General features: G+C 33.9%; 87 protein-coding genes (2 of these 87 only partly in view). 37 read left to right on the top strand and 50 right to left on the bottom strand.

The window, feature by feature from the left end:
* Together HNP35_RS01455 and HNP35_RS01450 are read left to right on the top strand one after the other, a co-directional pair.
* Positions 1 to 1,471 carry the end of a T9SS sorting signal type C domain-containing protein gene (locus HNP35_RS01455; RefSeq protein ID WP_184159147.1) on the top strand. The gene continues 2,393 nt to the left of window position 1, outside the view, so the window shows 1,471 of its 3,864 coding nt (coding positions 2,394-3,864); the start codon falls outside the window, past its left edge; the stop codon is at positions 1,469 to 1,471.
* 379 nt (positions 1,472 to 1,850) lie between these two features.
* Positions 1,851 to 5,168: a T9SS sorting signal type C domain-containing protein gene (locus tag HNP35_RS01450; RefSeq protein ID WP_184159149.1), complete on the top strand. Its 3,318-nt coding sequence runs from the start codon at positions 1,851 to 1,853 to the stop codon at positions 5,166 to 5,168.
* A 52-nt stretch (positions 5,169 to 5,220) separates the two neighbouring features.
* Here the strand turns inward: HNP35_RS01450 and HNP35_RS01445 are convergent, their stop codons facing one another.
* The 3 genes from HNP35_RS01445 to HNP35_RS01435 all read right to left on the bottom strand — a co-directional run bounded on the left by HNP35_RS01445 (position 5,221) and on the right by HNP35_RS01435 (position 7,706).
* Positions 5,221 to 6,087: a cupin-like domain-containing protein gene (locus HNP35_RS01445; protein WP_184159151.1), complete on the bottom strand. Its 867-nt coding sequence runs from the start codon at positions 6,085 to 6,087 to the stop codon at positions 5,221 to 5,223.
* Positions 6,088 to 6,224: 137 nt separating this feature from the next.
* A complete protein-coding gene (locus HNP35_RS01440; RefSeq protein ID WP_184159153.1) occupies positions 6,225 to 6,662 on the bottom strand; it encodes a hypothetical protein in 438 nt (145 codons plus the stop codon).
* A gap of 114 nt (positions 6,663 to 6,776) precedes the next feature.
* On the bottom strand, positions 6,777 to 7,706 hold the full coding sequence (locus HNP35_RS01435) for a bifunctional riboflavin kinase/FAD synthetase (RefSeq protein ID WP_184159155.1): 930 nt from the start codon (positions 7,704 to 7,706) through the stop codon (positions 6,777 to 6,779).
* Positions 7,707 to 7,903: 197 nt separating this feature from the next.
* On the opposite strand from HNP35_RS01435, the gene HNP35_RS01430 reads away from it, so the two are divergent.
* Positions 7,904 to 10,585: a reprolysin-like metallopeptidase gene (locus HNP35_RS01430; RefSeq protein ID WP_184159157.1), complete on the top strand. Its 2,682-nt coding sequence runs from the start codon at positions 7,904 to 7,906 to the stop codon at positions 10,583 to 10,585.
* 4 nt (positions 10,586 to 10,589) lie between these two features.
* Here HNP35_RS01430 and HNP35_RS01425 read toward each other — a convergent pair whose 3' ends face one another.
* On the bottom strand, positions 10,590 to 11,270 hold the full coding sequence (locus HNP35_RS01425; RefSeq protein WP_317618006.1) for a ComF family protein: 681 nt from the start codon (positions 11,268 to 11,270) through the stop codon (positions 10,590 to 10,592).
* Between the two features lie 98 nt (positions 11,271 to 11,368).
* Here HNP35_RS01425 and HNP35_RS01420 point away from each other — a divergent pair, with 98 nt between their 5' ends.
* The 5 genes from HNP35_RS01420 (at position 11,369) to HNP35_RS01400 (ending at position 17,323) form a co-directional block, all read left to right on the top strand.
* A complete protein-coding gene (locus HNP35_RS01420; RefSeq protein WP_184159159.1) occupies positions 11,369 to 12,907 on the top strand; it encodes a glycine--tRNA ligase in 1,539 nt (512 codons plus the stop codon).
* Between the two features lie 271 nt (positions 12,908 to 13,178).
* A complete protein-coding gene (locus HNP35_RS01415; RefSeq protein ID WP_184159735.1) occupies positions 13,179 to 13,994 on the top strand; it encodes a LytR/AlgR family response regulator transcription factor in 816 nt (271 codons plus the stop codon).
* A 177-nt stretch (positions 13,995 to 14,171) separates the two neighbouring features.
* Positions 14,172 to 14,480 carry a hypothetical protein gene (locus tag HNP35_RS01410; RefSeq protein ID WP_184159161.1) on the top strand — a complete coding sequence of 103 codons (309 nt, stop codon included), beginning with the start codon at positions 14,172 to 14,174 and terminating at the stop codon, positions 14,478 to 14,480.
* A gap of 97 nt (positions 14,481 to 14,577) precedes the next feature.
* Positions 14,578 to 16,635, top strand: a complete 2,058-nt coding sequence (locus HNP35_RS01405) for a tetratricopeptide repeat protein (RefSeq protein WP_246453297.1) — start codon at positions 14,578 to 14,580, stop codon at positions 16,633 to 16,635.
* Positions 16,625 to 17,323 (top strand): response regulator, encoded by a 699-nt coding sequence (locus tag HNP35_RS01400; protein ID WP_184159163.1) that lies wholly within the window; start codon positions 16,625 to 16,627, stop codon positions 17,321 to 17,323. The genes HNP35_RS01405 and HNP35_RS01400 overlap by 11 nt, the downstream gene beginning before the upstream one ends.
* 91 nt (positions 17,324 to 17,414) lie before the next feature.
* Here HNP35_RS01400 and thiL read toward each other — a convergent pair whose 3' ends face one another.
* Entirely contained in the window at positions 17,415 to 18,461 is a 1,047-nt protein-coding gene (thiL, locus tag HNP35_RS01395) for a thiamine-phosphate kinase (RefSeq protein WP_184159165.1), read from the bottom strand.
* Between the two features lie 107 nt (positions 18,462 to 18,568).
* On the bottom strand, positions 18,569 to 22,624 hold the full coding sequence (locus tag HNP35_RS01390) for a T9SS type B sorting domain-containing protein (protein WP_184159167.1): 4,056 nt from the start codon (positions 22,622 to 22,624) through the stop codon (positions 18,569 to 18,571).
* 283 nt (positions 22,625 to 22,907) lie between these two features.
* On the opposite strand from HNP35_RS01390, the gene HNP35_RS01385 reads away from it, so the two are divergent.
* Positions 22,908 to 23,387, top strand: coding sequence for a DinB family protein (locus HNP35_RS01385; protein ID WP_184159169.1), 480 nt, complete (start codon positions 22,908 to 22,910; stop codon positions 23,385 to 23,387).
* 65 nt (positions 23,388 to 23,452) lie between these two features.
* Here the strand turns inward: HNP35_RS01385 and HNP35_RS01380 are convergent, their stop codons facing one another.
* The 4 genes from HNP35_RS01380 to HNP35_RS01365 form a co-directional block, all read right to left on the bottom strand.
* Positions 23,453 to 24,415: a helix-turn-helix transcriptional regulator gene (locus HNP35_RS01380; protein WP_184159171.1), complete on the bottom strand. Its 963-nt coding sequence runs from the start codon at positions 24,413 to 24,415 to the stop codon at positions 23,453 to 23,455.
* Between the two features lie 415 nt (positions 24,416 to 24,830).
* Positions 24,831 to 26,627, bottom strand: a complete 1,797-nt coding sequence (gene lepA / locus HNP35_RS01375) for a translation elongation factor 4 (RefSeq protein WP_184159173.1) — start codon at positions 26,625 to 26,627, stop codon at positions 24,831 to 24,833.
* A 161-nt stretch (positions 26,628 to 26,788) separates the two neighbouring features.
* Positions 26,789 to 27,490, bottom strand: coding sequence for an NUDIX hydrolase (locus tag HNP35_RS01370; protein WP_184159175.1), 702 nt, complete (start codon positions 27,488 to 27,490; stop codon positions 26,789 to 26,791).
* A 255-nt stretch (positions 27,491 to 27,745) separates the two neighbouring features.
* Positions 27,746 to 28,462: an NUDIX hydrolase gene (locus tag HNP35_RS01365; RefSeq protein ID WP_184159177.1), complete on the bottom strand. Its 717-nt coding sequence runs from the start codon at positions 28,460 to 28,462 to the stop codon at positions 27,746 to 27,748.
* Between the two features lie 567 nt (positions 28,463 to 29,029).
* Between HNP35_RS01365 and HNP35_RS01360 the strand changes: the two genes are divergently transcribed.
* The 12 genes from HNP35_RS01360 to HNP35_RS01305 all read left to right on the top strand — a co-directional run bounded on the left by HNP35_RS01360 (position 29,030) and on the right by HNP35_RS01305 (position 53,216).
* Positions 29,030 to 32,116, top strand: coding sequence for a SusC/RagA family TonB-linked outer membrane protein (locus HNP35_RS01360; RefSeq protein WP_184159179.1), 3,087 nt, complete (start codon positions 29,030 to 29,032; stop codon positions 32,114 to 32,116).
* 12 nt (positions 32,117 to 32,128) lie between these two features.
* Entirely contained in the window at positions 32,129 to 33,709 is a 1,581-nt protein-coding gene (locus HNP35_RS01355; protein WP_184159181.1) for a RagB/SusD family nutrient uptake outer membrane protein, read from the top strand.
* A 17-nt stretch (positions 33,710 to 33,726) separates the two neighbouring features.
* Complete coding sequence (locus HNP35_RS01350) at positions 33,727 to 34,581, top strand: hypothetical protein (protein ID WP_184159183.1); 855 nt, start codon at positions 33,727 to 33,729, stop codon at positions 34,579 to 34,581.
* Positions 34,582 to 34,718: 137 nt separating this feature from the next.
* A complete protein-coding gene (locus HNP35_RS01345) occupies positions 34,719 to 37,205 on the top strand; it encodes a glycoside hydrolase family 2 TIM barrel-domain containing protein (protein WP_184159185.1) in 2,487 nt (828 codons plus the stop codon).
* A gap of 123 nt (positions 37,206 to 37,328) precedes the next feature.
* Positions 37,329 to 39,728 carry an alpha-xylosidase gene (locus HNP35_RS01340; RefSeq protein WP_184159187.1) on the top strand — a complete coding sequence of 800 codons (2,400 nt, stop codon included), beginning with the start codon at positions 37,329 to 37,331 and terminating at the stop codon, positions 39,726 to 39,728.
* Between the two features lie 264 nt (positions 39,729 to 39,992).
* Positions 39,993 to 41,999 carry a glycoside hydrolase family 97 protein gene (locus tag HNP35_RS01335; RefSeq protein ID WP_184159189.1) on the top strand — a complete coding sequence of 669 codons (2,007 nt, stop codon included), beginning with the start codon at positions 39,993 to 39,995 and terminating at the stop codon, positions 41,997 to 41,999.
* 221 nt (positions 42,000 to 42,220) lie between these two features.
* The gene (locus HNP35_RS01330; protein ID WP_184159191.1) at positions 42,221 to 43,777 is read left to right on the top strand and encodes a GH39 family glycosyl hydrolase; all 1,557 of its coding nucleotides are present in this window, start codon (positions 42,221 to 42,223) and stop codon (positions 43,775 to 43,777) included.
* 90 nt (positions 43,778 to 43,867) lie between these two features.
* Complete coding sequence (locus HNP35_RS01325; protein WP_184159193.1) at positions 43,868 to 46,105, top strand: glycoside hydrolase family 3 C-terminal domain-containing protein; 2,238 nt, start codon at positions 43,868 to 43,870, stop codon at positions 46,103 to 46,105.
* Positions 46,106 to 46,201: 96 nt separating this feature from the next.
* Positions 46,202 to 47,692, top strand: a complete 1,491-nt coding sequence (locus HNP35_RS01320) for a cellulase family glycosylhydrolase (RefSeq protein ID WP_184159195.1) — start codon at positions 46,202 to 46,204, stop codon at positions 47,690 to 47,692.
* Positions 47,693 to 47,804: 112 nt separating this feature from the next.
* Entirely contained in the window at positions 47,805 to 49,751 is a 1,947-nt protein-coding gene (locus HNP35_RS01315) for a sialate O-acetylesterase (RefSeq protein ID WP_184159197.1), read from the top strand.
* 201 nt (positions 49,752 to 49,952) lie between these two features.
* Positions 49,953 to 52,361 (top strand): glycoside hydrolase family 95 protein, encoded by a 2,409-nt coding sequence (locus HNP35_RS01310; protein ID WP_184159199.1) that lies wholly within the window; start codon positions 49,953 to 49,955, stop codon positions 52,359 to 52,361.
* Positions 52,362 to 52,478: 117 nt separating this feature from the next.
* Positions 52,479 to 53,216, top strand: coding sequence for a helix-turn-helix domain-containing protein (locus HNP35_RS01305; RefSeq protein WP_184159202.1), 738 nt, complete (start codon positions 52,479 to 52,481; stop codon positions 53,214 to 53,216).
* Between the two features lie 397 nt (positions 53,217 to 53,613).
* Here the strand turns inward: HNP35_RS01305 and HNP35_RS01300 are convergent, their stop codons facing one another.
* The 4 genes from HNP35_RS01300 to HNP35_RS01285 all read right to left on the bottom strand — a co-directional run bounded on the left by HNP35_RS01300 (position 53,614) and on the right by HNP35_RS01285 (position 57,540).
* The gene (locus HNP35_RS01300; protein ID WP_184159204.1) at positions 53,614 to 54,288 is read right to left on the bottom strand and encodes a hypothetical protein; all 675 of its coding nucleotides are present in this window, start codon (positions 54,286 to 54,288) and stop codon (positions 53,614 to 53,616) included.
* A 7-nt stretch (positions 54,289 to 54,295) separates the two neighbouring features.
* On the bottom strand, positions 54,296 to 55,288 hold the full coding sequence (locus tag HNP35_RS01295; protein ID WP_184159206.1) for an alpha/beta fold hydrolase: 993 nt from the start codon (positions 55,286 to 55,288) through the stop codon (positions 54,296 to 54,298).
* A 215-nt stretch (positions 55,289 to 55,503) separates the two neighbouring features.
* The gene (locus HNP35_RS01290; RefSeq protein ID WP_184159208.1) at positions 55,504 to 56,607 is read right to left on the bottom strand and encodes a helix-turn-helix domain-containing protein; all 1,104 of its coding nucleotides are present in this window, start codon (positions 56,605 to 56,607) and stop codon (positions 55,504 to 55,506) included.
* Between the two features lie 381 nt (positions 56,608 to 56,988).
* Positions 56,989 to 57,540, bottom strand: coding sequence for a CvpA family protein (locus tag HNP35_RS01285; RefSeq protein WP_184159210.1), 552 nt, complete (start codon positions 57,538 to 57,540; stop codon positions 56,989 to 56,991).
* 243 nt (positions 57,541 to 57,783) lie between these two features.
* On the opposite strand from HNP35_RS01285, the gene HNP35_RS01280 reads away from it, so the two are divergent.
* From HNP35_RS01280 to HNP35_RS01270, 3 genes are all read left to right on the top strand, one after another.
* Positions 57,784 to 58,140: a hypothetical protein gene (locus HNP35_RS01280; protein ID WP_184159212.1), complete on the top strand. Its 357-nt coding sequence runs from the start codon at positions 57,784 to 57,786 to the stop codon at positions 58,138 to 58,140.
* Positions 58,141 to 58,262: 122 nt separating this feature from the next.
* Entirely contained in the window at positions 58,263 to 59,282 is a 1,020-nt protein-coding gene (gene pheS / locus HNP35_RS01275; protein WP_184159214.1) for a phenylalanine--tRNA ligase subunit alpha, read from the top strand.
* 80 nt (positions 59,283 to 59,362) lie between these two features.
* Positions 59,363 to 59,770: a hypothetical protein gene (locus HNP35_RS01270; RefSeq protein WP_012022855.1), complete on the top strand. Its 408-nt coding sequence runs from the start codon at positions 59,363 to 59,365 to the stop codon at positions 59,768 to 59,770.
* A 221-nt stretch (positions 59,771 to 59,991) separates the two neighbouring features.
* On the opposite strand, the gene HNP35_RS01265 is transcribed toward HNP35_RS01270, so the two are convergent.
* The 7 genes from HNP35_RS01265 to HNP35_RS01235 form a co-directional block, all read right to left on the bottom strand.
* On the bottom strand, positions 59,992 to 61,131 hold the full coding sequence (locus HNP35_RS01265; protein WP_184159216.1) for a cytochrome-c peroxidase: 1,140 nt from the start codon (positions 61,129 to 61,131) through the stop codon (positions 59,992 to 59,994).
* A gap of 3 nt (positions 61,132 to 61,134) precedes the next feature.
* On the bottom strand, positions 61,135 to 62,730 hold the full coding sequence (locus HNP35_RS01260) for a DUF6850 family outer membrane beta-barrel protein (RefSeq protein ID WP_184159218.1): 1,596 nt from the start codon (positions 62,728 to 62,730) through the stop codon (positions 61,135 to 61,137).
* Positions 62,731 to 62,742: 12 nt separating this feature from the next.
* A complete protein-coding gene (locus tag HNP35_RS01255; protein WP_184159220.1) occupies positions 62,743 to 64,053 on the bottom strand; it encodes a DUF4876 domain-containing protein in 1,311 nt (436 codons plus the stop codon).
* 11 nt (positions 64,054 to 64,064) lie between these two features.
* Positions 64,065 to 66,755: a TonB-dependent receptor gene (locus HNP35_RS01250; protein WP_184159222.1), complete on the bottom strand. Its 2,691-nt coding sequence runs from the start codon at positions 66,753 to 66,755 to the stop codon at positions 64,065 to 64,067.
* Positions 66,756 to 67,132: 377 nt separating this feature from the next.
* Positions 67,133 to 68,128 (bottom strand): NAD(P)H-dependent glycerol-3-phosphate dehydrogenase, encoded by a 996-nt coding sequence (locus HNP35_RS01245; RefSeq protein ID WP_184159224.1) that lies wholly within the window; start codon positions 68,126 to 68,128, stop codon positions 67,133 to 67,135.
* A 366-nt stretch (positions 68,129 to 68,494) separates the two neighbouring features.
* Positions 68,495 to 69,652, bottom strand: a complete 1,158-nt coding sequence (locus HNP35_RS01240) for an iron-containing alcohol dehydrogenase (protein WP_184159226.1) — start codon at positions 69,650 to 69,652, stop codon at positions 68,495 to 68,497.
* A 174-nt stretch (positions 69,653 to 69,826) separates the two neighbouring features.
* Positions 69,827 to 70,588 carry a type 1 glutamine amidotransferase domain-containing protein gene (locus HNP35_RS01235; protein WP_184159228.1) on the bottom strand — a complete coding sequence of 254 codons (762 nt, stop codon included), beginning with the start codon at positions 70,586 to 70,588 and terminating at the stop codon, positions 69,827 to 69,829.
* Positions 70,589 to 70,673: 85 nt separating this feature from the next.
* On the opposite strand from HNP35_RS01235, the gene HNP35_RS01230 reads away from it, so the two are divergent.
* The 5 genes from HNP35_RS01230 to HNP35_RS01210 all read left to right on the top strand — a co-directional run bounded on the left by HNP35_RS01230 (position 70,674) and on the right by HNP35_RS01210 (position 75,311).
* Positions 70,674 to 71,579: a LysR family transcriptional regulator gene (locus HNP35_RS01230; protein WP_184159230.1), complete on the top strand. Its 906-nt coding sequence runs from the start codon at positions 70,674 to 70,676 to the stop codon at positions 71,577 to 71,579.
* Between the two features lie 17 nt (positions 71,580 to 71,596).
* Complete coding sequence (locus tag HNP35_RS01225) at positions 71,597 to 72,289, top strand: NUDIX hydrolase (RefSeq protein ID WP_184159232.1); 693 nt, start codon at positions 71,597 to 71,599, stop codon at positions 72,287 to 72,289.
* 75 nt (positions 72,290 to 72,364) lie between these two features.
* Entirely contained in the window at positions 72,365 to 73,198 is an 834-nt protein-coding gene (gene prs, locus HNP35_RS01220; protein ID WP_184159235.1) for a ribose-phosphate diphosphokinase, read from the top strand.
* 92 nt (positions 73,199 to 73,290) lie between these two features.
* Positions 73,291 to 73,818 carry an NADAR family protein gene (locus tag HNP35_RS01215; RefSeq protein WP_184159237.1) on the top strand — a complete coding sequence of 176 codons (528 nt, stop codon included), beginning with the start codon at positions 73,291 to 73,293 and terminating at the stop codon, positions 73,816 to 73,818.
* Between the two features lie 23 nt (positions 73,819 to 73,841).
* Positions 73,842 to 75,311 (top strand): nicotinate phosphoribosyltransferase, encoded by a 1,470-nt coding sequence (locus HNP35_RS01210; RefSeq protein ID WP_184159239.1) that lies wholly within the window; start codon positions 73,842 to 73,844, stop codon positions 75,309 to 75,311.
* 331 nt (positions 75,312 to 75,642) lie between these two features.
* On the opposite strand, the gene nadD is transcribed toward HNP35_RS01210, so the two are convergent.
* The 6 genes from nadD to HNP35_RS01180 all read right to left on the bottom strand — a co-directional run bounded on the left by nadD (position 75,643) and on the right by HNP35_RS01180 (position 79,155).
* Positions 75,643 to 76,224, bottom strand: coding sequence for a nicotinate (nicotinamide) nucleotide adenylyltransferase (nadD, locus tag HNP35_RS01205; protein WP_184159241.1), 582 nt, complete (start codon positions 76,222 to 76,224; stop codon positions 75,643 to 75,645).
* A 32-nt stretch (positions 76,225 to 76,256) separates the two neighbouring features.
* A complete protein-coding gene (locus tag HNP35_RS01200) occupies positions 76,257 to 76,622 on the bottom strand; it encodes a four helix bundle protein (RefSeq protein WP_184159244.1) in 366 nt (121 codons plus the stop codon).
* Positions 76,623 to 76,659: 37 nt separating this feature from the next.
* Positions 76,660 to 77,232: a guanylate kinase gene (gene gmk, locus HNP35_RS01195; RefSeq protein WP_184159245.1), complete on the bottom strand. Its 573-nt coding sequence runs from the start codon at positions 77,230 to 77,232 to the stop codon at positions 76,660 to 76,662.
* A gap of 24 nt (positions 77,233 to 77,256) precedes the next feature.
* A complete protein-coding gene (locus tag HNP35_RS01190; RefSeq protein ID WP_184159247.1) occupies positions 77,257 to 77,853 on the bottom strand; it encodes a hypothetical protein in 597 nt (198 codons plus the stop codon).
* A complete protein-coding gene (locus HNP35_RS01185; protein WP_184159249.1) occupies positions 77,853 to 78,713 on the bottom strand; it encodes a YicC/YloC family endoribonuclease in 861 nt (286 codons plus the stop codon). The genes HNP35_RS01190 and HNP35_RS01185 overlap by 1 nt, the downstream gene beginning before the upstream one ends.
* A gap of 94 nt (positions 78,714 to 78,807) precedes the next feature.
* Positions 78,808 to 79,155: an arsenate reductase family protein gene (locus tag HNP35_RS01180; protein ID WP_184159251.1), complete on the bottom strand. Its 348-nt coding sequence runs from the start codon at positions 79,153 to 79,155 to the stop codon at positions 78,808 to 78,810.
* A gap of 79 nt (positions 79,156 to 79,234) precedes the next feature.
* Here HNP35_RS01180 and HNP35_RS01175 point away from each other — a divergent pair, with 79 nt between their 5' ends.
* Positions 79,235 to 79,690 (top strand): DinB family protein, encoded by a 456-nt coding sequence (locus HNP35_RS01175; protein ID WP_184159253.1) that lies wholly within the window; start codon positions 79,235 to 79,237, stop codon positions 79,688 to 79,690.
* 31 nt (positions 79,691 to 79,721) lie between these two features.
* Here HNP35_RS01175 and HNP35_RS01170 read toward each other — a convergent pair whose 3' ends face one another.
* From HNP35_RS01170 to uvrC, 14 genes are all read right to left on the bottom strand, one after another.
* On the bottom strand, positions 79,722 to 80,213 hold the full coding sequence (locus HNP35_RS01170; protein WP_184159255.1) for a septal ring lytic transglycosylase RlpA family protein: 492 nt from the start codon (positions 80,211 to 80,213) through the stop codon (positions 79,722 to 79,724).
* A gap of 92 nt (positions 80,214 to 80,305) precedes the next feature.
* Positions 80,306 to 80,728, bottom strand: a complete 423-nt coding sequence (locus HNP35_RS01165) for a hypothetical protein (protein ID WP_095953867.1) — start codon at positions 80,726 to 80,728, stop codon at positions 80,306 to 80,308.
* Between the two features lie 107 nt (positions 80,729 to 80,835).
* Positions 80,836 to 83,580 (bottom strand): TonB-dependent receptor, encoded by a 2,745-nt coding sequence (locus HNP35_RS01160; RefSeq protein WP_184159257.1) that lies wholly within the window; start codon positions 83,578 to 83,580, stop codon positions 80,836 to 80,838.
* Between the two features lie 323 nt (positions 83,581 to 83,903).
* Positions 83,904 to 85,547: a glucose-6-phosphate isomerase gene (gene pgi, locus HNP35_RS01155; protein ID WP_184159259.1), complete on the bottom strand. Its 1,644-nt coding sequence runs from the start codon at positions 85,545 to 85,547 to the stop codon at positions 83,904 to 83,906.
* 112 nt (positions 85,548 to 85,659) lie between these two features.
* Positions 85,660 to 85,989, bottom strand: coding sequence for a hypothetical protein (locus HNP35_RS01150; protein WP_184159261.1), 330 nt, complete (start codon positions 85,987 to 85,989; stop codon positions 85,660 to 85,662).
* A 15-nt stretch (positions 85,990 to 86,004) separates the two neighbouring features.
* Positions 86,005 to 86,625, bottom strand: a complete 621-nt coding sequence (locus HNP35_RS01145; RefSeq protein WP_184159263.1) for a hypothetical protein — start codon at positions 86,623 to 86,625, stop codon at positions 86,005 to 86,007.
* 48 nt (positions 86,626 to 86,673) lie between these two features.
* Positions 86,674 to 87,894 (bottom strand): M23 family metallopeptidase, encoded by a 1,221-nt coding sequence (locus tag HNP35_RS01140; protein ID WP_184159265.1) that lies wholly within the window; start codon positions 87,892 to 87,894, stop codon positions 86,674 to 86,676.
* 26 nt (positions 87,895 to 87,920) lie between these two features.
* Complete coding sequence (locus HNP35_RS01135) at positions 87,921 to 88,862, bottom strand: tryptophan 2,3-dioxygenase family protein (protein WP_184159267.1); 942 nt, start codon at positions 88,860 to 88,862, stop codon at positions 87,921 to 87,923.
* Complete coding sequence (locus HNP35_RS01130) at positions 88,862 to 89,632, bottom strand: DUF3108 domain-containing protein (protein WP_184159269.1); 771 nt, start codon at positions 89,630 to 89,632, stop codon at positions 88,862 to 88,864. Before HNP35_RS01130 ends, HNP35_RS01135 begins: the two co-directional genes overlap by 1 nt.
* 298 nt (positions 89,633 to 89,930) lie before the next feature.
* A complete protein-coding gene (hppD, locus tag HNP35_RS01125; protein ID WP_184159272.1) occupies positions 89,931 to 91,091 on the bottom strand; it encodes a 4-hydroxyphenylpyruvate dioxygenase in 1,161 nt (386 codons plus the stop codon).
* 222 nt (positions 91,092 to 91,313) lie between these two features.
* Positions 91,314 to 92,471 (bottom strand): homogentisate 1,2-dioxygenase, encoded by a 1,158-nt coding sequence (locus HNP35_RS01120; RefSeq protein ID WP_184159274.1) that lies wholly within the window; start codon positions 92,469 to 92,471, stop codon positions 91,314 to 91,316.
* A gap of 315 nt (positions 92,472 to 92,786) precedes the next feature.
* The gene (locus HNP35_RS01115; protein WP_184159276.1) at positions 92,787 to 95,069 is read right to left on the bottom strand and encodes a patatin-like phospholipase family protein; all 2,283 of its coding nucleotides are present in this window, start codon (positions 95,067 to 95,069) and stop codon (positions 92,787 to 92,789) included.
* Positions 95,070 to 95,121: 52 nt separating this feature from the next.
* Positions 95,122 to 95,655: an XAC2610-related protein gene (locus HNP35_RS01110; protein WP_184710769.1), complete on the bottom strand. Its 534-nt coding sequence runs from the start codon at positions 95,653 to 95,655 to the stop codon at positions 95,122 to 95,124.
* Positions 95,656 to 95,661: 6 nt separating this feature from the next.
* Entirely contained in the window at positions 95,662 to 97,461 is a 1,800-nt protein-coding gene (uvrC, locus tag HNP35_RS01105; RefSeq protein WP_184159280.1) for an excinuclease ABC subunit UvrC, read from the bottom strand.
* A 137-nt stretch (positions 97,462 to 97,598) separates the two neighbouring features.
* Between uvrC and HNP35_RS01100 the strand changes: the two genes are divergently transcribed.
* From HNP35_RS01100 to HNP35_RS01090, 3 genes are all read left to right on the top strand, one after another.
* Positions 97,599 to 98,576: a succinylglutamate desuccinylase/aspartoacylase family protein gene (locus tag HNP35_RS01100; protein ID WP_184159282.1), complete on the top strand. Its 978-nt coding sequence runs from the start codon at positions 97,599 to 97,601 to the stop codon at positions 98,574 to 98,576.
* Positions 98,563 to 99,132 (top strand): 5-formyltetrahydrofolate cyclo-ligase, encoded by a 570-nt coding sequence (locus HNP35_RS01095; protein WP_184159284.1) that lies wholly within the window; start codon positions 98,563 to 98,565, stop codon positions 99,130 to 99,132. The genes HNP35_RS01100 and HNP35_RS01095 overlap by 14 nt, the downstream gene beginning before the upstream one ends.
* A gap of 304 nt (positions 99,133 to 99,436) precedes the next feature.
* Positions 99,437 to 100,984, top strand: coding sequence for a YfbK domain-containing protein (locus HNP35_RS01090; RefSeq protein WP_184159286.1), 1,548 nt, complete (start codon positions 99,437 to 99,439; stop codon positions 100,982 to 100,984).
* Between the two features lie 86 nt (positions 100,985 to 101,070).
* Here HNP35_RS01090 and HNP35_RS01085 read toward each other — a convergent pair whose 3' ends face one another.
* From HNP35_RS01085 to HNP35_RS01050, 8 genes are all read right to left on the bottom strand, one after another.
* Positions 101,071 to 101,817, bottom strand: a complete 747-nt coding sequence (locus HNP35_RS01085; RefSeq protein WP_184159288.1) for a tetratricopeptide repeat protein — start codon at positions 101,815 to 101,817, stop codon at positions 101,071 to 101,073.
* Positions 101,818 to 101,877: 60 nt separating this feature from the next.
* The gene (locus HNP35_RS01080) at positions 101,878 to 103,623 is read right to left on the bottom strand and encodes a BatD family protein (protein WP_184159290.1); all 1,746 of its coding nucleotides are present in this window, start codon (positions 103,621 to 103,623) and stop codon (positions 101,878 to 101,880) included.
* A 98-nt stretch (positions 103,624 to 103,721) separates the two neighbouring features.
* Positions 103,722 to 104,498 carry a tetratricopeptide repeat protein gene (locus HNP35_RS01075; protein WP_184159292.1) on the bottom strand — a complete coding sequence of 259 codons (777 nt, stop codon included), beginning with the start codon at positions 104,496 to 104,498 and terminating at the stop codon, positions 103,722 to 103,724.
* 129 nt (positions 104,499 to 104,627) lie between these two features.
* The gene (locus HNP35_RS01070; protein WP_184159294.1) at positions 104,628 to 105,662 is read right to left on the bottom strand and encodes a vWA domain-containing protein; all 1,035 of its coding nucleotides are present in this window, start codon (positions 105,660 to 105,662) and stop codon (positions 104,628 to 104,630) included.
* Positions 105,663 to 105,742: 80 nt separating this feature from the next.
* Entirely contained in the window at positions 105,743 to 106,744 is a 1,002-nt protein-coding gene (locus tag HNP35_RS01065; RefSeq protein ID WP_184159295.1) for a vWA domain-containing protein, read from the bottom strand.
* Positions 106,744 to 108,378 carry a hypothetical protein gene (locus tag HNP35_RS01060; RefSeq protein ID WP_184159297.1) on the bottom strand — a complete coding sequence of 545 codons (1,635 nt, stop codon included), beginning with the start codon at positions 108,376 to 108,378 and terminating at the stop codon, positions 106,744 to 106,746. Before HNP35_RS01060 ends, HNP35_RS01065 begins: the two co-directional genes overlap by 1 nt.
* A 64-nt stretch (positions 108,379 to 108,442) precedes the next feature.
* Positions 108,443 to 109,306, bottom strand: a complete 864-nt coding sequence (locus HNP35_RS01055) for a DUF58 domain-containing protein (protein ID WP_184159299.1) — start codon at positions 109,304 to 109,306, stop codon at positions 108,443 to 108,445.
* Positions 109,307 to 109,386: 80 nt separating this feature from the next.
* Complete coding sequence (locus HNP35_RS01050) at positions 109,387 to 110,391, bottom strand: AAA family ATPase (RefSeq protein ID WP_012022804.1); 1,005 nt, start codon at positions 110,389 to 110,391, stop codon at positions 109,387 to 109,389.
* 212 nt (positions 110,392 to 110,603) lie between these two features.
* On the opposite strand from HNP35_RS01050, the gene HNP35_RS01045 reads away from it, so the two are divergent.
* From HNP35_RS01045 to HNP35_RS01035, 3 genes are all read left to right on the top strand, one after another.
* Positions 110,604 to 111,479 carry an aldo/keto reductase gene (locus HNP35_RS01045; RefSeq protein WP_184159301.1) on the top strand — a complete coding sequence of 292 codons (876 nt, stop codon included), beginning with the start codon at positions 110,604 to 110,606 and terminating at the stop codon, positions 111,477 to 111,479.
* 122 nt (positions 111,480 to 111,601) lie between these two features.
* Positions 111,602 to 112,357, top strand: coding sequence for an SDR family NAD(P)-dependent oxidoreductase (locus tag HNP35_RS01040; protein WP_184159303.1), 756 nt, complete (start codon positions 111,602 to 111,604; stop codon positions 112,355 to 112,357).
* A 107-nt stretch (positions 112,358 to 112,464) separates the two neighbouring features.
* Complete coding sequence (locus HNP35_RS01035) at positions 112,465 to 113,610, top strand: ATP-binding protein (RefSeq protein WP_184159305.1); 1,146 nt, start codon at positions 112,465 to 112,467, stop codon at positions 113,608 to 113,610.
* A gap of 105 nt (positions 113,611 to 113,715) precedes the next feature.
* On the opposite strand, the gene HNP35_RS01030 is transcribed toward HNP35_RS01035, so the two are convergent.
* On the bottom strand, positions 113,716 to 114,459 hold the full coding sequence (locus HNP35_RS01030; protein ID WP_184159307.1) for a DUF3298 and DUF4163 domain-containing protein: 744 nt from the start codon (positions 114,457 to 114,459) through the stop codon (positions 113,716 to 113,718).
* 104 nt (positions 114,460 to 114,563) lie between these two features.
* Here HNP35_RS01030 and HNP35_RS01025 point away from each other — a divergent pair, with 104 nt between their 5' ends.
* Positions 114,564 to 115,343 carry the 5' portion of a cystathionine gamma-synthase gene (locus HNP35_RS01025; RefSeq protein ID WP_184159309.1) on the top strand. 363 nt of this gene lie beyond the right edge of the window, so 780 of the gene's 1,143 nt are visible here — the first part of the coding sequence; its start codon is at positions 114,564 to 114,566; its stop codon lies beyond the right edge, outside the window.

Below are 115,343 nucleotides of genomic sequence, written 5' to 3'. Positions count from 1 at the left end.
TAAAATTGTAACGCTTCTCGAGAAAAATTCATTAAATATTGAATTTGCATACACCGGTTTTGGTACTTTGATTTTAGAGAATGCTGCTAGTTTGTACCAATCAGATGATGACATGGTTAATACTGGAATTATTCATCTAAAAAGAAAAACAAATCCAGCTATAAGATTCGATGTTACATATTGGTCTTCGCCAGTAGCAGGTCAGAAAATGTTTGATTTTTCGCCAGATACACTTTTAGATAAGTATTATTGGTATGATCCGATTTCGAGTTGGAATGTCAGTTTGTATGGAACAATGACGATGAATCCTGGACAGGGTTATAGTATCAGAGCGCCACAGTATTATTCGACTACCGAAAGATCCATATTTGAGGGAATTTTTAAAGGAGTTCCAAATAATGGTAAAATCAATGTTGAGCTTCCATTTGCAAATAAATCCTATCTTATTGGCAATCCTTATCCAAGTGCTATTGATGCCGATAGTTTTATAAAAAGTAATTTGCCTACAATCAAAACTTCCTTGTGTTTCTGGACACATAACACGCCTCCTATAAATAATTATTATTCTAGAGATGATTTTGCAGTTTATAATTTATTAGGAGGAGTTGGGACAAGTTCTGCCGAAAGTTCTGGCGCAAATACTTCGGCACCAGATGGAACCATAGCTTCAGGGCAAGCATTTTTTTTGAGAACAAACTCGGCTGGAACTCTTGAATTTAATGACAGTATGCGAATTTTGGGATCTAACAGTTCCTTTTTTAAGCCTTCTAAAAGTGAAGCATCCGAAAGTAAAATTGAAAAGCATCGTTTTTGGCTGAATCTTAAAAGCCAAGATGGAATATTTAAGCAAATTTTATTGGGTTATGCAGATGGAGCATCAAATGATTTAGACGCAATTTACGATGCAGAATCTCTTGATTCTAATCCATTAATGGATTTTTACAGTAAAATTGACAGCAAGAAACTTGTAATACAAGGACGAGAACTGCCATTTACCGAAAATGATTCAATTGTTTTAGGATATAAACTGGCTAATAAAAATTCTTTAATTCTAGAAATAGATCATCAGGACAGTTTTTTTAATGGAAAGAGCATTTTTTTATGGGATAAGGTTTTACATAAACTTCATAATCTAAGCGAAACATCGTACCAATTTGAATCAGAAAGCGGAATTACAGATGATCGTTTTACAATTGTTTTTACTGATAAAAAATTAGATAGGAATGTTTATGTCAAGAGTATAGAAGAAGTTTTAGTTTCAGTTAAAAAACACATTATTTCGATCGAATCATCAAATGAAAATCTTAAAGAAGTTTGTATATATGATGTTTTAGGAAATCAATTATATAAAAAAGATCGAATTGAAACTAAAAGGATATTTATTGAAAATTTAGGTGTTACAAATCAAGTATTGTTCGTGAAAATTACTTTAGAAAATGGGAATGTTAGTTCAAGAAAGATAATTCTTTAAAGTAATTAATAGAAAAAAATATCAAGCCTTTGCAAATTATTGCAAGGGCTTTGTTTTTGATTGATATGTCATTGTAAATTAATGGTTTAGCTCTGTTTAAAGTTTGTTTTAACAGTTTTTTCTTATTTTTTACAAAAATGATATTTCGAGTGTTAAAATTTAAAGTTTAATACTACAAAGTAAATTTTAATGTAAATAAAATCGTACCTTGTTGTAATATTTTGTCGATTAAGTGCGCAATATAATCGATTAAATATTTCTACGTGTTTCGAAATTGATTGTAAAATATAGATCTACATAAATTACTTCCTTCTCAATTTTGCAATCAGTCTTGTTAGCGTTTGAGTTTATTTTTTTCAACTACTAAAAATACCACAAGATGAAAAGAACTTTACCTATAAGATTTACTTTCTCAAGTATTTCCAATTCACAAACTCGTGATGGAATACAATTAAAATTGAGACCTTGTTTTAAATTGAAATTTTTTCTGATTTTAATTATATCATTATTTTATACCTCTGCAAAAGCGCAAACGATAACACATCAATTTCCCGCGGACAATACTTTAGAGCTACCTGCCGGAATTGATGAAGTAAATTTGGAAGCTTGGGGAGCAGGAGGATCTGGAGGAGGTGCAACTGCGAGTCTTTTAGAAGGAAGAGGTGGAAGTGGCGGTGGCGGTGGAGCCTATGCAAAAGGAAAAATTACAACAAGTACACCGCAAATATTAAGCATATTTGTAGGTAAAGCAACAGCAGGAACAAGCGGTAACGGAGTATCTGGTGGTGCATCATATATCGCAACATATACGGCTACATTTAATGCTGGCGGTGGTGGCGCTGGTATTGCAAATAATAGTGGAGGAAGTCCAATAGGGGGAGCTGCTGGTGCTTTTACAGGTACTACAGGATCTGTGGCTGGACAGCCAGGTAAAAATGGATCATCAGGAGTTCTTGCATTATTAGCGGTTTTTGGAGCAGGTGCGGGGGGAGATGCCGGCAATCTAGCTGGCGGTGGCGGTAAAGGTGGAGATCCGATTTCTAGTGTAGCACTGGGCAATAGCCTAGGTAATGATGGAAAAACTTATGGAGGTGGTGGTAGTGGCGCTTTAAGTTCATTGACGGCTTCTCAAAATGGAGGAGCAGGTGCTCGTGGCCATTTAATACTTACATATACTTGTAAAACATACAGTTTAAGTACAATAAAAGCATCTAGTGCTTGTACTACTACAGGAACATCATTAGTAGAATTTACTGGAACGGCAGCAAGCTTACCTAAAGGTAATTATACTGCAACTTACACTACGAGTAGTCCAGTTGCGACATTAACTGCCAATTTTACGGTTACAACAGCTGGTATGGGAAGTTTTATCGCTACTGGATTAAATACTGTTGGAGGGAGCACTATCACAATTACTAGTTTAAAATCAATGGATTGTACGTCATCAATTACAGCTAATAATTCGGTTTTGATTGCGGTTACAGCTCGTCCTACAATAGCGCTTGGTTCTATTGCTGAGGTGTGTAGCAGTACAAGCGCGCAAAATGTAAATTTAACTTATAGCGGAACAACAAATGTGCCGACAAATTACAGTATTGCTTGGAGTGCATCGCCTACAAATAGTTTTATAGCTGTAAATAATGCAACTTTACCAGCAAGCCCAATAATTATTTCAGTTCCAGCAGGAACATCTGCGGGAAGTTATACAGGAACACTTACAGTAAGTAACGCAGGTTGTGTATCGATAAACTATCCTATTACTGTAGTTGTTAATGCTACACCATCAGCTCCAACAGCTTCTGCTACTCAACAGCCAACTTGCGATGTGAATACAGGAACGATAACAGTAACATCGCCAGCATCTGGAACAGGTTTTTCATATAGTCTTGACGGAGTATCTTTTAGCAACACTACAGGAGTTTTTACTGGTTTGGCAACAGGAACATATAATGTAAGGGTTAGAAATAATACAACACTTTGCCAGTCGCCAACTACTGCAGTTATTATAAATCCTGTAGCTACTAAAACTTGGAATGGTAGCTTAAGTGCAAATTGGGGTACGTCTGCGAATTGGACTCCGGCAGGAGTTCCGTTGGCATCCGATTGTGTAGTTATTCCACAGATGACGATAAGTCCTATTATTTCTGGTACAGATGGAGTCTTTTATGCAAATCGATTAACAATACAAAATAATGGTTCTTTAATTGTTCAAAGCACCAATACTCTAACAGTTACTAATGAAGTAACTGTATTAGGAACTGGTTCTCTTGTTTTTGAAAATAATTCGAGTTTGGTACAGATCTCAGAAGCTACTAACAGTGGAAATATTACCTATAAAAGAAATTCAAAACCAATACGACGCCTTGATGCAACCTATTGGTCTTCTCCTGTGACTCGAGTACCCGCTTTTACGCTACAAGAATTTTCTCCACTTACTTTGTTAGATAAGTATTATAAATTTGTTCCAAATACTGGTTGGGTTGTTATTTTAAATGGAACCGAAGAAATGGTTAAAGGAAATGGTTATAATATTCGAGCTCCTCAATCTTATGATACCAATTCAACTGCAATTTATGGTGGAGTATTTACTGGAGTGCCTAATAACGGAACTATTTTAGGGCCAGCCGCTGTAGCTGAAAAATCTAATCTGCTTGGAAATCCTTATCCTTCGGCAATCTACGCTGATAGGTTTATTGTTGACAATGCAGCAAATTTTTATGGTACATTGTATTTTTGGACACATAATTCACTTCCTGTGCTTAACCCAGCTGATGGAAAATATTATTATAATAATAATGATTTTGCGATTTACAATCTTTCGGGAAACACCACAGTTGGATCAATGACAGGAACAGGAGCCACAACTCCAGGAAATACAGATGCTCCATCAGGATATATTGCAGCTGGACAAGGATTTTTTGCTAAATCAAAAACTGGGCAAAGAGCTGTTTTTACAAATTTAATGAGAGTTTCAAGCCGAAATAGCCAATTTTTTAAATCTAACCAAAGTGAGTTTGAAAGACATCGTGTTTGGCTAAATTTTACAAATACTAGTGGTGCTTTTAAACAAATATTAATTGGTTATGTCGAAGGCGCCACAAATTTGTGGGATGATAATTATGATGCAGAAACTTTAGATGCAAATCCATTGCTTGATTTTTACAGTATAAATGGATTGAATAAATTGGTCATTCAAGGGCGTGCAATACCTTTTGAAGAATCAGATACTGTTCCTTTAGGATATAGATCTTCTATTGCTGGTGATTTTACTATTGCAATAGAACGTACAGATGGTAATTTGAGTACGCAAGCAATATATTTGGAAGATAAAACCACAAATAAAATACATGATCTTAAAGCAAGTGCTTATACATTTACCACTGCGACAGGGGTTTTTAATGATCGTTTTGTATTGCGTTATAATGATAAAAAATTAGAAACTAATGATTTTGTGAGCCTTGATAAAAATGTGTTTGTTTCCGTAAAAGATAAAAGCATCAGACTACAAGCAGTATCTGACACCGAAAATCTTAAAGAAACGACTATCTATGATATTGGAGGTAAATTGTTGTATAGAAAAGAGGATATTAATAACAAAGAATTATTAATTACTAATTTGCCACCTGCACATCAGGTTCTACTGGTAAAAGTAACCTTGAATAATGGATACACGACTACTAAAAAAATAGTCTTCTAGATTTTGGAAAAATAAAAAAGCGGTTGAGTTTTTAATTCAACCGCTTTTTTATTTAAAATGTGCGCTGTAAATTTTCGTGCGTATTTGTAATTGCTTTTTCATTTTTGTAATCAATCCATTTTTGACCTTGAATTTTTCGCATCATAATATCAAAATGGCGCATTATAAAAACATTATAAGCCGCCTTCGATAAATTAACTATGTTTTTTGGAAACGATCTTAGACTCATTGAAAATCCAGGAGTTAAATATTTCATATAATGCCAATAGCCTTCAGGCATGTAGAGCATTTCTCCATGTTTCAGATTCGTAATATATCCTTCTGCATTTTTTAGCGCAGGGAATTTCTCGTAATCGGGATTATCAAAATCAATATCTTCTCTCGAAATCAATGCGTGAGGTACTTTATACATATATTTTGACTGATCCGGAGGAAAAATCATGCATTGTTTTTCTCCATGAAAATGAAAATGAAGAATGTTAGAATAATCAATGTCATAATGCATAAATACTCTGGAGCTTTCGCCTCCAAAAAATAGCATTGGCATTTGTTTGACTAATTTTAAACCAATATCTGGCCATAAAAAATCTTCTTTTAAAGACGGAACTTCTTTCATTAAATTATAAAGAAAAATACGGTAATTGGTAGGCTTTTCTTCTAATAAATCAATGTAGTCGCTCATTTTCATTTTGGTATGAGCTTCGTTAAAACCATCTTCGTGATTAACAGGTCTATCATCGTACAAAGGGACAATAGCATTTCCTGCAATTTCTTTAATATAAGATAATTTCCATTTGTTGTAAGCTGGCCAATCTTCGGTCAACTCTTCAACAACAACAGGAATTTGTTTTTTTACATATTGGGAAATAAAATCGGTTTTGGAGATTTTTTTTACCCTTTCTATTTGTTTTAATTTCATTTTGCTGAATAAAAAAATTGCTTATAGCACTGAGCTACAAGCAATTTAAAAATATTTATCGAGATTAATGAACTCTTTTAACTAAATTTTTGATTTAATCGAATTTAAAATGATTTAATCTGCGAAACCCTCAAAAATTAGTCAGCTGCATATTTGTTGTTCCAATACAGCATCATCATTAAAGTAACAATTACAGAAGAAGCAAGCCCTTCAAATAATAAACAAATACAATAAGTTGGTACTGATGGATTTCCTCCGAACATAAATGTTTCAGAAAGTGTTTTAACATATGCATCTCCGCCTCGAGCGTAACTATAAACCAATAAGCCAAATACACTCATCGATACACCGACTACAGAAGTCGTCATGGCAGAAACGGCATTAGTAACAAAATTGGTTTCTCCCTCATGAAGGTTCATCTGCATTGTTCTGTTAACTCCGTAGAAAATAAAGAAAACGTTAAGTGTCCTTAAATAAAACAAATCTGCTAGACCTAATACATTCATCAATAAAAAATAAATGCCAATTCCGAGAAAAATCAAAAAACCATTGGTAATTTCTTTAGGTAATTTCATAGTGGTTATTTTTTAGAAGTTAATAGTAAATATTTGAAAAACAGTGTTCTATCAAATTTACTAAAAAAATAACTACGATGATTTAAAAACGGACAAAAACTGTGTTGCGATTTTTTACAGAAGATTTATAAAATTCACAGCAACTTCTCTGTCGTGATTAAGCTGTTCTTTTAATGCATCGACAGAACTAAATTTTTGTTCCTCACGAATATAATGCAACAACGAAACTTCTATGTTTTGATCGTAAATATCTTTGTCGAAATCAAAAAGATGGACTTCGATAGTCTGTTTGTCTCCATTTACAGTCGGATTAAAACCAATGTTCATCATTCCGAAAACAGTTTCTTCATTTACGATAGCTTTTACAACATAAACTCCAATTTTTGGGATCAGTTTATAGTCTTCTTCGATGTGAATATTTGCGGTAGGAAAACCAATTGTTCTTCCTAATTGTTTTCCTTTGACAACAGTACCATTTAAGAAATAATCATAACCCAAATATTCATTTGCCAAAGCCATATTGCCTTCGTTTAAAGCTTTTCTGATTTTGGTAGAACTTACCGAAACGTCTTGAATTTCTTGAGCTGAAATTTGTTCCACTTCAAAACCATATTCTTTTCCAAAAGCAATTAAATCATCAATATTTGCCGTTCTATTGCGTCCAAAACGGTGATCATGTCCGATAATTATTTTCTGAATCTGAAATTTGTCTACTAAAATTGTATGAACAAATTCTTCAGCAGTTAATCTTGAAAAACTTTCGTTAAACGGATGAACAACAAGATTTTCAATTCCGGTTGCTTCCAGAAGTTTTGTTTTTTCGCTGATGGTATTTAATAATTTAATTTCTGATTTTTCCTGAAGAACCATTCGCGGATGCGGAAAAAAGGTAAGAACCAGACTTTCATATTTTCCGTTTTCAGTATTTTGGGTAATTCTTTCCAGAATTTTTTTGTGACCAATATGCACGCCGTCAAAAGTACCAAGAGTTAAAATAGTTTTCTTGGTTGACTGAAAATCGTTTATAGAATGAAAGAGCTTCAAAACAAATTATTTAAGATGCTGCAAATTTATACTATTCTGTCTTAAATTTAATACTGGCTAAATCGAATTTTAACTATTCTGTCGATTTCTTTTTGTAAAAACAAGCCAACTCGTCGATTAAAAAGCGTTAATTGTCTTATATCTTGTATGATTTCAAATTAATTGGATTAATTTTGATATTATATCCCGATCGAAATATGAAAAAACAACTACTTTATATATTCTTTATTTTCTGCTGTATTAGTGTTAAAGGACAGAGTGATGTTTTGTGGCAAAAAGTAAATTCGTCTTCTTCGCTTACGCAAAAGGCAAGTGCTTCAGATTCAAATAAATTATATTTTAAATTAAATGCAGATCTTCTAAGTTCGAAATTAGTTTCTGCAACCAGTAAAACTGCAAAAAGTAGTTCGACAGAAATTACAATTCCAAATGCGGATGGAAGTTTAGAGCGTTTTTCCGTTTGGGAATCTTCTAATTTTGATCCTGAATTACAAGCCAAATATCCAGAAATCAGAGCTTATCAAGGTATTGGGATAGACGATAAAAATGCTAAGATTTATTTTAGTGTTGCTCCAATCGGAATGCAAACTATGGTTTTTCGTCTAGAAAAAGAGACTGAATATATTGAGCAAAATCCTGATGATAAATCGGAATATGTATTGTTTAAATCGGCAGATAACGCAGCTTCTAAAATGCGCCTGAATTGTAACACAACCGATTTAGTTGCCGAAAATAAATCGACAATTACAGGAAAAACAGCTTCGAATGCTAAGCAGTATAAGACATTTCGTTTGGCATTATCTTGTACAGGAGAATATACAACCTTTTTCGGAGGCACAAAAGCGGGTGCATTAGCAGGAATGAATGCTACAATGACAAGAGTAAACGGAGTTTTTGATAAAGATCTTTCTGTAAAATTAATTTTAATTGCCAATAATGACGCTGTAATTTATACAGACGCCTCTACAGATCCGTATTCTAATGCTGCTCAAGGAACTGCCGACCCGGGAGGAACTTGGGGACAAGAAGTGCAAACAACATTGACAACAGTAATAGGAAACGCAAATTATGATATTGGTCATTTATTTGGAGCATCTGGTGGCGGAGGAAATGCTGGTTGCATTGGCTGTGTCTGTGTAGATCCAACTACCAACACTCCGCTTGGAAAAGGAAGTGCTTATACTTCTCCAGCAGATAGAAGACCGCTTGGCGATACTTTTGATATAGATTTTGTGGCTCATGAAATGGGACATCAACTTGGAGGAACACATACTTTTTCATATAAATCGGAAGGAACTGGAACACAGTATGAACCAGGAAGTGGTTCGACTATTATGGCATACGCTGGTGTAACAGATGATTATGATATTCAAAGCAATTCCGATGATTATTTTTCATACGGAAGCATTAATCAGATACAGAATAATTTAGCAGGAAAAACTTGTGCTGTAACCACGCCAATCACAAATAATCCTCCCGTAATTAATGCAGGATTAGATTATACGATTCCAATTAGTACACCATTTGTTTTAACAGGAACAGGCTCTGATCCTGAGGGTAATTCAATAACGTATACTTGGGAACAATTTGATAGCGCAGTTACAACTACTGGCGCAAATAGTATTGCTTATGCGACAAAGCCAGACGGACCAATGTTCAGATCATTTCCGCCAACTTCATCTCCCGTTCGTTATATGCCAGCTTTTAGTTCTGTGTTGAATAATCAGCTAACCACGACTTGGGAATCTGTTTCTTCGATTGCAAAAACAATGAATTTTACTTTAACAGGAAGAGATATTACAGCAGAAGGAACAGCTCAAACCAATACAGATGCTATGGTTGTTACCGTAAGCGCTGCGGCAGGACCATTTGCTGTTACATCACAAAGTGCAGATAATGTTTCTTGGGAAAGAGGTTCTGCACAAACCATTACGTGGAGTGTCAATAATACCAATACACTTCCGGGATCTTCAAATGTTAATATCAGATTGTCATTAGATGGTGGTCTGACATTTCCAACAGTTTTAGCGTCGAATACCTTAAATGACGGATCAGAAACAGTTTTAATTCCGTCTGGAATAACTCCTTCTACGAATTGTAGGCTTTTAATTGAACCAGTAAGTAATATCTATTACGCCTTAAATAAGACACCTTTTGCAATTGGCTATGCCGTTTCAACAAGTTGCGCTACTTATAATTTTGAAGGAGGTTATTCAACAGGTAACAGTTCTACTTTTATAAGTAAAACAGTAACAGTACCATCTTCTACAGGAACAATTTCAGACGTTAATGTTTCAGTGAATGTAACGCACGCGAGATTTTCTGATCTCGAAATGCAGATTGTGAGTCCAAGCGGAACAATAGTAAGTCTTTTTAACAAAAGCTGTGGAACGACTAGTTCTACATTAGCACTTCAGTTTGACGATAGCGGAACTGCTTTAAATTGTAATGCAACCGCAAGCCAAATTGTAATTCCTGCTAGCGCTTTAAGTGCCTTTAATGGAGAAAATCCGCAAGGAGTTTGGACATTTAGAGTGCGTGATGCTGTTTTGGGAATGTTAGGAACCATAAATTCGGCTTCGGTAAATATTTGTAATAAAACTTATACTTTAGATACTGGAGATTTTCAAAATGTGGATTTTGCTTTATATCCAAACCCAAATAAAGGAAACTTTACGATTCAGTTTCAACGTGATTCAGTTAAAGATATTAAAGTCTATGTTCATGATATCTTAGGAAAATATGTTTACGACAAAACATTCCAAGGCTCTGGATACTTTATACAAGATATTCAATTGCCGGGAGTTCCAGCTGGAGTCTATTTTGTCACAATTACAGATGGAGAGAAAAGAACAGTAAGGAAAATAATAGTAAACTAAATTTCTAGTGCGCCATTGCGATACAAATTGTACTTATTTTGGCGCCTGGAATTTTTAATAAAGCACGCGAACAGGCTTCAATTGTTGCTCCCGTTGTAAGCACATCATCAACAATGAGAAAGTGTTTATTGTGGTTTGTTTCGATAAATTCAACATCAAAAATATTTTCGATGTTTTCTGATCTTCCTAAAAGATCTTTTTTAGATTGCGTTTTAGAATATACTTTTCTAAGCAAAAGATTTTCATTAAAGGGAATACCAAAACCTTTCGCAATAGCTTTTCCGAAAGTTGTTATTTGATTATAGCCTCGTTCTTTAAATTTTCTTTTATGAAGAGGAACCGGAATAACAACATCAAAAGGAATTTCAAAAGAAACTTCTTTTAAATCTTCTACATACCAATTTCCAAGAGCAGTTCCAATTTCTTCATGTCCTTTGTATTTTAGATTGTGAATTAATTCCTGAACCATTCCTTTTTTATTAAAATATAAAAACGTCGATGCAAATTGAATATCAATCTTCCCATAAAACTTTTTTACAGCTTCATTTTTTGAATCTAAATGATATTGAGTAAGAGGCATTTCATGTCGGCAAAGTGTACAAAAGACATTTTCATTTTGCAGTAAAATAGCGCGACATCCATCACAGACTTTGGGAAAAAATAGATTTATTAGATAATTAATCACTAAAAGAAAGATTTTGTTTACAAAAATAAGAAAATCAGCACTTCAAACTTTATTATTTTTCTTTTTTTTAAAGGTACTTTTTATATTTTTGCATCACTATGGCAAAACAAGAAGATATATTTAAGAATGTGGTTTCGCACGCAAAAGAGTACGGATTTATTTTTCCGTCAAGCGAAGTTTACGACGGATTAAGTGCAGTCTATGATTATGCACAAAATGGAGTCGAATTAAAAAAGAATATCCGTGAATATTGGTGGAAATCAATGGTTCAGATGAATGAAAATATTGTCGGCCTTGATGCTGCAATATTGATGCATCCAACAACTTGGAAAGCTTCTGGACACGTTGATGCATTCAATGATCCATTAATTGATAATAAAGATTCTAAAAAAAGATATAGAGCTGATACTTTAGTTGAAGACTATTGTAAAAAACTAGAAGATAAAGCTAAAAAAGAAATTGATAAAGCAAAAGCTCGTTTTGGTGATGCTTTTAACGAAGAAGAATTTGTAACTACCAATGCTCGTGTAGTTGAATATCTTGGAAAAAAGAAAGAAATTTTATCAAGACTTGCAAAAGGTATGACTGATGATCTTCAAGACGTGAAAGCGTTAATTGAAGAATTAGGAATTGCCGATCCTGAAACTGGTTCTAAAAATTGGACTGATGTAAAACAGTTTAACCTAATGTTTGGAACTAAACTTGGAGCTTCTGCAGAATCTGCAATGGATTTATATTTACGTCCAGAAACGGCGCAAGGTATTTTCGTAAACTTCTTAAATGTTCAGAAATCGGGTCGTATGAAAGTTCCTTTCGGAATTGCTCAAACGGGTAAAGCGTTTAGAAATGAAATTGTTGCAAGACAGTTTATTTTCCGTATGCGTGAATTTGAACAAATGGAAATGCAATTTTTTGTTCGTCCAGGCGAAGAAATGAAATGGTACCACCATTGGAAAGATACGCGTCTAAAATGGCATTTGTCTTTAGGATTAGGAAAAGAAAATTACCGTTTTCATGATCACGAAAAATTAGCGCATTACGCAAATGCAGCTGCAGATATCGAATTTAATTTCCCATTCGGATTTAAAGAATTGGAAGGAATTCACTCTCGTACAGATTTCGATTTGAAAGCGCATGAGAAATATTCTGGAAGAAAATTGCAATATTTTGATGCTGAACTAAACGAAAACTACGTTCCTTATGTAGTAGAAACTTCTGTTGGTTTAGACCGTATGTTTTTGGCGGTTTTTGCTACTTCATTACAAGAAGAAACATTAGAAGACGGTTCTACAAGAACAGTTTTAAAATTACCAGCAGTTTTAGCACCAACTAAAGCAGCAGTTCTGCCATTAGTTAAAAAAGATGGTTTGCCAGAAGTTTCAAGAAAAATCATTGAAGATTTGAAATGGGATTTCAATGTTGCTTATGATGAAAAAGATGCTGTAGGACGTCGTTACAGAAGACAAGATGCTTTAGGAACGCCTTTCTGTATAACAGTAGATCATCAAACTCTAGAAGACGAAACGGTAACAATTCGTCATAGAGATACTATGAAACAAGATCGTGTAAAAATTACAGAATTAAGAGGAATTATCGAAAATGAAGTTTCGATGAAAAACTGGTTAATGAAAATGTAATCTTTACAAATTATAGTATTGATCCCAAATTCCGTAAAGGAGTTTGGGATTTTTGATTTTAAAAAACACGCATTTTATCGATGTTTTTTGCATTTCATCATTTTGTATTAACATTTAGATGTAATGTGTTAACAATGAACGGCTTAAAATGTTTAAATCCGTATTTTTAAATTCGGGTAAAAAGCCAAAACCAATTTTTCGCCAGTTCATTCAATCAGAAATCTAATTTTTGATTGAAATTGCGTATGGAGAAAATCAACAAAACCAAAACTTGAGGAAATATTCGTATATTATTGTTGATGATGATGCTGAAAGTATTTTGAAAACCAAAACAACCGCTGCAGGTTTTTCAGAATTATCTTTTATTGCGTCGGCATCAAATTTTCAAGATGGTTTGAATTTGGTTTTAGAACATAAACCAGAATTAGTTTTTCTCGAAATCGATCCTAAAAATACCTCAAGTCAGTTGTCTTTGACTTTTATTAGCGAATTGCACCGTTTCTTTCAAGAAATCCCTAAAATTATCGTGACAACAAAGTTGAAAGATAAAGCTTTTGATGCCATTCAATATGGTGTTTACGATTATCTCTTAAAACCAGTTATGGAAATAGATCTTAGAAAGACTATTTTTAAGCTAAATAAGGCTAATCTAGAAACAAAAAACACTTCAATACAACAAGAACCTGTTTCTGTCGTTATAGATAATGATACAGTCGCAATTCCTCAACATGTAGAAAAGCCACTTACCATCTGTATAAAATCTTATGGAGATTACCGGTATTTAAATGCTGCGGATATCTGTTATTTTCAGGCAGATAACAATTCTACCGATATTTATTTGAATACAGGTGAAATGATTACGGCATTTAAAACGTTAAAGCATTTTGAAAGCATTTTAACCTATCCGTTTATTCGTATTCACAATAGTTATGTGATTAATCGAAATTACATTTCTAGAATTCACAGCGGGAATGCTATCTGTTATCTTAAAAATTCTTCAAAGAAAATCCCATTTTCTAAGACCTACAAAGCAAATGTAGACCAAATAATTGCTGATTTTGCAGCAGGTAATTACCTAGAAATCTAAAAAGTAGTCATTTACTCGGATTTGCTACCCATTGACTATCAATTGGGTATGATCTACCACAAACTCAATTTTTCGTATAAATTTTTTTCAGCCTTAATGTTAGTTTTACACCGTGATTCGCAACAAACAACGAATCATTTTCCAAAAACGTAAACAAACATCTTAAAACCTCAGGTCATGAAAAAAACAGCTTTGACATTCGGATTATTTTCATTAGTAGTAATTGCAACTTCTTTCAGCGCTCCAATTGATGGTGGTGCAGCAGGTGGAGTAATTAAGAAAAAAGATGCTTTTGCATTCTTACCAATTGATGGTGGAGCTGCAGGTGGAGTAATTAAAAAGAAAGATGCTTTAGCAATGTTGCCAATTGATGGTGGAGCTGCTGGTGGAGTAATCAAAAAGAAAGATGCATTGAGCATGGACTCTAGAAATTTAAATTTTTCTAGTGTAAATCAATCAATCGGAAATGATAAAAAAGTAGACTAATCTACAATCAAAATATATATTTAAGCTGTCAGAAATGACAGCTTTTTTTTTGTGTCTCAAGTTTTTTACTATTTTTGGTAAAATTCCAAAGACATAATTGAAAGACGTAAACAAAATAGTATTACTTATATTCTTGGTTTTGTTGGGTTGTACCAAAAAAACAGGACTAGATACTAATACAGTTTCTTCAGCAGATAGCCTACCGATCTATCTTTCTCTTGCCAATGAAGACAGCATTCCTTTCAAAATCAAGCAAAATTATAATCTTAAGGCATTAAATATTATTTTAAGCCAGAAAGATGATTCTATAAATAAAGTAAACCTTTTTAAAGTTGCCAATCGTTACTATAATATGAGTGATTGGAAAGCCTATTTCAATACTACAAAGTTGATTTTAGAGCGATCAGAGAAGTCTAAAGATTCTGTTCATATGGCTACCGCTTACACGTATTTAGGGGACTACTATGTTTCTCAATCTGTTTCTGATAGTGCTTTTATGAATTATTTTAGTGCAGAAAAGACCTATTTAAAAATAAAAGATCAAATAAATCTGGCGAAAACATTTTTGAGTAAAGCCAATTTACAATATAATGAAGGAGATTTTTTTGAAAGTGAAATAACTGTTTTTAAGACTTTGAGCATCTTAAAAAAAGAAAAAAAAGTAAACGAACTTTTATATGAAAGCTATAATTTACTTGGCGTTTTATATAATGAAAGAGAAGAATATAAAAAAGCTTTGGAATTTCAGAATAAAGCTTTACAAATTCTCCAAGATAAAGATATAGCATCAGAATTTCAATATAAGGCAGCTTCTTTAAATAATATTGGTTTCATATATATGAATATGAGCAATTATAAAGAAGCAGAAAAATATTTTGAGGAAGGACTTCAAGAAAAAAATCTTTTTCAGGACAGGGCAAGTCTGTATGCTATTTTGTTGGATAATTTAGGGTATTCTAAATTCAAGATGAATGATTCTGATCAATTGCCAGATTTGTTCTATCAATCTTTACAGATAAGAGATAGTCTTGATTTATTTTCTGGAGTAGTATCGAGTAAAATTCATTTGTCTGAATATTATGCCTTTTATAAAGATACAGCAAAAGCATTAGAGTTGTCTAAACAGGCATTAACTCTTTCGCGAAAAACTGGAAAACTTGTAAATACATTAGAAGCCTTAAAACAAACCGCAGCTGTTGATCCTAAAAATGCCTCAATTTATTCTAGAGAATATATCAAGCTTAATGATAAAATGTTGAAAGACGAACGTAAAATGGGAGAAAAATTCTCTAGAATTGCGTACGAAACCAACGAAATAAAAGATCAAAACTCTAATCTTCAAGAGAAAAATAAAACCTTGGTTTATGTTTTTAGTATTTGTACTTTGCTCGGGTTGTTTTTCTATGTTTATAAGACCCAACAAGCTAAAAACCGAGAACTCTTATTTAAGCAACAACAGCAGATTGCAAACGAAGATATTTACAATTTGATGATCTCTCAGCAAAATGAAATTGAATTGACTAGAATAAGAGAAAAGAAAAATGTAGCGCAGGAATTGCATGATGGGGTTTTAGGTCGCATGTTTGGGATTAGAATTAGTTTGGATAGTTTGGATAAACTAGATGAAGAAGAAGCTGCCATTAAAAGAAAAAAATACTTGGCGGAGCTGAAAAATATAGAACAAGATATTCGTGAAATTTCTCATGATTTAAATAGAGAAAAATCAGAATTAATTAATAATTTTATTGCGATTCTAAATAAACTATTTGAAAATCAAATAAATACGTATAATTCAAAATTGATTACCACCTTTGATCCTGATATAAAATGGGAGGAAATAAGCAACATTGTCAAAATCAATTTATATAGAATTATTCAGGAAGGGCTTCAGAATTGTAATAAATATGCTAGTGCCGATTTTATCAAAGTGGAGCTTAAAAATGTAAATAATGTTTTGGTATTAACTATCGAAGATGACGGAATAGGATTTAATACTAAGAAGACTAAAAACGGAATTGGTTTGCACAATATAGAATACAGAGCAAAAGAATGCAAAGGAACAGTTAATATTAAATCTGTTAAAGGGGAAGGAACAAAGCTCACCGTTAAAATCCCAATAATTCCTAATATTTACCAGCATAATAATGACATTTGATTTAACAGACTCAGCCTCGCAATTAGTTAAAAGAAACATCTTAATAGTAGATGATCATCCATTTATTATTGAAGGATACAAGAATGCCATTACGCGGTATAATGCTCAGCAATACGAATTTTCGATTTTTCAGGCACACGATTGTAAATCGGGTTACGAAATTATTACAGATCAAAACTCTCCTCAATTTGATATCGCTTTTTTAGATATCAGTATGCCTCCATATGAAGAAAGAGAGATTTTTTCTGGAGAAGATTTGGCGAAGCTTTTGCTAAATAGAATGCCTTCGTGCAAAATTATTCTTTTGACAATGTATACTGAATTGCTGAAAATCAAAACAATTATCAGAACGATTCAGCCAAATGGCCTTGTCATTAAAAATGATCTTACTTTTGATGAACTGCTTTTAGCATTCGATAAAGTAATGAAAAACGAAAAATATTACAGTCAGTCGGTAGTCAAAATGCTTAATCAGTCTACTCACAATGCTATTGAAATTGATCAGTATGATAAGCAGATATTAATTCATTTATCAAAAGGAATTTCTAATCAAGATATGTTGCAATACATTCCGATTTCTTTAAATGCAATTGAAAAAAGGAAAAAACATTTAAAAGAACTGCTGAAAATTAAAAATGATTCTGATGATGATTTGCTGAAAGAAGCCAAAAGTAAAGGGCTTTTTTAAAATATAAATTCCAATAAAAAATAAATTCCAAATTCCAATCACTAAAGTAGCTTTTGGAATTTGGAATTTTTTATTTGAAATTTTTTAAAAATTACTCGCTCAATGCGTCCCAACCGCGTGCTTTTAAAGCGATTTTTGTGTTGGCACGCGTTACCAAATGAATTCCTTCGTTTTCTTCTGTCATATGACCAATAACTGAGAAATTCGGGTTTCCTTTTATTTTGTCAAAATCATTAATATCAATTGTAAATAAAAGTTCGTAATCTTCGCCACCGTTTATAGCTACCGTTGTACTATCTATATTAAACTCTTCGCAAGTCGAAATAAATTGAGGATCTAAAGGAAGTTTGTCTTCATATAAATTACAGCCAACTTTAGATTGCTTACAAATGTGCATAATCTCAGAAGATAATCCGTCTGAAATATCAATCATAGCTGTTGGTTTTATATCTAAAGCATGAAGTAAAGTGCGAACATCTTTTCGTGCTTCTGGTTTTAGTTGGCGTTCTACTAGATAAGTATAAGGATCTAAATCGGGTTGATTGTTTGGATTTACCTGGAAAACTTGCTTTTCTCTTTCTAAAACCTGCAATCCCATATATGCAGCACCAATATCGCCAGTTACTACTAAAAGATCTGTTTTTTGAGCTCCGTTTCTATAAACGATTTCATCTGCATCTGCTTCACCAATTGCTGTAATGCTAATAATCAGACCTTTTTGAGATGAGGTTGTATCGCCACCAATAACATCAACTTTGTATTCTTTTGCAGCGTGTGTGATTCCTGCAAATAATTCTTCTAAAGCTTCAAGAGGAAAACGATTAGAAACAGCTACAGAAACCGTAATTTGAGTTGGTTTTGCATTCATGGCGCAAATGTCAGAAACGTTTACCACAACGGCTTTGTATCCTAAATGTTTCAATGGCATGTAAGCCAAATCAAAATGAACTCCTTCTATCAATAAATCAGTAGAAACAACTACTTTTTTGTCTTTAAAATCAAGAACAGCAGCGTCATCGCCAATACTTTTTAAAGTCGATTCTTGAGTAACGTCAAAATTTTTCGTTAAATGGTCAATCAAACCAAATTCACCCAACTGCGCTATACTAGTTCTCTGCTGATTTTTATCTTCAATCATTTTTGTTAAGTTCCAAAGTTATTAAGGTGCAAAGGTACAAAGGTTTTTTTTAAAGATGCTAAGATTCTGAGATGCTAAGGTTTTAAGTTTTTTTCTCTTTTTAATACTTATCGTTTCATGCTAAAATGAGCTTTGAATTCTTGAATAGCACCATTTTGGGTATAGGTAACATGAAACCAGTAATCGGTAGAAGGGAGCTGACTGCCATTGAAATTTCCATCCCAGCCAGCACCGGAAGGTTTTATCATAGTTATGAGTTTTCCGTAACGATCAAAAATAGTGATAACTGCATCGGGCTGATCTGCGAGGTCGGGAATATTCCAAGTGTCATGATAACCATCATTGTTTGGAGTGAAAAATTTAGGGTATTTAAGTACTTTGGCAAATAGAATAAGATTGTCACAATTGGCTTTTGTATCTCTTACCGTAATTGCATGTTCTCCTGAATCAACATTCTGGAAAATGTTGCTGGTTTGGAAATCACCATCATCTAGTTGATATTGATAAGTTCCGAAACCGGAAGTGACATTTACTATAATATCTATACTATCTTCAAATTCACCCGAGACGGTAACAGTCGCAATTGCAGGACTGGACTTTTCGACAGTCACAGTTGTTGGATTATAACCGCAATCGTTCCCAACATCAGGTACATTTTTGATTGGGACAACAGTATAAACTCCATCTTGAACAGCTGTATAAGTTGGTCCTGTACCCATTTTTGTATTGTTTAAATACCATTCGATAGTATAATCAGGAGAATTAATTCCCGAATTTAATTCGACCGAACGCTGTAAAGTTCCTGTTTTATAATCAACACAAATTGCTTGGTTTTGTACGGTAAAATTTTTTAATGGATAAATTGTAATGTAAAAATCATCCTGAGCAAAGCAACTCGAATTTGTTGGCGCTACAGCATAGATATACATTTTTTGACTAGCATTTATTTTTTGTCCTGCCGCATATTGAGTTCCTGTTCCGTTAGGCCCGCTGTAATAACTTCCAAAGGCTAAAGATGGCAAAGTGTAACTTTCGCAAATTGCAACATCAGGTGTGTTTGTTAATATAGGGGTTTGAGAGATAGTAACAGAAAAACTTTTTTCGCTAACACAAGTTAGACGTGTGCCTACAATGGCATAAACATACACGGTTTGAGAAGTTGTTAATATAGTTCCGACAGGAATAACAGGGCCTTTTCCGCCTGGTTGTGCATAATAATTACCCAATTTTAGAGGAGGCAAAGTATAACTGTCGCAGACATTTATGTTACTAAACTCACCAACATCAATTCCGTTGTAATTAATCTTAAAAAAAGTTTCATTACTGCAAGACTTAAAATCTGCCCATTCATTATAAATATAAATCGTTTGTGTTGTATTGATTCCGGTTCCCTCAACAATTTGAGTTCCTAAGCCGTTTGGACCTCCTGTTGCGGTATAGTATTTTCCATTTTTAAGTTTTGGAAGTTGAAAAGTCGTGCAGGTTACAACATCAGTAAAACTGTCGACAGGCGGAAGAGATCTTATTTCAACAACGAAACTATGTTCATTTGCGCATTCAGGTCCGACAGAATAAACATAAATAGTTTGTGTTGAGGTAATGATGTCTCCTGCTCTTAATTGTGTACCTCCACCATTGGTTTTTGTGTAGTAATTGCCATTTGTCAATGGCGGTAGCACATAGCGGGCACATTCTAACCTATTCGCTGGCATATCTACCAATGGAAGTGGTTTTATCGTAATGACATATTTTAGATTTTCGGTACAATTGGGAGAAGTTGTAGTTGCAGCATAATAATACACCGTTTGCGAATTGGTAATCACAGTGCCTGCCGGAATAGTTTTGCCTTGACCACCTGGACTTTCATAATAACCACCAATAGAAATTGCAGGCAAGGTAAAGCTTCCGCATTGGGAAATCGGAACAAAGATTGGAGAATTAACAATGTCAATTTTAAAAGAATGCTCATTGGTACATCTTCCATCATTTGCAAAAATATATATAGTCTGGCTTGACGTTATTTTATCTCCTGCAGTTAGAGCATTTCCTGAACCTCCAGATGATGTAAAATAATTTCCCTTTGCTAAAGGAGGCAATGTATAAGAATCACAAGTCACGACATTTTCAGGTTTATCTATTTCTGGCAAAGGATAAACTGTAAAAGGCACCGCTATGTCACGACAGACCGAGCCATCTATTACGGCATAATAATAAATAGTCTGACTGCTTGTAAATGCTGTTCCTTCTGGTATAGCGTCACCTCGCCCTCCCGGTTGTGTAAAAAAGCCACCCGCAGCCACCTGAGGAACGATGTATTGACCACAGGCTTCTTTTTTAAAACCAATTTCGTAAATCAAGGTTATATTAAAGCTACTCTCATTACTACAATTGTTTAAAGTTGAGGCTGTGTAGATATATATGGTACCGCTTTTGGTAATAACATCTCCAGGATTGAGTTTTGTTCCCGTCCCATTTATCGATGTATTATATTCTCCATTTGTAATTGGTGGCAAAGTATAGCTGTTGCAGGCAATGACATTTGGAAAATTATCAACTGGGGGTAGCGGATTAACAATGATATTGAAATTTACTGTAGTATAACAAACGGAGTTTCCAACATTTTCAACGCGAACCCAAATCGTTTTCGGTGATTGTTGCAAATTTGTAATAAATGCTTTCGGATCTTTAATATCATTTCGGCCATTATTAGCATCTGTTTGGCTATTGTAATAACTGATTTTATATTCTGAAGAATCTAACCCGTTTAAGATAATGCTCTCTTGAGCAGTTAAATCAACGACAGCATTTTTAAAAATGTTACCGCATACATTGATGTCTGGTGGTTTTACAACATTGATGGGATCAGTTATGAGTAAATTAAATGAAATTAGATTGTAGCAAAAAAAGGTTTTGTCATCAATAGGAGCAACCTTTATATAGATCGTTTGATTGCCAGAACTTGTAAAAGATTTTAATTGATCTTCAGGTATGACGGGGCTATTTGCATTGGCTGAAGTTAAAGAATCAAAATAATAAAGAATAAATTTAGTGGGATCAATTCCTAGTTCAGTTAGATTATTTTGGGTTAAATCATATTGATAAATCCCGCTTGAGCTGTAACAGGCAGTTAAGTTTTTAGGAGTTTTAGTAATCAGATCTTGAACTACGACTTCATCTTTAACTATACATCCAGAAAGTGTTGCAGTCACTCCGTAAGTTCCGGCTTTATCGATTGTCAAAGAATTACTGGTTTCATTTGGAATTACGTTGCCATTTAAAGTCCAAGTGTAACTGAAATTACCAACAAGATCAGATTTAAGCGTAATTTTTTCGTTTTGACAAATAGTTCTGTCAGGACCTAAATCCATGGTAGTCATAAAACTGCCACCTTTTATAAAAACTGCCGAATCGTAATTACTGTCATTATAATCTCCAATTGCTAATTTTATGCGATAAGTACGATTTGGAATTACCGTTGAAGAAGCCGTTAAAACTTTGGTTTCGCCTCTCATATTAATCGCTGATTGAGCAGGATTTGTCACATTATATCTGTCGAATAAATTGGCATTTGCAGATAAACATGATGAATTATACTGCTGATCTCTAATGTTCTTTACCGAAACAGGTGTAGTAGTTCCAGGTACTACAGCAAGATTTGTAGAAATTCCCGTTGTTAAATCGGTTAAAATAAAAGCAAAAACATCGCTAAACCCACATTGAAATTCTCCGTATTCATTCGATGCAAAAAGAAAATCAAAGCTGAAATTACTAGACAAAGGAGTAAAGTCAAATTGAATAAAACTTACATCTGTAACAGGAACAACTTGACCGTTGGTATCACTGATAACCTGTAAATCGCTATCAGTGGCATTATTCAATCTAGTGCTTTCATTGTTTCCAGTATAAGATCCTTCTGCATATTTGGCAACTCCATTTCTAATAACGATTCCGCTCGAAATTGGAAAGTTTGGATTTGTATTTGTGAATTTTCCAATACCCTGATGTGAAGAGAATTTAAAATTACTTTCGTTAGAACAGCCATTTTGCATCAATTCTGCTCGAACCAGTTCAGGTATGCCCAAAGTTGTAGTGTCGACAACTATTCCTTGCGATGAAGATATGGCCGAATAAAATAATAAAAGTAGAAGTAGAGCAGATCTCATATTTCATATTTTTATTAGTTGGGTTACTTAAAATTACGAAATTATTTCTTATTAAAATTATGATTGTCATTATTTTATGATTTTTTAGAAGTTGTTTGAATAAAAAGGAATAAAACGTTTTGTTGTGTTAAATTCTAAAAAGATTTAGCGAATACTTAATTTCAAATGGAGTTTTTAAATAAGGACGAATAAAATTTCTTAAAAATTATTTTTTCCTGCTGACAAACTGTTGTCACCGGCCCATTTTACTTTTGAAGTATAGAAATTTAAAACCTAAAAAATCATGAAAACATTAGAAGCACAAGTAATCAGTTCAGAAGATTTATTGAAACATTGGCAAGGTCACCGCGCTTTAACGCGCCGTGTAATTGAAATTTTTCCTGAGAAAGATTTTTTTGAATTTTCAATTGGCGGAATGAGACCTTTTTCAAAATTAGTTGATGAGCTTTTAGCAATTGGAGCACCAGCAATGAAAGGAATTGTAAATAGAGATGCTCAGCCTTATCAGGAAGGAACAGAAAAATTAATTTTCAAAGCGCAATATTTGGAAAAATGGGATGAAGCAACAGAAGAAATTAATAAATATTGGGAACAATTATCGGTCGAAGATTTCAATGAAACTTTCAATTTGTTTGGACAGTATGAATTTCCTATCATTCATAATATTCTATATTTTATTGACAATGAAGTGCATCACCGTGGACAAGCTTATGTATATTTAAGAGCATTAAATATCGAACCGCCATTTTTCTGGGAAAGATGATTTCTCTGAAAAGAAAACAAAAAAAACTCCCAACGAAAGAATAGAAGTTCTCTTTGGGAGTTTTTTTATGAAAGCCTTTTTTTGTGGATTTCAATTAATTGAAGCACATTGGTTTTTAATATTTCTGGTTCGAGAATTTCTGCATAATCTCCGAACATGAGAAACCATCTTGGAAAAGCATTATTAATATCTCTGGACATAAATGTCATTTCAATTTTTTCATCCACTTCTTTTTGCGAAATAAAACCGTGATACTTTTTCTCAGACGATAAATATCGTGCTATTTTCCTGTCAATTAAAATACGAACTTTCGTTGTTGGACAAGTCGTTTCTTCTTTAGTTAGATAGGTTTCTAGGGCATCATGTTCGATTGTAAAATCGTGTTCGGTTTTTTTAATTTCTTGAATCCTGTCGGTTCTAAACTGACGGTAATCTTTTCGAAGATGACAATATCCTAGAAAATACCAATTGTTATTATCATGAAAAACTCCTATTGGTTCCAGATTTCGTTGAGTGGTTTCGTCTTTGTCGAAAGTTTTGTACGTTAGAAGAATCTGTTTTTTTTCTGCAATACTTTCAAAAAGAACAGCCAAAGTGTTAGGAGAATTGTCATTGAACATTGGTTCGGCATTCTGCATTACAATTTTCGATTCAATATTCGAAAGATAGTCTTTATCAGTACTTCTCAATACCGATTTTAACTTAAACATCGCCGACGCATAATGTGTTCCTAAAGAAGGATCGGTAAATTTTTGCATTAATTTTTCTGCAGCAATAAAACTGCTTACCTCTTCGCGTGTAAACATAACCGGTGGAAGTCTGTATCCTTCCATTAATGCATAACCAACGCCAGCTTCACTATAAATAGGAACTCCCGAAGCTTCTAGTGTTCTTATGTCTCTGTAGATAGTTCTCAAACTGCAATCAAAACGATCGGCTAATTCCTGCGCTTTTACAATCTTTTTCGATTGCAATTGAATAAGAATAGCAACAATTCGGTCAAATCGTTTTGGAGTTTCGTCGAGCATTTTTTTTAAGATTCTAAGGTTCTGAGTCGCTGAGGTTCTAAGTTTTTTTCTAATTGAAAAGATTCAAAGATACAAATGAAAAGATCAAAGGAAATAAAAAAATCTGTTCCAATCTAGAACAGATTTCTTGATTAAAGTTATATCGAATCTGAAACTATATTTTTTCGGTTTTGTTTTTGATTTTTTTGTCGACATACTTTACGTAGACGCACTGCGGTGCGTCTACGTAAAGTATGTCGTTAAATATAGCCTGATAAAATATATTAACCACAAAGTTTATCTGTAGAGACGCACCGCAGTGCGTCTACACAATCTGAATCGACAAACAAATTCGCCATAAATGAAAAACCCAACAACTTTTACGTCATTGGGTTAGTCTATTATCTTTGTTCTTTAATCTTTTATCTAAAAAAATCTAGTCATTCAATTTCAAAACAGCCATAAATGCTTCTTGCGGAATCTCAACGTTTCCTACTTGACGCATACGTTTTTTACCTTTTTTCTGTTTTTCAAGAAGTTTACGCTTACGCGAAATATCTCCACCATAACATTTTGCGGTAACGTCTTTACGAAGTGCTTTAATTGTTTCACGAGCGATAATTTTTGCTCCGATTGCAGCCTGAATCGGAATGTCAAATTGCTGTCTCGGAATCAATTCACGCAATTTCTCGGTCATTTTTTTACCGATGTTGTATGCATTATCTTCGTGAATCAATGCAGAAAGTGCATCAACAGTTTGAGCATTTAGAAGAACGTCTAATTTAACTAATTTAGAAGTTCTCATTCCGATTGGAGAATAATCGAAAGAAGCATAACCTTTAGAAACTGTTTTCAAACGATCATAAAAATCGAATACAATTTCAGCCAAAGGCATATCAAAATTCAACTCAACTCTTTCAGTTGTTAAATATGTTTGGTTGGTAATTAAACCACGTTTTTCAATACACAAACTCATTACGTTTCCAACGAAATCAGCTTTTGTAATGATTGTAGCTTTAATAAAAGGCTCTTCAACTCTGTCTAGTTTTGAAGGCTCTGGTAAATCTGATGGATTATTTACAACTAATGGAGTGTCTGGATGTTTTTTAGTGTAAGCCAAATACGAAACGTTAGGAACTGTAGTAATTACAGTCATATCGAACTCACGCTCTAAACGTTCTTGGATAATTTCCATGTGAAGCATTCCTAAGAATCCGCAACGGAAACCAAATCCTAATGCCGCAGAACTTTCAGGAGCAAAAACTAATGAAGCATCGTTCAATTGTAATTTTTCCATTGAAGAACGCAAATCTTCGTAATCTTCAGTGTCAACTGGATAAATACCAGCAAATACCATTGGTTTTACATCCTCAAAACCCGTAATCATATTCGTCGTCGGAACTTTTGCATCGGTAATCGTATCTCCAACTTTTACTTCTCGAGCTTCTTTAATTCCAGAAATCAAGTAACCAACGTCTCCTGCCGAAACTACATTTTTAGGAACTTGATTTAATTTTAAAGTTCCAATTTCGTCAGCAAAATATTCGTTGTCTGTAGCCATAAATTTAATTTTCTGGCCTTTTTTGATTTCACCATTTACAACTCTAAATATAACTTCAATTCCACGGAATGGATTATAAACTGAGTCAAAAATTAAAGCTTGTAATGGTTCTTCTGGATTTCCTTTTGGAGCAGGAATTTTTTCGATAATGGCAGCTAAGATATTTTCAACACCAAAACCTGTTTTTCCAGATGCGTGAATAATATCTTCTAATTTACAACCTAATAAATCGATAATATCATCACTAACTTCTTCTGGGTTTGCGCTTGGTAAATCAACTTTATTTAATACTGGAATAATTTCCAAGTCATTTTCAAGTGCTAAATATAAATTTGAAATCGTTTGTGCTTGAATACTTTGTGCAGCGTCAACAATCAAAAGTGCTCCTTCGCAAGCAGCGATAGATCTAGAAACTTCGTATGAAAAGTCAACGTGTCCAGGAGTATCAATTAGGTTCAAGATATATTCCTCGCCTTTGTATTTGTATTCCATCTGAATGGCATGACTCTTAATGGTAATACCGCGCTCGCGTTCCAGATCCATGTTGTCAAGCAATTGCGCTTTTTCTTCACGAGCTGTTACGGTTTGAGTTGCGCCAAGTAATCGGTCTGCCAATGTACTTTTACCGTGGTCAATGTGTGCAATAATGCAAAAATTACGTATCTTCTTCATTTTAATATATCGGTTCTCTAATCGATTTAAGTCTTTTTTGGGAATAATTCACACTAAAACAATTGCTTTAAAGCGTGTTATTAAGGCGCAAAGATAGCGCAAAGTTTTGGATTCTGGAATGCTGATCTCAGATACTTGAAAGATGTGAATTAAAATTGGTGTTAATATTCAAAATTAAACCCTTTTTCAGTTAATTTTTTGTACATCTCATCATCAAATTTATAAAGTTTGGCTGCTCTGTGCGAAACGTCTTGTTGCTTTTCATCCAATGCCGTCAAAAGTTTCATGTGCAGAATCTTTCGTCTAAAGTTGGATTTGTCCAATTCGATTCCCAAAATTTCTTCGTACAAATGCATTAACTGTAATAAAGTAAATTTTTCTGGAAGAAGGTTAAAGCCAATTGGAGCTTGACGAACTCTGTTTCTCAATTGCAATAAACTGAAATCTAAAATCTCGTTATGATCAAAAATCAATTCTGGAATTTCGTTGATCTTATACCATTTTGCTTCTATAACTTTTAAACTCGCTTTGATATTATAATCTTCTCGGTTGACTAATGTGTAATAACCAATTGTAACCACACGTCTTTCTAACACACGTTTCGGATTTGTAAAGGCTTTTAATTGCTCTAAATAAATGTCTTCAAGACCAGTAAGTTCATGCAAAATACGTTGTGCAGCATCATCGGCACTTTCATCATGCTGAAGCCACCCTCCGAGAAGTCCCCATTTGCCTTTACTTTCGCCTTGAGCGTGCTGAACCAAGAGAACTTCGAGACTCTCTTTGTTAAATCCGAAGAAAACACAGTCAATCGTGATTCCGTCTACGGCTGGTTTGTGGTTGTTAGTAGTTATTTCTGTCAATGTAATGTGTTGTTTCGAATTACAAAAATTAATGTTTTTGGCCGGTTGGGTTTAATTATTTTCAACACATAGAAACATAGTTTTTATAAAATTTAAAAAAGGCGTTTCACTAATTTAAATGCACATAGTTTTGCTATGTGTGGAAACTGGTTTCTTTTGATTTCTTTTTTCAATACAAAATCTATGTTTCTATGTGTTAAAATGTTTTTTTAGTTTAAACCAAAGGGCGTTTTTTTATTCATTTTAGATAAAAAATCAAAATTCGAAATTGAATCCTTTTTCGGTTAATTTGGTATAAATCTCTGGATCAAATTTGTACAATTGAGCGGCTCTATGCGATACATCTTGCTGTTTTTCGTCTAAAGCAACCAATAATTTCATGTGAAGAATCTTTCTTCTAAAGTTAGGTTTGTCCATATCGATTCCTAAAATTTCTTCGTACAGCTGCATGAGTTGTAAGAGTGTAAATTTTTCGGGCAATAAATTAAATCCAATCGGTGTTTGGCGGACTTTGCTTCTAAGATGTTTTATGCTATAATCTAAAATTTCATTATGATCGTAAATCAAATTCGGAATTTCGTTGATTTTGTACCACTGTGCATCTGAAGCTGTAAAACCTGCTTTAATATTGTAATCTTCTCTTTTTACTAAGGCATAATATCCAATTGTAATAACACGTCGCAGCGGAAAACGGTCTGGATCACCAAAAGCTTTCAATTGTTCTAGATAAATATTATCAAGACCTGTAAGTTCGTTCAACAAACGATGGGCAGCGGCATCTGTACTTTCTTTTTTATAAATCCATCCTCCCGGCAGACCCCATTTTCCTTTACTGATACCCTCGCCATGCTGTACCAAAAGTACCTCTAAACTTCCCTGATCAAAACCAAAAATAACGCAGTCAATCGTGATAGCATTCATGGCGCTGTGTTCATTTTTTGGTGCAGGTTTGTCGTCTACATTTTCAATCATACTCGAGATAAATTTTGACAAATTAAATAAATAAAATGATTAAGAAGCTTCTTAAAAGCTTTATATTTTTTTTAACGGAACAAAAAATTGATAATCAATAGGTTAAAAAAGTCTGAAAAAAACACTCTTAATTAGATTGATTCTTAAGTAACTGATTGTCAATTTTATAAAACGTTGTTTTTTCTATATTTTTTATTTCAAATCTAATTCAAATTTTACAGCATTCATAAAAATGAAATGGGAATTATTAGAATTGAAAAAAATTAACCCTAATATTTTGTTAATATAGAAAATTTGTTTTACACTTGTAGTCAAATTTACCATAAGATAAATTCAAATTGACCATAAGTAAAAAAAGCAAAGCTACAACTTAACTTAAACTTACCACAATTGTTTTTTTAGAAATTGATTTTCGAATCGATTTTAATACTTATAGTCTGCAAGTACTAAATGTTGGAAATGAGATTCAGGCCCTCATTTTTGGCATGACCTGCTTGGGAAGTTTTTTCCGGATTTGGCTTAGGGGAAGGTTTACTAACTATAACTTAAACTTAATCATTTCTTATTATGAAAAGCAAAAATTGTATCCAAACAAGGCTTCCATATTTTATGGCGGTACTGCTTAGCGTATTTATGATGCAGTTTGGATTTGCACAAGAATCTAAAACTGTAAGTGGAACAATCACTTCTGCCGAAGACGGATTTGGAGTTCCAGGAGCAACTGTACTTGTACAGGGAACAAAATCGAGTACTGTTACCGATTTTGATGGAAAATATAAGGTGGAAGCCAAAACAGGCGATGTTTTAGTAATCACTTTCGTAGGATTCAAAACACAAAATATTAAAGTTGGCGATCAAAAAGTTGTCGACGCAGTTTTACAACCAGAAACTGCAGAACTAAAAGAAATTGTTGTAATTGGTTACGGTACTCAAAAGAAGAAAGTAAATACAGCTGCAACTTCTTTGGTATCAGGAAAAGACATTCAGCAAGTGGCGAGTCTTGATGTTACAAATGCTTTACAAGGTCAGGCTTCTGGAGTTTCAGTAACTTCATCTTCTGGTCAGCCAGGTGCGAATATGGTGGTAAATATTCGTGGTGCAGGTACAGCTGGTAACAGTGATCCGCTTTATGTTGTAGATGGTGTTGTGGTAGATAACGGAATCGGATATCTTGACCCATCTGTTATTGAAAGGGTTGACGTTTTAAAAGATGCTTCGGCAGCTTCTATCTACGGGGCGAGAGCGGCAAACGGAGTTATTTTAGTGACAACTAAAAAAGGAAAAGACGGTAAAATGAATGTGTCTTTCAACTCATACACAGGTTTTCAGCAGATTGCTAAAAAACTGGATTTGATGAATACACAAGAATATACCACAATTATTAATGAAGCTCGTGTAAATTCTGGATATTCTCCATTATATACTAAAGCTCAAATTGCTGCATTTCCGAATCACGATTGGCAAAATGATTTATTTAATGAAGGTGCAATGAAACAAAACCACTCTTTATTAATTACAGGCGGTGACCAAAAATCTACTATTGCAACGGGTTTATCTTACTACGGGCAAGAAGGTATGATTGGAGGATCTACAAGTCAGTCGCAATACGATCGTGTAACTTTTTCAGTAAACTCTACTTCAGAAGTGATTAAAGACCATTTGAAAATTGGAGAAAACTTTACTTTTTCAAACACAAAATCAAGCGGAATTGCTGATGATGGTATTTATAATAATGCCATTAGAGCGTTCTTAAATGCTGCACCAATTGATGCTGCTTACGATGAAAATGGAGATTTTGCTCGTTCAATTATTTCGAATGACGTTACAAATCCAGTTGGTTCTTTGTATTACAACAACTTCAACCAAACAAAAAACAATCGTTATGTTGGTAATATTTTTGCGGAATTAAAAATTATTAAAGACTTGACTTTCAGAACTAGTTTTGGTGTTGATATGACAGACAGTAACTACCGTTCTTTTAGACCAGTTTATTCTCTTTCTTCAAATGATAATAATACAGTTTCGAGCGTTACACAAAGTTCTACAAAATCTTTAGGATGGATTTTTGAGAATACACTTCAATACAAATTCACTTTAGCTTCTTCTCATAATTTCGATGTTTTAGTAGGTACTTCTGCTAAAAAGAATACTTCTGATTATATGGAAGGTCAAGGAAGAAACTTAATTTTTGATGATTTTGCTCACGCTTATTTGGATAATGCAAAAGATCCAACATCAAATGTGGTAAAAGGAAATCGTAAAGATTATGCAATCCAATCTTATTTCGGGCGTTTGTTGTACGATTACAACAACAAATATTTATTCTCTGCAACAGTTCGTCGTGACGGTTCATCAGAATTTGGTCCAGACAATAAATATGCTATTTTCCCTTCATTCTCTGCAGGTTGGAATTTAGATAAAGAAGCTTTCTTCAAAGAAAATAAAGTTTTAAATACTTTCAAATTAAGAGCGAGCTGGGGACAAAATGGTAACGACCAATTTGGTAGAAGATTTGCTTACTTATCAACGGTAAACTCAACAGACAAAACATATCATTTCGGAACTGGAGATGAAACTTTATTAGTCGGTTCAAGTCCAGATCAGTTGGCAAACCGTAACCTAAAATGGGAAACTTCTGAGCAGTTAGATTTAGGTTTTGATGCTACTTTGTTTGAAAAACTGACTCTTACTTTTGATTATTACGATAAAAAGACAAAAGACTGGTTGGTTCTTGCTTCTATTCCGACTTATGCTGGAGCAACTGCGCCTTATATTAATGGTGGAGACGTAAGCAATAAAGGTTTTGAAATTGGTTTAGGTTACAGAACTCGTATCGGTAAAGATTGGAATTTCGGAATCAACGCCAACCTTTCTAAAAACAAAAATGAAGTGTTGAGAATTGCTAACAACGAAGGAATCATTCACGGAGAATCGAACGTTTTATTCCAAGGTTTAGACGAAATGAACCGTGTTGAGGTTGGAAAACCAATGGGTTATTTCTACGGATTAAAAACAGACGGAATTTTCCAAAATGCTGCTGAAGTTGCAGCAGGTGTTCAACCAAATGCGCAACCTGGAGATGTACGTTTTGTGGACTTAAATGGTGATGGAAAAATCGATGCAAATGATAAAACACAAGTTGGAGACCCGAATCCAGATATTAACTACGGTATCAATTTGGATATTTCATACAAAGCGTTTGATTTGACTATTAATACTTACGGTATTGCTGGAGGACAAAACGTTTTTGGAATTCACGATTATACTCGTGCTTACACAAACAACACTACTGATGTGTTAAACAGATGGACAACTGAAGGAACTTCAAACAGAGTTCCAAGAGTAACTTACGGAACTGATGCAAACGGGAATTACACTAAATTCTCAGATTTATATATTCAAGATTCAGATTTCTTCAGAATTAAAAATGCAACAATCGGATGTGATTTAACGAAGCTGACAACAAAACTGAGCTTCTTCAGTAAATTCAGAGTATACGTTGCAGGAAATAACATTTATACATTCACTAAATACAAAGGAATGGATCCAGAAATTGGTTTCGGAAACGTAAATCAATCTTGGGCGAAAGGAATTGATGTTGGATACTATCCACAGCCAAGAACTTATATGATGGGGTTAAATGTTAACTTTTAAATTTTGAAAACCATGAAAAGATATATAAAAATAGTTGCCCTTTCTAGCTTACTTGTTTTAGGGGCATGTTCGGAAGATTTTTTAGAAAATGAACCGTACACAGATAAAGTAACTGAGAATTTTTACAAAACACCTTCAGATGCCTTTGAAGGACTTGTAGCAATTTATGATGTTTTACAGCGTGAAGCTTACGGCGGACCTTTGTTAATTAGTGAACAAGCTTCTGATGATTGTTTTGGAGGTTATGGTATTTCCGATGCTCAGACCGATCTTGAGTGGGATCGTTTCTTATATGTTTCTGATAAAGACATGAATAAAGATGTTTGGGCAAATGCTTATCTAGGAATTTACAGAGCTAATATTTTATTAGAAAATTTAGATAAAGTAAACTGGGGAGCCAATACAGCTTTAAAAACTCGTTATGAGGCAGAAGCTCGTTTCTTAAGAGCACACTTCCATTTTACAGCAGCTAAAATGTTTGGAGATATTATTCCGTTAGATCACACTGTTACTACAAGTGAATTCGAATTACCGAGACAAGCGCCAGAAGTTACGTACGCTTTAATTGCAAACGATTTAAAATTTGCTGCTGATAATTTAAGTAATGATAATTACTCACAAGCAGGAAACGAAAATTTTGGACGTATTACAAAATGGGCAGCAGAGGCTTACTTAGCAAGAACATTTTTATTCTACACTGGAGTTTATGGCAAAACAGATTTAGCAGGCGTAATCACAAAAGCACAAGCCGTTACTTATATCAATGATGTGGTAAGTAACAGCGGTCACGGATTGGTAGCAGATTTCGCAAATCTTTGGTTAGCGGCTTCTCTTGAAAATTTTGTCGGAGAAGACAACACAGAAATGGTTTGGGCTGTTCGTTTTAATGGTTCAGGAAAAGGAAACTGGGATCTTCATGAAGGAAACCGTTTTCAGGTAAATATTGCACCACGTGGAGGTTCGATAGGAAGATATGCAACTGGTTGGGGAGGCGCAACTGTAAATCCTAAATTAGTGAGCGAATACAAAAATGGAGATACCAGAAAAGCAGCTTCGTTTATTGATTATGCAACCGAAAATTTAAACTTCGATGCACAAGCTAGAGAACAGCGTCAGTATACAGGTTATTCTTGGAAAAAATACTGCCCGATTACAAATGCGGCTGGAACAGCAGTTGTAGAAGCAAATGGAGGAAATTTCCAAATCGATAACTATCAGGATTACGCTATTATCCGTTTTGCAGATGTTTTATTAATGGCTGCCGAATTAAATTTAGAAGGAAATGCTGGTTTAGCTCAGACAGATTTAGACAGAGTTCGTGATCGTGCTTTCAAAAACACAACCAATCGTGTAACTGCTACGAAAGAAAACATCATGAAAGAGCGTCAATTAGAATTAGCTCTTGAAGGACAACGTTATTTCGACTTAATCAGACAAGGAATGACAGTAGCAAAACAAGCAATTGATAGCAATACTGGAGATTCTCAGTTTAATGTGACTTTTAGAACAGAAACTCAAGGATGGTTTCCGCTGCCTCAATCGCAGATCATTCTTTCAAATGGTTCTATGACTCAAAATCCTGGTTGGAATTAATTTAAAGAAAAATGATTATGAAACGTATACTATATATTTTAATAGCAGCTGTTACAATTAGTTCAGTGTTATTTTCATGTGAAGCAATTGAAGATCGTGAAAGCCTACCAGCTGTAACTTTGACTCCGGAAACACTTAAGTTTTCTGTTACGCAAGACGCCACAAACAAAAATGTTGTAAAGCTTAAAAGTGATGATCCAACTGTAATTCCGTTTTGGAAATATGTAGACGCCGCAGGAAATGAATTAGGACATTCTAATAAAAGTAATGATCAAGTAACACTTCCATTTGCTGGAAAATACACAATTTATTTCACGGCTTACACAAGAGGAGGTTCTGTAGAAGCAACGCCAGTTGTAGTTGATATTGCAGAAAATGATGATACTTATTTTAGTAATCCTAAATGGGAAATGCTTACTAATGGAGTGGCAGGAAAGAAATGGGTTTTAGATTTTACAGATCCAGTTGGATGGGCTGGTTTAGATTATCCGGCTGCATCTGGAGACAATTGGAGCTGGCTTCCAGATTATGCAAGTAACTCTTGGGTTATGGCAAATAAAAATTGGGGAGAAATGTATTTTGATTTAAATGGAAATTACAATACATCAGTTACTCAAACAGCGATTGCTAACAATAATCAAACAACCAAAAAAGGAACATACACGTTTGATATTGCAAATAATAAATTAGTTTTTAATGGTGGAGTAGAAATGCTTTACGGAGGAGATTATTACGGAGATTGCAGCAACTGGATTAGTGTAAAAGTGGTTGAGCTTACGGCAACATCTTTAAGATTGGCTGTAATACGCGACCAGAGTAGAACCGGTGAAGGAGTTTGCTTAATAGTTTTCCATTACAAACCGAAATCGTAAGTTAGTTAGTTTTGAAGTCTCAGTTTTAAACATGTTTCTAATGTGCTTTAAGACTGAGACTTAAATTATTTTAAGAAGAAATAAATGGAATCGATTTTTATTTCTATCTTCAAATTCCAAAAACATAAAAAGTACCTATGCAAATTACTAAAACCATAAAAACCATAAGTTTACTAGCGATTACGGCGGGAGTTTTTTTTCTGAATTCCTGCACTAAAAAAGAAGACGCGTTTGTAAACCGAAAAGTTTCTTTTAATTCAGATTGGAGTTTTCATCTTAACGATAGTTTAGTAGATAAAGATACAATTGGAACTTCAACAAAATGGAGAACTTTAGACGTTCCTCACGATTGGAGCATCGAAGGGAAATTTGATGAAAAAAGTCCGGCAGGATATGGCGGAGGATCTTTAAATGGCGGTTTAGGCTGGTACAAAAAAACATTCAAAGTAGCGGCTGAAGACAGTACAAAAATTACTTCCATTACTTTTGACGGTGTTTATAGAAATAGTGAAGTTTGGATAAACGGACATTATTTAGGAAAACGTCCAAACGGATATATTGGTTTTCAATATAATATGTCGCCGTATTTGAATTACGGAGATAAAAACAACGAAATAATTGTTAAGGTTGACAATTCAAAACAACCTAATTCACGCTGGTATTCAGGTTCAGGAATTTTCAGAAATGTCTGGATTGAAACTACAGATAAACTTCATGTAGAGCAATGGGGAACTTATATTACAACTCCAAAAGTTACTGCCGAAAAAGCTTCAGTCAATTTTGAAACTACAATCAAAAATCAATATGCTGAAGAAAAAAAGGCAACCGTTACAACTACAATTTTTAAAGAAGACAAAAAAGTAACATCAATTACTCAAAATATAACAATTGGTGCCAATGCCAATCAAACCTTAAAACAATCCGCAGAAGTTGAGACGCCGATTTTATGGTCGGTTGAGAAACCAGAATTATACAAAGCAGTTACACAAATTTCGCTTGACGATAAAATCATCGACGAATACAAAACCAACTTCGGAATCAGAGAATTCAAGTTTGATCTGAACAAAGGTTTTGTTCTGAATGGAAAACAAGTCAAAATCAAAGGAGTTTGTATGCATCATGATTTAGGTCCTTTAGGTTCAGCTATCAATACGCGTGCTATCGAACGTCAATTAGAAATCCTGAAAGAAATGGGAGTAAACGGAATTAGAACTTCTCACAATCCGCCTGCACCAGAGCTTCTGGATCTTTGCGATAAAATGGGTTTCATCGTTATGGACGAAGCTTTCGATATGTGGAAACAAAACAAAACCAAATACGATTACGCAAACGACTGGGACAAATGGCACAAACAAGATTTAATAGATCAATTGCTTCGCGACCGAAATCACCCGAGTATTTTTGTTTGGAGTATTGGAAATGAAATCCCAGAACAATGGAATGAAACTGGTGTTGAAATTGCTAAAGAATTAGCAGAAATTACACGTCAATACGATAAAACGCGTCCACTTACAGCAGCGATGAATCCGCCAGTAAATATGAATATTGATGAAGTTACTTTACAATTCGAGAAAAAAAATGTTCAGTTTAACGCTATTGCAAAATCTGGAATTTTAGATTTAATCGGATACAATTACGCGCATCAAACATACGAACATCATCAAAAAAACTTTCCAAATACGCCTTTCATCGCAACAGAAACTACTTCAGGTTTACAGACAAGAGGATATTATGACGCTGTTTCTGATACTATAAAAAAATGGCCTGTTAGATGGGATCTTAAATTTACACAAGGAAATCCTGGAAATACGGTTTCAGCTTACGATCAGGTGCAAGCGCCTTGGGGTTCTACGCACGAAGCAACTTGGAAAGTCATTAAAAAACACGATTTCCTTTCTGGAATGTACATCTGGACAGGTTTCGATTATATCGGAGAACCAACGCCTTACGAATGGCCATCGGTAAGTTCATATTTCGGAATTGTAGATTTAGCCGGTTTCCCGAAAGATGTTTATTATATGTACCAAAGTGAATGGACAGATAAAACTGTTCTTCATATTTTCCCACATTGGAACTGGAAAGCAGGACAAACCGTTGACGTTTGGGCGTATTACAATAAAGCTGACGAGGTGGAACTTTTCGTAAACGGAAAATCAGTTGGAAAAAGAAGCAAAAAAGGAGACGATTTACATGTTATGTGGAGAATTCCTTTTGAAGCCGGAACTCTAAAAGCAGTTTCTCGCAAAGATGGAAAAGTGGTTTTAGAAAAAGAAATCAAAACAGCCGGAAATCCTTCGCAATTAAAATTAACTGCGGATAGAAGTACCATCAAAGCGGATAAAAATGATTTGTCATTTGTAACAGTTGATATTTTGGATGCTAACGGAACTTTGGTTCCAAATGCCAATAACGAAATTAATTTCTCTCTAAAAGGAAACGGAAAAATCGTAGGCGTTTGCAGCGGTGATCCTGTGAGCCACGAATCATACAAAGGAAATAAACACACGGCGATGGCTGGAAAATGTTTGGTTGTGATACAATCTGGAGATCAATCAGGAAGATTAGAATTAACAGCAAAAGCGAACGGATTAAAACAATCGACAATTGTAATTACAACAGAATAATAAGTCAAGTTCCTGCAAGGTTTTCAAAACCTTGTAGGTATAAAATAAGTTTCAAATAAAAATAAAAGACCTACAAGGTTTTGGAAACCTTGCAGGATAACTAACATCTAGAATTATTAACCAATGAAAAACTCACAATTAACCGCATTAGTTTCTGCTTTTGTTTTGGGATTTCTAGCTGTGCCAAAAGCCTCAGCACAAATCCAAAATGCAGACGTTTTAAATGCGCCAATCGATATAAGCAAAGATTTTCAGAATTATCTGAATACTTTTTATTTTGCAGATGAACTGGCATCTTTTGATCCTGCGACAGGAAAAGGAACAATCAAATATTTAAGATACAATTACAAAACACGTCAGGCTTTCAACAATATGATGATGAAGCCAGACGTAGAAAAAGCAAACGAATTTCCAACAACAGAATATGCAGAATCTCCGGTTTTGCCTTTCGAAATTCAGTTTGTATCAGATAGAACAGTTCGTATCAAAACGACTTCTGGGCCACAATTTCATCCACAAAAAGAATCGTTGATGTTGGTTGATGGTGTTGCGCCAAATCATCCTGAATTATGGAAATATGCTAAAATCGAAGGCGGTCATAGTTACACCAGCAAACATGGAAAAGTGGAGATTTTGACAAAACCTTGGCACGTAAAAATTTACGATGAAAAAGGAAAACTGTTGACAAGCACACTTCACGATACCGATTTTAAAAATACCTATACGCCAACACTTCCGTTTTCTTATGTTCGCAGAAACAGTGATTATTCAAGAAGTATGGGCGCGGCTTTCAGCTTAGAACCAGACGAAAAAATATTTGGTTGTGGAGAATCATTCACACAATTCAACAAACGCGGTTCAAAAGTAGTTTTATGGACTGATGATGCAAACGGAATCCAAAATGAAACGATGTATAAACCAATTCCGTTTTACATGAGCAGCCGTGGTTACGGAGTTTTCATGCATCACTCAACACCAATTACGGTTGACTTCGGAAAATACTTTTCAAGTGCCAACGAAATGTACATTGGAGACGACGAAGCCGATTTGTTTTTCTTCATCGGAGAACCAAAAGACATTTTAGATCAATATACCAATTTGACTGGAAAAGCAGCAATGCCACCACTTTGGTCTTTCGGTTTTTGGATGAGTCGTATTACGTATTTCTCAGAAAAAGAAGGAAGAGATGTAGCAAGAGATTTACGCAAGTACAAAATCCCAACCGATGTTATTCACTTCGATACAGGCTGGTTTGATGTAGATTGGCGAAACAACTACGAGTTTGCAAAATCTCGTTTCCCAGACGCAACCAAAATGATGGCCGATTTGAAAAAAGACGGTTTTCAGGTTTGTCTTTGGCAATTACCGTATTTCACGCCAAAGAATACTTTGTTTCCAGAAATCATGGATAAAAACTTAGCGGTAAGAGATAGAAAAGGAAACCTGCCTTACGAAGATGCCGTTTTAGATTTCTCAAATCCCGAAACGATTTCTTGGTATCAAGGAAAACTGAAAAAATTATTTGATGAAGGAGTTGCCGTTTTCAAAGTAGATTTTGGAGAAGCAGCACCGCCAGACGGAATTTATCACTCTGGAAGAACAGGTTTCTACGAACATAATTTATATCCATTAAGATACAATAAAGCGGTTGCAGAAATCACTCAGAAAGAAAAAGGATATACCTTAATCTGGGCTAGAAGTACTTGGGCTGGATCTCAGCGTTATCCGTTACATTGGGGAGGAGATTCTGAAACTACAAATGGAGCGATGTCTGCAGAATTACGCGGCGGACTTTCATTAGGTCTTAGCGGGTTCAGTTTCTGGAGTCATGATGTTGGAGGTTTCGCAACAAAATCTCCTGAGAATATTTACAGAAGATGGACACCGTTCGGAATGTTTACTTCGCACGTAAGAAGCCACGGAGAACCGCCTCGCGAACCTTGGTTGTACAGCAAAGAATTTTTAGAAGGATTTAGAAAAGCTGATAATATGCGTTACGAATTGATGCCATATATCTACGCTCAGGCAAAAGAAAGCTCTCAAAAAGGATTGCCAATGATGCGAGCTTTATTTGTAGAATATCCAAACGATCCGGGAGCTTGGTTAGTTGATAACGAATATTTATTCGGATCAAGCATGTTGGTGGCACCACTTTTTGAAGAAGTTGAAGAAAGAGATGTTTATCTTCCAGAAGGAACCTGGATTGATTATCAAACTAAAAAAGTGTACCAATCTGGGTGGCATAAAATCAAAGCTGGCGAAGTGCCAATCGTAGTTTTAGTAAAAGACGGAACTGCAATTCCACACATCGGTTTAGCGCAGTCTACAAAAGATATGGATTGGAGCAAACTGACATTAAAAGTATTTGCAAGCGATAAAACCACTTCGGCGACAGCCAAAGTATTTTTACCAGAAGGTGATGCGGTTCAAGAAATAAAAGTGAACAAAAGCGGAAACAATTTCGACGTAGCAGCAAATCCATTAAACGGAAAAACCACTTTTAAAACCGAGTGGGCAAAATAAAAAAGTTAGCCACTAATTACACGAATTTCCACGAATTGAATTGGTGTTAATTTGTGTAATTAGCGGCAAAAAATAAAAATATTTAAACACATAGAAACATAGGTTTTTGTTTGTGAATAAAAGAACTTAGAAAGAAACTAGTTTCTCACACATAGACTATGTGAATTTATGCAAGTGAAACGCCTTTTTTAAGTTTCCAATGATCTATGTTTCTATGTGTTTAAAAAATATGCTCAATGCATAAAAAACATAATTCCAAAAAACATGAAAAACTATCTAATTCTCCCAGCCGTACTGTTTTCAATAGCAGTTGGCTACAGTCAAAAAACGAAGAACGCTTACGAACTGGCATCGCCAAACGGACAAAATAAAATCAAATTTGAGCTAGTAAAAAATGCTCCAAAATATGCCGTTTCTCACGGAAAGACAGAAGTAATTTCTCCGTCTGATATGGGATTTGTATTGAAAGGAAACGAAGACTTAAGTTCAAACTTTGAAATTAAAGGAGCTAAAACTTCTACGTTTGACGAGACTTGGGAACAAGTTTGGGGAGAAAAGAAAAACATCAGAAATCACTACAATCAATTGGTAGTCGATTTACAGCAGAAAACTGGAAACAAAAGAAAATTACAGATTCAGTTTCGTGCTTTTGACGATGGAGTTGCTTTTAGATACGTTTATCCAAAACAAAATGTAAAAGACAGTATTTTCATCATGGATGAAAAAACGACTTTCAATTTAAAAGAAGACGGAAAAGCATGGTGGATTCCGGCAAATCGACCAGATCGTGACGAATATTTATTTAAAGATGCTCCAGTAAGCACTTTAGATACGGTTTTGACTCCGTTAACTATTGAAAGCAAAAGCGGATTGGCATTAAGTTTTCACGAAGCAAACTTGGTAGATTTTGCCAGTATGACTTTGGTTAATAATAAAGGAACAGAATTAAAATCTGATCTTGTGCCGTGGGCTGATGGTGTAAAAGTTCGTGTGAAAGATTCATTCACTTCATCTTGGAGAACGATTCAAATTGGAAATAACCCTGGAGAATTGATCACTTCTTATTTGGTTTTAAACTTAAACGAACCAAATAAATTAAAGAATACAAATACTTATTTCAAACCTTATAAATATTTAGGAATTTGGTGGGGAATGCATATCGGGAAATATACTTTTTGGGAAAGCGACAAACAAGGAGCAACGACAAAACACGCCGAAGAATACATTGATTTTACAGCAAAAGAAGGTTTCCACCATTTATTGATTGAAGGTTGGAACAAAGGCTGGACACCAGCTTGGTATGAAAACCGTATGCATATGTTCAGCTTCACTAAAAGCGCTGATAATTTCGACTTAGAAAAAGTAGTGGAATATGGAAAGAAAAATAATGTTGAATTAATCGGTTACCACGAAACGGGTTCCAACTTAATTAACTATTTAAAAGAAGTTGACGAAGGTTTTGCTTTATACAAAAAACTAGGAATTCATACCGTAAAAATCGGTCACGTAGGTTCTAAACTGAATATGAAACAAATGCATTTCGGGCAGTTTGGAGTAAATTATTTCAGATATATTTTAGAAAAAGCAGCGCAATACGATTTAGCGGTTTTATACCACGAATCAATTAAAGATACAGGAGAAAGAAGAACTTTCCCAAATATGGTTTCGAGAGAAGCGGCGCGAGGACAGGAATATAACGCTTGGAGCGAAGGAAATCCGCCAAATCACTTGACTATTATTCCATTTACAAGATTACTTTCTGGTCCGATGGATTTTACACCTGGAATTTTTGATGTTGAGGTAAAACAAGGTTATCCTGGAAAAAGAGTTCAGGGAACAGTTGGGCAGCAATTAGCTTTATATGTTACGATTTACGCACCAATCCAAATGTTGGCAGATCTTCCAGAAAATTATGAAGGAAAACCAGCTTTGCAATTCTTAAAAGATGTTCCGACTGATTGGGAAGATACTAAAATCTTAGAAGGAAAAATTGGTGAATACATTACAACAGCAAGAAAAGACAGAAATAGCGCTGATTGGTATTTAGGAACTTTGACAAATGAAAAACCAAGAAATGTTGAGGTTTCATTATCATTCTTAGATCCAAACGCCACTTACGAAGCACAGATTTATGTAGATGCTGAAGGAACAGATCAAAAACACAATCCGGAAGCAGTAGCAATTTCTAAAAAAACAGTAAAAGCTTCAGATAAATTACAATTGAAATTAGGAGGAGCTGGCGGTGGAGCTGTTAGATTCAAAAAATTGTAATGCACAAAGATTTTCTGTAGAGACGCACTGCAGTGCGTCTAACATATAGTTAGAAAATAAAATATTTAGCCACAGATTACACGGATTAAAAGGATTATTACTCTCGCAGATTTAGCAGATTTAGCAGATTTTTTTAAATTTTTAAATCAGCTCAATCTGCGGGAGAAAAAAGAGAAAATCCTTTTAATCCGTGGCAAAAAAATAAACAAAACCATTTTCAGATGAAAAGACTTTTAATAGCAGCAGTTTTATTTAGTTCAGTCCATTTGATGGCACAAAACCGAACCATAAAAGTTGATTATAAGAAAGAAGCTGGAAAATTAAACACCATGTTCAAAGAATGCATTGGTGCTGGAAGAGCAAACGAAGGTCTTCGTGCAGATTGGCAAGAACAACTGAAATTGGTAAAAAAAGAATGCGATTTTAAATACATCCGTTTTCATGGTTTATTGACAGATGATATGGCGGTTTATCGTGAAGACGAAAAAGGAAATCCGGAATACAATTACCAATATGTAGATGTTTTATTTGATTTTATTGTAAGTCTGAAAATGAAACCGTTTGTCGAATTAGGTTTTATGCCGAATGCTTTGGCAAGTGGAAAAGAAACTATTTTTTGGTGGAAAGGAAATGTGACTCCGCCAAAAGATTATAAAAAATGGGAAGATTTGATTAAAAACTTAACCCAGCATTTTACAGAAAGATACGGAGCAGAAGAAGTAAAAACATGGTATTTTGAAGTTTGGAACGAGCCGAATTTATCTCCAGGTTTTTGGACAGGAACGCAGGCAGATTATTTTAAATTATACGAATATGCAGCTCGTGGAGTAAAAGCAGTAAATTCGGCGTACAGAGTCGGTGGTCCAGCAACAGCAGGAGCGGCATGGGTTCCGGAAACAATTGATTTTTGCGCTAAAAACAATATTCCAATGGATTTTGTTTCAACCCATACTTATGGCGTAAAACACGGTTATCTGGACGAATTCGGAACTTCAGGAACGATTTTAAGTCAGGATGAATTTAGCGTAAGCGGCGATATTTTAAATTCGAGAAAACAAATTGCAGCTTCGGCAAAACCAAATTTAGAATTGCATTATACAGAATGGAGTACGTCTTATACGCCAGCAGATCCAATTCACGACAGTTATCATTCGGCAGCATATATTTTGCAGAAATTAAAACAAGTTGGCAATGCGGCAACCTCAATGTCGTATTGGGTTTTTACTGATATTTTTGAAGAAGCAGGACCGAGATTCACGCCTTTTCATGGTGGTTTCGGATTAATGAATACGCAGGGAATTAAAAAACCAGCCTATTTCTCTTATTATTTACTAAATAAATTAGGAGAAACAGAACTTCAAAATTCAGATAAAGCTTCTTGGACAGCTAAAAATGCAAAAGGAGACGTTCAGGTTTTATTGTGGGATTTTACGAATACACATCCAGGCGATAAAGAACTGAATCAAACATATTATGTTAAAGACCTTCCATCAAAAGAAAAAGGAAAAGTAAAAGTGGAAATTGACGGAATGCAGAAAGGAAAATATCTTTTAGAAATTTACAAAGTCGGTTATAAAGTAAATGACGCTTTCGCGAGTTATCTAGCGATGAATAAACCAAGTCAGTTAACACGTCAGCAGGTCAATTCCATAAAAGAGAAAAATAACGGTGCGCCAATTGCAACAGAAAAAATCACAATTGATGCAAAAGGAACTTTCAGCAAAGAATTCAAAATCAATGAAAATGACGTTGTTATGCTGAATTTAATTAAAAAATAATTGAGATAAAACCACAAACATATAATATTAACGGTATTTAGAGATAATGTGTGAGGATCAAAATCTTTAAATCAAAACACCTAACTATCTATGAAAAACAAAATGATATTCCTTTCATCAGCTTTGGTTTTTGCATTTTTTACTTCTTGTAAAAATGATGCACAGACGTTAGCTTCAAATTCGGCTCAGACTGAAGAATACGTTGGAAAAGAAATAAGCACAGATCATGATGCGGAAATTGATAAATTGATTTCGCAAATGACTTTAGAAGAAAAAATCGGAATGCTTCACGGAAACAGCATGTTTGCCAATGCAGGCGTAAAACGTTTAGGAATTCCAGAATTAAAAATGGCCGATGGTCCGTTGGGAGTTCGTGAGGAAATTTCAAGAGACAATTGGGCGCCGGCTGGTTGGACAAACGATTTTGCCACTTATTATCCTGCGGGAGGTGCTTTGGCAGCCACTTGGAATGCAGAAATGGCACATACTTTCGGAACTAGTTTAGGAGAAGAATTACGTGCAAGAGACAAAGATATGTTGCTTTCGCCAGCCATCAATATGGTGAGAACACCGCTTGGAGGAAGAACGTATGAATACATGTCAGAAGATCCGTTTTTGAATAAAAAAATCGCAGTGCCTTTGATTGTTGGTTTACAGGAAAAAGATGTAATGGCGTGTGTAAAACATTACGCTGCAAACAATCAGGAAACGAATCGTGATTTTGTTGATGTACAAATTGACGAGCGTACACTTCGCGAAATTTATCTTCCGGCTTTTGAGGCTTCGGTAAAAGAAGCAAAAGCGTATAGCATTATGGGAGCTTACAATAAATTCAGAGGAGAATATTTATGTGAGAACGATTATATGCTAAATAAAATCCTTCGTGACGAATGGGGATTCAGAGGAGTTGTAGTTTCAGATTGGGCTGCGGTGCATTCTACAGCAAAATCTTTAAAAAGCGGTTTAGATATTGAAATGGGAACACCAAAACCTTTCAATGAATTTTTCTTAGCCGATAAATTAATCGCTGCTGTTAAATCTGGAGAAGTTTCTGAGAAAGAAATTGATCTTCATGTAAAACGTATTTTAAGAGTTTTATTCCAAGTTAAAGCAATGGGTGGAGGCGAACGTGCCAAAGGAAGCATTGCAACCGAAGCACATTATCAGGATGCTTACAAAATCGCTGCAGAAGCAATCGTATTGTTGAAAAACGAAAATAATGCGCTTCCGCTAAAAGTGGACGGAGTAAAATCTATTGCAGTTATCGGAAACAATGCCACAAAGAAAAACGCTCTTGGCGGATTTGGAGCTGGAGTTAAAACAAAAAGAGAAGTTACGCCTTTAGAGGGTCTTAAAAATAGACTTCCGTCATCAGTTAAAATCAATTATGCGGAAGGATATTTAGAGCGTTACGATAAAAAGAACAGAGGGAATTTAGGAAATATTACGGCAAATGGTCCAGTGACAATTGACGAACTAGATCCAGCAAAAGTTCAGGAAGCGGTTGATGCAGCTAAAAACTCAGATGTGGCAATCATTTTTGCAGGTTCAAACCGTGATTATGAAACTGAAGCTTCTGACCGTAGAGATTTACACTTGCCTTTTGGACAAGAAGAATTAATCAAAAAAGTATTGGCTGTAAATCCAAAAACAATTGTAGTTTTTGTTGCGGGTGCTCCATTTGATATTAATGAAATAAGCAAAAAATCGCAAGCTGTAGTTTGGTCTTGGTTTAATGGTTCTGAAGGTGGAAATGCTTTGGCTGATGTTATTTTAGGAAAAGTAAATCCGTCAGGAAAATTGCCTTGGACAATGCCGGTTGCTTTAAAAGATTCTCCTGCGCACGCAACAAACAGTTTCCCTGGAGACAAAACGGTAAATTATGCTGAAGGACTTTTAATTGGATACCGTTGGTTTGATACTAAAAATGTAGCGCCACTTTATCCTTTTGGTTACGGATTATCATACACGACTTTTGCGCTTGATAATGCTAAAACAGACAAAACTTCTTATGCTCAAACAGACGTAATTGAAGTTACTGTTGACGTTAAAAACACAGGAAAAGTAGACGGAAAAGAAGTAGTGCAATTATATACTTCAAAATCTGATTCTAAAATTACCCGTGCAGCTCAGGAATTAAAAGGATTCAAAAAAGCAGATGTAAAAGCTGGAAGTTCGGCAAAAGTAACCATCAAAGTACCAGTTAAAGAATTGGCTTACTACGATGTTGCTTCTAAAAAATGGACTGTTGAACCAGGAAAATATACCATCAAATTAGGAACTTCTTCAAGAGATATTAAAAAAGAAATTCAGGTAACAGTTAAATAAATCTGTTACTGCTATAAAATAACCAAACTATCAACGCCAGCCCACTAAAAGCTGGCGTTGATTTTAAAAACTTACACTTAACTTAAACCAAACCAAATGAAAAAAACAATCAAAGATTTTCTTTTATCTTTTATTCTGTGCTTTGCTTTTTTGGGAGTTTCTGCCTGCAGTTCGGATAAAGAAGAAAATCCACCAGCTATAAAAACGCTCTCTTCGACTACGAGCAAAATTGATTTTGAAAGCAAAGAAAATACAATTGAAATAACAATTAATTCTAATGGCGTTACTTGGACTTTGAGTAATACTGTCAGTTGGATAAAATTAAGTCAGACTGTTGGAACTTCGGGACAAACCGTAGTAAAAATTACGGCTTTAGAAAATACAACTACAGCATTGCGAAATGCTGTGATTACGCTAAGTGGTGGTGAACTTGCCTCAGAAGCAATTTCTGTTTCGCAGGCGGCGGGAAGTTTGTATCCAAATTATAACACTAATCCAATTGCAGCTGATGCTTCTGGAATGGAAAGTTCTGCAGTTGAATTGGCTGCAAAAATCAAATTAGGCTGGAATATCGGAAATACGTTGGAAGCAACTGGTGGAGAAACGGCTTGGGGAAATCCAAAAGTTACCAAAGCTCTAATCGATGCTGTAAAAGCAAATGGTTTTAATGCCATTAGAATTCCGTGTTCTTGGAATCAGAATTTAGAAAATGCTGCAACAGCAAAAATAAAAGTAGATTGGTTAAACCGAGTAAAAGAAGTGGTTCAATATTGTGTTGATAACGATATGTATGTTGTGGTAAACATTCACTGGGACGGCGGTTGGCTGGAAAATAATATTACCGAAGCTAAAAAAGTAGAAAACAACGCCAAACAAAAAGCGTTTTGGGAACAAATCGCAACACATTTACGAGGATTCGATGAACATTTGCTTTTTGCTAGCGCTAACGAACCAGCGGTGGAAGATGCGACGCAAATGGCTGTTTTGACTTCGTATCATCAAACTTTTATTGATGCTGTTCGTTCGACTGGAGGAAAAAACACAAATCGTGTTCTAGTTGTTCAAGGACCAACAACTGATATCGAAAAAACTAACAAATTAATGACTACATTGCCAGTAGATAAAGTGACAGGTAGAATGATGGTCGAAGTACATTATTATTCTCCATGGAATTTTGCTGGTTTAACCAAAGATGAAACTTGGGGTAAAATGTTCTATTATTGGGGAAATGGTTTCCATTCAACAACCGATACAGAACGAAATGCAACGTGGGGAGAAGAAGCCGATTTAGAAAAGAATTTCAAATTAATGAAAACCCAATTTGTAGACAAAGGAATTCCAGTTTTGTTGGGTGAATTTGGAGCAATTAGGAGAACGACTTTAACGGGAGATGCGCTGACTTTGCATTTAAATTCGAGAGCCTATTATTTAAAAACGGTAGTCAAAACAGCAAAAGCAAATGGATTATTACCTTTTTATTGGGATGAAGGAAGTTTAGGAAACAACGGTTTTGGAATCATGAATAGAACTAATAATACCGTCTTCGACACACAAGCTCTAACCGCTTTGAAAGAAGGATTACAATAAAAAAACTTTTTAAAACCTATAAGTGATATAAGGTAATTTAAGTTTTTGTGTGTTTTAAATTTATATTTACTTATATCACTTATATGGTTTAAACAATTCAATTTATATAGAAATGAAAAAAATATCTGTTTTTATTTGTTTGTTAATTAGTGTTTTATCAAATGCTAATGTAAGAATGCCTTTAATATTCTCTGACGGAATGGTGCTCCAAAGAGACAAACAAATTCCGATTTGGGGTTTTGCTGACGCGAATGAAAGCGTAGAAATTCATTTCAACAAACAAATTAAGAAAACAACAGCCGATAAAAACGGAAAATGGACGGTAAATTTAAGTGCTGAAAAAGCCGGCGGACCATTTGAATTAAGCATTATCGGAAAAAATAAAATCATCATCAAAAATGTTTTGGTTGGAGAAGTTTGGATTTGCAGCGGACAATCGAATATGGAATTTCAGGTTTTTAAAACTATGAATTCGCAAAAAGAAATTGCAGATGCAAATTATCCAATGATTCGTCATTTTGGTGTAGCGCAGGATTTGAGCGGAAAACCAAAAGACGATTTAAAACAAGGAAAATGGGAAGAAGCCAATAAAGAAAATGTAGGCAACTTCACTGCAGTTGGCTATTATTTTGCCAGAAAACTGTATGCAGAATTAAAAATCCCAATCGGAATCATCAATACTTCCTGGGGTGGAACCAATGTAGAAACCTGGACAAGCCGTGAAGCTTTTGAAAACAGTCCAGATTTTAAAGCCATGATTGCCGATGTTCCATCAGTAGATATTGATGCTGTTTTTGAAACCTATAAAAAGTCAGTTTTAGACAATTTGAAAAAAGTGCAAGGTTTTGATGTTTCAATGGAAAACGAAGACCAATTTAAAAATGCAAATTTCCAAGACAAAAACTGGCCGGAAATAAAAGTGCCTTCACTTTGGGAAAACCAGCAAATCGGAAATATTGACGGAATTGTCTGGATGCGAAAAACAATTGTTTTAACAGCAGAACAAGCTAAAAAAGAAGCAACTTTACATTTAGCAAAAGTGGATGATGAAGATCAGACATTTGTAAACGGAGTTCAAATTGGAACAAATAATCTTTGGGATGCTAAAAGAATTTACAAAATTCCAGCCAATGTCTTAAAAGAAGGAACAAACGTAATTGCAGTAAGAATTACAGATTATAGTGGTGGAGGTGGAATCTACGGCGATCCGCAAGATTTAAAAATCGACTTTAAAGATTCAAGTCTCCCACTTGAAGGACTTTGGAAATTCAATGTTGTAAAGGTGAGAATCGAAGTTTCGCCAAACAGTTATCCGTCATTATTGTACAATGCGATGGTAAATCCGTTAGTGCTTTATGCGATGCAGGGCGTTTTATGGTATCAGGGCGAAGCGAATGTTTGGAGAGCGGCAGAATACAAAAAGTCATTTCCGTTAATGATTACCGATTGGAGAACAAAATTCAAACAAGGAAATTTCCCTTTTTACTTTGTTCAATTATCTACTTTTGATGAATTTGGCGGCAACAGTCAAAAAGGAAGCCGTTGGGCAGAACTCCGCGAAGCACAATCTGAAACCTTAAAATTGCCAAACACTGGAATGGCGGTTACAACAGATATCGGAAACGCAAAAGACATTCACCCAACCAACAAACAAGACATCGGATTACGTTTGGCAGCAACAGCACTGAATAATATTTACGGCAAAAAACAAGTTCACAGCGGACCAACTTATAAATCTCAGGAAATAAAAGGAAACCAAATTATTTTGACTTTCGACAATATCGGCAGCGGATTGTCAACACCAAATAATGATGAATTGAAAGGTTTCGAAATCGCGGGATCAGACAAAGTTTTTCATTCCGCGAAAGCGATAATTAAAGACAATAAAATAATTGTTTCAAGCGACAAAGTTCAAAATCCAGTAGCAGTTCATTACGGCTGGGCAGACGACGATACGACGATTAATCTTTTCAATAAGGAAAAATTTCCAGCGTCACCATTTAGAACAGACAATTGGGAAATGATTACGGCAAATGAAAAATATAAAGTGAGTAAGTAGTTATTAGTGAATAGTAATTAGTAAGAAGTATAAAGTCTTTTGAACGGTTTTTTGAACTTGTTTGAATGAAAAATAAATTAAAAATGTTCCGTTAGGAACAACTCGTCGGTAGCAACGGATGAAATCCGTTGATCCAAAAAACGATATTGCAATAATGTTCCATAGGAACATTTGATAGGTAACATTAAAAACGCATTAACAATGAATTCAACCCTCATAAAAAAAACATTTCTCCTCTTACTTCTCACATCTTGCTATGCGGACATTTCAGCACAGTCCAAAAGTATTTTATGGTACAAACAGCCCGCGGAATTTTTTGAAGAAAGCTTAGTTTTAGGAAACGGAAAAATGGGAGCGACTGTTTTTGGAGGCGCCAATTCAGATAAAATTTATTTGAATGATATTACGCTTTGGTCGGGCGAACCCGTAAATGCAAATATGAGTCCGGAAGCGTATAAAAACATTCCGGCAATTCGAGAAGCTTTACAAAATGAAAACTATAAACTGGCAGAAGAACTCAATAAAAAAGTTCAGGGAAAAAATTCAGAATCGTATGCGCCTTTAGGAACATTAGAAATCAATAATTCAGAAAAAGGAAAAGCGGTAAATTACCATCGTGAATTGGATCTTTCGAATGCGATTTCAAAAGTAAGTTATGAAATGGCGGGCATAAAATATACTCGCGAATATTTCGTGTCTGCTCCAGATAAAGTGATGATTATCAAATTGACAGCAGATCAAAAAGAAGCTTTAAATTTTGATATTAACCTGAAAAGCCTTTTACAGTCAAATGTCGAAGTGCGAAACAATATTTTGGTATTGAGAGGTTCAGCACCAATTCATGAAAATGCTGGATATAATGTTCCTCAAAAATATTTAAGCTTAAAAGAAAGAGGAACAAGATTTACAGGTTTAGTTCAAATCAAAAAAACGGACGGAACGATTACAAGTTCTAGAGAAACCTTAACGTTAAAAGACGCGACGGAAGCCATAATTTTTGTTTCTGTTGCAACAAGCTTTAATGGTTTTGACAAAAACCCAGCATCAGAAGGTTTAGACGATGTATCAATTGCATTGGGAAATCTGAATAATGCGTACGCAAAAGCATTCGATAAACTAAAAGAATCTCATATTGCCGATTATCAAAAATTCTTTAATCGCGTCAACTTAGATTTAGGAAAAACGACCGCTCCGGATTTGCCAACAGACGAACGTTTATTACGTTATGCTGACGGAAGTGAAGATAAAAATCTAGAAATCTTGTATTTTAATTATGGACGTTATCTTTTAATCAGTTCTTCGAGGACTTTGGGCGTTCCGGCAAACTTGCAGGGACTTTGGAATCCGCATTTAAGTCCGCCTTGGAGTAGTAATTATACGATGAATATCAACTTGGAAGAAAATTATTGGCTGGCAGAAAACACCAATTTATCCGAAATGCATTCCTCGCTTTTGAGTTTCATTAAAAACCTTTCGGTAACAGGAAAGATTACCGCTAAAACTTTTTATGGAGTTGATAAAGGATGGGCTGCGGCGCACAATTCAGATATCTGGGCGATGACCAATCCGGTTGGGCAATTTGGAAAAGAGGATCCAATGTGGGCATGCTGGCCAATGGCGGGAGCTTGGTTAAGTACACATATTTGGGAACATTATACTTTTAGTCAAGATTTAGATTATTTGAAAAAAGAAGGATATCCGTTAATGAAAGGTGCGGCCGAATTTTGTTTGGGGTGGTTGGTTCCAGATAAAAACGGAAACTTAATTACTTCGCCGTCAACTTCGCCAGAAAATCAATATAAATTGACAAATGGATTTGTAGGCGCAACTCTTTATGGTGGAACTGCAGATTTGGCGATGATTCGCGAATGTTTTGATAAAACTATAAAAGCCTCAAAAGCATTAAATATAGATGCCGATTTTAGAAAAAAACTGGAAACAGCACTTTCAAAACTATATCCATATCAAATAGGTAAAAAAGGAAACCTTCAGGAATGGTATTTTGATTGGGATGATAATGACCCAAAACACCGTCATCAATCACACTTATTCGGACTTTTCCCAGGTGATCATATTACGCCTTTGAAAACTCCGGATTTAGCCGAAGCTTCTAAGAAAACTTTAGAAATAAAAGGGGACGAAACCACAGGTTGGTCAAAAGGTTGGAGAATTAATCTTTGGGCAAGGCTTTGGGACGGAAATCGTGCCTATAAAATGTTTCGCGAATTACTTCGTTATGTAGATCCTGACGGAAAGAAAACAGAAAAGCCGAGAAGAGGAGGAGGAACGTATCCGAATTTATTTGATGCGCATCCGCCATTTCAAATTGATGGAAACTTCGGAGGTGCAGCAGCAGTTGCCGAAATGTTGGTGCAATCAGATGAAAATGAAATACGATTATTGCCTGCTTTACCAGATGCTTGGTCAGAAGGTTCTGTAAAAGGAATCTGTGCGAGAGGAGGTTTTGAAATTGAAATGAGTTGGAAAGATAAAAAGATTGATAAGTTTTTCATTTCATCTGCAAAAGGTGGAGAAACAACCCTAATTTTTGGTGATGAAAAACAAGAAATTGCCTTAAAAAAAGGAGAGAAAAAATCGATTAATTGGTGATAAATGTATTGATAAACAATGAATTAATATAAATGTCGGGTAAATGACGTGATAAAATTGATTAAAATTCGTGAAGTGTTTTAAAACTGAGATTTAATTTTGCTTAAAAGTTTCAAAATGATTCAACAGCCAGAACTAGGAAAGAAAATTGCAGATTACAGAAAATCAAAAGGATTTACTCAAGAAGAACTTGTAGAGAAATGTAATCTGAGTGTACGCACTCTTCAGCGCATAGAAGCTGGAGAAGTTACTCCTAGAAATTATACGGTAAAGTTGATTTTTGAAGTATTGGAACTTGATTTTGAAAACTCCTTCAATTCTCAAAATGAGAAATCAAAAGGGAGAATTGAAAAATGGCTCGAGCAATTTTATATAAGTTTTATTGATTTATTTAATTTAAAAACAAACACTATGAAAAAAGTATCAATTTTATCAATCACAATATTTGCTGTAATATGGGCGATTACGTCTTTGACAAGCCAGACCTTTGCACAAGCTAAAGCTCAAAAACAAATTGAAAAGTCTAATTCTGATTTTATTAAATGGTTTAACAGCGGTGAAATAAACTTTTTGGTTAATTTGTATCGCGAAGACGCCTGCCTTGTTTCGCGAGGTTGTGGTAAGGATTTCATTAAAAGTTACTACAATGTTGAAGCGAGTAAGTTTAAATTTACCGAAATAAAATCGACAAGTATTGCCGTTAATGATACCGTTGCGATTGAAAAAGGTAAATGGAGTGCGATTTTAAATTCAGGTCAGCCAATTGGAGGAGAATATACATCTGAATGGCGATTAACCAATAGTGAATGGCTGATAGTTAGCGAAACATCTGGATTACAATTTGATAAAAAGTAATCTAAAAACAAATAGTATTGACCCGACAGGTTTTTAAAACTTGTTGGGTTTGTTTTTCTAGCTTCGGAGAAGCGAAATATTTATAGAATTGAATAGACATCTACAATATAAAGCTCCAGCGGAGTGACATATAATTTTCTTTATCAAATATGTCGCTCCGCTGGAGCTCTTTCTTTTTGCGTAATTGGATTTCTATAAATATTTAGCCTCTTTGAGGCTCTCTAACTGTCGGGTTTGTTTTTAGGAATAGTTTTAAACACATAGAAACATAGTTTGGCTTTGCGTAGAAAGGCGTTTCACTTGCATCAATTCACATAGCTATGTGTGGAAGCTAGCTTCTTCTTTTACCTTTTTTATAGAGACAGAAAAATCTATGTTTCTATGTGTTTAAAATCAATCAATCCAATTTATAATTATATCCTACTTGAACATAAAACGGAATCAACGGTGTTGTTTTAAAATCCTGTGTCACCACTTTTCCAGCTCTTAAAATAATATCATTTCGGCCAAAAGAATAACCGCCTTGAACTCCGAAATTGAAATTTCCTCCAGTTGAAGGTTCGTACCAGCCATTTTTTACATCGGGATAAACATCTTTGTAAATATCAGAATGTTTAAAATGCGTTACAATTGCTTTATCAAAACCAAATTCTCCTGAAGCAAACCATTTTGGTTTATAATAACCGATAACAATTCCAGCATCGGCACCAAAATTCTGCAATGTTACGAGCGGATTTCCGTAACGTCTATAAATTCCGTGAAGCGAGGCATTGAAACGGAAATTGTTTATTTGATAGAAATTGATTTGTCCGCCAAATTTGGTTTTAAAATCATCAAAAATTACTTCGCCCGAAGCTAAAGAAATGGAACTTTCGAGAATAATCGGCATTTTGGTTTTTAGATGAAAACCATAACTCAATCCGTAAACAAAACTATAATCCCAGCCGACATTTACGCTTAAAATATGTTTTTGATTTTCTTGAAGACTTTCCCAATTAATGGTTTGTGCTTGTGAAATGTGAGTTGTTAGAAGTGAAATGAGAAATGTGATTAATGCTACTATTGCTTTCATGGTTGAATTATTTTAGATTATTTAAATAATTCAACACTAACGGCTCAACGTTTTCCCATTTGAAATAAATCATTTCGTGGCCTGTTCCTTTTACTTCTTCAATTTCAGAAATAGGAAAATAAGAAGCTTCTTTTTGCGCGAAAGTCAATCCGTATGATTTGTTCAATTCGCCATATAAAAACAAAACTTTCGTTTGATATTGATCCAGATTTGTAGTAAAATCAAATCCTTCATTTTCTGAAATATCAATAAAACTTTCCAGAACTGTTGTGCCAATTCTCCAAAACGGAGACGGGCCGGGAATTCCTTCATCATTTCCCTTCGCATAAGTAAAACTTGAAGAGATTCCGTATTTGTAATCTAAAATAGCGTGTTGATTTTCTTTTCCCGTCAAAAACTGATCGACATATAAAAGATTACTGGTGATTTCAGAAAAAATATTGATTTTACGGCTCATTTCTCCATATTCATCAAGGAGTTTTTTATTAAGTCCGCCCGGTTCTGCAAGAATTACTCCGTTTATGGAATTTGGATATTGATTGACATAAGCAGAAGCCAGCATGGCGCCCCAAGAATGCCCAAAAAGAAAAACTTTCTGTTTCGGTGATGTTCTGTAATATTGAATCACTTCGGTTAAATCATTCAAAACAAGCTGAATCGAGTAGCTTTTCTTATCATGTCTTTTTGATAATCCCGAACCGCGCTGATCATAAAAAACGACATAAAAACCGTCGTCTGCGAGTTGCTGCACGTTTAATCCGTTTCGATAATCTGAACCTGGACCACCGTGCAAAAATATTATCATTGGATCAGTTGGATTTCCAAAAGTTTCAGAATGGAGCTGTGTTCCATTCACAAAAATGGAAGGAAGCGAGGGATCTTCATCGACAGTTTTCGGAACTAAATATCCAGATTCGTTAATGTCATTTTCGTTTTCACATCCATTAAAAAAGAAAATTGAGACAGCAATTACGGCTGAGTAAAATAAGTTGGTTTTCATTGCAAGAATTGATTAAAATTTCTGCAAAGATGAGTTTCAGTATTATGCTGGTCGCCCCAACTTGTAAGGTGGTTCTTTTTTTTAAAGAGGCTAAGTTGCTAAGATGCTGAGTTGTTAAGTTTTTTTGTTGAAATTTGCTCGCAAAGTCGCGAAGTTTTTTCTTTTTAATAAAGCTTAGCGACTTCGCGTCTCTGCGAGATTAAAAAAGCGAGACTTTATTTTAAATATTCTGATGGCGAAAGTCCAGTTGCTTTTTTGAAGTTTCTATTAAAAGCAGTTTTAGAATTGAATCCGCATTCGAAAGCAATTGAAAGTAAAGTGAATTTTTCGTTTTCAGGAAGAAGAATTAATTTTTTGAATTCTTCAACTCGTTGTAAATTAATATAATCGTAAAAGTTTTTGCCTTCGGCCGAATTGATAACCTGAGATAAAATGTTTGGATGAACATTTAGTTTTTGAGATAATTCCGCTAAAGTTAAATCTGGATTTTTATAGAGTTTTTCAGTCTGCATAATCTCAGTTAGTTTTTGATGAATGGATTGAAGTTCTTCTGAACTCAAACTGGATTTTTCGTATTTGATTTTTTCAGTTTGATTTTCCTCAATAAAAACGGTTTCTAAAATTAGGTTTTGAAAATTATCATTTTGTGAAATAGGCTGATTGGTGAAAATTCCAACTTGTTTGATTCCGAAATAACCAATAAACATCAAATAAAAAACAACGACTGAAAAGATATATTCATCTTCATAAAAAATCACGACCAGCCAAATAATGCTCGATCCTAGAATTAGATATTGTAGCCAGCGAAGATTAATTTTTTCATTAAAAGAGAATTGATCTGAAATGTTTTTTCGATGTTTCGAAAGTTTTTGAAGCGAAAGTAAAGCATAAGCAATTCCGGAAATTAAAATAGCGCTGTACAAAATCAGAATCAAGTTTTCGTATCCTTTTCCATCGTTCTGAAAAACGGTTAATTTTTCCTGAAATGATAAAGTAAAAAACGGCATTAGAACCAAAACGGCAATTACAAAAGGTAAAAAGTGAAGCCAATTGTATTTTCGATGCGGATTTTGATTGGTTAAAGCCGAAGTGTATAAATACAAAAACGGACCTTGCAATAAAGGCATCGGAAGTTCAAAACCTAATAGAAATGGAAAAGAAGTAAAATCTTTTTTATAATGGAGGTAATATAAAAACAAATGAAAACCCGTAAAAAACAACCATAGCGCCAGAATTTTATCGGCTTCACTTTTGTTCTTTTTGCTGGTGAGAATAACGACCAGAAAAAAGGTGATTATAATGCCCGTTAAATACAACATGGTTTAGATTTTTGGTTAAAATCGGTTTGTTGGAATTTTTGGGCAAGATAAAATATTTCTTGCAAATATTTGAATGCGTGGTGTTTTGTATGCGTTAATTAAAAAGCTTCGGAGAAGCGAAATATTTATAGAAAAGATAAAAGCATTAGAATCAAGAGCTCCAGTGGAGTGAAATATATGTCGCTCCGCTGGAGCTTTTTTTACATTCGCGTGATTTAATTTCTATAAATATATCGCCTCGCTGAGGCTTTTGAATAAAAAACCCGACGAATTTTTAAAACCTGTCGGGTTTGTTGATTTGAAAACGAATGTCAAACGGAGCGAAGTCGAAGCTTCTCGTTTATAAAAGGGCTTCGACTTCGCTCAGCCTGACAAAATAAATTATTCTTTGGTTGTAGTTTCTTCTTTCTTTTCTTTTGATTTTTCAGAATGCTCCTTTTTAAATGTTTCGTACCATTTTTCAATCGACGGATAAACAAAAGCGGCGACTTTTTTTACGGGATTATAAAAAATATAATTGTCTAAAGTTTCCTTTTTAGCGAATGTATTATTGAAATTGATTTTCTCAAACAAAGCAATAAAAATACTCAGAATCAAAATGGTTTTTAAAATTCTGAAAAAGCCTCCGCCCAATTTATTCATCCATCCTAACATGGCAAAATCGGCAATTCCGGTTAAAATTTTGGCTAAAAAATAAATACCAATTACAACCAGAATAAAAGTTAAGATAAAAGCCGTAATCTGAATATTAGTTGGATTCCAAGAAACATGTTTTGAAATTATTCCAGTCATTAAAGACGAAAATTTAATAGCCAGATAAATTCCTAATAACAGCGAAATAAAAGAAGCGACTTCTACAAAAAGTCCGTTTTTAATGCCTTTGTATAAACTAAAAGCCAGAAGTGCGGCTACGATAATATCAAAAAAACTCATGTTTTGGTTTGGTGTTTAATGAGGCGCAAAGATAGTTTTTTTTGAGGTTCGGAGGCTCATAGTGGCAAAGGTTCAAAGGTTTTTTAGGGCTTTCTTTTTTCTGTGTATTTATTTTTTGGGTGCAATGTGTTGAACTATGTATCTTTGCAAATCAAAATTTAGAGTTCAGATTGCATTCTGCCCCCTCAGAATAGATTTTAATCAGCAATCTAACATCTAAAATCAACAATCTAAAATCACGTAATGTCTAGAGATACACAATTAAAAGAGCGATGGGAAAAGCTCGTTGATATACTTTCCAATCAGTTTTCGCAAGGCGAAGATTTAGATTTGGATGCCATAATTTACCTAATCGGAGTGCAAGAACTTGGAAAAGTACACCGAGAATTTAAAAAAGACGAAAAGTTAAATCTTATGCATATTGCAATATGCCGATTATTAGAGCCTTATGGGTTTTATGAATTCGATTTTTTTGATTCAGAAGGATGGCCACATTATAAAGTGAAAGAACAATTGCCAGCATTAAAAGCAGGCGAGCAGTCGGTTTTAATGAAAGAAGCAATTGTAAATTATTTTTTAGAAAGAAAACTTATAGAGTAGTTTTTAGTCGCAGTTGCAGTCACAGTTTACAGTTTTGATCTTAATAATTCTTAAAACTGCTACTGCGACCGCACACTTTCAACTAAAAACACTAAATTTGTATTCTCAAGAACTGAATGAAAATGATAGATAAGATTAAAGATTATATTGGGGAAGCCCAATCTTTTTCAACTGAAAACAAAGAAGAACTAGAAGCATTCCGTATAAAATTCTTAGGAAAAAAAGGTGTTTTAAATGATTTTTTCGCAGAATTTAAAAACGTTCCAAACGATCAGAAAAAAGAATTTGGACAAGTTATAAATGCATTGAAAAATGCAGCTGAAGAAAAAGTTAAGTCAATTGTTGAAACTTTAGAAAGCAAAGAAGAGTCAAAAGGCATTTTCGGAGACTTAACTCGTGCGGCAGAACCAGTAATTATTGGTTCTCGTCATCCTATTTCTATAGTTAAAAATCAGATTATCGATATTTTTGCTAATATCGGATTCAATGTTTCTGAAGGTCCAGAAATTGAAGACGACTGGCATAACTTTACAGCATTGAACTTACCGGAATATCATCCGGCGCGTGATATGCAGGATACGTTTTTCATTCAGACTAATCCTGATGTTTTGTTGCGTACGCACACATCATCTGTTCAGGTGCGTTATATGGAAAATCATAAACCGCCAATTCGTACGATTTCTCCGGGACGTGTTTTCCGTAACGAAGCGATTTCATCTCGTTCGCACTGTATTTTCCATCAAGTGGAAGGATTGTACATTGACAAAGATGTGTCTTTCGCAGATTTGAAACAAACATTGCTTTATTTCACAAAAGAAATGTTCGGAAAATCTAAGATTCGTCTTCGTCCGTCTTATTTCCCATTTACAGAACCAAGTGCTGAAATTGATATTTATTGGGGACTAAAAACAGAAACTGATTACCGTATCACAAAAGGAACAGGCTGGTTGGAAATTGGAGGTTGCGGAATGGTAGATCCAAACGTTTTGAAAAACTGTGATATTAATCCAGACGAATACAACGGTTTTGCTTTCGGAATGGGAGTTGAGCGTATCGCAATGCTTTTATACCAAATTGGAGATATTCGTATGTTCTACGAAAATGATGTTCGTTTCTTAGAGCAGTTTAAAGCAAATATTTAAAAATAAAGTTATTAGTGAATAGTGATTAGTGAGAAGCTTTCTTTCTAATCACTATTTACTTTTTACTAATTACTAAGATTATGAAAAAAGATATAATAATTCCAGAAGTTGAGAACGTATTTCTTGCGGCAGTGCAGGAATGGAGTGACGATTTTATGGAAAAAGTGTGGTACGCTTATTTAGTTAACGACAGTGACTTTAACTTAGACAGCGTAATGGTAGTTTCAAAAGCATTTGGAACTATTGATGGAGAGATGAAAAAAACGTCAATTCTGCGTCATGCTTTTGTTGAGGTTCCTTCGGTTTCTGTTGTGAAGATAGAATTGGTAGAAAAAAGCCTTTTAGCATTAAATAACGAATTTATGGTGACTTTCTTTATCGGAAATACTTTGTACGACAAGAAATTTATCTTTAAAGCCAATTCGCTTGACGAAAATAAAACGGAAGAAGTGCCGATTTTGTTTGTTGAAGGGGTGATGGTGAAGTAGTTAAAAGAAGAAAGAAGCAAGAGGAAAGACTAGATTAAGATTTAGATAGAACAAAGAAGAAAGAGCCAAGACTATATTCAGTTTGGCTCTTTTTTTATTCTTAGAAATAAGTCTTTTTTCTTGCTTCTTGTCTCTTTCTCCTAGTCTCTTTCTTCTTGCCTCTTTCTTCTTGCCTCTTTCTTCTTTCTTCTTTCTTCTTTCTTCTTCATCCTTCTAAAAAACTACTGCGGTAAAACAGGCGGTCTCATTTTATAAGCTCCCGTTGATAAACTCGAAATAAAATCTTCTAAAGCATCCATTTCAGATTTGTTTAGCTGTAATTTTTTAATCAGTTTCGAAGTAGTTGGGAATAAAGTGTCGTTTAACTGATTTTCTTTTCTTTTGGGTTGTGGCATTCCTGCGTTGTACATATTCAATACGCCACGAATGTTTGGAAATAAACCGTTATGCATATAAGGTGCATTTTGTGAAACGCCTCTTAGAGATTGCGTTTTAAATTCGCCCACATTTTCGGCTTTTCCAGTTACATTGTATCTTCCTAAATCTTCATATTCTCTTCCGTAATATGTCAAACCGATGTTGTGAAATTTATTATCTGAAAAATTTGCCGTATTATGACAATTAATGCAACGCGCTTTAGTACGAAATAAATGCAAACCTTCAACTTGCCTGTTGGTTAGCTGTGTAGAATCTCCAGCAACAAATTTGTCGAATTTACTTTTCGGACTGATTAAAGTTCTTTCGAAAGTGGCAATTGCTTTTAAAATCTCTTCTTGTGTTAGTTTTTCTTTTCCGAAAGCTTTCTTGAAATACGGTTTATAGCCTTTGATTTTGTTCAAACGTTTTGTTGCTAAATCGATATGGAAATTCATTTCTTTAGTGTCTTGAATTGGAAAGCTGGCCTGATCTTCTAAAGTTGCGGCTCTTCCATCCCAAAAGAAAACTTTAGAGTAGGCAATATTCATTAAACTTGGCGCATTTCTAATTCCTTGCAATCTTCCTTCGCCATAAGAAACTCTTCTGGCATCACCCCAGTTTAATTCTGGATCATGGCAGTTGGCACAGGAAATTTGTCCCGATTTGGATAATCTTGGGTCAAAGAAAAGTACTTTCCCTAATTCGGCTTTTTCTTCTGTATACGGATTGTTTTCTGGAAATTCGGGTTTACCCAAAACTCCGATATCTTCAAATCCTTGGGTGTAGACTATAGAGTCTACTTCAGGCTTTGGCCATTTTTGATAATCGCCGCTGCTGTATAATCTTTTTAATTCGGCAATAGATAAGTTTGGTTCAATTTTGGCATAAGAAAGCATGATAAGTGAAAATATCATTACTCCAATGCCAATTAATTTCGTTTTCATTCTTTAATAATTTAATTGTACACCCATTTGAACCCAATAGGTGGTATTGGTATTAATACTGACTGGATAATCAGTTTGTTTTTTAAGTGCGATTTTCTCTTTTAAATCGGTAAAGAAAACCACCGTTTTTTTGTTTTTTGTTGGATAGCTGTACTGTAAACGTAATCCAGGCGCAAAATAATTGGTTGTGCTTACGGCATAATCATGAATAATTACTTCATCAAAAAAACGGGCATTTGTTCCGCCTGAAGTATCATAATATTCCAGTTTTGATGGAAGCGGGAAATACATGTTGAAACTTACAGTTGTGTTCAGTTTGCTTTTAGCGAAAGCGAAATCTTTACTAGTATAAATTCCAGTATTTAATGAATTTAACTCAATATGGGCTGTTGCCAAAATATCATCGTATTCGTTTTGCTGGTAAAGCATATTTAGACCAAACAAATAATCAATCTTTGAACCTGTTTTTTTAGAAAGCGATGCTGTCCAATTCAGTTTATTTAGCAAATTGGTATAATTGTAACCATTGCTTTGTTTGTCAAAATTACGAGCTTCACTTTGGTCAAATTGTAAAGTCGACTGAATTTCTTTTTTATTCCATCTGTACATACCAAATATTTCGGCATGATTTGAATTCGTTTTAAGTTTTAATCTTTCGGTTTCTTTAAGTGTATAAGAACTTGGGTAAAAAACATTGTTGGAATTTTGTTTGTAAAACAAAGCCGTTATAATTGTTTTTTTATTTGAAAAGGTATATCCTAAACCTACTTTATCTCTAAGATCTCTGTAATTATAAATAGAGGTTTTTTCGATTGATTTAAAGTAATTTAGAACCCTTCCATAACCCGCATTAAATCGAAGATAAGTTTCGGGAAACGCTTCAAAATTTAAATTAGGATTACTGTATGAATAAGTGTAATCTTTTTTGTTTTCGGTATAATTACCTAAAATAAATGCTTTGTGATTTTCTGTAATCTGATAGCCAATTTGTATTTCTCCTCCCATTTTTCTGTTGGTAATTTGAGGTCTAGGATCTGCAATTCTGTTATATTTTTCTGCACCGTAATTGGCTTTAATGGCAACAGATAAATGATTGGTAATATCTTTAGAAAAACCACCGCTTAATGCATAAGTTTGGTTATCCCAATCGGCTTTTCTCGGGACATAAAAATAATGAGGAGTTATAACTTCTTGCTCTTCGGAACGATCGTCAGAAAGTACCCAGCCGAGATTTTTTTCTAGTATTTTTTTAATAGCCAAATCACCAAACAGTTTCCATTTGGATTTTGTTGTAAAATATCCCTGTGCTGAAAATTGATAGGTATTGATTTCGTTTGCAACCTGTTTTCTGGCAAATTCATTTTGCTGATGCTCATAAGAAACTTCAGTAAAAGTAAAATCCTTAATATTTGGATTGGTGTAAACGATTGGGTATTTAAAAATTTGATTTTTAATCTGATTGTCAATAATATGATTTTGCACTTTTATAGTGTCTTGTGCATTCACATTAAAAACAAAAGAAAACAACAAAAGAAGTAATGCCCAGTTTTTCCAGGCATTACTTTTCATGTCATTTATTTTAATTTTATTGATTTTCATTAAAGAAAATTTTTAGTTGAAACCTCTTGGATTTGCAGTTACTTCTACAAAGTCGTTTGTAGAGTTATTTGTGTCCTGAAGAACAATTCTTCCAGCAATGGTAGTTTTTGTTTTTCTCATTACAGATTTTGAAGAATAAGCTCCAGAAGGAATGTATGTATTTCCTCCATCAATTTGAGATGGTAATTTTTTAGGAACTAATAGTGTTCCTAAATCTCTCGTTGTGTCAACACCGTCTATTAGAATAGCGACTGGAATTTGAACAGACAAAGGAGCATCACCTTTAGGGTTTTTGTATTTTTTTAATGCCGCAAATTCAGCATCAGTCATTTTAAAAATAGTATAAGCTTGTCTTCCTAATGAATCTAAAATCAAGTCATTGTTGCTATTTCCCCAATAAGCAATAATTACATCTGGAACAGCAGGATTTTGAATGTCATATTGATAAGTGCTGCCAGAATATGTACCTAAAAAGGCTTCGAAATCTGCAGTGCTTAAATCTACCGTTAATTCAGGGCTTAAAATACTAACCGCTTTACCATTATTGTCAACATAATTAGCTTTGTGGTTAATGGCATTTTGTGCGATAACAATGCTTTTCCCTGGTTCTACAGGATATTGAGTTCCGTTGCCAGGAATTTTAATGATGTTGATTCCGTAAACGTAATCCGTATTTGCAGTATTCCCCATTGTCATTCCTTCAGATTTGCTCCAGTCAAACTGGCCATTAGGTAAAGAGTAAGATGCTACCGTTGTTGTCGTAGAACCAGTAAGTTGTGCCATGTATAAACCATCTGCGTACTGTACTGTGTTCGAGTTATTGTAAATTTCAATAAACTGATCTCTAAATACGGCACCTTTCTTAGTGTCAGAACCTCCGTAGTAAATTTGTTTAATTACAAAATCACCTACTTTAGAAGTTTTCATTTCTATGTTTGCGGTTGTAGCTGTTGCATTTACAATAACACTGCTTTCAGCACCATTAAAATTGATTTCAGCCTCTGTTGGCGTATAACCGAAAGTTTCAGTAAACTCAGCTGACTGAATTACTTTTGTAGACGTAATAGAATAAGTTCCAGGTAAAATTTGCTTAAAAAGAGCAACACCAGTTTCGTCCGATTCAACCGTATATTTGTTGGCCGTTTCTGTATTGACAATAGTTACGCTTGCTTTTTTAACAACCTGACTGTTAAAAGTTGCATCGTATTTAAGAGAAACGCTAAAATCAACTGGTTTTAATGCTTCATTTTCGTTATCATCGTTGCTGCAAGACTGGATGATGAATGCAAATAAGAGTATAAAAATCGAGAGAATTTTTTTCATAGTATATAGATTTAAAATTGATAATTAAGTCGGGTTCCAAAGGAGAAGTTTGCAATATCTGATGGATATCTTTCTCCTTCAACGTAGTAATAAGGTTTAAGATTTAAGAAATTCGTTGAATAAAATGAAACACTAAATCCATTTAAGAAGTCTTTGGAAACGCGTAAATGAAAATTATGGAGCATTCGATCAAGCTTATATTGCGAAGTGTCTAAATCGCGGATAAGATGTCCATATTTTTGTGTGTTGGTGCGGTCTTCTTCTGGAATTTCATGATAAACTAATTGGCTATCTAAATAACCATTTGGAAAATTTCTTGTTGGAGAATTGCTGGTTTGCAATAAAATATGTTCGCTTCTTAAAGACAAAACAAGCCCTGCTTTTGGAATATGGTAATTGAAATTAAAACTTGCTGTAAAATTTTCATTTACAACTGGATCTGAATTATAGATACCATATTTTTCTTCAGCAAGTAAATTGGTAGATTTTACATAAAGTACCGTTCTATTAAAATCATTTGATTTAACATAAGAAGCATTCATGCTTACGTCAAGATTTAAGGCTTTAATTTTCTGGAAATTTATAATTGACTCAACACCGAAATCTTTAGAAGTGCTATTGTTTTGAACACTTTGCGTGAAATAATAGAATTTTTCCGTTCCCGTAATTTCATAAGTTGGAATTTCTGCACCAACAATGTTCACTGTAACTTTTGGCACTTCTTGATAAACAGGAACCAGCTGACTAGTAAAACCGTTGTTTAATGTATTGTAATATCCAGTTACATTTATATCGGCAAAAGGAAGATTGATATCTAATCCTGCTTCTGTTCTATAAGATTTTGAAGGCTTTAAATTCAGATTGTCTCCTGGAGCTATAATAGTTTGAATCCATGCTTTTTGGTATACACCAGGATAACTATAGATTCCGTTTCCAACCAATCGGTCAATGTAACGTTCTCCAGTATACAATTGATTAAGTGATGGTGCTTTTGATGACAAACCCAATCCGCCTCTAAATCTAAAAGTTTTATTTATTGAGTAAGAAGAGTTTAGACGAGGTTGCAACGATACATTTCCCGCCTGATTTTCATATCGTACTCCAAAATCGATATTTAAAATTCTATTTTCTTCAAATTTTTTATAGATGCGATCTTCAAAGTAAGCAGAAATCTGACTTTCAGTTCTTACTCTGTTAAAATTATAGTCTCTGTAACCTAATATGCTTTCATTTGCTTGATCCAAAGTGTAGAAATTTTGCAATCCGCTTATCCCGCTTTTTCGTCCTTCTCCTTTGTTAGAGCTTGTTCTTCCAGACAAACCAAAAACTAAACTATGAACCCATTGGGCTTTATTAGTAATTGCTTTATTTGCTTCGATACTAAAAAAAGACGAAATCGGAATTCCTTCTACAGTAGCAATACTTGTATACTGTGAGGGAAGAACATAAGCTTCATGAATTCCCGCTTCTAGAGAATTAGTTGCCGCCGTAAGCGATGTATTCATCCATTGTTCTTTTCGGGATAATTGCTTATCATACGAAAAACCACTGTTTATGTTTATACCATCAACCCATAAATTATTAGGTTTCCACATAAAATTATCAGAGATAGAAATACCTTTTTTGTCATTTTTTACAACGGCATCTGTAATGTCATCAGGATCTTTTTTGGCATCATCTATATTAGCTCGAAAAGTAGTGCTTAGTGTGTTTTTAATTTTCGAAGATTTATTTTTGGTCTGCCAAGAAAAACTTCCATTCACTCTTTGATAGCTTAATAGATTATTTCTGGGATCCGTTTTAGAATCCAAATAGTTGAAACCAATATTCATCGAATTGTTGGCGTTAAATTTTACACCTTTTGTTAAGTTGAATTCTGTCGTTGCGTCACGAATAGAAGCCGATACACGATACGGACTATATCCAACTTTTGTTGTAATCAATACAAGTCCTGAGGTCAAGTCACCATATTTTGCTGATGGAATTCCCTGTATAACCTTTATTTCTTCAATACTATTAGTTGGAATTTCTCTTAAATCGACACCATAATTGGCATTGGTAAACATATTTGTACTTGATGCCCCGAAAGTATTTGGACGATAATAACCATATGGCCCTGTTACGTTTGGATTTAAGGACTGCATATTTTCATTGTTTGAAATCGGAATATCATTTATTACAAATGCAGTCCCAAAAGCTTTATTGTTTTTAGAAGAATTTCCATCAGATGCCGAGCGGAAAACAATATTTTTAAATTGATTCAGATTAAAATCTACAGTTGTTTGTCCGGGAAGTTGTTGCAAAACATCATCTAGAGAAAAAGCCTGAACATTGTTTATTGCATTTGTTCCCAAGGTTAATTCCGAGTATTGGCGTTTTTTTTCGGCCGTAACCACAACTTCCTTAAGGAAAAGCGTATTATCTTCCAAATAAACCGTAATCGTGCTTTGATTGTTTTTTAAAGTCTGATTAACATCTTTTTTCCCAAGAATGGAAAAGTTCAATTCAATATCTTGAAAATAGGGAATTGTGATTGTGAAGTTTCCGTCTTTATCAGAAATAGTCCAGTTTTCGGTTTTGGTATCGCGAACAAAAACACCTGCCAAAGATGTAGAAGTTTCTTTTGATAAAACTTTACCCGAAATCGTCTTTTGAGAAAAAAGAATTTGGGTAAACAAAAGAAGAATTGTAATAAAACGCATCTGTATTTAATTAGAACAAATAAAAATAGTGATGCAAAAATATCAATAATTCTTTGCGAAGCAATGCAAAATAAGGGATTTGTAAAATATTGATTTTGTAAAATTGTGAGAAAATAAGCAAAACAACGGCTTAAGTTTAAAAGCTACAGCGCTGATAAACAGTTAATTTTTTCTTAAATGTTTTTGTAAGAATATAGAATGAAATTTTTTAATAAAAGATGTAGGTTTGATGTATTCTAAAACCGAATAATTCCTGTTAAAAGCAGTTTGTATTTCACGTTTTGTTTATTCTTTTTCTAACTCTTTAAAACAAAAAAAGAGCCAGAAATAATTTTCCAGCTCTATTCTCTTTATTCTATTTTCCGTTTTCTGAAAAACTAATCCAAAGATTCAGTCAATTTTCTGAAAACAGATTTAGCATCTTTTCCTTCATATAAAACGGCATAAACCGCATCGATAATTGGTGTTTTTGCTCCGTAACCTTGATTTAATTTATAAGCACTTTTTGTTGCGTAATAACCTTCTGCAACCATACTCATTTCCATCATGGCACTTTTTACGGTATAACCTTTTCCAATCATATTTCCGAACATTCTATTTCTAGAGAAAACGGAATATCCTGTAACCAATAAATCGCCCAAATAAGCAGAATCATTAATGTTACGTTTCATTTTATGCACTTTTCTAATGAATTTCTTCATTTCACGAATGGCATTACTCATCAAAACCGACTGGAAGTTATCTCCATAGCCTAAACCATGAGCAATTCCGGCAGCAATTGAGTAAATGTTTTTCAGCATTGCAGCATATTCAGTTCCGATAATATCGTCTGATATTTTTGCTTTAATGTAATTTCCTGAAAGTGTTTTGGCAACCGTTTTAGCTTTATCCGGATCTCCGCAAGCAATTGTTAGATAAGAAAGTCTTTCTAATGCCACTTCTTCTGCGTGACACGGACCCGTAATTACTCCAATATTGTAATATGGAATATCGTATTGAATATGAAAATGTTCACCAACAATCAAACTCGTTTCAGGAACAATTCCTTTAATGGCAGAAAAAATAATTTTATCGGCTAAAGAAACCGTCATATTTTTCAATTCAGCATCAAGAAAAGCAGAAGGAATCGCAAAAATGATATAATCTGCATATTCTATCGCTTCGTTTATATTGTTAGTTAATTTGAGTTTATTGGTGTCAAATTCAACAGAACTTAAGTAGTTCGGATTGTGCTTGTATTTCTGAATATGTTCGATTGCCGAATCATTTCGCATGTACCAAGCAATTTCTGAAAGATTAACGCATAACATTTTCGCAATTGCCGTTGCCCAGCTTCCACCACCAATCACTGCAAATTTTAATTTTTCGCTCATTATTTTAATAATTTAAAACAAAAGTACTTAATAATGTGCTAATAAAGCAAAACCTCATTTAAGAAATTTGAAAAAAGCCTTTAATTACAATGACTTTCAAGAGTTTTTGGTTTAAAATATTTTTTTTTTCGAATGCAATACAATAAAAGAAACAGGTCAACGTTATAAGTCTTTATAAATTAGAATTTTAATGAATTTACAAAGATTCGAGTTAGTTAGTTTTGTTTTAGTATTTTAAAAAGGCGCTCTTAAAAAATTAAGAACGCCTTTTTTGATTTTTGTATTAATAGTTTTCAGTCTCAGTTTCAGTTTTCAGCGACATATTAAACTGTCAACTGATACTGAATACTGCGACTTAAACTGCGACTAATAAGAAAGTTCCACAATAGACTTCACTTTGTCTAAAGTTACTAATTGATTTTCTCCTAAACCTTTCCAACCTCTTTCATCAAAACGATTTACGATAAAATCTGCAGTTTTTGAATAATCTTCTGTGTATTGAGAAAGTTTAGTATCCATTCCCATTGTATGGAAAAACTCAACTGTTTTGTTGATGGCTTCTTTTGCAACTTCCTCATCAGAGCCTGTTAAATTGAAAACTCGTCTTCCATATTGAGCCAATTTGCCTTTTTTAGTTTCAAACATTACAGTATAAAGACTTGGACCAATAATAGCCAAAGTTCTAGCATGATCGATTTCATACAAAGCTGTTAATTCGTGACCGATCATATGTGTTGCCCAATCGCTTGGAACACCTTTCTGGATCAATCCGTTCAAAGCCATTGTACAGCTCCACATAAAATTGGATGCCAAAGTATAATCTGTTGGATTTTTTACAACTCCAGGACCAACTTCAATTAAAGTCTGCAAAATTCCTTCTGCAATTCTATCTTGAAGAAAAGCATCGGTTGGATATGTTAAATATTGTTCCATAACGTGAGTGTAGGCATCTACAACACCATTTTCGATTTGTCTTTTTGGTAAAGAAGAAATTACAGTTGGATCACAAATAGAAAATTGTGGAAATAAAGCACTTCCGCCAGAAGATAATTTTTCTTGAGTTGCTTCAATCGTTACCACATAGCCAGAATTCATTTCACTTCCTGTTGCTGGAAGTGTCAAAACAGTTCCAAACGGTAAAGCGTTTTCTTTAATTAATATTCTTTTTTGTAGAATGTCAATCGGATTTCCTTCAAAATTAACGGCTCCTGAGATAAATTTCACGCCATCAATTACAGATCCTCCGCCAACAGCAAGAATAAAATCGATTTTTTCTGTTTTGATAACTTCAACAGCTTTCATCAAAGTTTCAAATCTTGGATTTGGTTCAATTCCACCAAATTCTACAATTTCAAAACCTTTTAGATTGTTGATTACTTGATCGTAAATTCCGTTTTTAAAGATACTTCCGCCACCATAAGCCAATAATATTTTAGCGTTTTTTGGAACTAGAGTCGAAAGTTTTTCAATTTGCCCTTTTCCGAAGATTAAATTCGTCGGATTATATAATTCAAAGTTTAGCATTTTTTTTAAGGTTCTAAGATGCTAAGGTTCTGAGGGACTAAGTTTTTTTTAGTAGACTCAGAATCTTAGTATCGGGTTGATTATTTTTTTATTAATTAATGGAAGAGATTGAGTTTTTAGGTTGCTAACAAAAAACCTTAGAACCTTAGTGGCTCAGTCTCTTAGTCCCTTTTTTTAATTCAATTTCTGTAACAATTTTCCAGCTACTAATTTTGATGAAGCAGGATTTTGTCCAGTTATTAAAAGTCCGTCTTCAACTGCGTATGGTTGCCAGTTTGGTCCTTTAGAAAAGATTCCTCCGTTTGATGCTAAAGAATCTTCCAATAAAAACGGAACCACTTTTGTTAAACCAACCGCTTCTTCTTCATCATTAGTAAAACCGGTAATTTTTTTACCTTTTACTAAATATTGTCCATTTACTTTTACGTTTTTCAAAACTGCTGGAGCATGGCAAACAAAAGCTACAGGTTTGTTATGAGTGTAAAAAGATTCAATTAAAGCGATAGAATTTCTGTCTTCAACCAAATCCCAAAGCGGACCGTGACCTCCTGGATAAAATACAGCGTCGTAATCTTTTTGGTTCACTGTCGAAAGCTTTAACGTGTTTTTTAATTTTTCTTGTAAAACTTTATCGGCATCAAAACGTTTCGTGTCTTCTGTTGCCGAAGCTGGATCGGCACTTTTTGGATCAATTGGCGGTTGTCCTCCAAGCGGAGAAGCAATTGAAATTTCAACGCCTTGATCTAGTAATTCATAATATGGTGCAGCAAATTCTTCTGACCAAAATCCTGTTTTCTCTCCTGTATTGCCCAGTTTATCATTGCTGGTAACAACAAATAAGACTTTTTTCATACTTTTTTTATTAGACTTCTGAGCCTCAGCGGATATGCTTACGGCCATAAATGCAGTTATTGCGAGTAATGCTATTTTCTTCATAAGATTAAATTTTCAACAAATTTACGCCTTATGTGATATCAGTAAAAATAAAATAAACTATGTTTGTTATTAATAAATTTATATCATGGTAAATCTAGAATGGTACAGAACTTTTAAGGCAGTTTACAAAAACGGTAATTTTTCAGTGGCTGCGAAGGAATTATTTATGAGTCAGCCCGCGGTTAGTCAGCAGATTTCAATGCTTGAGGCGCACGTTGGAAATAAATTATTTAACCGGAAATCGAAAGGAGTTGAGCCGACCGAATACGCTAAGTTACTAAATAATTTAATAATAGATGCATTAGAAAGGCTTGAAAATGTGGAAACTAGCTTTCGTGCTAAAGCTGAAGATGCGAATAGACTAATTTCGGTCGGAATTTCAAAACATCTTTTTGATTGTGTTGGAGATCTTCTTATTTCTAAGTTCGATTTAATCGATTTTACTTTTGCAGAAAATGACGAGCTTTTTGCATTGGTTGATGCTAAAAAACTTGATTTTGCCATTACAACAAAAAGGTTCGATACATTTGATACTACCTATGAGATTGTAGGTAAAATCAAATTGATATTGGTCGCACCAACAAGTTTGGATATAAATGAATTTCGCCTCAGACTAAAAGCAGACAATTACGCAGAAATTGAACAATGGCTTAATGGGCAAAAATGGTACAGTCATGATGCTCGAATACCACATATAAAAGTATTTTGGCTACATGCTTTTAATAAAAAAAGACCTTCAATGGTGCCGAATTATATTATTCCTTCGGAATCTGAAATGCTTAGACTTTTATCTAAAAATGAGGGAATTGCTGCGACTTGGAATTGCAACGCCAGAAAATTGATTAAAGAAAATAAACTACAATTGTTATGGAATAGTTTTCATGTTCCAGAAGAATTTGTGTATTTACTGGCTCCAAAAAATAATAATTTGAAATCGTTTTTTGATATAATTGAGAAAGAATTAAAGCTCTTTTTTGGGAATCGATTATAATTGCCTAGAAATTAAACATGGAAAAATTACAAAATATTAGAATTGCCGTTGATGCCATTGTTTTTGGTTATAAAAGCAATGGTCTTTATGCTTTATTGATAGAACAGCAATTCGGTTCTTCAGATAAATATTGGGCTCTGCCTGGCGGTTTGGTAAAAGATGAAGAATCTTTGAGCGATGCCGTTATTCGTGAATTGCATGAAGAAACAAATGTACAATTGACTTTTATGGAGCAATTATACACGTTTGGAGATGATATTCATCGAGATTCTAGAAATCGTGTTATTTCGGTTGCTTATTACGCTTTGGTTGATGCTTCGAAATTAGAGATTAAAGCCAGTACAGATGCAGAAAGAGTGCAATGGTTTAAAATAGATGAAATTCCGTCTTTGGCTTTCGATCATAATTTAATTTTAAAAAGCGGAATAGAAAGGCTAAAAGCGAAGTTAACTTATGAGCCAATTGGTTTCGATTTACTTCCTGAAGAATTTCTTTTTTCTGATCTCGAAAATCTTTATTGCACTATTTTAGAAAAAGAAATTGATCGTCGAAACTTCCGAAAAAAAATATTAAGCTTTGATATTTTAGAACAAACAGATAAAATTTCTTCTGTAAAAAGTGGTCGTCCAGCTAAACTTTTTAGGTTCAATAAGCAGAAATACAAAGAGTTAATTGAAAAAGGTTTTCACTTCGAAATAAAGTTTGCGTAATTTTTACACAAAACATATTGTTTATTTAAAATTAAATTTTACATTTGCGTATAATTAACGCAAACTATAAAAATTATGATACTAAATCTTGACCCAAAATTCGATCCTTTTCAAAATCAGGAAGAAATCAAATTTCAAAGTTTTACATTTTCTGGAGGAGAACCTCATATTAAAATCAATCCAGATTTTGATCCAAACAGAAAAGTAACCATTACACATCGATTAAATTCATTCAACGATTTAGGATTATTGTGTATCACAGTTGATGCTTTAAGAAGAATGGACGTTAAAATTATCGATCTATTTATTCCGTATTTCCCAGCCGCAAGACAAGATCGCGTTATGATTCCTGGCGAACCATTATCTGTAAAAGTTTATGCAGACATTATAAATGCATTGCAATTGAGTAAAGTCTATGTTTTTGATGCGCATTCTGAAGTTACACCTGCTTTGTTGAATAATAGTACCGTAATTCCGAATTATACTTTTATAAAAGCAGTTTTAGAAAATATCGGAAATGATGTAAAATTGATTTCTCCAGACGGAGGAGCTTTAAAGAAAATCTATAAAGTTTCTGAATTTTTAGGCGGAGTAGAAGTTGTAGAATGCAGTAAAAGCCGTGACGTTAAAACTGGAAAATTATCTGGTTTTAAAGTATACGAAGACGATTTGCAAGGAATGGATTGTTTGATTGTTGATGATATTTGTGACGGAGGTGGAACTTTTGTAGGATTGGCTGAAGAATTGAAGAAGAAAAATGCCGGAAAATTATACTTAGCTGTAAGCCACGGAATTTTTAATAAAGGTTTTGAAGTGTTGAACTGCTTTGATAAAATCTTCACAACCAATTCTTTTAAAGATTTTGAAGGCGAAAGTGTTCAAGTAATTGGACTGGATCAGTTAGTTTAAAAAAGTTTCAAGTTTCAAGTTTCAAGTTTCAGGTTTAATGAATAACGTGAAACTTTAAAACTGAAATCTGAAACAAAAAAAAGACAAACAAAATGAAATACGATATACCAACAATAGCTCCAGAAAGTAAGTTTTTATTTTTCTGGGGACATCAAGCAAGTGAAGACGGAACGATTACAAAAACCTGTTTTAGCCAATGGTGGTTAAGTGCCTTTGAAGTCGATGGCGTACTGTGTAAAACGGCCGAACATTGGATGATGGCGAAAAAAGCTTTATTATTTGAAGATTATGAAATTTTAGAGAAAATAATCGCATCGGATTCTCCCGCAGAAGCTAAAAAATTAGGACGTGAAGTACGAAATTATGATGATCAGCTTTGGTTAGCCAATAGATTTGAAATTGTAAAACAAGGAAATTTGCATAAGTTTAGCCAAAATCCTGATTTGAAAGCATTTTTATTGAGTACAAAAGACCGCGTTTTGGTTGAAGCAAGTCCAGTAGATCCTATTTGGGGAATTGGTATGGCAAGCGATCATACTCACGCTGCGATTCCTGAAAAATGGAAAGGGCTAAATCTTTTAGGTTTTGCTCTGATGGAAGTTAGAGATGAATTGAGATAAATTGAATATTTAAATAAAAATATATGAACCCACTACTATTAACCGACGGTTACAAAGTTGACCACAGAAGACAATATCCAGACGGAACAACAATCGTGTACTCTAACTGGACACCAAGAAAATCAAGAATTGAAACTGTTGATGAAGTGATCTTTTTCGGATTGCAATATTTCATTAAAAAATATATCATTCACGACTTCGAAGAGTATTTCTTTAAAAAACCAAAAGAAGAAGTTGTTGCAAAATACGCTCGCAGAATCAATAATTATTTGGGCGAAAACCAAGTTGGTACAAAACATATCGAAGATTTACACGATTTAGGATATATTCCGATGGTTTTTAAAGCTTTGCCAGAAGGAGCAAGCGTTCCGTTGCGTGTGCCAATGTTTACCATGTACAATACAATTCCAGAATTTTTCTGGCTGACAAATTATTTCGAAACTTTACTTTCAGCGGTAGTTTGGTTGCCTTGTAATTCAGCTACAATTGCAAAAGAATATAGAAAAGTATTAGACAAATACGCAGCAGAAACCTCTTCTGTTCCTGAATTTGTAGATTGGCAAGCACACGATTTCTCAATGAGAGGAATGGGTGGAATCGAAGCGGCGCTGACTTCTGCAGCTGGACATTTGTTAAGTTTTACAGGTTCTGATACCATTCCAGCTATCGATTTCTTAGAAGAATATTACAATGCCAATTCGGATCAAGAACTAGTTGCTGGTTCAGTTGCAGCAACGGAACATTCTGTAATGTGTATGGGAACGACAGAAGGCGAGTACGAAACTTTCAAGAGATTGATTACAGAAGTATACCCAAAAGGAATTGTTTCTATCGTTTCTGATACTTGGGATCTATGGAAAGTTCTAACAGATTATCTTCCAAGATTAAAACAAGAAATAGTTTCTAGAGAAGGTAAAGTGGTAATTCGCCCTGACAGTGGCGATCCGGTTGATATTATCTGCGGAAATCCAAATGGGAAAACAGAACAAGAAAAGAAAGGTGTTATCGAATTGCTTTGGGATGTTTTTGGAGGTTCAACAAATGCTAAAGGGTTCAAAGAATTAGTACCTCAAATTGGTGCTATATATGGAGATAGTATTACGGTAGCGAGAGCAACTCAAATATGCGAAAGATTAAAAGAAAAAGGTTTCGCTTCTACAAATGTTGTTTTGGGAATAGGATCTTTTACCTACCAATATAACACCAGAGATACTTTCGGTTTTGCAATGAAAGCTACTTACGGAGAAGTAAACGGAGAAGGAAGAGCCATCTTCAAAGATCCGATTACAGACGACGGAACTAAAAAATCTGCCAAAGGATTGATGAAAATTGATTTAATCGATGGCAAGTATCATTTAACTGATAATGTTTCTTGGGAAGAAGAAAAACAAGGCGAATTGAAGGAGGTTTTTAGAGATGGAAAACTTTTAGTGGATCAATCACTTAGTGAAATCAGAACAAGAGTAAAAAGCGAAGTGAGTATCGAAGCTTAATTATAAAACGAAAGCCTGAATGTAAGTTCAGGCTTTTTTTGTGAATTGAGTTTTTTGCGTTCTGTTTGTCATTTCGACCGGAGGGAGAAATCTTCGCAAGTAGCTCTACAAAGATTGACGATTTTGATTGAGGAGTTACTCGCGAAGATTTCTCCTTCGTCGAAATGACAAGATTGTGTGTAGTTTGAAAGAGTTGCTTCCAGTTTTAACTGGACGTTAAAAAAGGGTTTTTCTTAATCGGCTTTAGCCAAACATAGCAATTTTGGCTAAAGCCATTTATTGTTCAAAATAGAAAACCTCCAGTTAAAACTGGAGGCAATTGAATATCTTTTTACTTCTTATAAAAGTTATTATGATCAATATATTCCCAAACTTTCGGAGGTAGCAAAGGCTGAATATTTTTACCTTCTTTAATATTGTTGCGAATAAAAGTCGAAGAAATTTCTACAATGGGCGCATCAATAACATGAATTTTTGGATGCGATTTTAATTCTACATTTTCAGGTTCGTCTGAGATTCTCGGATACACATAAATATCATGATTTTCCAGAATCACTTCATAGTTTCTCCATTTATGAAGGGTTTTCAAATTGTCTTCGCCCATGATTAATGAAAATTCATGAGAAGGATATTTTTCTTGTAAATGTGCTAAGGTAATTACGGTATAACTTGGCTGAGGTAATTTAAACTCAATATCCGATGGTTTTATCTTTGGATAATCTTCTGTTGCCAGAAAAACCATTTGAAGGCGTTGTTGGTCGTCTAAAAGAGTTGCTTTCTTTTTTAACGGATTGTGAGGTGTTACAACCATCCAAATTTGATCTAAACCTGCATATTCTGCCATATGATTGGCAATAATTAAATGACCAACATGGATAGGGTTATATGTGCCGAAATAAAGACCTATTTTCATAGTCGAAGTAACTAGTTATTAGTAAAAAGTGATTAGTCTTTTAGTGTTTTAGAAAAAGCATTAATCATTTTAGATTCTTCCTCAATTTGATTCAAAATTTCTTTGTAAAGAGTTTGACTAGTTATAAAACCAAGATCATTTGCAATTAGTAATTGAGTTTCAATTTCGAATAATGAGCCTCTAGAAATATTTAAAAAATGACTAAAAGATTTGTCCGTATTTCTACCATAACCTTCTGCTATATTTGATGGAATGGATACAGAAGCTCTTTTTAGTTGACTTGTTAAAGCAAGCAATTCTTCTTTAGGAAATGATTTTACTAATTGATAAATCAATGACACAATTTTAATTCCTTTCTGCCAGATCAATAAATCTTTATAAGATCTTATTTCACTCATTTTCCGTGCTATTTACTAATTACTCTTTACTAATCACCTATTTAGAAACAAAGTCCTTAACCAATTGATGCGCTTCTTCAAGAGCAACTTCTAAATCATAATTTTTGATAATCACATCAAATTGTGGAGCAGTAGCTAATTCAACAGAGGCTTTAGCAATACGCATATTGATTTTGTCTTCACTTTCTGTAGAACGTTCTTTTAATCTTCTTTTAAGTTCGTCAACACTTGGTGGTTTTACAAAAACGGCTAAAGTCTGTTCAGGGAATTTATGTTTAATACGTAATCCTCCCGCAACATCAATGTCAAAAATTACATTTTTTCCTAAAGCCCAAATGCGTTCGATTTCAGATTTTAAAGTCCCGTAAAAGTTATCGCGATATACTTCTTCCCATTCTAGGAAATCCTCGGCTTTAATGTGTTTTTTGAACTCTTCTAACGAAATAAAATAATAATCTTTTCCGTGAACTTCTTCTCCGCGCGGGTCGCGTGAGGCAGCCGAGATTGAAAATTCAAGATTTAAATCTTCTTGCCCTAATAAATGTTTTACGATAGTTGTTTTTCCCGATCCTGATGGCGCCGAAAAAACAATTAATTTTCCTTTGTTCATTGTGTGTTTATGTGTGATCTGCCTTTAAAAGCTAAATTCTTTTTCTAGGACAGATAGTAATTCATTATATGAAATTAATTCATCGACTGTTGGATAATACTTTAAATATGTTTCTGGATTATCGAAAGAAAAATTATTTATATTCTTTTCATTTCTAACATACACTTTGTATCCAACTCCATCTAAAACATGTTTTTCTGTTTTAGAGATTCCTCGCTCACCTCTATCTGAATCAATTTTTGGCTTGCCAAATTTATATCTTATGGTTTCCATGTTTGGAAGAAATTCGATATTTGTAATAAGTAAATTAAGCCAAATTAATTCCGCATCTTTTGGTTTTAGTTTTCCAATTTTTTCTTTTGGAAATGTTATTCCATTGATTTTAGTAATATCTTTAAACTTATCTGAATAATAATAGATAAAAACAATCCAATTGTTATTCCCTTCATCATACATTCTAAAAATTACAGAATTGTAAGTTGTTTGGTATTTCTTGTAAATTCGAATTTCTTTTTTATAAGTTAAAGTGTCAGGTATTTCTAAAACTTTATTAATTTCGGATACTTCTTGTCCAAAACAACTGAAAACTATAAAAAAGAAGAAAATGAAATAGCGAATCATTAAAGAACGTTTAATACCTGCTCTTTAATTTTCTCCAATTCATCTTTCATTTGCACAACTAATTTCTGCATTTGAGCATGATTCGACTTTGAACCCATTGTATTGATTTCGCGTCCCATTTCTTGAGTGATGAAACCAAGTTTTCTACCATTGGCTTCAGAACCGTTTAACGTTTCTAAAAAGTAGTCTAAATGATTTCCTAAACGTACTTTTTCTTCTGTAATATCTAATTTTTCTAAATAATAGATTAATTCCTGCTCAAAACGGTTTTCGTCTACATTAACCTGTAATTCTGAAATAGCATTCTGCAAACGATCTTTAATTGCTTGAATACGTTCTGGATCAAGAGCCAAAGTATCATTCATAAACTGGCGAATATTTCCAATTCTTAGATTAAATTCTTTTTCTAAAGATTCGCCTTCGTCTTTTCTAAAATTTAAGATGTTTTGAAGCGCTTCGTCAATGATAACCTGAATTTCTTCCCAATCATTTTCGTCAATTTCTTCACGTTCTGTTTTTAATGTGTCTGGCATACGAACGGCCATTTTCATTAATTCAGTTTCATCTGCATCAGGATTAACCTCTTTCAATTGAGCAATATAATACTTTACAACAGGTACATTTACTTTAGTAGAAGTTTGTTCCGCGGTGTTTTCGATGTAAATCGCAAAATCAATTTTTCCTCTCTCTAATTTGGTCGAAATCTGTGTGCGTAATCCTAATTCCATTTCGCGATAAAGCGATGGCATTCTTACATTTAGATCTAAACCTTTGCTGTTTAAGGATTTTACTTCTACAGTAATTTTTTTTGTAGGCAATTGCAAAGAAGCTTTGCCAAACCCTGTCATAGATTGTATCATATAATTGAGTATAAAGGCGCAAAGATAATTAAAAGTTTGCTGCTTTGTGTTGTAAATTGTAAATCAGTTTCGTACAAATTACGGAATAGGATTCTTACGATAATGCTTTTATAACTTCTGCAACATTTTTTTGGCTGTTGCCGATGTAAATTTTACCATCAATAATAAAAACCGGACGGCTTAAGAAAGTGTAGTGTTCTAAGATGTATTTTTTGAAATCCGCTTCGGTCAAAGATTTGTTTTTCAAGTCCATTGATTTATACAACTGCGCTTTTTTGCTAAATAAGGCTTCGTAACTTCCTGAAAGTTTGTACATTTCTTCAAGCTGTTCTTCGGTAATTGGCTCTTGTCTGATATCTTGAAATACTAAATTATTTTCTGGTAAGCTTTTAATGATTTTTCTACACGTATCGCAAGATGCTAAATAATATATTTTGTCCATGATTTTTGAATTGTATTAGACTACAAAGAAAAATCATTTGAAACTTAAAAATGATTAATTTTAGAAAAAAAATAATAACATGAGTTCAGTTTTTGAAACCCAAAAAACAATAAGAGAAATTCTCTTGAAAATTTTAGAAAGTCATTCTTTAGAACAATTAAACAAAATTCCGCAAGGCTTCAATAACAATATTATTTGGAATGTGGCACATTGCGTTGCAGCGCAGCAAACATTGGTTTATAAATTATCTGGTCTCCCGACAATGGTTTCAGAAGAATTTATTTTGAAATATCGAAAAGGAACAAAACCAGAAGGAGATGTTTCTGAAGAAGAGGTAAATGAGGTTAAAACTTTACTTTTAAGCACATTTGAAAAAACGAAAAATGATTTTGAAAGCGGTCTTTTTGTTGATTATAATGAATATACAACCAGCATGGGATTTACTTTGAGTAACGTTCAAGATGCATTAGATTTTAATAATTATCACGAAGGAATTCATACCGGAATTGTGATGACTTTAAGGAAATTGGTTTAAAAAAAATCCCGCTTTTAAAGCGGGATTTTTTTTATTCTACTATAGTTTCGATTGTAACTTTCATTGCTCCGGCACCTTTATTTTTGGTGATATCCATAAAAGCTCTTTTGGACAAATCGATTTCGCGGGTTTTTACAAACGGGCCGCGGTCGGTAATTTTTACAATAACAAACTTTCCGTTTGCTTCATTGGTCACTTTTACTCTAGTTCCAAAAGGAAGTTTTTTGTGAGCTGCCGTGTAACTGTTGTTGTTGAATCTGCTTCCGTTAGCGGTTCTTTTTCCATTAAAACGATCTGCATAGTAGGAGGCATGTGCGTTTTTTTTGTATGGTCTAAGTTTTAATCCTTTGTCTGTAAAAACAGAATCTACAGGTAATGCAATAATATTGGGTCTTGCATTTTTTACAGTGTCTTGAGTGATTTTTGGGTCTGTTGCAGGTTTTGTTTGACTTATAACATAGGTAAAACCACTAATTAAAGTGAAAGCGATTGTGGCGAATAAAATGATTTTTTTATTTCTCATGGGTTATTTTTTTTCAGACTTGGGGGGAGTTTGTACAAATAATATGCCGAGATAAAAAAAGCCCTGTTGAAAGGGCTCTTAATTGGTTTTTTCTAGAACCAAAGGTTCCATGGAATTCTACTTAAAATAAGCAATAATCCTAATCCGTAAAATATAGCAAAGGTTTTAAACTTAGCTTCGCTATTGATTAATTTTTTATGTTTAGACCATCCAATTGTAATAAGGACGATTGCAATAAGATTAATAAGCGGATGTTCTAATGATGTTAATCTAAGTTCTGCATTTGACATCTGGCCAAAAGCTGCTTTTCCAAGTGGAGAAACAAAATATAGTATTAAACCAATTAATAACTGTGTATGAGTCCCGATTAAAGCAAATAAAGCAATTTTGCGATCTTTAGCTGTAAACTCTTTTTTTGATGTTACTCCGATGATTGCATTAACAACTGCAACAAGCAAAAGCAGTAATGCTAAATAGGCCCATCCAGAGTGGAATTTTTGTAGAAAATTATACATAAACCTTGTTTTTTGTTTGAAACAAATATAACAAAAATGACTATAAAAAAACGGCATTAGACTTAAAAGTCAATGCCGTTTTTACTATTTATTTAGATTCTAAATTCTTAGAAATCGTAACGTAATGCAAAGTTCCAAGTTCTACCGAAACCAAAGTATACTTGGTTGTTTGTAGAAATTCCTTTGTAAGTTGGCTGAGTTGGGTAATCAGCAGCAAAGTAGTTAGTTTTTGCTTCAGCAATATAAGTGTAATCAAAAACGTTGTTTACGTTTAATCTGAAACCTACAGAGTTGCTTTTGTTTTTTCCAACTAACAATTTGTATGATAAACCAGCATCAGCTGTACCGTAAGAAGGTAATTGTAATGAACCTCTGTTAGTTGCTGAAGTAAAGTTTCCTGGAGAAATTGCAGCGTATAACTTGTCATTGTAGTTATAGTTTGCATCAACAGTAAAACGTGGTAAAATCTCATAAGTTGCACCTACAGCAGCAGTTGTTTGAGCAGCATCTCCAACTCTTACACCATCAAGGTATAATGTTGTAGCAGTACCTCCACCAACAGGGTTGTTTGCTGAGTCATAACGGTTACTTGTACTTGTTCCATCATATTTCCAGTCTCCAATAGAGAACATACCAGTAAGTGTAAGTTTGTCAAGTACTTTAGCAGTAGCGTCAAATTCGATACCTGAGTGGATTTCTGTAATTCCAGCGAAGTCATAGTAACCTCCAGGGTTGTCTGCAGCTCCATCATTAGATCTTTGGTATCTATCTTTCCATGAAGTACGGTAGAAGTTTAAGTTAGCAGTAAACATTTTTGTACGTAAACCATAACCAGCTTCAATACCGAAGATTTTTTCGTTTGTTAAGTTACCATTTACTAATGAAGCATTGTTTGGATAAACAGCATTAAAGAATGGTTGTTTTGAGTAGTATCCTGAGTTAACAAAAACATTGTGGTGCTCGTTGATGTTGTAGTTAACACCACCTTTTACGTTACCACCTAAGATGTTTTCGTAATCTGTGCTAGATAAAGGATCTGTTGATAAGTATTTAAAGTAATCAACTCTTTTGAATCCTTGTTGAGAAAGTGCACCTTGAACAAATGCAGTAAATTTATCAGTAGAATACTCTAATTGAGTAAATCCACCGTACCATCTTACATCACCATCATTGTTGAAGTTGATTTTTTCTTCACTATCCGTACTTTTGAATACGTTCCATGCTGGATATGTAGAATATGTGTTGTATAAAACTCTATTAGGATTGTTTAAATCATAATTATCTGCGAATGAATCTGCTCCTAATAAGTTGTTGATGTTTTGGTAGTGGATACCTTTGTATCCTCTTACATCAATTCCTAAATCCCAAGTTAAACGGTCAGAGAATTTTTTGTTGAAGTTAACAATTGCTCCATACCAGTTATGAGAGTTAACAGATGAAATTTGAGAAATACCATTTGTAGAATTGTTTCCAGAAAGAGCAGTATTTCTGTATTCACCACTTGTTCCAGTAGTCGTACGAGTGTAATTAGTTCCGTTGATACTTACAGGTTGTCCTGAGTTGTAAGCAACTATTTTGTCATAATCAACTAAACCGTTTGCAGTTCTGAATGCAGCATTTGCATAGTTTAAACCTCTAATGAAACCTGCACCTCTAGATCCTCCACCACGTCCGAAAGATACATAAGCAACAGTTGATAATTTTGAAGTTTCGTTGATTTGGAAATCATAGTTTAAAGAAATAACTGGTTTGTGGTAGTAGTTTCTTACCATGTTGAATTCTTTACCATCTTTATAACCCCAGTCAGAGTTGTATTTAATGTTTGGATCAGTAGCTGTACCATATTGTTGGTATTGAGCAATAGTGATAAATGTAGATCTCTGATCGTGCCATTGTGGAGCGCCAGTAACCGTGAATTGGAAATCGTGCTTGTTGTTTTTAGTTGTATAACCTAAAGCGATATAGTAGTTGTCTCCGTTAAATTTAGTTCCATCAACATATCCATCACCTTGAGTGTGGCTATATAAAACAGAAGCAGAGAATCCGCTGTCTAATTTTCCTGTGTTGTAAGAAACGTTAGATTTGAAGAAATTATCGTTACCAAAAGAAGTACCAACAGTACCACCTTGTTTTAAATCTGAAGCTTTAGTTACGTAGTTCATAGTTCCCCCAACAGAAGCAATTGCTAATTTTGAAGATCCTAAACCTCTTTGTACTTGAATGAATGAAGTAACGTCAGATAAACCTGCCCAGTTACTCCAGTATACTGCTCCGTTTTCCATGTCGTTAACTGGCATACCGTTTACCATTACAGCAACGTTATTTTGGCTAAATCCACGAACTGTAATTCTTGAATCTCCAAAACCACCACCAGATTTAGTTACATAAACAGATGGAGTGCTTTTTAACATTTCAGGAAGCTCTTGGTTTCCTAATTTTGCCTGAATTTCAGCTGCTTTAATTGTAGAAACAGCTACAGGAGTTTTTCTGTCTTTTGCAATATCTACTGTGCTACTTTTAACTACGATCTCGCTCAATTCGTTTGAGTTAGAAACTAAAACAATAGTTCCTAAGTTTGTAGTTGCACCATTAGCCACTGTAAATTTTACAGTTTGATTGTCGTAACCTAAGAATGAGATTACGATCTCGCCTGAATTTGATGTTGCGTTAAGTGTAAATTTACCATCAAAATCTGTTGAAGTTGCCGTAGTAGATCCTTTGATAACTACGTTTGCTCCTGGTAATGAACCGACTCCGTCAGTAATTGTACCAGTAACCTTTCCTTGAGAAAATACGGTCGAAACTATCATAAAAAATAGTCCAGTCAGTAACCAATTTTTCATTTTCTTCATTTTGTTATTGAGTTAATTGTTTTTGGCAAAATTATAACAAATAACTTAGATAATGTTATCGAAATGTTAAGAAAAACCAGTTTTGTCTTTTATGTTGCGCATTAAAATGAATTTTCCTTTTTTTATTAAAAAAAACACTGTTTTCTTGAATTAATGCAAGTGTTTTTTGTTAAATGTGTATTTTTTTGAATAGGATTGTAAGTGAAATTGTGCAAATGAACCTTATTTGTCTTCATTTTGTCGGCTTTTTATGTAAAAAAACGTCTTAATTTTTGTTAAATTAAGACGTTTCAATCTGTTAGAGAAATATTAAATTTTTGCTCTTATTTATTTTTTAAGAAATGATTCAATAAAAATGAAGTCGAACTGTCATGTGTTTTAACAGTTTTAGAATTGATTTCATCTAAGATAGAATTAGCCAATTGTTTTCCTAATTCAACTCCCCATTGATCAAAGCTGAAGATGTTCCAGATAATTCCCTGAGTAAAGATTTTGTGCTCATATAAGGCAATCAAAGAACCTAAGCTTTTTGGAGTCAGTTTCTGAATTAAAATTGTGTTTGTTGGTTTGTTTCCTGTAAAAACTTTAAAAGGCAATAAATAAGATGCTTTTTCTGCAGAAAGTCCTTGTTTGTCAAATTCTGCTTGAACTTGTGCTGGAGTTTTTCCGTTCATTAAAGCTTCTGTTTGCGCGAAGAAATTTGACATCAATTTATCATGATGATCTTCGTTTCCATAAAGTGGTTTTACAAAACCGATAAAATCTGTCGGAATTCTTTTTGTCCCTTGGTGAATTAATTGGAAAAATGCATGTTGAGAATTAGTTCCTGGCTCTCCCCAAATAATAGTTCCTGTTTGGTAGTTAACAGGTTTTCCGTCGCGGCCAACACTTTTTCCGTTACTTTCCATAGTTGCTTGCTGTAAATATGGAGCTAATTTCGATAGATATTGTGTGTACGGAATTAAAGCTTCGCTTTCAGCACCATAAAAATTATTATACCAAACGCTCAATAAGGCTAAAATTACAGGAATGTTTTGGTCAAATTCTGCAGATTTGAAATGTTCATCCATTTCATTTGCTCCGACTAATAATTGGTTGTAATTTTCAAAACCAATTGCCAAAGCAATACTTAAACCAACGGCACTCCAAAGAGAAAATCTTCCTCCAACCCAGTCCCACATCGGGAAAACATTGTCTGGATTAATTCCGAATTCTGTTACGTTTTTAATGTTTGTAGAAACCGCCGCGAAATGTTTTGCAATATCTTCTTGAGTAGCCGATTTCAAGAACCATTCTTTAATAGTTTCTGAATTCGAAAGCGTTTCTTGAGTTGTAAAAGTTTTAGAAACAATTACAAATAAAGTAGTTTCTGGATTTAGTTTTTTAATGATTTCATTTACATGATCTCCATCAACGTTTGAAACGAAATGAAGATTTAAATGGTTTTTGTAAAACTGTAAAGCTTCAACCGCCATAACAGGGCCAAGGTCAGAACCACCGATTCCGATATTTACAACATCTGTAAAAGCTTTTCCTGTGTAACCTTTTCTTTGTCCTGAAATTACTTCTTCAGTAAATTGTTTGATTTTATTTTTTACTTCGTAAACTTCTGGAATTACATTTTCACCATCAACATTAATAACTGCCGATTCTGGAGCACGTAAAGCCGTATGAAGAACTGCACGATTTTCTGTTTTATTGATTAATTCACCTCCAAAATAATCAGCAATTGCATTTTTTAATCCGATTGAGTCTGCTAATTCTAATAAAAGTGAAATAGTTTCCTGACTGATATTATTTTTAGAATAATCAACTAAAAAGTCATTCCATTGCAAATTGAATTTTTCAGCGCGGGCACTATCTTGTTGAAACAATTCTTGTATTGTGGTTTCGTGAATTGCGTTATAGTGGTTTTGGAGATTTTTCCACGCTTCAGTCCCAGTTGGGTTTGTTGTGTTTAAAGCCATTTTTATCTATAATTGAGTTTGTTTTTTGAAACACAAAAATACTGAAATAACTTTTAAAAGGGTAGCGGTTCACGATTATATAACAATTAGTTACGAAAACGTTTTATGGATTTTACTCTCGATTTTTTGCAGCAATGATAATTGCGCCATCATTTTCTTTTTCATTGTAAATTATTCGACTGCTATTTAGGTTTAAAAAATTTAAAGTAATGATATCGGATTTCTTAAGCGGTATTAAGATTGTGTCTTGTTTCTTATTGTATTTAAATGGAATTCCGTTTATTACAATCAAAGGTGATTCCCCGATTAAATCTTTTTCGAAAGCATTGTCAATTAATTTTTGGACAAAATATTTATCCTCTTTATTGTCTTTTAAGATAAAAGTCTTTGGATTTGAACATCCAATTATTAGGATTGAAATTAGTAATAAATATTTTTTCATTAATAATGAGTCATTTTACCAAATCTTCCACCAAGGTTTTTTATTAATCTCAATGGTTTTCTTTGCGATATCAATATCGATTCTTTTTTGAGATTCGGTTTTAATTTTCGAATCATCAAAAAACAATTCGCCATTATCGCTCATTCCAAGCGGAGATTTTGTTCTTTCTTTCCAATTTTCAGTTTGTAATTCTGGAATTAAGGCGGCATCGATTTTTTCGCGAAAGCGTTTTTGTGCTTTTTCAATAATTTCTTCTTCTAAGTTTGAAGATGAATTTTTAAAAAGTGAAATCGAATTGTCTGGAATATTTAAAAGAAAGATCTGTGTTTTATCTTCAATTTTCTGAATATCCAATACTTTAAAATACGAAATCGAATCTAAAAGAAAATGACCGATTTTTGCAGAATCGGGATTAAATTTTGATAAATCTTTTGGGTGCGCACTCGCAATCAGATACCTTAAATTTCCCGAAAGTCCTCCGCCAATCGAACTCATATCAGTAAAACCTTTTTCTTGAATGATTTGTCCGATTTTATAATTTGAAATGAAATTTTCTGAAAGAGAGGTGTCTCTATAAAATAATTTTAAACCAGAAAAAGTTTCATGATACATAGTTCTAAGACGCTCGTTTTTCATGGTTTTCGATTTAAAATCTAAAATTTTAGAAATGTTTTCGGATGATTTTTATAAATTCCCAATACTATCCAATTCTCTTTTCAAAGGTTCAATCTGTTTCATGAAACGGGTTCTGTCATTTCCTGTCAAAGATTCTCCAGTTGGAAGATTCAATCGAAGCGCATCTACTTGAACACCATTTTTCCAGAAACGATAACAAACGTGAGGTCCAGAAGCCAAACCTGTACTTCCAACCAAACCAATTGTCTGACCTTGCGTAACACGTTGTCCGCGACGAACCAAGATTTTTGACATATGTAAATATTGAGTAGAGTAGGTTCCGTTGTGTTTTACTTTTACAAAGTTTCCGTTTCCTGCTGTATATCCTGTAGTTTCTACAACTCCCGAAGCAGTCGTAGAAATTGGAGTTCCAGTTGGTGCTGCATAATCTGTTCCTTTGTGTGCTTTCCAAGTATGCTGTACAGGGTGGAATCTATTCATCGTGAATCTTGAAGTGATTCGGCTGAATTTAATTGGAGTTTTTAAGAAGAAGTTTTTAAGTGTTTTTCCTTCATCATCATAATATTCTATTTTCCCAGAAGTTGTGTCTCTTTCAAACGGGAATGCATAAATGATTTTTCCTTTATATTCAAAAAAAGCAGCTTCTAGGTCTTCAACGCCATCGTAAGTTTTTCCGTTAATGAATCTTTCAGTGAAAATTAATCCGTAGCGATCTCCTTTTTTAAGTTTAAAGAAGTCAATAGACCAAGAAAATACTTTTGTAATTCTGCTTGCCAATGCGGTTTCAACACTTTCGTTTCCTAAAGTTTCAGAAAGAGAGCTTTTTAAAACGCCTCCAATAATTTTTCTTTTTAAAGTAACGGGTTTTATTTTTTTATAAGCTTTTGCAATGCTGTCTCTTAAATCAATAACATAATAACTTAAAGCATCAGGCTGATAAATAAAAACTTGTAAATTGTTTGTTTTGTTTTTTGAACGAAGTAAAGTAAAAGGTTTTCCGTAACGAATAGTTCGCACATTGAAAGAATCTTTAACTTGCTCTACAATGTCAAAAACTTTTTTGTTGCCAATATTTTGTCCTTGAATGATAGAACCAAATGAATCTCCTTTTGAAATTGTATCATTAACAACATTGAAATCTGCGTAATTAAAACCGAATTCTATTTTTTTGGTTGCTGGTTTAGTAATTTTGGTTTCTACTTTTTCTTCTGTTTTTTTACATGAAAAAATAGAAAACAAGACAATTAAAATTACGACTGCTTTTTTCAAACTTTTTGGGATTTTTTTGGGAGGAATTAGGCTATGTTTTCTTCTCCCCAGTTGGACAATTCTTCTTCGGTCCACAATTTAGGAAAAAAGATGCGTTTTTGGTATTTTGGATGCATATATTTTTGCCAGTCGCTTCCGCCAGTTGCTTCACCGTTTCCTTTTCCGCTTTCTAAGATGTATTTTCTTGCTGTATTTAGATGCTGCATAACCCAAGTGATGTTCACTGTTTTATCATAATGACGCATTGCTGTGATTAATTCTGAATTTTGCTGATCTTTTTCTGGAAGCTGAGAAAATTTTTGCCAGATGTTTTTGGTCTTAAAAGTAGACATTTGTCTCAAAAATTGAACTTTGTATTTGTTTTCAAATTCTTGAAGCAAGTATGATTTTTCTCCTGTATGATAGTCTTTTCCAGCAGCTTGCCAATATAGATGTTCAAAACTAGTTTCTAGATCTGTATTCTCGTCAAAGTTTGCTTTGTATCTTCTGTCTGTTAAATTGATTACATCTGTCGAAGCAAATTCGATCATTCTGTATTGGGCGCTCTGAAATCCGCTGGCAGGAGTAAGTGTGTTTCTGAATTTCATATATTGATCTACTTCCATACCATTTTCCATAATGCTGAAAGAGTTGGTAAGCATGTCAAAATATCTTGTAATTCTTGATAATCTTTCACTGAAAAAATCAACCTGAATGTTTTCTTTTTCAGCTATTTGGTCAATTTCCCACAAAATCATTTTGAAGATTAATTCGTTTACCTGATGGTACATGATAAAAACCATTTCGTCAGGAAGTGTGGTGCGTTGTATTTGTAAGTTTAAAAGAGCGTCGGTCTGAATATAATCCCAATAAGTGATTGGTTTAGCCCAAAGTAATCCTTCTAATTGAACATCAGTTTTTTGATTTATGGCTTGAAATTTTAGATCAATTTCTTTTAAGATTGCTTCAGAATTATCTGTAGGGTTCATTATTTTTTTGCTTTAAGTGGACTTTTTAATCCTTTATATTCATCGAGATCGGCCTTAAGGGAACCTACAGCCAAATCTGCTTTTATTCTTATCGGAACTTTGTTCACATCATCTGTTATCCAGAGTGTTAAACTTTCTTTTTCTTTAAATACTCTTCCTGTTTGTACCAAGGGTTTGAAAACCATCGTAGAAACGGTTCCAAATTTAGTTGTAATATCTTGACGACCTACATATTTTAACTTAAATTTTGTGATTTCATCATCAAAAAACATGTCAATTGTAATTGCTTCGCCAGATTTCAATTTATCAATATTCGGATGGTTTCTCAAATAGTAAAATGCCGAAACAATATCTTGCACTTCTTCAGTAACAATTATCGTTTTTTCTGATTTTCTTTTATAGTCCTTTACTAAAACTCTATTTTCTCCTTGATTGAAAAATCCTTCTTGATTTTTAGTATAACCGCCTTCATCAATTTTTCGAACATAGCGATAAGGTTTTCCCGTTTCTTTGTCAAAATAACTTTCGTATAAATCTTCTACTTTGAAGAAAAATTTAGACATTCCGGTTGTGTAACCTTTTCCAACAGAATGATATACTTTTTTATTATTGATAGTTGCATCTTTTACTTCGAGAGTAGCGTAACCGGCGTTTACAATTCCGTAATGAATTCTAAATTTAAAATATTCTCCAGTATCAAAAGCGTCTTCTTTTTGAGTGTCGAACGCCAGTGTAGTTAGTGCAAATATGATGAGGATATACTTTTTCATAGTACAATTTTTACATTTCATTATAAAGTTAAGTAAATGCAAATTCTATTCCAAATGTACCAAAACAAAAAAACTCAGTCAAGAATGACTGAGTTTTTATGCTATTAACTAACCAAAAAACTATAAATTATGAAATTTATATCAATTCGGAAGGAAACCACCCCTTCCTTATTTGCGAGTGCAAAGATAGATAGAAAGTTCAAAAAACAAATAGCCAAAGTCAAGTTTAACATAACATTTGCAAAAAAAGCATCGTTTTTTAGAGAATTATGCTGTTTTGTGTATGAAAATTAACGTTTTATAGCGTTCCTCTCAATTCTTGCTCTCTTTCAATAGACTCGAAAAGGGCTTTAAAGTTACCTGCGCCAAACCCTTTTGCACCCATTCTTTGAATAATTTCGAAGAAAAGCGTCGGTCTATCTTGAACAGGCTTCGTAAATATCTGCAATAAGTAGCCATCTTCATCTGCATCTACCATGATAGCCAGTTTTTCGATTTCGTTTAAATCTTCTTTCATCATATCCATGTGAACACCTAATCTTTCTGGAATTGCTTCGTAGTAAGTATGAGGAGGAGCTGATAAAAATTCAACACCGCGTGCTCTTAGCTGTGAAACGGTTTTGATAATATCATCTGTAGCAATGGCAATATGTTGAATTCCAGGTCCGCCATAGAAATCTAAATATTCTTCAATTTGAGATTTTTTCTTTCCTTCTGCTGGTTCGTTGATTGGAAATTTAATTCTTCCGTTTCCATTAGACATTACTTTACTCATCAAAGCAGAATATTCTGTTGTAATTTGTTTGTCGTCAAAAGATAAGAAGTTTACGAATCCCATAACTTCTTCGTAGAATTTTACCCAAGTATTCATTTCGTTCCAACCTACATTTCCAACCATGTGATCGATATATTTTAATCCAGTTGATTCTGGATTGAAATCAGATTTCCATTCTCTGTAACCTGGTAAGAAAACACCATTGTAGTTTTTTCTTTCTACGAAAATATGAACTGTTTCTCCGTAAGTATAAATTCCAGAACGAACTACTTGTCCAAATTCATCTTCTTCAACGGTTGGTTCCATAAAAGAACGTGCACCACGTTTCATGGTTTCTTCGTAAGATTTTGTAGCGTCTTCAACCCAAAGCGCTGCCACTTTTACTCCGTCTCCATGTTTTTTCAAATGCTCGTTGATTGGAGAATCTGCTGTTAATGGAGTCGTTAAAACAATTCTGATTTTATCTTGTTTTAAAACATAAGACGCTCTGTCTTTTACTCCAGTTTCTAATCCGGCATAAGCCAATGATTGATAACCAAATGCAGATTTGTAATAATGTGCAGCTTGTTTTGCGTTCCCTACGTAAAATTCTACATAGTCTGTTCCTAATAAAGGAAGGAAGTCCTGCGCTCCTTCAAATATTTTTTCTAATCCGTATTCTACTGATTTTACTTCTTTGCTCATTTTGTTTATTTGTTTAATCGGTTAATCGTTTAACTGATTTTGCCGAAATGTTGTGTTTAATTTTTTTTTTTAACGCAAAGGGCGCAAAGAGTTTTTTGAGAATGATTTTGTAAAATCGCTAAGAACGCAAAGCTTTGCGAACTCATTGAAGTAAAACGTCATTAAAATCTTTGTGAACTTTGCGAAAAATCCTTTGCGAACTTTGCGTTTAAATAAGTTTAGTTATTCCGTCCAAGATTTGTAGTACTGTCCATCATCTAATCCCATAGCTTCTTCAGTAACCATAAGTGGTCTGAAAGTATCAACCATAACGGCTAATTCTTGAGTTTCTTTATGACCAATACTGCGTTCCATTGCACCAGGTGCAGGACCGTGTGGAATTCCTTTTGGATGTAAAGTAATATGACCTTGCTCAATATTATTACGGCTCATAAAATCACCATCAACATAATATAGTACTTCGTCAGAATCTATATTGCTATGATTATATGGCGCTGGAATAGCTTTTGGATGATAATCGTAAAGTCTTGGGCAGAATGAACAAACAACAAAAGTTGCTGTTTCAAAAGTTTGGTGTACCGGTGGCGGTTGGTGAACACGCCCCGTTATAGGTTCGAAATTGTGAATTGAAAATCCGTATGGAAAATTGTAGCCGTCCCAGCCTACAACATCAAAAGGATGTGTGGCATAAACAACTTCATGTAGCATTCCTTCTTTTTTGATTTTAATTAAAAAATCGCCTTTCTCGTCATGCGTTTCCAATTCGCTTGGCAAAATAAAATCACGCTCACAAAATGGAGAATGTTCTAAATGCTGTCCCGATTGGTTTTTATAACGTTTTGGAGTGTAAAATGGAGAATAAGATTCTACATAAAATAGTCGATTGTCTTCCGTTTCAAAATCAATTTGGTAAATAATGCCACGCGGAATAATCAAATAATCGCCATATTCAAACGGAATATTTCCTAACATGGTTCTTAATTTTCCTTTTCCTCTGTGAATGAAAAGCATTTCATCGGCATCGGCATTTTTATAGAAATAATTTCGAAGCGATTCTTTCGGTGCAGCCAAACCAATAATGCAGTCTTTATTGACTAACATGGCTTTTCGGCTGTCTAAAAAGTCATTTTCTGGCTTTAATTCAAAACCTTTAAAAAGTAATGATTTTATGTTTTTTCCGATTGCAATTTTTGGTTCAACCGAATAAGAGTTTAAAATTTCTTTAACCTGCGTTGGTCTGTGTACGTGATAAGATAATGACGAATGTCCATGAAAACCTTCGGTTCCAAACAATTGTTCGTAGTAAAAACCTCCGTTTGGTTTTTCAAATTGGGTGTGTCGCTTTTGCGGAAAATCTCCGAGTTTGTGATATAATGGCATGGCTTTTCAATTAGATAATTTGTAAATTAGATAATTCGAAAATTAGAATTGTCTGAACAGATAATCTGATCACTCTTTTTTGAATGATCTAATTATCTCAATTCGATAGCTTACTCAGGATTTCTCTTGATGAGGAATTGAAGATACTCTAATAAACCTGTCCATTTTGTTTTCATTATAACAAATGTCGTAATTTTTTCGAAGTAAAAATAAAAATTATATTAATTATAACTAAAATAATTTAATGTTTTTTGATATAATTTTCACGAAGCAAAAAAATAACGCGATTTTATTGAAATATTCACTAGTATAATACTAAAACAAGAAACCAATACTAAACCAAGTAAAGCTTCTTGACATTTCTGGAGACCAAGATTGTTTTATTTCAATTGGACCAATTATGGTTTCTAATCCGTATCCTACGGCATAACCAGTATATTTAGGCATTGAAACCCAGTCTACAGTAGAGAAAATGTTATTGCCTAGATTGGCAAAATTGGCAGAAAGATTAATGTGGTTTTTTCTTAAGATCTCGTAATCCAGCGTAATTCCTGTTTTGATGAAGCTGTTTCCTGAAATACTTAAGAAATCATATCCGTAAAAATAATTGAAGTTGTTTATTTTGCTGTAGCCGTAACCTCCTAAAATAAAATCAAAGAACGGAACGCTTGAGTTTCCGAAAGTGAAACCCGCATCGGCATCTATTTTGAAAGTGGCTCTTCTAAATAAAGTATTTACAAAAGAAACTTCTGCTTTTGCAATTGAAAACGGATTGAAAGTTTTGGTGTAATCTGAAGATGCCATATAGGTTTGTAAATCTGTCGAGAAATACAATCCCGAACTTGGATAATACTTGTCATCAAATGAGTCGTATTTCAAATAAGCAAAAGCACTAAAATAGTTGCTCTTGTCAATGATATTATCTACGTTGGCAAGTGTTGGAGAATTTATTTTTAAATATTTAAATTCTAAACCTCCACCCATTAAAAACTTCTGAACGAAAATAGTCTGGAAATAAGCTTGGTTATTTACGTCCATAAAATCAACATTAATTAAGTTGACGTTTGGATTTTGCGTTATCAAATTACTTAAACTCGTCGTTACATTTCTATTAAATTGACTCAATCTCGAACGAAAACCGAAGCTGATATTAAAGCCATTTTCAACATAATAATTGAAATCATATCTGAAATTATCTCCTAAAATAATATCGAGCGAAGTCACATCATTTTTTAAAAACGTTTTCTTGTGAGTCAGATTCAGTAAAATCCCGCTTTTGTAAAGTCCGTCGTAATGAAGTCCGAGCTTTAAAAAAGTCTGTGTTGGATTTTCTTTTAAAACCAAATCAAGATCATCTTTTTCGCCATCTGGCTGCAGACAATATGAAATAGTGCTAAAGTTTTGAGTTGCATTCAAATTGTTTATTCCAGCTTTCAAGCCGTCATAAGTAATAGTGCTTCCAGGTTTAAAACGAAGTTTACCGCGAATATATTCTTTAGTGTAATTGTCTAATCTATCAGTATTGATTTTTTGAATTTGAATTGTATCTGATGCGATTTTGAGTTTTGGTTTTTTGTAAAAATTGGTTTCATCAGATAATGCTTTGATTTTTTCATAAACTGCAAAAGCTGCTTCTTCGCCTTTTCGGATAATTTCTTCACCTTTATCAAATGAAATTACGCCATAATCACGAATATCGGGTTTAATGTAAACATCGGTATTCTTAATTTTGTTTTTCATTTTATCGATAGACTGCAGATTGGTAATCTGAACCAGAATTCTAGTCGCATTTTTAAGGTTTTTTCGTTTCATCAAATCGTCCTGAACGTCAACACCAATAATAATATCTGCACCAAGATTACGAACTTCTTGTATCGGATAATTGTTTACCACGCCGCCATCAACCAATAAATTTCCGTCAATTTCTACGGGAGTAAATAGGGAAGGAAAAGCAGCACTCGCCATCATGGCCTGAACGAGATTTCCTTTATTCAATAAAACCTCTTCTCCAGTTTCGATATTAGTTCCAATACATAAAAAAGGAGTTGGCAATTTGTTGAAATCACGAATATGGCGCACATTTCGAGTTAAACTGCTTAACAAATTATAATTATACATCCCTTTAGAAAGTGCTTCTGGAATTCCAACTCGAAAATTACTAAACGGTAGAACTATCGCATATAATTCGTCATTTTTTTTGCCATAAAAATTCTTAGAAGATCTCGGAATATAATCGCTTATCAATTCATCAAAATTGGTTTTCTTAAAAATAGAATCGATTTGAGAAGCATTATAACCCGATGCATAAAGTCCGCCGATTACAGAACCCATACTAGTTCCGCCAATATAATCAATTTTGATTCCGGCTTCTTCCAAAACTTTCAAAACACCAATATGCGCAAAACCTTTCGCACCGCCGCCACTCAAAACCAAACCGATTTTGGGTCTTTTAATGCTGTCTTTTTTTATTTCTTGAGAAAATGAGTTTTGCGAAACCAATACCAACAATATAAACATCATAGAAATCGCTTTCCAAATTGTATTTAGAAAGTGTCCTTTTGATTGGATATTTAGAATTGATAATTGATTTTGGCGCATAAAAATCTGCAAGTTAGTTTTGTAAAAGTCGGTAATTTTTTCGGGTTTATTCTTAATATGATGTTGTTTTTAAAAGCATTAATTTTTTATTTTGATCATATTTCCAAACGTCGTTGTGAGTTCTAGCGCCACCTCTGCAGCTTGACGTAAGCGTCTTTTTAATTTTGTCAATTTTTACATCGCAAAACATATCGCATTTCGGATTGAAATTGGTTGGAAATTCTAAATTTTCAAAATTTTTGGTTTTCGGATTAAAAATGAAAATCTGATAAATATTGTAAACTCCCATTCCGTCATCAGTACGAAAACTAGCAAAATCGGTATAACCATCAAAATTATAATCGTTTATTTCTAAATGTGAAGGTTTTCCAGTAATCGAAACTCCAATGTTTTTTATAGTTTGAGTTTTTCCAGTTTGATCATTTTTTACAGTTATTTCTTGTGCTATTTCTTCTTCGGTAGAGTTAAGATATTTATAGCTTATTTTGATTTTGCCATTGTCTTTTTGAACAAAAGAAATTTCGTTTTGACTATACGAAATAGAAAAAAACAAAAATAGAATGCTATGCAAAAAGATTTTTCTCAAAACAGATTAACTTTCTTTAGAATGATAAAATTCAACAATTTTTTTGGCTTTAGAAACACCTACAACAGCCGAAATTTCTTTTTCTGTTGCCAATTTTAATCTTTTAACACTTTTGAAATGTTTTATTAACGTCGTCATAGTTTTTTCTCCAATTCCAGGTATACTTTCTACAGAAGAATTGAGGGCAGCTTTGCTTCTTTTATCTCTATGGAACGTAATTCCGAATCTATGCGCTTCGTTTCGCAACTGCTGAATTACTTTTAAAGTTTCGGATTTTTTGTCCAGATATAACGGAATAGAATCGCCTGGATAAAAAAGTTCTTCCAATCTTTTTGCAATTCCGATGATAGCAATTTTACCTCTTAATCCTAATTCATCAATACTTTTTAGAGCAGACGAAAGTTGTCCTTTTCCACCGTCAATAATAATTAATTGCGGAAGAGGTTCATTTTCGTCTAATAATCTTTTATAACGGCGGTACACAATTTCGGTCATCGAAGCAAAATCGTCTGGGCCTTCAACGGTTTTAACATTGAAATGACGGTAATCTTTTTTGCTTGGTTTTCCATCTTTAAAAACCACACAAGCTGCAACAGGATTTGTTCCCTGAATGTTCGAGTTATCAAAACATTCGATATGTCTTGGCTCAACAGGAAGACGTAAATCTTTCTGCATCTGTGCCATAATTCGGTTTACATGGCGATCCGGATCTACAATTTGTAATTGTTTCAATTGCTCGATTCGGTAGAATTTAGCATTTCGAATCGATAAATCCAGAATCTGTTTTTTGTCGCCAAGCTGTGGAACAGTTACTTTAATGTTTTCACCTAAATCCAATTCAAAAGGAACAATAATTTCTTTTGATAGTAACTGAAAACGTTCACGCAATTCTACAATTGCTAATTCTAACAATTCTTCATCAGATTCGTCCAATTTTTTCTTCATTTCTAAAGTATGAGAACGAATAATCGAACCGTGAGAAATCTGAAGGAAATTGACATAAGCTGCACTTTCGTCAGAAACAATCGAGAAAACATCAATATTGGTAATCTTCGGATTGATAATAGTCGATCGAGATTGATAATTCTCTAAAACTTCAATCTTTTCTTTGATTTTCTGCGCTTCTTCAAACTGAAGATTTTGCGCATAAGTATTCATCAGTTTCTTGAAATCCTTTAAACTTTCTTTGAAGTTTCCTTTCAGGATTTCACGAATAGCGTTGACTTGTCTTTGGTATTCTTCTAAAGATTCCAAACCTTCACAAGGCCCTTTGCAATTGCCAATATGATATTCCAGACAAACTTTAAATTTACCTGAATTGATATTCGATTCACTCAAATCGTAATTACAAGTGCGAAGCGGATACAATTCTTTAATCAAATCCAAAATCGTATGCACCATTTTGAAATTCGTATACGGGCCAAAATATTCTGAGCCATCTTTAACCATTCTTCTCGTTAGAAATATTCTCGAAAAAGGTTCTTTTTTAATGCAGATCCAAGGATAACTTTTGTCATCGCGAAGCAGTACATTATATCTTGGCTGAAGCGTTTTTATTAAATTGTTTTCCAATAAAAGCGCATCGGTTTCAGTTGGAACTACGATGTGTTTTATGGTCACGATTTTTTTGACCAATACATTAGTTTTGGCCGTATCGTGAATTTTATTGAAATATGAGGAAACCCTTTTTTTTAAATTTTTGGCTTTACCAACGTACAAGATTTTCCCGTCTTTATCATAATATTGATAAACGCCGGGATTGTCTGGCAAAGTTAAAATTTGAAGATCTAAGGCTGGTTTTTGCATTCTTTTTTATGTCTGAAGATATCCGAAAAGCCTTTTTCAAAAACCATTCCGATTTCCAAATGAAGCTTAACATTGAATTAGTTTCAAATTTACAAAATCAAAAGAATAATTTCTATATTTAGATTTTATAATTCTACATGAGAAATAGTGCTCCATTAGTTATTTTTGGCGAATCGATTTTGCCGGGAGAACATAGAACCATAAATGTCGAAATTGCTCGATTGCATACCACAACGAAGTTGAATATTCCTGTCATAGTGCGTCGTTCCAAGCACGAAGGTCCTGTTGTTTTATTTTCTGCAGGAATTCACGGAGACGAAATCAATGGTGTTGAAATTGTTCGTCAGATTATTAGCAAAAAAATTAACAGACCTTCCCGCGGTACCATTATTTGTATTCCAGTCATCAATATGTACGGTTTTGTCAATAAATCAAGAGAATTTCCAGATGGTCGGGATTTAAATCGTGTTTTCCCAGGAAGTAAAAAAGGTTCACTTGCCAGCCGATTTGCTTATCATATAGTCGAAGAAATTTTGCCGATTTTAGATTATGCTGTTGATTTTCATGCGGGAGGAGCGAGTCGTTTTAATGCACCTCAGATTAGAATTACAGAGAATAACCCTGAATTGAAAACTTTGGCTGATATTTTTAATGCGCCTTTCACACTTTATTCTAAAAATATAAATGGTTCTTTCAGAAAAACCTCTGAAAATGCCAATGTAAAAATGCTTCTTTTTGAAGGAGGAAAATCGTTAGACATCAATAACGAAATTGCAAATCAAGGTGTTTTAGGAACCAAACGTTTGCTTCATTATTTAGAAATGCTGGATTCTAAACAAATTGTTGAGCCAGCGTTGACACCTTCCATTTATATCAAACAATCGGTTTGGCTTCGCGCGAAATGTTCAGGTTTATTGCATGATTTTAATCTGATTGGAAAATTTGTAACCAAAGGCACTATCTTAGCTATTATTACAGATCCGTTTGGAAAGTTTGAACAGAAGATCAAAGCACCGCACGATGGTTATGTAATCAATGCGAATCATTCGCCTATTGTTTATGAAGGCGATGCCATTTATCATTTATCTAAAACACCCGACAATGCCGACGAGTAAAAAGGAACTCCGAATAGAATATAAAAATCTACGTAAAGCGCTTTCTTTTGATGAAATAGAAGAACAAAGTCTGGCGATTGCCAATCAATTAATCCAAATGCCAATTTGGGATAAAAGTTACTATCATGTTTTTCTTCCGATTGAAGAACAAAAAGAAATAAATACCGAATTTATTCTTCATTTACTTTCTGGAAAAGACAAAGAAATACTAATTTCTAAAAGTGATTTCGAAACGAGAAAAATGACTCATTTTCTTTTAACAGACAATACCAAAATTAAAAAAAACGAATACAATATTCCAGAACCCGTGGACGGAATCGAAGTGCCTTCATCAAAAGTGGAAGTAGTTTTTGTACCACTTTTGGCTTATGATATTTTCGGAAATCGAATTGGTTACGGAAAAGGTTTTTACGATAAATTCCTTTCAGAATGTAAACCAGAAACCCTGAAAATCGGGCTTTCATTTTTTGAACCAGTAAATCAGATTGACGATGTTTTTGAATCGGATATCAAATTAGATTTTTGTGTGACACCAGAAAAAATATACCCGTTTTAATTTTTACACAATATTTTCTGTAGAGACGCACCGCAGTGCGTCTACATCCAGCACATCGACAATGATTGCGTTAGACGCACTGCAGTGCGTCTCTACAGTTCTATGTGTGTAAAAATATTTTGAGTATAATTCCCTTAAAAATCAAGGTTTCACAATTTATTTTCTCGTAAGAAAAGTAATTTTAAATTTTTTGGCACGATTTTGCTTACTCGAAAAATTGCAAATAATCGTCTCTAGTACATCCGGAATGCTAGCCCTTATTTGAAGCCAATAACCTATTTATTAATCTTTAAAAATTTACTTTATGAGAAATCTTAATTTCTTTATGATGGCATTCCTCGTACTTACTATTTTCAGCTGTAAGAAAGCGTATGCACCAGATGAAGCAGCAGAAACAATGGACATGACAACTGTTGCTCTGGATGAAGCTCCAGAAGAATTGTATGCTGAACCAAACACAGAAAGCTATGCAGGATTAGAAGAGAATCCATTTGAATCTCCGCTTAAAACTCCTCTTTCTACTTTTTCTATAGATGTTGATAATGCATCATATACCAATATTCGCCGATTTATTAATGAAGGACAAAAAGTTCCAAAAGATGCTGTTCGTATTGAAGAAATGATCAATTTTTTCAAATACAAATATCTACAGCCAGATGGCCAGCATCCCTTCGCAATTCATACCGAATACAGCGATTGTCCCTGGAACAAAAACAGCCGATTGCTAAAAATTGGTTTGCAGGGAAAAGATGTTCCAATGGCAAATTTGCCGGCTACTAATCTGGTTTTTTTAGTCGATGTTTCAGGTTCTATGGATGAACCAAATAAATTGCCATTGCTAAAAGAATCGATGAAAATTCTAGTAAAAGAACTTCGCAATACAGACAGAGTTTCGATTGTTGTTTATGCTGGTTCGGCTGGAGTGGTTTTAGAACCGACTTCAGGAGAAAACAAAGACGAGATTATGGATGCTTTTGATGATTTACATGCAGGCGGAAGTACAGCAGGAGGAGAAGGAATCGAATTAGCTTACAAATTAGCACAGGAAAATTTCATAAAAGGAGGAAATAATAGAGTAGTGATAGCTACCGATGGTGATTTTAATGTTGGCGCTTCTACCGATGATGATATGCTGAAATTGATTGAACAAAAAAGAGAATCGGGCGTTTTCTTAACCGTTTTAGGATTTGGAATGGGCAATTACAAAGATTCTAAAATGGAAATTCTAGCCGATAAAGGAAACGGAAATTATGCTTATATCGATAATATTCAGGAAGCCAATCGTTTTCTAGGAAAAGAGTTTAAAGGTTCAATGTTCGCTATAGCGAAAGATGTAAAAATTCAAATCGAGTTTAACCCAAATCATGTTCAGGCGTATCGATTGATTGGTTATGAAAACCGAAAACTTAATGCAGAAGATTTTAAAAATGATAAAATTGATGCAGGCGAATTAGGAAGCGGACACTCCGTTACGGCTTTATATGAAATAATTCCAACTGGAGTTGAGAGCGATTACATTCCGTCAGATTTAAAATATACCAAAACACAGAAAGTGTCTGAAAATCATAGTGATGAATTGGCGACGGTGAAATTTAGATATAAAAAACCTGATAGCAATAAAAGTGTTGAAATAGTTAATGTAATAGCAGACAAGAAAATGAGTCTAGAAAATAGTTCTCCAGATTTTAAATTTACAACTGCAGTTTCCTGGTTCGGATTAAAATTGCGTGACTCAAAATATATTGCAAATAGTTCAAGTGCAGATATAAAAAGATTGGCAAAATCTGGTTTACAAAATGATGATGAAGGTTACCGAGCAGAGTTTATACGACTGATTGATGCGGTAAATTAAAAAAGGAAATTCCAATAATTTAAAATCCCAAATTCCAAAACAGAGATTGGAATTTGGGATTTTTTTATTTGATTTTTTTTTAAAATTTATTTTACTTCTTTGATAGTCGAAGAATCAATCCAACCTTGTGTTCCGTCTGTTAATTCAACTTTTTTCCATTCGGCAACACTTTCTAAAACATAAACTTTTGCTCCTTCGTGCAATAAAATAATACCATTTGCAGATTTTTCAGGTTTTGCACGAACTTGGCTCATTTCAGAAAAAACAATGGCAACGCGATCATTGTCAAAATGGCTTTTTTCAGACATTGCCGCTGAGATGCTTAAAGCAAAAGCAACTAAAAAAATAAACATTCCAACAAAGTAAATTCTTTTTGCGAGTGTGGCTTTTGAGAAATAGTAACCAATGAAACTTAGTAAAAAGATAAAACCAATAGCAACGGCAATTTTTGCCCATTCATTATAATCAAAAATAGAAGTAAAGTTCTGAATCAGTTTTGCGAAACCAACTTTTGGAATTTCTTTAATTTCATCGATTGTCAGCTTTTTGGCAAATTTCAAATTGTTTAAAGTCTCAGGATCGCCTGGTTTCAAAACTAGAGCTTTTTCGTAATTATAAATCGAAGGCGCAACTTGATTGAGTTTGTAATAACAGTTTCCAAGATTAAAATACAGTTCGGCAGAATGTAATTTATCTTCTTTAACTATGTTTTCATAAACCTGAACCGCTTCTTTATATTGCCCTTTTTGATAAAGTGCATTTGCCGATTCAAAGCGTCCTTGCGCAAAGAAAACCTGCGAAATTAATAAAAAGAGATAGAGTATATTTTTCATTTTATTTCTTTAAATCTAACAGATTTTTAAAACCTGTTAGGTTTGATTTTAAAGTTAAATTTAAACAATCTGTTTTTCCAATTCAGAAATTATCAATACTGCTTTGTCATAATCCTGCTGAATAGAAGCGCTAGAAGCTGGAGCATAACGTGCAAATTCACAGTTTTCCGTTAGAGTTATAAAATTCTGAACTGTTTCTGCATTGGCATTTCTTGACAATAATAATTCTCTAATATTGTCTTTACTCATTTCTGAAGTTTCAATATGCAATTTCGCTTTTAAGAAATTATGCATCGCTTTTTCTAATGCAATATAGAAAGGCTCTTTGTTGTTAAGATGTTTCTTCGCTTGCGATAAATATTTCTTAGCCAATTTATTGTTCATTCTAATTCTATTTCCAGTAACATCACTGTCAATAGCTTCTTTTCTTTTCTTCGCTAAAATAATAAGCGGAATAATCACAAAAGGAGCAAACAATAATCCTAAGTACAAATCAGAACCATAAAACTCTTTTTTAGCAATCGGAATTAAAGCTGTTTTAGATTTAATGTTTTTGAAATGATCCGTTTGAGCAGTTGCATTTTTAGGTGTCGATCCTGTGTTTGCTTCAGCAGGCGTTGGACCATCTAAAACGTCAATCATAATTTCTTTTGATGTAATGGTTTTGTAAGAACCTGTATTCAAATCGAAATAAGAAAACTGCATCGGTTTGATGGCATATTTTCCTCTGTATTGCGGAACGATTGTATATTTATCTGTAATTCTTCCAGACATTCCAGCAAGTGAAGTCGTAACACTTTCATCATGAACAGGATCGTACATTTCTAACGCATTTGGAACAACTGGTTTTGGAAGCGTAAATAGCTTCATGTTTCCTGTTCCTTGTGCGCTTACGATTAAATCTAGTCCTTCACCATTTTTAAGTGTTGTTTTTGATGGAGTAACCGTAAAATTCAATTTTCCAACCGCGCCTGTAAATCCTTCTGGTTTACTGCTTTCAGGAAGCGGTTTTACATTGATTGTCTTAGCCCCGGCAGAAACTACTTTGTTGCCTTGTGTCGTAATCATTTGACCAAACATATCACGACGATTGGTAGCCATTTCTATTTCAAGATCTAATGAAAGAGGATCAATTGTTAATCTTCCAGATTTTTGCGGATATAAAACGGCCTTTTTCAAGATTACAGAATAACATCTCTGACCTTGATAATTTCCTTCTTCGATCTGTAATTGTTTAATTTCGATATTCTGATTCCAGAAATCATTGTATTTAGGTTTTGCAAGCTCTTTAAAACGGTTTACTCCAATATTATTAAAGTATAATTTGTAAACTACTGTAATAGGCTCATTTAAATACGGATTCGTTTTTGAAATTTCTGCAACTAAAGTCAATAATTCATTTGGAGATCCTGGAGGTCTGTCGTTTGGATCTCTTTCTTGAGCAACGGCATTGGTAACCGTAACTTTTATCGGATTGGTTTTGTAAACTTGACCGTTATATTCTATAGCGGCCTGTTTAATCATTATCGCGCCTTTTCTTTCAGGCTGTAAGATATAAGAATATATTTTTTGAAAAGAGCTTCGTCCATTTACCCAAGACTGGCTGATTTGCTGGCTTGGTCCGGCAACCATTCTAAAACCTTCAAAAGAAGGCTGTTCGAAGTTATCTCCGTCAACATTCATAATGAAATCTATACGAAGTCTTTCGTTTACTCCAAGTGTATTTTTGCTAACTCTGGCTTCAAATTGTACTTGAGCCATAAGTCCTTGAAATGTGATTAGAAATAGAATTAAATATCTTTTCATTTAATGTTTAATCGTTTTTTAATGTATAATCGTTTAAACGTTATTTTGTTCTATCGTATTGTTTTAAACAAATTAACGGTTAAACGATTAACCAAATTTTACCAGTCTTTTTCAGATTTCTTAGGACTTCCTTTTACTTTTTGTGCGTTAACTTTATCTTGAATTTTCTTCTCTTCATTATTAACTGCATCTAACAAGTTCTGAACGCGTTCTTTCGAGATTCCTCCAGGCTGTGGTTTTGGCTCTCCTTTATTATCAGACTTGTCGTCTTTTTTAGGATCGTTTTTGCCATCCTTTTTATCCTTATCCTTATCTCCTTTGTCGTCTTTCTTGTCTTTATCTTTGTCTTTATCTTTGTCTTTATTGTTGTCCTTGTTCTTATCTTTATTTTTATCCTTGTCTTTGTCCTTGTCCTTATTTTTGTCTTTGTTTTTATCGTTTTTCGGAGGATTTTCTTTAAGCTTTTGTTTGGCTAAAGCGTAATTATAACGCGTTTCATCATCTGTCGGATCATTGCGTAAAGCTTGTTTGTATGCTTCAACCGCCTGCGTATAATCTTTCTCTTTCATGAAAACGTTTCCAAGATTGTGGAAAGCTTTATGTTTTTCAGGTCTTGTTTTGGCATTTTTTATCGCTTTCGCGTAAGCAAATTTAGCTTCCGAAATTTGATTCTGTCTATAAATAGTATTTCCTAAGTTGTATGGCGCCGCAGATCTTTTTGGAAATTTAGATTCCGAAATTCTATAGTTTGCCTCAGCATCAACAAATTTATTCTGTTTATATTCTTCATTCGCAGCAGGCAATGTTTTGTCTTTCTCTTGTGCAGAAACTGCAAAAGAAACCGTTAATAAGATATAAAGAAGTAAATTTTTCATTCTAATTTTGTTTTTTTTCGCCACGAATTTCACTAATTGACACTAATTTTTTTTTATTTCTTATTTGAATTTCACAAATTAAACAATTTGTTATTCGTGTAAATTCGGGTAATTAGTGGCTAACTTTTTTTATTTCTTTTCATTAAATAAATCCAACTCTTTGATCCAGTTTGTTTTTCTTTCTAATAAGAAAATATCAATAAACAGCAATAAAAAAGCAAACCCGATAAACCATTGAAATTGCGATTGAAACTCTGCCATTTGTGTTGCCTCAAATTCTGTTTTCTGAATATTGTTCAATGCATTTTTTACGTATTCTAATACTTCTTTTGTGCTTCCGCCGTAAACGTAACCGCCTTTTGTTGCTTTGGCAATTGTTTTTAAACCTTCTTGGTTTAGTTTAGTGATTACCGTTTCTCCGTTTTGATCTTTTTGATAGCCTCTTACAACACCATTTTCTTTTAACGGAATTGTTCCTCCTTTTTCTGTTCCAACACCGATTGTAATGATTTTCATTCCTAATTTGTTAGCTTCTTCTGCTGCTGCAGCTGCGCCTTCAGAATGATCTTCTCCATCAGAAATCAAGATTAATAATTTGCTGGTTTTGCTTTTTTCATCAAAATAAGTCGAAGACAATTTAATGGCTTCATCGAGAGATGTTCCTTGAGAAGAAACCATGCCTGGACTCATACTTTGCAAAAACATCTTAGCAACACTGTAATCTGATGTGATTGGTAAAACAGGAAAAGCGCTTCCTGCGTAGGCAACAATACCAATTCTATCACTTCCTAAGTTGTTGATGATTTGCGAAACCAATTGTTTACTTTTATCTAAACGGCTTGGTACGACATCTTCGGCAAGCATACTTTTAGAAACATCGACAGCAAAAACAATATCAATACCTTCTCGTTTTACGGTCTCCATTTTGGTTCCAATTTTCGGATTTACCAAACCGATAATTAAGCAGGTAAGTGCCAGAAGAATTACAACAATTTTTAAAACAGGTTTAAAAACCGATTTCTCTGGACTCAATCTTTTTACCATTTCTAAATCACCAAATTCACGCTGTGTTCTTCTTTTCCAATACATATTGAAAAGAAAAATACACACCACAATAGGGATTAGTATTAGGAGATATAAATATTTTTTTTCGTCTAATTCCATTTTTTAATTCTAGTTCTCAGTCGCAATTCTCAGTCGCAGTATTCAGTTGTAAACTGTAAGCTGTGACTGCGACTAAAATATTAAATAAAGCTTCTATAAACTGTATTTCTTAATCCAACTTCAAGCAATAATAAAAAGGCTGCAAACAAAACAAAAATTCTGTACTTTTCATCATAATCATAGAATTTTAATTCTTGGATTTCTGTTGTTTCTAATTTATTGATTGAATTGTATATCTGTGCTAATTTATCGTTGCTTGTAGCTCTAAAATATGTTCCATCTGTTTTTTGAGCGATGCTTTTCATTAATCTTTCGTCGATCTCTACTTTCTGCATTTTAAACATCAAACGTCCGTCTGGAGCATACTGAAATGGAGATTCTGCCATTCCGTTAGTTCCAATACCAATAGTGTATACTTTAATTCCGTATTGTTTTGCAATGTCAGAAGCTGTTTCAGGTTCAATAAAACCGGCATTATTAACTCCATCGGTCATTAAAATGATTACTCGGCTTTTTGCTTTGCTATCTTTAAGACGGTTTACAGCAGTTGCCAATCCCATTCCAATTCCAGTTCCGTCTTGTAATGTTGTGTCGTATTTAATGCCTTTTATAGCTTCCAAAATAATTGCTTTATCACTTGTAACTGGAGTTTTGGTATAAGCTTCAGAAGCATACAAAACCAATCCGATTCTGTCATTTGGCCTTTCTTCAACGAAATCGGCGGCTACTCTTTTCAAAGCTTCCATACGATTAGGTTTCAAATCTTTTGCCAACATAGATCCAGAAACGTCAATTGCCATTACGATATCAATTCCTTTTGTTGTTTTAGTCTGATTGCTAATGTCTACTGTTCTTGGTCGTGCCAATGCAATAATCAAAGAACATAAAGCCAAGATTCTGAAAACGTATAAGGCGGGTTTTAATTTCGTTAATAAAGATTCGCTGTTCTTGAAACCTGCTGTCGAACTCATTTTTAAAGTAGCCGACTGCTGGTTGCGTTTCCAGAAAAACCAAATTATGGCAATCGGAATCAATAGAAACAACCAAAGAAATTCTGGATTTAAAAAACTCATTTTACTCATTAGTTGTTTGCTCTTTGAAGTTCAACAGAATTTAATACTCGAGTTGTAATGTCGTTTGCATATGTATCGCCTTCTTCATGCAAAATCATGATTTGCTGTAAACCTTGATCTTGTTTGAAAAGCAACAATTCATAATATGCTTTTGCACTTGTTTTTGTTGCAGGATTTAGAATAGACATTGTTCCATAACCTTTAACTCCCTGAATACCTTCGTTTGTTTGAAAATCTTCTTGTTTTACAATAATATTTTGTGCGCCTTGAGCTTCCATTACTTTTAATGACCCTTCAAGAGCTTTTGCTAAATCTATATCAGTTGGCTGTTTAAATTTGGCTGTAGAAACAGTGATATAGAAATTATCAATCATGCTTCCGTATGTGAAAAGTTGCATCTCTTTTATTAAAGCCATAGTTTCTTTTGGAAGGACTTTTTCAGTGTCCATTCTTTTTAAAACTTTTGGAGTTTCAATCAAAACAGCTGGACTTCCGTAAGCACTTTTTACCCATTCTCCTTCTAATAATTCTTTAGAAGGATGACCAATTATATTGTCTTTCACGTAAGTGAAACCTTTTGTAACCACAAAATAAGTTGTAGTTACAAACAGCAATAAGATTACAGCTGCAACAGAATAACCAATTCTCGCATTGCGTTTTTTACGAAGCTGTTCTTTAATTTGCTTTTGTCTTTGAGCTTCATTCAATAATTGATCTTCGATATCTTCTGGCGCTTCTGTTGGAATTGCATTATCAAGTGTTAGAATGACTTTCTGAATTTTGTTTCGATCTTCTGTAATTTCAAAATCAAGTGGTTTAGATTTTGCAAATTTTACTAAATCGGCTTGACGTAAAACGCGTTCTAGATTTTCAACCGTTTCTGGCGTCAGCGTCATTTTCTTTTTAGTCGAAGCTTCTCTAATTGCAGAAATCAATTCAGAAGTTGTGCTTTCCATTGCTGGAATATGAATCGCTTCTTCAATATAATTTCTCGCAATATCTGTTAATTCACTATAATATTCTTTGATTTCACCCTTTTGAACAAGTTCTTTTTGTTCTAAGTTGTTTAATAAACTTGTTGCTTTTTCGATAGGAGTTTTATAAACTTCTTCTTCAATCTTTTTTAGCTGACGTTTTTTAACATACCAGTAAACGAATGCGCCAATTCCGATGATAGCTAAAACAATCAAAACGTAAATCCACCAATTTCCCATTCCTTCATCAACAGAAGAAATATCTTTGATGTCATACATTTTCTGCTGTAAAGTATCCACTTTTACGTTGGCAACTTCAACTTTGATAGAATCGCTAAAAAATGGTTTTTTGTCAATTAAAATTTTGACACTCGGAATTGTATAACGACCAGAATCAAACTGTGTTAAACCATATTTTTTTATAAGTTCGTAAGTTCCGTCTTTCTTAACGGTATCAATTGGATACGATTGAATAACTTCTAACGGACCAATATTTTTAAGTTTCGGAAATTCAACTTTCGATGTTGAAGTTACAACCGTTTTTAGGGTCAGTTTGAACTCAGCACCAATCTTGTTTTTGGTGGTGTCAATACTTGTTTCTACTTGTTTCTGCTGTGCAAAAATCATAGTAGAAAAAAGTAATAAAAATATATAAAGTTTAAATTTCATTTGATTAACGATTGAAGATTTTAGATTAACGATTTTTGATGGGTTAATCAAAACTGCCAAATTTTTATCGTGATTTGAAATAGCCTAATAGTTTAGTAACATAATTTTCGTCAACTCTAGTGTTAACAATTCCAGCTCCTGATTTACGGAAAGTATCTTTAAAATAATTTAATTTTTCCTGATAGTGTTTTTCGTAATTCAGACGAACTGTTTTAGAACTTGTGTCAACCAATTGTATTTTTCCTGTTTCAGCATCTAGCATAGAAACCATTCCTAAATTTGGAATTTTTTCTTCACGCATATCATAAACACGAACTCCAGTAATGTCATGTTTCTTAGAAGCAATTTTTAAAGTATGCTCATAAGAATCAGACATAAAATCGGAAATCATAAAGATGATTGCTTTCTTTTTTTGAGTTCCAGATAAGAATTTCAAAGCCTGAGCAATATCTGTTTTATGACTTTTAGGTTCAAATTCGATTAATTCACGAATGATGCGAAGCACGTGCGAACGTCCTTTTTTAGGTGGAATATATAATTCTACAGTATCAGAAAATAAGATTAAACCAATTTTATCGTTGTTTTGTGTAGCCGAAAAAGCCATCGTTGCCGCAATTTCGGTTACGATGTCTTTTTTAAATTGATTTTTAGAACCAAAGGATTCAGAACCCGAAATATCGACCATTAAAACCATGGTCAATTCGCGTTCTTCTTCAAATACTTTAACGTGAGCTTCGTTGTAGCGTGCGGTTACATTCCAATCGATGTTACGAATATCATCTCCGTATTGGTATTGACGCACCTCGCTAAACGTCATTCCTCGTCCTTTAAATGAAGAGTGGTATTCTCCCGAAAAGATATGATTACTCAATCTTTTCGTCTTGATTTCTATTTTCCGTACTTTTTTTAAAAGCTCTTTTGTATCCATTTGATTTGTTTAAAGTTTAAAGTTTAAAAGTTTCAAGTTAGTCTTGCAACAACTTGAAACCTGAAACTTGAAACAAATTTTTAAGGTACTTCAATCTCGTTAACGATTTTGTTGATAATGTCTACAGAAGTAATGTTTTCTGCTTCTGCTTCGTAAGTAATTCCAACTCTGTGACGTAGAACATCGTGAACAACAGCACGAACGTCTTCTGGAATTACATAACCACGACGTTTGATGAAAGCGTAACATTTAGCAGCATTAGCCAAGTTGATACTTCCACGAGGAGAAGCTCCAAAACTGATAAGCGGTTTTAAATCGGCTAATTTGTATTTTTCTGGATAACGAGTAGCAAAAATGATATCCAAGATATATTTCTCAATTTTTTCATCCATATAAACTTCACGAACCGCTTCTTGCGCACGTAAAATCTGATCTACAGAAACTACAGGATTTACTTTCTCATAAGATCCTTTTAAGTTCTGACGGATAACAAAACGCTCTTCGTCAATTTTTGGATAATCAATTACAGTTTTTAACATGAAACGGTCAACCTGTGCTTCAGGCAATGCATAAGTACCTTCTTGTTCAACAGGATTTTGTGTTGCTAATACTAAAAACGGACGATCTAATTTGAAAGTGGAGTCACCAATTGTAACTTGTTTTTCCTGCATCGCCTCTAAAAGTGCTGACTGAACTTTTGCAGGAGCACGGTTAATCTCATCGGCAAGTACGAAATTGGCGAAAATTGGTCCTTTTTTAATAGAGAACTCGTTTGCTTTAATATTGTAAATCATGGTTCCGATAACATCGGCAGGTAATAAATCTGGCGTAAACTGGATACGGCTGAAAGAACCTTGTACCGCCTGAGACAAGGTATTGATGGCTAAAGTTTTTGCCAGACCTGGAACTCCTTCCAATAAAATATGCCCTTGTCCAAGTAATCCAATCAATAGACGCTCGACCATATGTTTCTGACCCACAATAACTTTGTTCATTTCCATTGTAAGAAGGTCTATAAAAGCACTTTCTCTTTCAATTTTTTCATTTATCGCTCTAATGTCTAAAGTCGTTGTATTTTCTTCCATATAAATATTTTTAAAACCTTGATTTTTACGCCTAATTTTTGAGAGTGCAAATTGAATATTTTTTAAGAAGTAAGATGTTAAAGAATGGTTAAAACTTCGACCAATGACCTAATTTTAAGGACTAATTGTGAATCTATTTTTATATTTTTAAGAACTTTGATGATTATGTTTTTTAAAGGCATAATTATTACCAAAAATAACGCATAACAATTATGAGCAAAACAGTCTTATCGCCTATAATTTCGGGCACTATGAATTGGGGAGTTTGGGATAAAAACCTTACAACTAAAGAAATGGAAAATATGATACAAGTAAGTATCGAAAACAAAATTACGACTTTTGATCACGCGGATATTTACGGTTCGTATACGACCGAAGCCGATTTTGGAAAAGCCTTTCACGCAAGTAAAATTGATCGTGAAAAATTACAATTAATTACCAAGTGCGGAATTCAGATGATTGCTGATAAACGCCCAGAAAACAAAATCAAACATTATGATTATTCTAAAGATTATATTATTAAATCTGTAGAAGGATCTTTGAAAAACTTAAAGACTGATTATGTTGACGTTTTTTTACTACATAGACCTAGTCCGTTAATGCAGGCTGATGAAATTGCTGAAGCAGTTGAGAAATTAAAAGGTGAAGGTAAAATTATTGATTTTGGACTTTCAAACTTTACAAGTTCTCAAACGGAATTAATTCGTCAGAAAACAGAAGTGAGTTATAATCAAGTACAATTTTCTGCCACACATTATGAAGCAATGACCGACGGAAGTTTAGATTATATGCAAACGAATGGCATTCGTCCGTTATCATGGAACCCGCTTGGAACTGTTTTTAGAGAAGATACCAAGCAAACTCGCCGTTTAAAAAAACTGTTTTCAACTTTATTGGAGAAATATCATTTAGGTGCTGATACACTTTTATTGTCATGGATTTTAAAACATCCGGCAAAAATAATTCCAATTGCCGGAACTGTAAATATTGCCAGAATTCAATCTTTATCAAAAGCAATTGAATTAGATATGGACAATGAAGACTGGTTTGCAATCTGGACTGAAAGTATGGGCGATGATGTGCCTTAATTTTTAGTTTTCAGTCGCAGTAATAGTATTCAGTTTATAATGCTAAAATAGTAGCCACAGATTAAAATGATTTTCACAGATTAAAAAAATCATTTTAATCTGTGGTAAAAAAGAAAAACAAAATGAAAAAAACAGTTTTAATTACTGGTGCCACAAGCGGAATTGGAAAAGCAACTGCGCAGATTTTGGCAAAAAACAATTATAAAGTGATTCTTTGCGGAAGACGTAAAGATCGTTTAGAAGAACTTCAAAAAGAACTTTCTGCTTTTACAGAAGTTCATTCTTTAGCATTTGATGTTCGTGATAAAAAAGATGTTTTTGAAAAAATTGGCGCTTTGCCAAACGACTTTTCGACAATTGACGTTTTAATTAATAATGCAGGGAATGCTCACGGTTTAGACCCAATTCAGAATGGAGATTTAGACGATTGGGATGCTATGATGGATATTAATGTAAAAGGACTTTTGTATGTTTCAAAAGCGATAATTCCGCAAATGGTTGAAAGACAATCGGGACATATCATCAATATTGGCTCGACAGCTGCAAAAGAAGTTTATCCAAATGGAAATGTGTATTGCGGTTCTAAACATGCAGTGGATGCTATAACAGCGGGAATGCGAATCGATTTAAATCCTTTTGGAATTAAGGTCGGCGGAATTCATCCTGGATTAGTGGCTACAGAATTTAGCGAAGTTCGTTTTAAAGGCGATGTAGACAGAGCAGCAAATGTTTATAAAGGATTTGATCCTTTGCAAGCTGAAGATATTGCAGATATTATTCACTTCGTAATTTCAAGACCTTATCATGTAAATATTGCCGATTTGGTCGTTATGAGCACCGCTCAGGCATCTTCGACAATTGTCAAGAAAAATATTTGATAAAATTTATTGTAGAGACGCACAGTAGTGCGTCTTTTTTTTAATTTTAAGTTTTAATAAATTAATTTAGTGCGAATTAGTGCAATTCGTGGCAAAATAAAATCGACATGATTAATAAACGCCTTTTAATTAAAAATCTACTCGCTCATAATGACGAAAGCAGTTTTTATGATAAAAAAAGGCAGTTGAATCTACATTCCAGAGAAGGAAAAGGAAAGTTCTTGAAACACATTTGTGCACTTTCCAATTCTAATCCAAACAATAATTCTTATATCGTAGTTGGAGTAGAAGATCAAGATAATGAAATTGTGGGCGATGATTTCTTCGACGATAGCCGAATTCAGAATTTGGTAAATGCTTTTTTGGAAAATCCACCGAAAATTCAATATGAAAACGTCCCTTTTCCAAACCTTCCAAAAGACAAAGTAATCGGTCTGGTTACCATTAAACCTAAAAGTAAAATCTCATATTTTAAAAAAGGAATTCATACCATTTTAGCCAACAGTGTTTTTATACGACGCGGTAGCAATTCAATTCCGTTGGAAGAACATGAGGAAATTGAAAAAAACAATCAAAATACAGAAACGGTTATTGGAATCGAAAACAGTTCTCGAAATAGTATTCAATATACTTTAGATGGCGTTATCGATTTTATGAATTTCAGACATAAAGATATGTCACCGAAATATCGAGTTTTTAAAGAATTGTTTGTGATTTGCTGGGCTGGAGTTCCAAAAACAATGCGAGAGAAAACCTTTCTTTCGCGTGTTGATATCGAATTAATTAATGAACAAATTAAACTTTTTTATTCGGCGCAAGATGTTGTTACGATTGAATATAATGACGATACTTTTACCATTACAGAATATGTGCCGCTTGGCTTAAATGATAAAACGAGTTATTATCCGCTGGAAGAACAAACAATTCATTTCTTTGATAATGGTTATTATAAAATAGACCGTCAAATGCTTTTTCAGCCGCCGGAATTCAATAGAAAAATGCTTTATCATATTTATAATTCAAATATGGCATTGTTGAGCAAACTTCAAAAAGAAATTGCATTGTCTGATCGTGAAATGAAAGATTTAGAAAATTTGCCTTCTACTTTTATGATTTGTTATTTGAATGGTTTTGAAGATGCCAGACAAAAATTAATTGATGCGAAATTACTTTTGAAACCTTATAAACAGGTTTATTCTTCTTTTAAAGAAGCTTTGCGAGTTTTACGTAAAATGAAGTATGATGTTCAGTGAGAAAGGTTCTAAGTTGCTAAGACGCTAAGATTCTAAGATTTTTTTCTGTAGAGACGCACCGCAGTGCGTCTACGTCCAGTATATCCACAAAGATTCAGTTTGATTTTATTGAAAATTCAGATACTTTTTTACTTCTTCATAAGGAAATATAAGCTCTTTTGGACCGTCTGCGTAAGATGCAGCTTCGTATGAGTTGTAATATAATAGTAAACCTTCGGCAGTGTAAAATATATTTTGCGGTAACTGAAACTTATCATTTTCAAACATTAAACCTGTGGCGTTAATATTTGCTTTTTCAGGTATTTTATATTTAGATCTGAAGGCTTTTTCGGCGAAAGCCTTAAACTCTTTTTCATTCTTAAATAATTGATTGTTGAAAATAGCTTTTCCAGTTTTTTTATCAAATAATAAAGAGCGATAACCCTGATAGCCGTGAGCGCCTCCTGTAAAGGTATAATGATCAATTTTTAAGTTTAAAATTTGTTCAGATTGAAATTCTACATTGCCAATTATTTTAGCTTCCCAACCAAAAGTGTCTTCTGGGAATTTTTGATGCATTTCTTCATAAGAGGCAATAAAAGATTTTGCCAATGTTTTGTAATCATCAACTTTTATCGAATCTTCTTCAAAAAATACAATTTCTTTAATGACAGCAAAAACTCTTTTATTGATGCTGTCTGATATTACTTTAATATTTTTAGCAATTGGAACTTTTATTGCGATATTCGGGCAATCCTTTTTGCACGGAATAGTAGATTTTTCTTCAAACGTTTCATTCTCAAATGAAAGCTCTTTTTTGCAATTTGTAAAAATCAAACACAATAAGATTATAAATATGTAATTTTTCATATCAAAAAGTGTTAATTATCTACAAAGGTAAGAAGTTGTATCCCGATAAAATAAATTAAGCGGTAAATTTGTAAAACAATTATAGAATTAAAATTTATAACTATATGAAATTCAATACAAAAGTAATTCACGGTGGACAACATCATGATCCAAGTACGGGCGCTGTTATGCCGCCAGTATATCAAACGTCAACTTTTATTCAGACAAGTCCGGGAAAACCTTTGGCAGATTATGAATATAGTAGAGCTTCAAACCCAACACGTACGGCTTTAGAAGAAGCTTTGGCTAGTATTGAAAACGGAACTCGCGGATTAGCATTTTCATCTGGTCTTGCAGCGACTGATTGCATTTTAAGATCATTTAAAGCAGGAGACGAAATTATTGCAATGGATGATTTATACGGAGGAACATACAGAATGTTTTCTCGTGTGTATAAAGATTCTGGAATTAAATTTCATTTTGTTGATATGACTGATATTGCAAAATTTAAAAGTTTAATCAACGAAAACACCAAATTAATTTGGGTAGAAACACCGACAAATCCGTTAATGAAATTGGCTGATATTGCCGAAATAGCAAAAATTACAAAAGAGAAAAATATTCTTCTTGCGGTTGATAATACTTTTGCAACGCCATATTTACAAAAACCTCTGGATTTGGGTGCTGATATTGTAATGCATTCTGCAACAAAATATTTGGGAGGGCATTCTGATGTAATTGCGGGAGCTTTAATTGTAAAAGATGCACAACTTGGAGAACAATTGCATTTTCAGCAATTTGCTACTGGAGCAACACTTGGACCAATGGATAGCTTTTTGGTTTTAAGAGGAATCAAAACTTTGGCTTTAAGAGTGCAAAGACATTGTGAAAATGGAGAGAAAGTG

It is taken from the genome of Flavobacterium notoginsengisoli, assembly GCF_014207905.1.
Classification (GTDB): domain Bacteria; phylum Bacteroidota; class Bacteroidia; order Flavobacteriales; family Flavobacteriaceae; genus Flavobacterium; species Flavobacterium notoginsengisoli_A.
The sequence above is the reverse complement of the archived record's forward strand: the minus strand, read 5'-3'. Positions and strand labels throughout refer to the sequence as shown.

Bases quoted from the DNA above. Each gene is read 5' to 3' on its own strand.
- HNP35_RS01450 (WP_184159149.1), top strand. From the start codon at position 1,851: ATGAAAAGAACTTTACCTATAAGATTTACTTTCTCAAGTATTTCCAAT.
- HNP35_RS01445 (WP_184159151.1), bottom strand. From the start codon at position 6,087: ATGAAATTAAAACAAATAGAAAGGGTAAAAAAAATCTCCAAAACCGAT.
- HNP35_RS01440 (WP_184159153.1), bottom strand. From the start codon at position 6,662: ATGAAATTACCTAAAGAAATTACCAATGGTTTTTTGATTTTTCTCGGA.
- HNP35_RS01430 (WP_184159157.1), top strand. From the start codon at position 7,904: ATGAAAAAACAACTACTTTATATATTCTTTATTTTCTGCTGTATTAGT.
- HNP35_RS01420 (WP_184159159.1), top strand. From the start codon at position 11,369: ATGGCAAAACAAGAAGATATATTTAAGAATGTGGTTTCGCACGCAAAA.
- HNP35_RS01410 (WP_184159161.1), top strand. From the start codon at position 14,172: ATGAAAAAAACAGCTTTGACATTCGGATTATTTTCATTAGTAGTAATT.
- HNP35_RS01400 (WP_184159163.1), top strand. From the start codon at position 16,625: ATGACATTTGATTTAACAGACTCAGCCTCGCAATTAGTTAAAAGAAAC.
- thiL (WP_184159165.1), bottom strand. From the start codon at position 18,461: ATGATTGAAGATAAAAATCAGCAGAGAACTAGTATAGCGCAGTTGGGT.
- HNP35_RS01390 (WP_184159167.1), bottom strand. From the start codon at position 22,624: ATGAGATCTGCTCTACTTCTACTTTTATTATTTTATTCGGCCATATCT.
- HNP35_RS01385 (WP_184159169.1), top strand. From the start codon at position 22,908: ATGAAAACATTAGAAGCACAAGTAATCAGTTCAGAAGATTTATTGAAA.
- HNP35_RS01380 (WP_184159171.1), bottom strand. From the start codon at position 24,415: ATGCTCGACGAAACTCCAAAACGATTTGACCGAATTGTTGCTATTCTT.
- lepA (WP_184159173.1), bottom strand. From the start codon at position 26,627: ATGAAGAAGATACGTAATTTTTGCATTATTGCACACATTGACCACGGT.
- HNP35_RS01365 (WP_184159177.1), bottom strand. From the start codon at position 28,462: ATGATTGAAAATGTAGACGACAAACCTGCACCAAAAAATGAACACAGC.
- HNP35_RS01360 (WP_184159179.1), top strand. From the start codon at position 29,030: ATGAAAAGCAAAAATTGTATCCAAACAAGGCTTCCATATTTTATGGCG.
- HNP35_RS01355 (WP_184159181.1), top strand. From the start codon at position 32,129: ATGAAAAGATATATAAAAATAGTTGCCCTTTCTAGCTTACTTGTTTTA.
- HNP35_RS01350 (WP_184159183.1), top strand. From the start codon at position 33,727: ATGAAACGTATACTATATATTTTAATAGCAGCTGTTACAATTAGTTCA.
- HNP35_RS01345 (WP_184159185.1), top strand. From the start codon at position 34,719: ATGCAAATTACTAAAACCATAAAAACCATAAGTTTACTAGCGATTACG.
- HNP35_RS01340 (WP_184159187.1), top strand. From the start codon at position 37,329: ATGAAAAACTCACAATTAACCGCATTAGTTTCTGCTTTTGTTTTGGGA.
- HNP35_RS01335 (WP_184159189.1), top strand. From the start codon at position 39,993: ATGAAAAACTATCTAATTCTCCCAGCCGTACTGTTTTCAATAGCAGTT.
- HNP35_RS01330 (WP_184159191.1), top strand. From the start codon at position 42,221: ATGAAAAGACTTTTAATAGCAGCAGTTTTATTTAGTTCAGTCCATTTG.
- HNP35_RS01325 (WP_184159193.1), top strand. From the start codon at position 43,868: ATGAAAAACAAAATGATATTCCTTTCATCAGCTTTGGTTTTTGCATTT.
- HNP35_RS01320 (WP_184159195.1), top strand. From the start codon at position 46,202: ATGAAAAAAACAATCAAAGATTTTCTTTTATCTTTTATTCTGTGCTTT.
- HNP35_RS01315 (WP_184159197.1), top strand. From the start codon at position 47,805: ATGAAAAAAATATCTGTTTTTATTTGTTTGTTAATTAGTGTTTTATCA.
- HNP35_RS01310 (WP_184159199.1), top strand. From the start codon at position 49,953: ATGAATTCAACCCTCATAAAAAAAACATTTCTCCTCTTACTTCTCACA.
- HNP35_RS01305 (WP_184159202.1), top strand. From the start codon at position 52,479: ATGATTCAACAGCCAGAACTAGGAAAGAAAATTGCAGATTACAGAAAA.
- HNP35_RS01300 (WP_184159204.1), bottom strand. From the start codon at position 54,288: ATGAAAGCAATAGTAGCATTAATCACATTTCTCATTTCACTTCTAACA.
- HNP35_RS01295 (WP_184159206.1), bottom strand. From the start codon at position 55,288: ATGAAAACCAACTTATTTTACTCAGCCGTAATTGCTGTCTCAATTTTC.
- HNP35_RS01290 (WP_184159208.1), bottom strand. From the start codon at position 56,607: ATGTTGTATTTAACGGGCATTATAATCACCTTTTTTCTGGTCGTTATT.
- HNP35_RS01285 (WP_184159210.1), bottom strand. From the start codon at position 57,540: ATGAGTTTTTTTGATATTATCGTAGCCGCACTTCTGGCTTTTAGTTTA.
- HNP35_RS01280 (WP_184159212.1), top strand. From the start codon at position 57,784: ATGTCTAGAGATACACAATTAAAAGAGCGATGGGAAAAGCTCGTTGAT.
- pheS (WP_184159214.1), top strand. From the start codon at position 58,263: ATGATAGATAAGATTAAAGATTATATTGGGGAAGCCCAATCTTTTTCA.
- HNP35_RS01270 (WP_012022855.1), top strand. From the start codon at position 59,363: ATGAAAAAAGATATAATAATTCCAGAAGTTGAGAACGTATTTCTTGCG.
- HNP35_RS01265 (WP_184159216.1), bottom strand. From the start codon at position 61,131: ATGAAAACGAAATTAATTGGCATTGGAGTAATGATATTTTCACTTATC.
- HNP35_RS01260 (WP_184159218.1), bottom strand. From the start codon at position 62,730: ATGAAAATCAATAAAATTAAAATAAATGACATGAAAAGTAATGCCTGG.
- HNP35_RS01255 (WP_184159220.1), bottom strand. From the start codon at position 64,053: ATGAAAAAAATTCTCTCGATTTTTATACTCTTATTTGCATTCATCATC.
- HNP35_RS01250 (WP_184159222.1), bottom strand. From the start codon at position 66,755: ATGCGTTTTATTACAATTCTTCTTTTGTTTACCCAAATTCTTTTTTCT.
- HNP35_RS01245 (WP_184159224.1), bottom strand. From the start codon at position 68,128: ATGAGCGAAAAATTAAAATTTGCAGTGATTGGTGGTGGAAGCTGGGCA.
- HNP35_RS01240 (WP_184159226.1), bottom strand. From the start codon at position 69,652: ATGCTAAACTTTGAATTATATAATCCGACGAATTTAATCTTCGGAAAA.
- HNP35_RS01235 (WP_184159228.1), bottom strand. From the start codon at position 70,588: ATGAAGAAAATAGCATTACTCGCAATAACTGCATTTATGGCCGTAAGC.
- HNP35_RS01230 (WP_184159230.1), top strand. From the start codon at position 70,674: ATGGTAAATCTAGAATGGTACAGAACTTTTAAGGCAGTTTACAAAAAC.
- HNP35_RS01225 (WP_184159232.1), top strand. From the start codon at position 71,597: ATGGAAAAATTACAAAATATTAGAATTGCCGTTGATGCCATTGTTTTT.
- prs (WP_184159235.1), top strand. From the start codon at position 72,365: ATGATACTAAATCTTGACCCAAAATTCGATCCTTTTCAAAATCAGGAA.
- HNP35_RS01215 (WP_184159237.1), top strand. From the start codon at position 73,291: ATGAAATACGATATACCAACAATAGCTCCAGAAAGTAAGTTTTTATTT.
- HNP35_RS01210 (WP_184159239.1), top strand. From the start codon at position 73,842: ATGAACCCACTACTATTAACCGACGGTTACAAAGTTGACCACAGAAGA.
- nadD (WP_184159241.1), bottom strand. From the start codon at position 76,224: ATGAAAATAGGTCTTTATTTCGGCACATATAACCCTATCCATGTTGGT.
- HNP35_RS01200 (WP_184159244.1), bottom strand. From the start codon at position 76,622: ATGAGTGAAATAAGATCTTATAAAGATTTATTGATCTGGCAGAAAGGA.
- gmk (WP_184159245.1), bottom strand. From the start codon at position 77,232: ATGAACAAAGGAAAATTAATTGTTTTTTCGGCGCCATCAGGATCGGGA.
- HNP35_RS01190 (WP_184159247.1), bottom strand. From the start codon at position 77,853: ATGATTCGCTATTTCATTTTCTTCTTTTTTATAGTTTTCAGTTGTTTT.
- HNP35_RS01185 (WP_184159249.1), bottom strand. From the start codon at position 78,713: ATGATACAATCTATGACAGGGTTTGGCAAAGCTTCTTTGCAATTGCCT.
- HNP35_RS01180 (WP_184159251.1), bottom strand. From the start codon at position 79,155: ATGGACAAAATATATTATTTAGCATCTTGCGATACGTGTAGAAAAATC.
- HNP35_RS01175 (WP_184159253.1), top strand. From the start codon at position 79,235: ATGAGTTCAGTTTTTGAAACCCAAAAAACAATAAGAGAAATTCTCTTG.
- HNP35_RS01170 (WP_184159255.1), bottom strand. From the start codon at position 80,213: ATGAGAAATAAAAAAATCATTTTATTCGCCACAATCGCTTTCACTTTA.
- HNP35_RS01165 (WP_095953867.1), bottom strand. From the start codon at position 80,728: ATGTATAATTTTCTACAAAAATTCCACTCTGGATGGGCCTATTTAGCA.
- HNP35_RS01160 (WP_184159257.1), bottom strand. From the start codon at position 83,580: ATGAAGAAAATGAAAAATTGGTTACTGACTGGACTATTTTTTATGATA.
- pgi (WP_184159259.1), bottom strand. From the start codon at position 85,547: ATGGCTTTAAACACAACAAACCCAACTGGGACTGAAGCGTGGAAAAAT.
- HNP35_RS01150 (WP_184159261.1), bottom strand. From the start codon at position 85,989: ATGAAAAAATATTTATTACTAATTTCAATCCTAATAATTGGATGTTCA.
- HNP35_RS01145 (WP_184159263.1), bottom strand. From the start codon at position 86,625: ATGAAAAACGAGCGTCTTAGAACTATGTATCATGAAACTTTTTCTGGT.
- HNP35_RS01135 (WP_184159267.1), bottom strand. From the start codon at position 88,862: ATGAACCCTACAGATAATTCTGAAGCAATCTTAAAAGAAATTGATCTA.
- HNP35_RS01130 (WP_184159269.1), bottom strand. From the start codon at position 89,632: ATGAAAAAGTATATCCTCATCATATTTGCACTAACTACACTGGCGTTC.
- hppD (WP_184159272.1), bottom strand. From the start codon at position 91,091: ATGAGCAAAGAAGTAAAATCAGTAGAATACGGATTAGAAAAAATATTT.
- HNP35_RS01120 (WP_184159274.1), bottom strand. From the start codon at position 92,471: ATGCCATTATATCACAAACTCGGAGATTTTCCGCAAAAGCGACACACC.
- HNP35_RS01115 (WP_184159276.1), bottom strand. From the start codon at position 95,069: ATGCGCCAAAATCAATTATCAATTCTAAATATCCAATCAAAAGGACAC.
- uvrC (WP_184159280.1), bottom strand. From the start codon at position 97,461: ATGCAAAAACCAGCCTTAGATCTTCAAATTTTAACTTTGCCAGACAAT.
- HNP35_RS01100 (WP_184159282.1), top strand. From the start codon at position 97,599: ATGAGAAATAGTGCTCCATTAGTTATTTTTGGCGAATCGATTTTGCCG.
- HNP35_RS01095 (WP_184159284.1), top strand. From the start codon at position 98,563: ATGCCGACGAGTAAAAAGGAACTCCGAATAGAATATAAAAATCTACGT.
- HNP35_RS01090 (WP_184159286.1), top strand. From the start codon at position 99,437: ATGAGAAATCTTAATTTCTTTATGATGGCATTCCTCGTACTTACTATT.
- HNP35_RS01085 (WP_184159288.1), bottom strand. From the start codon at position 101,817: ATGAAAAATATACTCTATCTCTTTTTATTAATTTCGCAGGTTTTCTTT.
- HNP35_RS01080 (WP_184159290.1), bottom strand. From the start codon at position 103,623: ATGAAAAGATATTTAATTCTATTTCTAATCACATTTCAAGGACTTATG.
- HNP35_RS01075 (WP_184159292.1), bottom strand. From the start codon at position 104,498: ATGAAAAATTTACTTCTTTATATCTTATTAACGGTTTCTTTTGCAGTT.
- HNP35_RS01070 (WP_184159294.1), bottom strand. From the start codon at position 105,662: ATGGAATTAGACGAAAAAAAATATTTATATCTCCTAATACTAATCCCT.
- HNP35_RS01065 (WP_184159295.1), bottom strand. From the start codon at position 106,744: ATGAGTAAAATGAGTTTTTTAAATCCAGAATTTCTTTGGTTGTTTCTA.
- HNP35_RS01060 (WP_184159297.1), bottom strand. From the start codon at position 108,378: ATGAAATTTAAACTTTATATATTTTTATTACTTTTTTCTACTATGATT.
- HNP35_RS01055 (WP_184159299.1), bottom strand. From the start codon at position 109,306: ATGGATACAAAAGAGCTTTTAAAAAAAGTACGGAAAATAGAAATCAAG.
- HNP35_RS01050 (WP_012022804.1), bottom strand. From the start codon at position 110,391: ATGGAAGAAAATACAACGACTTTAGACATTAGAGCGATAAATGAAAAA.
- HNP35_RS01045 (WP_184159301.1), top strand. From the start codon at position 110,604: ATGAGCAAAACAGTCTTATCGCCTATAATTTCGGGCACTATGAATTGG.
- HNP35_RS01040 (WP_184159303.1), top strand. From the start codon at position 111,602: ATGAAAAAAACAGTTTTAATTACTGGTGCCACAAGCGGAATTGGAAAA.
- HNP35_RS01035 (WP_184159305.1), top strand. From the start codon at position 112,465: ATGATTAATAAACGCCTTTTAATTAAAAATCTACTCGCTCATAATGAC.
- HNP35_RS01030 (WP_184159307.1), bottom strand. From the start codon at position 114,459: ATGAAAAATTACATATTTATAATCTTATTGTGTTTGATTTTTACAAAT.